Annotated in this window: 91 protein-coding genes (1 of these 91 running past the window's edge); 52 read left to right on the top strand and 39 right to left on the bottom strand. The window is 62.6% G+C overall.

The features are described from left to right. Positions 1-287 (top strand): ISAs1 family transposase (locus tag CSZ94_RS02610; RefSeq protein ID WP_146009719.1); only part of this gene is annotated, 287 nt, incomplete at its 5' end. A 73-nt stretch (positions 288-360) separates the two neighbouring features. Further along, positions 361-711: a hypothetical protein gene (locus tag CSZ94_RS02605; protein ID WP_102120079.1), complete on the top strand. Its 351-nt coding sequence runs from the start codon at positions 361-363 to the stop codon at positions 709-711. 66 nt (positions 712-777) lie between these two features. Here CSZ94_RS02605 and CSZ94_RS02600 read toward each other — a convergent pair whose 3' ends face one another. From CSZ94_RS02600 to imuA, 4 genes are all read right to left on the bottom strand, one after another. Beyond that, positions 778-1,536 (bottom strand): alpha/beta hydrolase family protein, encoded by a 759-nt coding sequence (locus CSZ94_RS02600; RefSeq protein ID WP_102120073.1) that lies wholly within the window; start codon positions 1,534-1,536, stop codon positions 778-780. A 70-nt stretch (positions 1,537-1,606) separates the two neighbouring features. After that, positions 1,607-2,311, bottom strand: coding sequence for a glutathione S-transferase N-terminal domain-containing protein (locus tag CSZ94_RS02595; RefSeq protein WP_102120072.1), 705 nt, complete (start codon positions 2,309-2,311; stop codon positions 1,607-1,609). Positions 2,312-2,410: 99 nt separating this feature from the next. Beyond that, the gene (locus CSZ94_RS02590; protein ID WP_102120071.1) at positions 2,411-3,898 is read right to left on the bottom strand and encodes a Y-family DNA polymerase; all 1,488 of its coding nucleotides are present in this window, start codon (positions 3,896-3,898) and stop codon (positions 2,411-2,413) included. Further along, complete coding sequence (gene imuA, locus CSZ94_RS02585) at positions 3,828-4,538, bottom strand: translesion DNA synthesis-associated protein ImuA (protein ID WP_102120070.1); 711 nt, start codon at positions 4,536-4,538, stop codon at positions 3,828-3,830. Before imuA ends, CSZ94_RS02590 begins: the two co-directional genes overlap by 71 nt. A 212-nt stretch (positions 4,539-4,750) precedes the next feature. Here imuA and CSZ94_RS02580 point away from each other — a divergent pair, with 212 nt between their 5' ends. Next, positions 4,751-6,016: a putative Na+/H+ antiporter gene (locus CSZ94_RS02580; RefSeq protein WP_102120069.1), complete on the top strand. Its 1,266-nt coding sequence runs from the start codon at positions 4,751-4,753 to the stop codon at positions 6,014-6,016. A 62-nt stretch (positions 6,017-6,078) separates the two neighbouring features. Here the strand turns inward: CSZ94_RS02580 and CSZ94_RS02575 are convergent, their stop codons facing one another. The 3 genes from CSZ94_RS02575 to CSZ94_RS02565 all read right to left on the bottom strand — a co-directional run bounded on the left by CSZ94_RS02575 (position 6,079) and on the right by CSZ94_RS02565 (position 10,952). Continuing rightward, positions 6,079-8,124, bottom strand: coding sequence for a GNAT family N-acetyltransferase (locus CSZ94_RS02575; protein WP_102120068.1), 2,046 nt, complete (start codon positions 8,122-8,124; stop codon positions 6,079-6,081). 83 nt (positions 8,125-8,207) lie between these two features. Continuing rightward, on the bottom strand, positions 8,208-9,422 hold the full coding sequence (locus CSZ94_RS02570) for an MFS transporter (protein WP_102120067.1): 1,215 nt from the start codon (positions 9,420-9,422) through the stop codon (positions 8,208-8,210). A 318-nt stretch (positions 9,423-9,740) separates the two neighbouring features. Beyond that, complete coding sequence (locus CSZ94_RS02565) at positions 9,741-10,952, bottom strand: extracellular catalytic domain type 1 short-chain-length polyhydroxyalkanoate depolymerase (protein WP_102120066.1); 1,212 nt, start codon at positions 10,950-10,952, stop codon at positions 9,741-9,743. A 237-nt stretch (positions 10,953-11,189) separates the two neighbouring features. Here CSZ94_RS02565 and CSZ94_RS02560 point away from each other — a divergent pair, with 237 nt between their 5' ends. After that, entirely contained in the window at positions 11,190-11,756 is a 567-nt protein-coding gene (locus tag CSZ94_RS02560) for a PRC-barrel domain-containing protein (RefSeq protein WP_102120065.1), read from the top strand. A 50-nt stretch (positions 11,757-11,806) separates the two neighbouring features. On the opposite strand, the gene hrpA is transcribed toward CSZ94_RS02560, so the two are convergent. Then, a complete protein-coding gene (hrpA, locus tag CSZ94_RS02555; RefSeq protein ID WP_258000737.1) occupies positions 11,807-16,006 on the bottom strand; it encodes an ATP-dependent RNA helicase HrpA in 4,200 nt (1,399 codons plus the stop codon). Positions 16,007-16,062: 56 nt separating this feature from the next. On the opposite strand from hrpA, the gene argA reads away from it, so the two are divergent. Then, positions 16,063-17,373 carry an amino-acid N-acetyltransferase gene (gene argA / locus CSZ94_RS02550; protein WP_102120063.1) on the top strand — a complete coding sequence of 437 codons (1,311 nt, stop codon included), beginning with the start codon at positions 16,063-16,065 and terminating at the stop codon, positions 17,371-17,373. Positions 17,374-17,419: 46 nt separating this feature from the next. Here argA and kdsA read toward each other — a convergent pair whose 3' ends face one another. Continuing rightward, a complete protein-coding gene (gene kdsA, locus CSZ94_RS02545; RefSeq protein WP_102120062.1) occupies positions 17,420-18,265 on the bottom strand; it encodes a 3-deoxy-8-phosphooctulonate synthase in 846 nt (281 codons plus the stop codon). A 219-nt stretch (positions 18,266-18,484) separates the two neighbouring features. Between kdsA and CSZ94_RS02540 the strand changes: the two genes are divergently transcribed. Both CSZ94_RS02540 and CSZ94_RS02535 read left to right on the top strand, forming a co-directional pair. After that, entirely contained in the window at positions 18,485-18,757 is a 273-nt protein-coding gene (locus CSZ94_RS02540) for an oxidative damage protection protein (protein ID WP_102120061.1), read from the top strand. Further along, positions 18,676-19,455, top strand: coding sequence for a DUF6622 family protein (locus tag CSZ94_RS02535; protein WP_374703556.1), 780 nt, complete (start codon positions 18,676-18,678; stop codon positions 19,453-19,455). Before CSZ94_RS02540 ends, CSZ94_RS02535 begins: the two co-directional genes overlap by 82 nt. A gap of 26 nt (positions 19,456-19,481) precedes the next feature. Here CSZ94_RS02535 and rpiA read toward each other — a convergent pair whose 3' ends face one another. Continuing rightward, positions 19,482-20,159 carry a ribose-5-phosphate isomerase RpiA gene (rpiA, locus tag CSZ94_RS02530; RefSeq protein ID WP_102120059.1) on the bottom strand — a complete coding sequence of 226 codons (678 nt, stop codon included), beginning with the start codon at positions 20,157-20,159 and terminating at the stop codon, positions 19,482-19,484. A gap of 206 nt (positions 20,160-20,365) precedes the next feature. Between rpiA and CSZ94_RS02525 the strand changes: the two genes are divergently transcribed. The 3 genes from CSZ94_RS02525 to CSZ94_RS02515 are packed head-to-tail and all read left to right on the top strand — an operon-like array spanning position 20,366 to position 22,340. After that, positions 20,366-20,734: a response regulator gene (locus CSZ94_RS02525; protein WP_102120058.1), complete on the top strand. Its 369-nt coding sequence runs from the start codon at positions 20,366-20,368 to the stop codon at positions 20,732-20,734. A 2-nt stretch (positions 20,735-20,736) separates the two neighbouring features. Then, positions 20,737-21,363: a chemotaxis protein CheC gene (locus tag CSZ94_RS02520; RefSeq protein ID WP_102120057.1), complete on the top strand. Its 627-nt coding sequence runs from the start codon at positions 20,737-20,739 to the stop codon at positions 21,361-21,363. A gap of 5 nt (positions 21,364-21,368) precedes the next feature. After that, positions 21,369-22,340: a diguanylate cyclase domain-containing protein gene (locus tag CSZ94_RS02515; protein ID WP_180977332.1), complete on the top strand. Its 972-nt coding sequence runs from the start codon at positions 21,369-21,371 to the stop codon at positions 22,338-22,340. A gap of 110 nt (positions 22,341-22,450) precedes the next feature. On the opposite strand, the gene CSZ94_RS02510 is transcribed toward CSZ94_RS02515, so the two are convergent. From CSZ94_RS02510 to edd, 3 genes are all read right to left on the bottom strand, one after another. Further along, positions 22,451-22,972, bottom strand: coding sequence for a type IV secretion protein Rhs (locus tag CSZ94_RS02510; protein WP_102120055.1), 522 nt, complete (start codon positions 22,970-22,972; stop codon positions 22,451-22,453). 193 nt (positions 22,973-23,165) lie between these two features. Beyond that, complete coding sequence (gene eda / locus CSZ94_RS02505) at positions 23,166-23,795, bottom strand: bifunctional 4-hydroxy-2-oxoglutarate aldolase/2-dehydro-3-deoxy-phosphogluconate aldolase (RefSeq protein ID WP_102120054.1); 630 nt, start codon at positions 23,793-23,795, stop codon at positions 23,166-23,168. A 3-nt stretch (positions 23,796-23,798) separates the two neighbouring features. Then, positions 23,799-25,712 (bottom strand): phosphogluconate dehydratase, encoded by a 1,914-nt coding sequence (edd, locus tag CSZ94_RS02500; RefSeq protein ID WP_102120053.1) that lies wholly within the window; start codon positions 25,710-25,712, stop codon positions 23,799-23,801. Between edd and CSZ94_RS02495 the strand changes: the two genes are divergently transcribed. The 3 genes from CSZ94_RS02495 to CSZ94_RS02485 all read left to right on the top strand — a co-directional run bounded on the left by CSZ94_RS02495 (position 25,713) and on the right by CSZ94_RS02485 (position 28,618). Then, positions 25,713-25,934, top strand: a complete 222-nt coding sequence (locus tag CSZ94_RS02495) for a hypothetical protein (RefSeq protein ID WP_102120052.1) — start codon at positions 25,713-25,715, stop codon at positions 25,932-25,934. It abuts the gene before it with no gap. A gap of 112 nt (positions 25,935-26,046) precedes the next feature. Next, a complete protein-coding gene (pgi, locus tag CSZ94_RS02490; protein WP_102120051.1) occupies positions 26,047-27,711 on the top strand; it encodes a glucose-6-phosphate isomerase in 1,665 nt (554 codons plus the stop codon). Between the two features lie 10 nt (positions 27,712-27,721). Next, on the top strand, positions 27,722-28,618 hold the full coding sequence (locus CSZ94_RS02485; RefSeq protein WP_102120050.1) for an SMP-30/gluconolactonase/LRE family protein: 897 nt from the start codon (positions 27,722-27,724) through the stop codon (positions 28,616-28,618). 71 nt (positions 28,619-28,689) lie between these two features. On the opposite strand, the gene CSZ94_RS02480 is transcribed toward CSZ94_RS02485, so the two are convergent. Continuing rightward, positions 28,690-29,643, bottom strand: a complete 954-nt coding sequence (locus tag CSZ94_RS02480) for a chemotaxis protein (RefSeq protein ID WP_102120049.1) — start codon at positions 29,641-29,643, stop codon at positions 28,690-28,692. Positions 29,644-30,207: 564 nt separating this feature from the next. Here CSZ94_RS02480 and zwf point away from each other — a divergent pair. The 3 genes from zwf to tal all read left to right on the top strand — a co-directional run bounded on the left by zwf (position 30,208) and on the right by tal (position 33,633). Continuing rightward, positions 30,208-31,680: a glucose-6-phosphate dehydrogenase gene (zwf, locus tag CSZ94_RS02475; RefSeq protein ID WP_102120048.1), complete on the top strand. Its 1,473-nt coding sequence runs from the start codon at positions 30,208-30,210 to the stop codon at positions 31,678-31,680. Between the two features lie 84 nt (positions 31,681-31,764). Then, entirely contained in the window at positions 31,765-32,619 is an 855-nt protein-coding gene (locus CSZ94_RS02470; protein ID WP_034750862.1) for an SIS domain-containing protein, read from the top strand. Between the two features lie 78 nt (positions 32,620-32,697). After that, positions 32,698-33,633 carry a transaldolase gene (gene tal / locus CSZ94_RS02465; RefSeq protein WP_102120047.1) on the top strand — a complete coding sequence of 312 codons (936 nt, stop codon included), beginning with the start codon at positions 32,698-32,700 and terminating at the stop codon, positions 33,631-33,633. Between the two features lie 66 nt (positions 33,634-33,699). Here the strand turns inward: tal and CSZ94_RS02460 are convergent, their stop codons facing one another. Beyond that, a complete protein-coding gene (locus tag CSZ94_RS02460; RefSeq protein WP_180977331.1) occupies positions 33,700-34,560 on the bottom strand; it encodes a hypothetical protein in 861 nt (286 codons plus the stop codon). A 260-nt stretch (positions 34,561-34,820) separates the two neighbouring features. Next, positions 34,821-35,042 carry a hypothetical protein gene (locus tag CSZ94_RS27870; protein WP_180977330.1) on the bottom strand — a complete coding sequence of 74 codons (222 nt, stop codon included), beginning with the start codon at positions 35,040-35,042 and terminating at the stop codon, positions 34,821-34,823. A 144-nt stretch (positions 35,043-35,186) separates the two neighbouring features. Here CSZ94_RS27870 and CSZ94_RS02445 point away from each other — a divergent pair, with 144 nt between their 5' ends. Both CSZ94_RS02445 and CSZ94_RS02440 read left to right on the top strand, forming a co-directional pair. Beyond that, the gene (locus tag CSZ94_RS02445) at positions 35,187-36,905 is read left to right on the top strand and encodes a methyl-accepting chemotaxis protein (protein ID WP_102120045.1); all 1,719 of its coding nucleotides are present in this window, start codon (positions 35,187-35,189) and stop codon (positions 36,903-36,905) included. A 129-nt stretch (positions 36,906-37,034) separates the two neighbouring features. Then, positions 37,035-38,219: a tetratricopeptide repeat protein gene (locus CSZ94_RS02440; protein WP_102120044.1), complete on the top strand. Its 1,185-nt coding sequence runs from the start codon at positions 37,035-37,037 to the stop codon at positions 38,217-38,219. Positions 38,220-38,225: 6 nt separating this feature from the next. Here the strand turns inward: CSZ94_RS02440 and hemW are convergent, their stop codons facing one another. The 3 genes from hemW to rph form a co-directional block, all read right to left on the bottom strand. Next, a complete protein-coding gene (gene hemW / locus CSZ94_RS02435; RefSeq protein WP_102120043.1) occupies positions 38,226-39,500 on the bottom strand; it encodes a radical SAM family heme chaperone HemW in 1,275 nt (424 codons plus the stop codon). Continuing rightward, the gene (gene rdgB, locus CSZ94_RS02430; protein WP_102120042.1) at positions 39,497-40,090 is read right to left on the bottom strand and encodes an RdgB/HAM1 family non-canonical purine NTP pyrophosphatase; all 594 of its coding nucleotides are present in this window, start codon (positions 40,088-40,090) and stop codon (positions 39,497-39,499) included. The genes hemW and rdgB overlap by 4 nt, the downstream gene beginning before the upstream one ends. Positions 40,091-40,228: 138 nt before the next feature. Continuing rightward, a complete protein-coding gene (gene rph, locus CSZ94_RS02425) occupies positions 40,229-40,957 on the bottom strand; it encodes a ribonuclease PH (protein ID WP_102120041.1) in 729 nt (242 codons plus the stop codon). Positions 40,958-41,235: 278 nt separating this feature from the next. On the opposite strand from rph, the gene CSZ94_RS02420 reads away from it, so the two are divergent. From CSZ94_RS02420 to CSZ94_RS02400, 5 genes are all read left to right on the top strand, one after another. Further along, entirely contained in the window at positions 41,236-42,126 is an 891-nt protein-coding gene (locus CSZ94_RS02420; protein ID WP_102120040.1) for a YicC/YloC family endoribonuclease, read from the top strand. A gap of 3 nt (positions 42,127-42,129) precedes the next feature. Next, a complete protein-coding gene (locus tag CSZ94_RS02415; protein ID WP_102120039.1) occupies positions 42,130-42,456 on the top strand; it encodes a hypothetical protein in 327 nt (108 codons plus the stop codon). A 136-nt stretch (positions 42,457-42,592) separates the two neighbouring features. Then, complete coding sequence (gene gmk, locus CSZ94_RS02410) at positions 42,593-43,231, top strand: guanylate kinase (RefSeq protein WP_077407781.1); 639 nt, start codon at positions 42,593-42,595, stop codon at positions 43,229-43,231. A gap of 53 nt (positions 43,232-43,284) precedes the next feature. Next, on the top strand, positions 43,285-43,488 hold the full coding sequence (gene rpoZ, locus CSZ94_RS02405) for a DNA-directed RNA polymerase subunit omega (protein ID WP_010400723.1): 204 nt from the start codon (positions 43,285-43,287) through the stop codon (positions 43,486-43,488). Positions 43,489-43,569: 81 nt separating this feature from the next. Then, entirely contained in the window at positions 43,570-45,843 is a 2,274-nt protein-coding gene (locus CSZ94_RS02400; RefSeq protein WP_102120038.1) for a RelA/SpoT family protein, read from the top strand. A 52-nt stretch (positions 45,844-45,895) separates the two neighbouring features. On the opposite strand, the gene greB is transcribed toward CSZ94_RS02400, so the two are convergent. Beyond that, positions 45,896-46,468 (bottom strand): transcription elongation factor GreB, encoded by a 573-nt coding sequence (greB, locus tag CSZ94_RS02395; RefSeq protein WP_102120037.1) that lies wholly within the window; start codon positions 46,466-46,468, stop codon positions 45,896-45,898. Positions 46,469-46,583: 115 nt separating this feature from the next. Between greB and CSZ94_RS02390 the strand changes: the two genes are divergently transcribed. The 12 genes from CSZ94_RS02390 to CSZ94_RS02335 all read left to right on the top strand — a co-directional run bounded on the left by CSZ94_RS02390 (position 46,584) and on the right by CSZ94_RS02335 (position 59,418). Continuing rightward, positions 46,584-47,171: a hypothetical protein gene (locus CSZ94_RS02390; protein ID WP_102120036.1), complete on the top strand. Its 588-nt coding sequence runs from the start codon at positions 46,584-46,586 to the stop codon at positions 47,169-47,171. 17 nt (positions 47,172-47,188) lie between these two features. Then, positions 47,189-48,691, top strand: coding sequence for a sensor histidine kinase (locus CSZ94_RS29150; protein WP_308410531.1), 1,503 nt, complete (start codon positions 47,189-47,191; stop codon positions 48,689-48,691). 30 nt (positions 48,692-48,721) lie between these two features. Then, positions 48,722-49,369, top strand: a complete 648-nt coding sequence (locus CSZ94_RS02380; protein WP_102120035.1) for a response regulator — start codon at positions 48,722-48,724, stop codon at positions 49,367-49,369. Between the two features lie 129 nt (positions 49,370-49,498). Beyond that, a complete protein-coding gene (locus CSZ94_RS02375; RefSeq protein WP_374703555.1) occupies positions 49,499-51,142 on the top strand; it encodes a GGDEF domain-containing protein in 1,644 nt (547 codons plus the stop codon). 340 nt (positions 51,143-51,482) lie between these two features. Continuing rightward, positions 51,483-52,946, top strand: a complete 1,464-nt coding sequence (locus CSZ94_RS02370) for a flagellin N-terminal helical domain-containing protein (protein ID WP_102120033.1) — start codon at positions 51,483-51,485, stop codon at positions 52,944-52,946. 84 nt (positions 52,947-53,030) lie between these two features. Then, entirely contained in the window at positions 53,031-53,402 is a 372-nt protein-coding gene (locus CSZ94_RS02365) for a flagellar protein FlaG (protein ID WP_102120032.1), read from the top strand. A gap of 231 nt (positions 53,403-53,633) precedes the next feature. Beyond that, complete coding sequence (gene fliD, locus CSZ94_RS02360) at positions 53,634-56,315, top strand: flagellar filament capping protein FliD (protein ID WP_258000736.1); 2,682 nt, start codon at positions 53,634-53,636, stop codon at positions 56,313-56,315. A 21-nt stretch (positions 56,316-56,336) separates the two neighbouring features. Then, entirely contained in the window at positions 56,337-56,783 is a 447-nt protein-coding gene (fliS, locus tag CSZ94_RS02355) for a flagellar export chaperone FliS (RefSeq protein WP_102120031.1), read from the top strand. Between the two features lie 3 nt (positions 56,784-56,786). Next, positions 56,787-57,113 carry a flagellar protein FliT gene (locus CSZ94_RS02350; protein WP_102120030.1) on the top strand — a complete coding sequence of 109 codons (327 nt, stop codon included), beginning with the start codon at positions 56,787-56,789 and terminating at the stop codon, positions 57,111-57,113. Positions 57,114-57,139: 26 nt separating this feature from the next. Then, a complete protein-coding gene (gene fliK / locus CSZ94_RS02345; RefSeq protein WP_102120029.1) occupies positions 57,140-58,327 on the top strand; it encodes a flagellar hook-length control protein FliK in 1,188 nt (395 codons plus the stop codon). After that, positions 58,320-58,646 (top strand): EscU/YscU/HrcU family type III secretion system export apparatus switch protein, encoded by a 327-nt coding sequence (locus CSZ94_RS02340; protein WP_102120028.1) that lies wholly within the window; start codon positions 58,320-58,322, stop codon positions 58,644-58,646. Before fliK ends, CSZ94_RS02340 begins: the two co-directional genes overlap by 8 nt. 25 nt (positions 58,647-58,671) lie before the next feature. Then, a complete protein-coding gene (locus CSZ94_RS02335; protein ID WP_102120027.1) occupies positions 58,672-59,418 on the top strand; it encodes a flagellar brake protein in 747 nt (248 codons plus the stop codon). A 31-nt stretch (positions 59,419-59,449) separates the two neighbouring features. Here CSZ94_RS02335 and fliE read toward each other — a convergent pair whose 3' ends face one another. After that, positions 59,450-59,752 carry a flagellar hook-basal body complex protein FliE gene (fliE, locus tag CSZ94_RS02330; RefSeq protein WP_258000740.1) on the bottom strand — a complete coding sequence of 101 codons (303 nt, stop codon included), beginning with the start codon at positions 59,750-59,752 and terminating at the stop codon, positions 59,450-59,452. Here fliE and CSZ94_RS28435 point away from each other — a divergent pair. The 14 genes from CSZ94_RS28435 to fliR all read left to right on the top strand — a co-directional run bounded on the left by CSZ94_RS28435 (position 59,649) and on the right by fliR (position 71,418). Continuing rightward, entirely contained in the window at positions 59,649-60,005 is a 357-nt protein-coding gene (locus tag CSZ94_RS28435) for a hypothetical protein (protein ID WP_258000742.1), read from the top strand. The genes fliE and CSZ94_RS28435 overlap by 104 nt on opposite strands. A gap of 86 nt (positions 60,006-60,091) precedes the next feature. Then, on the top strand, positions 60,092-61,807 hold the full coding sequence (gene fliF, locus CSZ94_RS02325; protein WP_102120025.1) for a flagellar basal-body MS-ring/collar protein FliF: 1,716 nt from the start codon (positions 60,092-60,094) through the stop codon (positions 61,805-61,807). Then, positions 61,800-62,798: a flagellar motor switch protein FliG gene (gene fliG, locus CSZ94_RS02320; protein WP_034754023.1), complete on the top strand. Its 999-nt coding sequence runs from the start codon at positions 61,800-61,802 to the stop codon at positions 62,796-62,798. The genes fliF and fliG overlap by 8 nt, the downstream gene beginning before the upstream one ends. A gap of 43 nt (positions 62,799-62,841) precedes the next feature. Further along, positions 62,842-63,555: a flagellar assembly protein FliH gene (locus tag CSZ94_RS02315; RefSeq protein WP_102120024.1), complete on the top strand. Its 714-nt coding sequence runs from the start codon at positions 62,842-62,844 to the stop codon at positions 63,553-63,555. Between the two features lie 89 nt (positions 63,556-63,644). Beyond that, a complete protein-coding gene (gene fliI, locus CSZ94_RS02310) occupies positions 63,645-64,961 on the top strand; it encodes a flagellar protein export ATPase FliI (protein WP_258000739.1) in 1,317 nt (438 codons plus the stop codon). A 32-nt stretch (positions 64,962-64,993) separates the two neighbouring features. Beyond that, positions 64,994-65,434 carry a flagellar export protein FliJ gene (gene fliJ, locus CSZ94_RS02305; RefSeq protein WP_102120022.1) on the top strand — a complete coding sequence of 147 codons (441 nt, stop codon included), beginning with the start codon at positions 64,994-64,996 and terminating at the stop codon, positions 65,432-65,434. Between the two features lie 19 nt (positions 65,435-65,453). Continuing rightward, the gene (locus CSZ94_RS02300) at positions 65,454-66,746 is read left to right on the top strand and encodes a flagellar hook-length control protein FliK (RefSeq protein ID WP_102120021.1); all 1,293 of its coding nucleotides are present in this window, start codon (positions 65,454-65,456) and stop codon (positions 66,744-66,746) included. Positions 66,747-66,932: 186 nt separating this feature from the next. Next, positions 66,933-67,445: a flagellar basal body-associated protein FliL gene (fliL, locus tag CSZ94_RS02295; protein WP_102120020.1), complete on the top strand. Its 513-nt coding sequence runs from the start codon at positions 66,933-66,935 to the stop codon at positions 67,443-67,445. Between the two features lie 6 nt (positions 67,446-67,451). Further along, positions 67,452-68,438 carry a flagellar motor switch protein FliM gene (gene fliM / locus CSZ94_RS02290; protein WP_034754035.1) on the top strand — a complete coding sequence of 329 codons (987 nt, stop codon included), beginning with the start codon at positions 67,452-67,454 and terminating at the stop codon, positions 68,436-68,438. Positions 68,439-68,491: 53 nt separating this feature from the next. Then, entirely contained in the window at positions 68,492-68,926 is a 435-nt protein-coding gene (gene fliN / locus CSZ94_RS02285) for a flagellar motor switch protein FliN (RefSeq protein ID WP_102120019.1), read from the top strand. Continuing rightward, positions 68,923-69,501, top strand: coding sequence for a flagellar biosynthetic protein FliO (gene fliO, locus CSZ94_RS02280; RefSeq protein WP_102120018.1), 579 nt, complete (start codon positions 68,923-68,925; stop codon positions 69,499-69,501). The genes fliN and fliO overlap by 4 nt, the downstream gene beginning before the upstream one ends. 7 nt (positions 69,502-69,508) lie before the next feature. After that, positions 69,509-70,267, top strand: coding sequence for a flagellar type III secretion system pore protein FliP (fliP, locus tag CSZ94_RS02275; RefSeq protein WP_096238644.1), 759 nt, complete (start codon positions 69,509-69,511; stop codon positions 70,265-70,267). A 10-nt stretch (positions 70,268-70,277) separates the two neighbouring features. Next, positions 70,278-70,547, top strand: a complete 270-nt coding sequence (fliQ, locus tag CSZ94_RS02270; RefSeq protein ID WP_099762562.1) for a flagellar biosynthesis protein FliQ — start codon at positions 70,278-70,280, stop codon at positions 70,545-70,547. A gap of 16 nt (positions 70,548-70,563) precedes the next feature. Then, the gene (fliR, locus tag CSZ94_RS02265; protein ID WP_102120017.1) at positions 70,564-71,418 is read left to right on the top strand and encodes a flagellar biosynthetic protein FliR; all 855 of its coding nucleotides are present in this window, start codon (positions 70,564-70,566) and stop codon (positions 71,416-71,418) included. Positions 71,419-71,420: 2 nt separating this feature from the next. Here the strand turns inward: fliR and CSZ94_RS02260 are convergent, their stop codons facing one another. The 13 genes from CSZ94_RS02260 to flgB form a co-directional block, all read right to left on the bottom strand. Beyond that, the gene (locus tag CSZ94_RS02260) at positions 71,421-72,683 is read right to left on the bottom strand and encodes an MFS transporter (RefSeq protein WP_102120016.1); all 1,263 of its coding nucleotides are present in this window, start codon (positions 72,681-72,683) and stop codon (positions 71,421-71,423) included. 48 nt (positions 72,684-72,731) lie between these two features. Further along, positions 72,732-73,175, bottom strand: coding sequence for a MarR family winged helix-turn-helix transcriptional regulator (locus tag CSZ94_RS02255; RefSeq protein WP_102120015.1), 444 nt, complete (start codon positions 73,173-73,175; stop codon positions 72,732-72,734). A 159-nt stretch (positions 73,176-73,334) separates the two neighbouring features. Then, positions 73,335-74,576, bottom strand: coding sequence for a flagellar hook-associated protein FlgL (gene flgL / locus CSZ94_RS02250; RefSeq protein ID WP_180977329.1), 1,242 nt, complete (start codon positions 74,574-74,576; stop codon positions 73,335-73,337). Between the two features lie 51 nt (positions 74,577-74,627). Then, complete coding sequence (flgK, locus tag CSZ94_RS02245) at positions 74,628-76,595, bottom strand: flagellar hook-associated protein FlgK (RefSeq protein WP_102120013.1); 1,968 nt, start codon at positions 76,593-76,595, stop codon at positions 74,628-74,630. Between the two features lie 88 nt (positions 76,596-76,683). Continuing rightward, complete coding sequence (flgJ, locus tag CSZ94_RS02240; RefSeq protein ID WP_102120012.1) at positions 76,684-77,610, bottom strand: flagellar assembly peptidoglycan hydrolase FlgJ; 927 nt, start codon at positions 77,608-77,610, stop codon at positions 76,684-76,686. Positions 77,611-77,620: 10 nt separating this feature from the next. Next, the gene (locus tag CSZ94_RS02235; RefSeq protein ID WP_102120011.1) at positions 77,621-78,736 is read right to left on the bottom strand and encodes a flagellar basal body P-ring protein FlgI; all 1,116 of its coding nucleotides are present in this window, start codon (positions 78,734-78,736) and stop codon (positions 77,621-77,623) included. A 2-nt stretch (positions 78,737-78,738) separates the two neighbouring features. After that, positions 78,739-79,389: a flagellar basal body L-ring protein FlgH gene (locus CSZ94_RS02230; protein ID WP_102120010.1), complete on the bottom strand. Its 651-nt coding sequence runs from the start codon at positions 79,387-79,389 to the stop codon at positions 78,739-78,741. 50 nt (positions 79,390-79,439) lie between these two features. After that, positions 79,440-80,222, bottom strand: a complete 783-nt coding sequence (gene flgG, locus CSZ94_RS02225) for a flagellar basal-body rod protein FlgG (protein ID WP_102120009.1) — start codon at positions 80,220-80,222, stop codon at positions 79,440-79,442. Between the two features lie 72 nt (positions 80,223-80,294). Further along, a complete protein-coding gene (locus tag CSZ94_RS02220) occupies positions 80,295-81,038 on the bottom strand; it encodes a flagellar basal body rod protein FlgF (protein WP_102120008.1) in 744 nt (247 codons plus the stop codon). A gap of 57 nt (positions 81,039-81,095) precedes the next feature. After that, complete coding sequence (locus CSZ94_RS02215) at positions 81,096-82,643, bottom strand: flagellar hook protein FlgE (protein ID WP_102120007.1); 1,548 nt, start codon at positions 82,641-82,643, stop codon at positions 81,096-81,098. 54 nt (positions 82,644-82,697) lie between these two features. Next, positions 82,698-83,396 carry a flagellar hook assembly protein FlgD gene (locus CSZ94_RS02210; RefSeq protein ID WP_102120006.1) on the bottom strand — a complete coding sequence of 233 codons (699 nt, stop codon included), beginning with the start codon at positions 83,394-83,396 and terminating at the stop codon, positions 82,698-82,700. 15 nt (positions 83,397-83,411) lie between these two features. Beyond that, positions 83,412-83,813, bottom strand: coding sequence for a flagellar basal body rod protein FlgC (flgC, locus tag CSZ94_RS02205; protein WP_102120005.1), 402 nt, complete (start codon positions 83,811-83,813; stop codon positions 83,412-83,414). A 2-nt stretch (positions 83,814-83,815) separates the two neighbouring features. After that, a complete protein-coding gene (flgB, locus tag CSZ94_RS02200; RefSeq protein ID WP_102120004.1) occupies positions 83,816-84,265 on the bottom strand; it encodes a flagellar basal body rod protein FlgB in 450 nt (149 codons plus the stop codon). Positions 84,266-84,456: 191 nt separating this feature from the next. Between flgB and flgA the strand changes: the two genes are divergently transcribed. The 3 genes from flgA to CSZ94_RS02185 all read left to right on the top strand — a co-directional run bounded on the left by flgA (position 84,457) and on the right by CSZ94_RS02185 (position 86,048). Further along, on the top strand, positions 84,457-85,152 hold the full coding sequence (gene flgA, locus CSZ94_RS02195) for a flagellar basal body P-ring formation chaperone FlgA (protein ID WP_102120003.1): 696 nt from the start codon (positions 84,457-84,459) through the stop codon (positions 85,150-85,152). 111 nt (positions 85,153-85,263) lie between these two features. Next, complete coding sequence (flgM, locus tag CSZ94_RS02190; RefSeq protein WP_034787161.1) at positions 85,264-85,572, top strand: flagellar biosynthesis anti-sigma factor FlgM; 309 nt, start codon at positions 85,264-85,266, stop codon at positions 85,570-85,572. A gap of 8 nt (positions 85,573-85,580) precedes the next feature. Then, complete coding sequence (locus CSZ94_RS02185; RefSeq protein ID WP_102120002.1) at positions 85,581-86,048, top strand: flagella synthesis protein FlgN; 468 nt, start codon at positions 85,581-85,583, stop codon at positions 86,046-86,048. 17 nt (positions 86,049-86,065) lie between these two features. Here the strand turns inward: CSZ94_RS02185 and CSZ94_RS02180 are convergent, their stop codons facing one another. The 5 genes from CSZ94_RS02180 to CSZ94_RS02160 form a co-directional block, all read right to left on the bottom strand. Next, positions 86,066-86,644 carry a CPBP family glutamic-type intramembrane protease gene (locus CSZ94_RS02180; protein ID WP_146009717.1) on the bottom strand — a complete coding sequence of 193 codons (579 nt, stop codon included), beginning with the start codon at positions 86,642-86,644 and terminating at the stop codon, positions 86,066-86,068. Positions 86,645-86,741: 97 nt separating this feature from the next. Beyond that, on the bottom strand, positions 86,742-87,602 hold the full coding sequence (locus tag CSZ94_RS02175; RefSeq protein ID WP_102120000.1) for a hypothetical protein: 861 nt from the start codon (positions 87,600-87,602) through the stop codon (positions 86,742-86,744). Positions 87,603-87,675: 73 nt separating this feature from the next. Next, positions 87,676-88,038, bottom strand: a complete 363-nt coding sequence (locus CSZ94_RS02170) for a translation initiation factor Sui1 (RefSeq protein WP_102119999.1) — start codon at positions 88,036-88,038, stop codon at positions 87,676-87,678. Between the two features lie 61 nt (positions 88,039-88,099). After that, the gene (motD, locus tag CSZ94_RS02165) at positions 88,100-88,879 is read right to left on the bottom strand and encodes a flagellar motor protein MotD (RefSeq protein ID WP_102120076.1); all 780 of its coding nucleotides are present in this window, start codon (positions 88,877-88,879) and stop codon (positions 88,100-88,102) included. A gap of 5 nt (positions 88,880-88,884) precedes the next feature. Beyond that, positions 88,885-89,515, bottom strand: partial view of a flagellar motor protein gene (locus CSZ94_RS02160; RefSeq protein WP_102119998.1) — the 3' portion only. Its footprint extends 116 nt past the window's final position; the window shows 631 of its 747 coding nt (coding positions 117-747); its start codon lies off the right edge, out of view; its stop codon occupies positions 88,885-88,887.

Genomic DNA, 89,515 nt, shown 5'->3' with positions numbered 1-89,515 from the left:
GGTTTTACATCAGCAGTCTGCCAGCGAAGGCGGCCAAGCTGGCGCACGTTGTACGTGCCCACTGGGGTATCGAAAACAGCATGCACTGGGTGCTCGATGTTGCATTCCGCGAAGACGATTGCCGTATTCGGGTCGGCGAAGGGGCACAAAACTTCGCCATCTTGCGTCGAATAGCACTCAATTTACTGAAAAACGAAAAGACAACCAAGGCCGGCATCGCTACCAAACGCTTAAAAGCTGGCTGGAATGCCGACTATCTCGCCAAGGTCTTGGGCTTGCCGACCTGATGCTTCATGCAATCGCCCTGGGGCTTGCATGGCGTCGTCTATGCGGGGCCGGCTTTTGGTGTATGCTGGCGGCATGAACAATGACACCGACATCCAGCTCAGCGGCCCCTTCAAGGCCACCGACGGCTCCGGCCGTGCCCACGACATCAAGGCCATCCGCATCTTCGACGAAGGCTACGGCATCATCGACGTCTACATCGATTTCGCCGCCCCGCTCGAAGCGGGCGCCTACAAGGACAAGACCCTGGTCGGCCACATCCTGGCCCGCTTGCGCAGCCTCGGCTATGTAGGCCCCGACTTCGGCCATGGCGACCTGGGCTTGCAAGACAAGAAACTGATCGTCCTGGAAGCGCCCGAGGAATTTTCCGCCTTTGCCGTGCGCAAGGGCTGGAAGGATCTTTCGGCAGAGTTTCACGAGGACTGATCCGTTTTCTGCCCATCTGCGCCGTACCCGCATCTTGCCGGTACGGCGTTTTTCATGGGCAACGATTTAGGCCAGATAGCGCGCGCTCCAGGCGGCGATGACGTTGGCGACATAAGCCGCATCATTGCGCCCCGTCAATAAGTGGTCGGCGTCGTCGAGCGAAACAAAACTTTTCGAGTGCTTGGCCGCCGTAAAGATATCCATCGCGTTCGACAGGCTCACCGTCGTGTCGTTTGGCGCGTGCATCACCAGCAGGGCGCGGCGCAGGCCGGCGATGTGCTCCTTCAGGTTGTGGTTGCCTGCGTCGTCGACGAATTGCTGGCGGATGCGAAATGGCCGTCCCTCCAGCTGCACCAGCGCCTCGCCTTCGGCGGCGATCTGCTCCAGGTGCTCGCTGAACATGCGCGTCACATACGCGGGTGTGCTGGGGGCGGCCAAGGTTACCACGGCCGTTGCTTCCGGCACTTGCGCGGCAGCGGCCAGCACGGCGGCGCCGCCCAGGCTGTGGCCGATCAACAATTGCGGCGCAGCGTGTCCGGCCCGCAGGAAATCGGCGGCGGCAAGCAAATCGTCGACATTCGACGAGAAATTGGTGGCGGAAAACTCGCCCTCGCTGGCACCCAGTCCCGTAAAGTCGAAACGCAGCACGGCGATGCCATGCTGCGTCAAGCCTTGCGCGATGCGCCGCGCGGCCAGCACGTCCTTGCCGCAGGTAAAACAGTGGGCGAACAGCGCGTAGGCACGGATGGCGCCGTCGGGCGCATCGAGGCGCGCCGCCAGCACATGGCCGTGCGCGCCGGGAAAATCTTGCCGTGTCGATTTCATTGTTTCAGATCAAAGCTGCCGCGCAGCGCGGCCGATGACGCATTGTAGCGCCGCCCGGCCGTCAGCTGTTTTAAGCACGCTTCGGTATGTCGATGCCTTTCATGACGGCAGGGCGGGCCAGAAACGCGTCCAGCGCGCGCTGCACATTCGGGAAATGGTCGAAGCCGACCAGCTCGCCAGCGCCATAAAACCCCACCAGGCAGCGCACCCACGGGAAGATGGCGATGTCGGCAATCGTGTAATGCCCGCCCATGATCCAGTCGCGGCCCTGCAGGCGCTGCTCCAGCACGCCCAGCAAGCGCTTGGCTTCGCCGAGATAGCGTTCCAGCGGACGCTTGTCTTCGTAGTCCTTGCCGGCGAATTTATGAAAGAAGCCCACCTGGCCAAACATGGGGCCGATACCGCCCATCTGTAACATCAGCCACTGTATCGTTTCATAGCGCAGGCCCGCGTCCTGCGGCAGGAACTTGCCCGTTTTCTCGGCCAGGTACAGCAGGATGGCGCCCGACTCGAACAGGGCCAGCGGCTTGCCGTCGGGACCGTTCGGGTCGAGGATGGCGGGAATCTTGTTGTTGGGATTGAGCGACAGGAAAGCGGGCGACAGCTGGTCGTTCTGCTCGAAGCTGACCAGGTGCGGCTCGTACGCCAGGCCCAGCTCTTCCAGCAGAATGGAAACCTTGATGCCGTTCGGCGTGGGCAGCGAGTACAGCTGCAGGCGTTTAGGATGACGGGCAGGCCATTTGCGGGTGATGGGGAAGTCGGAGAGTTGGGACATGGGAATCCTTATTGAAGTGTAGGACGCGGTGCAAGAAAGCAAGTATAGCCAAGCATGGCGATGTGCGTTGCGCGCCGCTTAAAACGCTCTGGTCGCCACTCAGCCAAACAAACCATGCAGGAACCAGCGCGGCGCGGCATCCTCTCCGCTGCCGGCGATGCGTTCGCGGTAGACCCAGTAATGGGCGTGGTCGCGTCCTTCCGCAATAAAATAATCGCGCGCCTGCGACTGGCCCCACCAGCCCGCCTCGATGCGCTCGGCGACAGACACCATCTTCAGGGGCGAGCCATAGAAGGGCCGATGCTCGCGCATCAGCAGGGCGATGGGCTGCGCCAGCAGCCAGCCAGGGCGGGGCATGCCGTGCAAACCGGGCGGCAAGTCGGGTGGCGCGCTTCTTGACATGGGCTTGGCCGGCAGCGGCAGCCACTGGTTGGCCGCTTCGGGGCGGTAATCGGCGCACGGCACGGCCTGCAAGACATTTTCGGCGCCCAGGCGCGCCACCAGCAATTCCATCAGGCGCTGGCGCTCCTGCGGCGTGCCGCCCGGTTCGGGAAACAGGCTCTCGCTCGGCGGCGCCATGGCTTGCACCTGCAGCGCTTCCAGGGTCAGGCCGATCACCGGTGCGTCCAGCGCCAGCTGCGCCAGGCGCTCCTTGAGCAAACGCAATAAATGCTCGTCGCGCCAGACAGCCTCGCCCAACGCCAGGTCGATGACGGTGGGCGGGCGCGCCACCCTGCCCCGCTCGTGCGCCAGCAGCAGTTGTATGCGCTCGACGGCAAATTGCCGCGCGCACAGCCAGCCCGTCATTTGCTGCAGCAAGCGGCGCGCGCCGAACAGCAAGGCGTCCGCGTGCTCCACGCGGTCGAACAATTCCAGGCTGGCGCGGAACGTGGGCGGCGCTTCGAGCCACAGGTACAGTTCCGTGCTGTGGCCATGCGCCGCGTCTAACATGTCCAGCAAGGCCCCGCCGCAACGGCGCTGCAGGCCGGGCCGCGGCAACTGGCGCAGCTGCCCCAGGGTGCGGCAACCGATGCCCTCGAACCAGTCCAAGTAGGCGCGCGCGGGCGGCAGCAAGGCGCACGGCAGGCGGTCGAGGCGGCGCACGAGACTGGCCATGCCCAGCACGCGGCCCCGGCGCGTGCCGGCGCGCGCCAGCAACCAGGCGCCGCGCGCAGTGGGCGCGCACGACAGCTGGGCCGTGTAGCCTAGCGCGCGCAAACTGGCCGCGATCTGCCGGCACAGGGCGCGCACGCCGCCGAACAGGCGCAGGCTGGCGCCCGCGTCGACCAGCAGGGTCGCTTCCTCGCCCTGCGCCACCAGCGGCGAGTATTGCAGCAGCGCCAGCGCCACCGCTTGCAGGGCTTGCGCTTCCAGTGCCAAAGAGCGTTCATGCAGGCGCGCCTGCGGCGCCAGCATCAGCGCGCCCGCGCGACGCATGCCCGGCTTGATGCCGGCCGCCCGCGCCAGCGGCGACAGGGCCATCACTTGCTCCTGCTCCAGCACCACGCCCAGGTGGTCAGCCGACCAGCGCGGGCAAAACACTTCGAGCGGGAGCCGGGGCAGGCACAGGCCGATCCAGAGTCGCATGGCGTAGCAGTAAAGAAGGAGGTTGCAGGGGCAGGAACAGGGGCGCGTCGCGCTGCGGTCCCCGGCGCTTGATAAAGCTGATCTCGATGCCGCCGGCGGCCGGACGTATGGACAGGCGCAGCGGCGCCGGCGACGCATCCTGCGCGCCGTGCAGCGGGCGCAGCATGCAGAACAGGGTATTGCCGCTTTGCGCGGCCAGGTGCAAGCGGCGCAGGCTGTCGCCGCGCACGTGCGACTGCCAGAACAGCAAGGCGCCGCAACTGCCGCTGCGCAAGATGTTTTCCGCCGCCCACAAGGCATCCTTGCTGCCGGCGCTTTTAAGCCACAGCAGTTGCGACGGCGCCAGACCCTGCGCCGCCAGGGCCAGCGCCTGGGGCGGATGGGGCGGCTGCAGCAGCACGATGGGCAAGCCCGGCAGCTGCGCCAGCGCGGGCGCCAGCAAACGCAATTCGCCGCTGCCCGGCTGCTGCACCAGCAGATCGATGAGGCTGCCGCTGGGCCAGCCGCCGCCGGGCAGTTGCGCGGACAGGGCGGCAAAGCCCGTGTCCAGGCAGCGTGCGGCGCCCTCGCCCAGCTGCGATGCGCGCCATAAAGACGGGTGCAAGGCTTCCGGCGCGGCCATCAATTGAGAATGTTGCATAAATGAATATGAAGATGAAGATGAATACTGTATGCAGATACAGTACTATCCAGCCTCCCTTTTGGCAAGGCTTATCTGCGCAGCGCCGCTGCCCGGGCCGCGCGGCTACGTCCGAAAAACCCCGTTTCTGGCATCGATTGCTGTACCATAAGCACTCTCCTTACCGCCTGGCAAAGTACCAGTCGGCTCCCTCCGTCCATAAGGAAACGCATTTGACCACCATCCAAATCATCAGCGCTATCGTCTTCGGCCTTGCGCTCATCCACACCTTCGCCGCCAAGTCATTTGAAACCCTGGCGCAGCGCCATCCCCGCCATGGGGGCCTGCTGCACCTGCTGGGCGAAGTGGAAGTCGTGTTCGGCTTCTGGGCCTTCATTTTGATCATCATCATGGCCTTTGTGTCGGGCGGCGAGGCGGCCATCGAGTACGCCGAGTCGCGCCAGTACACGGAACCGCTGTTCGTCTTTGTCGTCATGGTGGTGGCCGCTTCGCGCCCCGTGCTCGACGCCGTGCAGCGCCTGCTCAAGGGCGTGGCGCGCGTGATGCCGCTGCGCACGGAACTGGCCCTCGTCTGGCTGGGTCTGGCGCTCGTGCCCTTGACGGGCTCGATGATCACGGAACCGGCCGCCATGACCCTGGCCGCGCTGATGCTGGCACCGCAAATCTTTCGCCCGGGCATCCCCGAATGGCTGAAATATGGCGCGCTGGGCGTGCTTTTCGTCAACGTCTCCATCGGCGGCACCCTGACCTCGTACGCGGCGCCGCCCGTGCTGATGGTGGCCACCACGTGGAACTGGGACAGCGCCTTCATGGCCAGCCATTTCGGCTGGAAAGCGACCATCGCCGTGCTGGTCAACGCCACGGGTGTGAGCATATTGCTGCGCAAATATCTGCACAGCAACACGTCCGATATCAAGCCGAAAGCCGGTGATGTGGAAGCGCCGAAAGTGCCGCTGGCCATCAGCCTGGTGCACCTGGCCGTGCTGGCCGGCGTGGTGGCCCTGGCGCACCATCCCGTGCTGTTCTTCGGCCTGTTCCTGTTCTTCCTCGGCTTCGTGCAGGCGTATGAGCGCTATCAAAGCCCGCTGATCCTGAAAGAAGGCTTGCTGGTCGGCTTCTTCCTCGGCGGCCTGGTGGTGCTGGGCGGCATGCAACAATGGTGGTTGCAGCCCATCGTTTCCAGCCTGGAACCCCTGGCCCTGTTCTTCGGCGCCCTGGGCTTGACGGCAATCACCGACAATGCGGCACTGACCTACCTCGGCTCGCTGATCGTCGGCATGACGGAAGAAGCGAAATACATGCTGGTGGCCGGCGCCGTGGCCGGTGGCGGCCTGACCGTCATCGCCAACGCGCCGAATCCGGCCGGCGTATCCCTGCTGCGCCGTGGCTTCAAGGATGAATCGATCGGCGCCGTCGGCCTGCTGGTAGGTGCCCTGCTGCCGACGGCCGTGGCGGCCCTGGCCTTCCTGGCCCTGTAAGCATTAACGGGGGCGGCTGCCGGCAGCCCCTGCTCCCCCCAGTTCCCCCTTTCAATTCCCCCTCAGTTACCTTCCTCAGTTAGCTCATACACGAGGAAGTGCAGGCGGTCATAGAACAGGCTGTAGGCATAGTCAAACGTGCCCACGCTGCGAAAACCCTTGTGCAGATACACTTGCAGCGCTTCGCTCTTTTCCCACACCGTCAGGGTGATGCGCGCACAGCCCTTGCGGCTGGCCAGGTCGCAGATTTCATGGAACATCTGCCGGAACCGGCCCTGCCCACGGTATTTCTCGTCGATGGCCAGACTGCTGACGAAACAGTCGTCGGCGCGCGCATGCGCGAGCACGAAGGCGTCATACGCATCGTCGAGCGCCTTCATGTCATCGCGGTAATACGAGACGGCGCCGCAGGCCTGGAACTCGGCCATCGTCGCGGCCGTGAAGAAGCCGATGAAACGCCCGTCCTCGTCATGCAAGCCGTGGATGTGCGCCAGGTAAGGGTCGATATTCTGCCGCCGTTGCAATGCGACGAACTGCACATTCAACTTGTTACCGAATGAACAGTATTCCAGGTAACTGGTGGCAAACAGCAGCTTCGCCATGCGGTTCTTCGTCTCGTCGCCCAGCAGTTCGCCCGCCACCAGCTTGAGCGGCGCATGCGACAGCAAGCCCGCCTGCACCTCGTCGCCGGACGGGGCGGCCTCGCCGACGGCCGGCATGCGGCTGCCATGGCGACCCACGGTGGGACGCCAGAAATTGCCGGCCGCAATATGCTGCGAGCGATGGGCCAGCAGGTAGCGGCAAAAGACGGCATTCACGCGGTCCAGCTGCGGGTCATCCGATAGCACCGAGTAATAGTGAAAATGATCGATTTCCGCGCGCAACTGGGCCGCATACGCCATGCGCGGCACTTCCTCGATATCGAACACATCGACGATATTGACCAGGCGCAAAGGATCGTCGAGTTGCCAGTCGATCTCGGCTAGCCGCGCGACGCAGCACGCATACGCGCGCCGCTCTTCGTCGCTCAAGGGGATGTGCATGTCGGTCATGATATCGTCCAGCAGCCGCATGCCTCGGATGCCGCCCGCCACCGCTTCGCGCGCACCGTCATACAGCACGCAATAGCGCTGGTAAAACTCGGCATGGCTGAGCAGGCTCACGCCCAGGTTTTTCTTCCATTCGGCATAGAACTGGCCAAACAGCTGCGCCTCGAATTGCGGGCAGGAACGGGGAATTTCCCTCTCGATGCCTGCATAGGCGAGGTTCACATTGCGCTGGATCACACGCAGCGCGGCATCGTTCTTCTTGGCGATCAGCATGCCCGTTTCATCGAGAAACAGATTCATCCAGCTGACATGCCGGCGCTCTTCGCCGTCACCATCGCTGCGCTGGAAATAGTCGGGCACTTCCGGCTTCATCAGGAAAATCGTCGCCGGATTATGCGGGATCGTATCGACATCCATATACATGCCGCCATATTCGCACATGATGAGGATGCGGAAATAATCGGACAAGGTGGCGAAATAGCGCTGCGTATGCAGGGTATCGAGCAGGTCGAAGCGGGCCGGCGCAAAGTCCAGCGCCAGCGCGCGCAGCGAATTGATATGCAGGGTCGTGCCGCCGATGGCATAGCGGCCTATCGTATAGCGCCCGGCGCCGCCCGTGGGGCTGAAACGCGCGTCATTGCGCAATTGCTCCGCATCCCAGGCCCACAGGATGGCGACATACGGCGCGCCGCCGTTGCGCCGCACCTCTTCCAGCGCCGCGCCCCACTGCTGGATCGCTTCAACAGCGATGGCCGGCAACGGTCCGCCCATCCAGATGCGGTGCAGGTAGCGCTCGTCATCGCCCAGCGCCCGCGTGGGGATGCAGCTCAGCGAGGAACAGCTTGCGGCATTGAAATGCGTAAAATTGGCGGCGACGAAGCTGCGCAGGGCGGCGATGCCCGCCTGGTGCTGCCCGGCCAGTTTTTCCAGGTCGCTGCCGGCCGGCCCGATATCGGCCAGGGTGATGTAATCGAGTTTCAGCCGGTGGATGCGAAACTCGTACTCCAGGTTGAAAATCTTTGCTTGATCGTGTTTCGAGGCCAGGTCATCTATTTTCATGGGCGCACCATTTTCCGCAGAAGAGTGTCAATCAACGTCACAGGAGGTAAAACGAGGTCGGGAACATGCGCAGCGCTGCGCCATCAGTGCCGGGCCAGCCGCACCTGGCTTTTCCGGCGCCCCGCCATGCCCAGCGTCAACAGCAGCAAACAGGCGGCGATGACCACGATGACGGGGATATTGAGCAGCGCATACGTCTCCAGCGCATAGCCGAAGCGCTGGCACAGCACGTTGTACAGCTGCAGCCAGGCGGATAAATAAATGCAGTACAGCAAGCTCATGGCAGCCGTCGTCAGTGTCATCGATTCCTTGCTGGCCGTAATCGCGCTACGGATCAGGGCGCCGTTGAACAGGCCGAAGCCGATGGAATAGACAAACATGCACGCCGCAAACACATCGACGTGATGCCGGCCCGCGCCGGCGCCCAGCATGCCGGCGACCGCGATCAGCCCGCCCAGGCGCAGCAGATGCACGAGCGGGAAATCCTGCCGCAGGCGCTGAATGGCGATGCTGCTGAACACAAAACCGGACAAAATCACGCATTGCAGCGCGATATAGGTGGCATAGGAGGCGCCCATCTCCTGCAGCACGAAGATGGGCGAAAAGCCGATCCAGGCCGTCAGAGGCACGGTGGCAAGCCCTGCCGTGAACATGCCGAACATGAAGCGTCCGTTGCTGAAAATGGCGATATAGCTGCGCACGATGGCGTGGCCATCCAGGCGCGGCTGTATCGGCGCCGCGCGCGGCATGGTCTTGAACAGGCCCAGCAAGGACAGCAGCGCCAGCAAGCCGGAAAGGAAAAAGACGTAGCGCCAGTCCAGCCGGCTGATGATGGCGCTGCCGAGGATGGGACCGGCCAGTGGTGCGAGGATGGTGGTGCTCGACAGAATACTGCTGAGCTTGACGGCCGCCATGTCGTCGAACAGTTCATGGATCATGGCATAGCCGACGAAGATGAAGCAGCAACCCATGCCCTGGATGAAGCGCAGGGCGAGAAATTGCTCGATCGAGGCGGCAAACGGCACCGCCAGCGTGGCCAGCAGGAACAAGGTATTGCCAGTCAGCACGAGCTTGCGCTTGCCGATACAGTCGGCCAACGGGCCCAGGAAAATCTGCAGCGAGCTGCCGCCCAGCAGATACAGGCTCAGGGACAGCGGGACAAACTTTTTCTCCGCCTGGAACTCGTCGACGATGCCCAGCATCGCCGGCATGATCATGTCGTTCGACAGATAGATATTCAGTTCAAAGACGAGGAAAAATGCAAAAAACCACAACAACTGCCTGGACTTGATGGACATGGCGCGTTCCGTAACGTGGGTGGCTGCCGTCAGTGCATATCGGCCGTCAGGGCATGGGACGGCCGACACGTCTTGATACTGAAAACGTGTACCAATTGTATACCAGTTAGTATTTTTAGCGCCTGTTTTTGTGATTTTTAAATACCGCAACAATACCAATTTAGCAAATTGAGGGCGTGACGGCATGCGCTGCCGGGACTGAGAAAGTCACGTCAGGCGCGCCGGCGCAGCCGTGCGGCGGCACGGCCGGCGATGCGGAGAAGGAAGAACGATGCGTACCAGTGCCTGCAGCGCCGTTGCGGCGCGCGGCGCGGCAGCCTAGCGGCGGCGGTGGCTGGCGAAGAAATCGAGCAGCATCTTGCTGGCGTCGGGTTTGGCCTTGTCATTGAACGGCAGGCTGGCGTCGCCACCGCTCCAGGCATGCTCGAGGTGATCGACCTGCGCCACGCGCAGCAGCACCTCCTGGCCCACCTGATAATCGTGCAAGGCATACGCATGGGCCGGATTGCGCCCGCCCGCCGCACCGCCCGGCAGACGCTGCGCCGTCACCAGCGTATCGGCGGGCAGGCGGTTGACGCGCACGCTCTGGCGTACCAGCTGCGTCTGGTTGATGGGCCGCACCACTTTGTCCGCCTGCCCTTGCAACAGGATGGTGGGCAGGCGGGGAAACGCGGGCTGGCGCGCCAGCACTTCGTCGATGGCCGCGTCGGCACGGGCGGCAGCGCCATGTTGCATCACCTGCAGCGCGCCGATCAGATTATGGCCGGCGCCAAACACGGGCCCCGAATGCAGGCCCAGCGCGGCAAACAGATGGGGATGATTCAGGGCCACGATATGCGCCATGCCTGCGCCGGCGGAAATGCCGCAGATATAAATGCGCGCGCGGTCGATCGCATAGCGGGCCGCCACCTGCTCGATGGCGCCGACGATCAGGCGCACGTCGCCACCGCCCTCCTGCGTCAGCTTGTCGTACCACTTCCAGCAACGGCGCGCATGCGAACGCAACGATTGCTGCGGATACAGCACCGCATAGCCCTTGCGTTCAGCCAGCCGGTTCATGCGCGTGCCTTCGGCAAACTGCGTGGCGCTCTGCTCGCAGCCGTGCAGCATCACCAGCAGCGGCCGGCCCCGGCTGCGCATGGCGGCGCTCGGCGCCTTCTCGGGCAGGTACAGGAAATACGGCAGGCGCCGGCCCGGCAACTGCCCCAGTTCCGGCAACGGCGCATAGTGGGCCGCCAGCCACTTGCCCGGCGGGGGCGCCGTTCGCTTGCGCACGCACGGGGGAGACAAGGGCGTGGCAAAGGGCGCCAGCGAGGGCACGGCGTCGCTGGCGGGACTGGCGCGCGGCTTGGGACTCGCCTTCGTGGTCTTGACCACGGTCTTGACCCCGGTCTTGACTACCGCCTTGCGGACCCTGGGCTTGGCTGGCACGGGCCCGAACAGCACCTTGGCCAGTTTGGTCGCCGTGCGCTGCTGCGCCTTTCCCGCACGCAATAGGCCGCGCAGCCATTTTGTGGCGGGCTTCACCATGGCAAGCGGCGCGCGTGTCGTTGTGGAGCGTACCGCCAGTTCATCCCACTGCATCGTTGCATCGTCAGCATGTGCGGCCTCCTCCGTAGAACGCATAGAGTACCGCAATTGGCTGACAACACCGTACGTTTGCACACGGATAACAGTTCCGCAGACACCATTGAGGCAGATCAAACGCGACCTTGTGCGCATGCGTAATCTGGGACTTCGATCAGCACCTCACGAGGAGAGAACACCATGAGCTATCTGGACCGCGACATCCTGGGCATGTACCGCAACCACGACGGCCCGGGGCCGGCCCTGATGGGGGCCGACACCCTGCTCGGCGACGATGTCTACAATCACAGCGACGAGGAACTGGGCGACATCAAGGAAATCATGCTCGACATGCGCACCGGCCAGATCGCCTATGCCGTGCTGTCTTTCGGAGGCATCCTCGGCATGGGCGACAAGCTGTTTGCCGTGCCCTGGGAACGTCTGACCCTGGACCCCGTCAAAAAGCGCTTCCTGCTCAACGTGGAAAAATACCAGCTGAAAGACGCGCCCGGCTTCGACAAGAACAACTGGCCCGACATGGGCAGCGATGCCTGGAGCCAGAAAATGGAAGCGTTCTATGGCAGCGGCGTCATGGCAGCGGGCCGCATGCCATCCGGCAGCGACCTGCGCGGTGGCGCCAGCCTGCAATCGGACAGCGAAGGCAGCATGTCGGGCACCTCCATGAGCGGCAGCCGCGCCGGCACGGGCAGCAGCCAGGGCGGCTCGCGCTCATCGCTCAGCGATGATGGGCGCGACGAGCATAATTGAGGGACCAGCCAGGCAAACCCGACAGACAAATACTGGGGGGGGGTAGAAACCTAGCGCTGCATCGACTCCCATACTTTCTGTAACCTTTTGGCAGAAACAGGCATAGGCGTGCGCAATTCCTGCGCAAACAGGGACACGCGCAACTCTTCCAGCATCCAGCGAAAATCGACCAGTTTCGGGTCCGTGTTCTTGCCCGCCTGGCGGTCCTTGGCCTGACGCAAGTACGGCGCGGCCGCCGATTGCCATTCGGCCATCAACTTGGTGTCGCGCGCGGGGTCGGCGCGCAGCTTTTCCAGGCGCACATTGATCGCCTTCAAATAGCGGGGGAAGTGCGCCAGTTGCGTGTACTCGTTTTCCGTCAGGAAGCGTTTATGCACGAGTCCCTGCAGCTGCGACTGGATGTCGGATGCCGCCGCTGCGGGAATATTCTGCAGGCGCTTGGGCAAGCCGTGGAATTCCGTCAGCACTTGCGACAGCAGGCGTGCGATTTCATTCACCAGCAACACAAGGCGCGACTTGCCCTCCGCCTGGCGCTTGGCAAACGAGGCGGCGTCCAGCGGCAGCGGCTCTTGCAGGCAGGCGATGTCGAGCGCCTTGTTGATGATTTGCTCACGCAGTTCTTCCTGCGATCCCAGGGCCATGAATTGCATGCCCATCTGCTGTAAGCCAGGGATGCTTTTCTCGACGTACTTGATCTGTTCCTTCATTTGCAGCGCGAACAATCGGCGCAAACCCACCTTGTGCGTGCGCGCGGCTACCGTCGGGTCGTCAAACACTTCCAGGTCGCAATGCGTGCCCTTGTCAACCAGGGCTGGGAAACCAATCAGTGTCAGCTTGCCCTGCACGATTTCCAGCAATTCCGGCAATTCGCCGAAGGTCCAGCCCGTCAAGCCCATGTGCTGCGAGACGCTGGCATTCGCCGCTGCCGGTGCGGCAGGGGCGGACGCGCCCTTGCCTGCTGCGACGGTGGCGCTCTGCGCCTGCAGCCGCGACGCCACTTGCGCGCCCGCCACCTTGGCACCGGGCGTACCCGTGCCGGAGACGCCCGACACTTCGGCCAGCTTCTGGAAACTCTGGCGCGCCTGGCCGCCGAATTCCGCCTGCAGGGTGGCCAGGTTGCGGCCCATGTCCAGTTGGCGGCCATGCTCGTCGATGACCTTGAAATTCATGAAGTGATGGGCAGGCAGGGTTTCCGGCTTGAAGTCCATCGTCAGCACATTGATCGTGATCTGCGTGCGGATGTCGAGGATGATGGCGTCTACAAGATCGCCGCGGCCAAACACGCCCGCTTCATGCACGCGTTCGCAGAACTTCGCCGCATAATCGGGCAGCGGCACGCAGTGGCGGCGCAGCTTTTGCGGCAAGGATTTTAATAGCAGATGCACTTTTTCTTTCAGCATGCCAGGCACCAGCCATTCGCAGCGCTCGCGCGGCAACTGATTCAGCGCATACAGCGGCACGCTCAACGTCACGCCATCGCGCACGCTGCCCGGTTCGAAGTGGTAGGTGAGGCCTATTTCCAGGGCCGTCACGGACATGTTTTTCGGGAACAAGTCGGTGGTCACGCCGGCCGCCTCGTGGCGCATCAGTTCTTCGCGGTTCAGATACAGCAGCTTGGGGTGCTCGCGCGTGGCTTCCTTGTGCCATTTTTCAAAGCCGGCGCCATTGCACACGTCCGCCGGCAGCAGCTTGTTGTAGAAGGCGGCGATCAATTCATCGTCGACCAGCACGTCCAGGCGGCGCGATTTGTGCTCGAGGTTTTCGATATCCTTGATCAGTTTATGGTTGTGCGCAAAGAATGGCGCGCGCGTGTCGAAGTCGCCGCCGACCAGGGCGTCGCGGATGAAGATTTCGCGCGCTTCCGGCAAGTTGAAATTGCCGTAATTGATGCGGCGCTGGCTGTACACCACCAGGCCATATAAAGTCGCCCGTTCCGATGCCGTCACTTGCGCCGAGCGTTTTTCCCAGCGCGGCTCGCCCCACGATTTCTTCAGCAGGTGCTCGCCCACTTTTTCCAGCCACTCGGGCTGGATCTGCGCCACGCAGCGCGCGTACAATCGCGTGGTGTCGACCAGTTCGGCCGCCATGATCCATTTGCCCGGCTTTTTCAGCAGCGAGGAACCGGGCCAGATATGGAACTTGATGCCGCGCGCGCCCAGATACCCGGCACCCGGCTCGTCTTCGCCCTTGAAACCGATATTGCCCAGCAAGCCAGTCAGCAAGGCCATGTGCAGATTATCATAGGTAGCGGGCGCCTCATTCAATCGCCAGCCCTGTTCCTTGACGATGGTCAACAACTGCGAATGCACGTCGCGCCATTCGCGCAAGCGCATCTGCGACAGGAAATTCGTGCGGCAATTGTCCTGCAACTGGCGGTTGGTTTTCTTGTGCTCGATGGCGGATTCGAACCAGCGCCAGATTTTCAGGTAGCTCAAGAATTCCGACTTTTCATCGGCAAATTTCTTGTGCGCCTCGTCGGCCGCCTGCTGGTGCTCCATCGGGCGGTCGCGCGGATCTTGCACGGACAGGGCCGAGGCGACGATCAGCACTTCCGCCAGGCAGGCGTTCTCGAGCGCAGCCAGGATCATGCGGCCCACGCGCGGATCGAGCGGCAGCTTGGCCAGCTTGTTGCCCAGCGGCGTGAGCTGATTGACCTCGTCGACGGCGCCCAGTTCCTGCAGCAGCTGGTAACCATCGGCCACCGCGCGCGCCAGCGGCGGCTCGATGAAGGGGAAGGTTTCCACATCCGCCAGGTGCAAGGATTTCATGCGCAGGATGACGGCGGCCAGCGAAGAGCGCAGGATTTCCGGCTCGGTAAACTTCGGCCGCAGCAAATAATCCTGCTCTTCATACAAACGGATGCAGACGCCATCGGCCACGCGGCCGCAGCGGCCGGCGCGCTGGTTGGCGGCCGACTGGGCGATCGGCTCGACCTGCAGCTGCTCGACTTTATTGCGGTAGCTGTAACGCTTGACCCGCGCCAGGCCCGCGTCGACCACGTAGCGGATGCCGGGCACGGTCAGCGAGGTTTCCGCCACGTTGGTGGCCAGCACGATGCGGCGCGCATTGCTGGTCTTGAAGACGCGTTCCTGCTCTTCGGCCGACAGGCGCGCGAACAGGGGCAAGATTTCCACGTGCGGCGGATGGTGCTTGCGCAGCGCTTCGGCGCAGTCGCGGATTTCGCGCTCGCCCGGCAGGAACACCAGCACATCGCCCGAGCCGATGCGACACAGCTCTTCCACGCCATCGACGACGGCATCCATCAGGTCGCGCTTTTCACGCGCAGCGGCCGTGCGCTGGCCCGGCTTGTCGGCATTGCTGCCTGCGCCCGGCATGGTTACCTGCTCGCGCTCCACGGGACGATAGCGCACTTCCACCTGGTACAGACGGCCCGACACTTCGATCACGGGCGCGGGTTTTTCCGGCGTGCCGAAATGGCGCGAAAAGCGTTCCGCATCGATGGTGGCCGAGGTGATGATAATTTTTAAATCGGGCCGGCGCGGCAGCAGCTGTTTCAGATAACCGAGCAGGAAATCGATGTTCAGGCTGCGTTCATGCGCTTCATCGATGATGATGGTGTCGTAATTTTTCAACAACGGGTCGGTCTGCGTCTCGGCCAGCAAGATACCGTCCGTCATCAGCTTGACGGAGGCGCCACGGCTCAGGGTATCGGTAAAGCGCACCTTGAAGCCCACCGTTTCGCCCAGCGGCGTACCGAGTTCCTGCGCGATGCGCTTGGCCGTCGACGAGGCGGCGATGCGGCGCGGCTGCGTGTGGCCGATCATGCCCTTCTGGCCACGTCCCAGTTCCAGGCAAATCTTCGGCAACTGCGTCGTCTTGCCGGACCCCGTCTCGCCCGAGACGATGATGACCTGGTTTTCCATCAGGGCCTTGGCGATTTCGGCGCGCCGGCCCGAGACGGGCAAGTCTTCCGGATAGGTAATCGGTGGCAGCGGATTGCGGAAGGCCTTTTCCGCCTCGCGCGCCGCGCGGGCTGCGTCACGGCGCTCGCGCTCTTCGCGGCCAGCCTGCTCATTGCGCGGCGCCTGCCCCTCGCGCGGCGGGCGCGGCGCGCGCTGCTGCTGTTGCTGTTTCTGCTGTTCCGTGCGTGGCTGCTGCGCCCTTTGCTGGCTCACGGGCGGGCGCTGGCGGCCCTGCGCAGGCGTGGCGGCAGGCGTGGAAACATCCCCGCTGGCGGGCACATTTGCAACGATGGAAGGAGGGGAAGACTTATTGCTGGCTGAAGACATTGTTTTTTACAGGTATTTTAAGCGCGCACATCGCGCAGCGAATTATAATGCGCTTAATGGAAAACCCTACCCAATTCGTCCAATGGCTGCGCTCCGTCGCGCCCTACATCCACGCCTTTCGCGGCAAGACCTTCGTGGTCGCCTTCCCCGGTGAACTCGTCAGCGCCGGGGCGCTGCAGGTGCTGGCCCATGATTTGTCCCTGCTGCATGCGCTGGACATCAATGTCACCGTCGTCTACGGCTCGCGGCCGCAAGTGGCGGAACAACTGGCCTTGCGCAATGTCGAAGGCCGCTTTCACAACGGCGTGCGCATCACGGACATCGCCGCGCTGGAATGCGCGAAGGAAGCGGCCGGCGAGCTGCGCCTCGATATCGAGGCCGCGTTCAGCCAGGGCTTGCCGAACACGCCCATGTCGCATGCGGCCATCCGTATCATTTCCGGCAACTTCATCACGGCGCGCCCGCTGGGCGTGATCGATGGCGTGGACCTGGAACTGACGGGCATCACGCGCAAGGTCGACGCCGAAACCATCCATTCCATCCTCGGTTCGGACGGCCTCGTGCTGCTGTCGCCGCTGGGTTTCTCACCGACCGGCGAAGCGTTCAACCTGACCATGGAAGACGTGGCTTGCAGCGCCGCCATCGCCCTGCATGCGGACAAGCTGATTTTCATCACGGAAACACCGATGATGGAAGACGCCACGGGCGTGAAAATCCGCGAACTGTCGTCGCACCAGGCCGAAGCCGTGCTGATGGCCGGCTTCTTGCCGGACGCCACGGCGTTTTACCTGAAACATTGCGTCAAGGCATGCCACAACGGCGTCGAGCGCTCGCACATCGTGCCCTTCTCGATGGACGGTTCGGCCCTGCTGGAATTATTTACCCATGATGGCGTGGGCACCATGATCAGCCATGAAAACCTGGAAAGCCTGCGCCAGGCGACCATCGAAGATGTGGGCGGGATTATTAAACTGATCGAGCCGCTGGAAGCGGACGGCACTTTGGTGAAGCGGGGCCGCGAGCTGATCGAGCGCGAAATCGATTATTTCTCCGTCATCGAGCATGATGGCGTGATCTTCGGCTGCGCCGCCCTGTACCCCTTCCCCGCGCAAAAGATGGCGGAAATGGCATGTTTGACCGTCAACCCCGAAGTGCAAGCCCAGGGCGACGGCGAGCGCATCCTGAAACACATGGAAAACCGCGCCCGCGCCGCCGGCCTGAACAAACTGTTCGTGCTGACCACGCGCACCTCGCACTGGTTCAAGAAGCGGGGCTTCGTGCCGGCCACCGTCGACGATTTGCCGAAGGACCGCCAGCATATGTATAACTGGCAGCGCAAGTCGCAGGTGTTAATTAAAACCCTGTAAAACTGAAAAAGCCCGGCATCCGGGCTTTTCCTTTACCTCGATATCATTACTGGATATTCAGTGGCGCAAACGACTTGACCAGGTCATCGAGCGCCTTCAATTGCGCCAGGAATGGTTCCAGCTGGTCCAGTGGCAGGGCGCTGGGGCCGTCGCAGCGGGCGTTGTCCGGGTCCGGATGGGCTTCCAGGAACAGACCGGCGATGCCGACGGCCAGGCCGGCACGGGCCAGATCCGCTACTTGCTGGCGGCGCCCGCCCGAGGCGGCGCCGCCGGGGTCGCGCTGCTGCAGCGCGTGCGTGACGTCGAAGATGATAGGCAAGTCGTCGCACGTCTTCTTCATCACGCCAAAGCCCAGCATGTCGACCACCAGGTTGTCGTAGCCCAGGCAGGTGCCACGGTCGCACAGGATCAATTGCTCGTTGCCCGCTTCCTTGAATTTCTCGACGATATTGGCCATCTGGCCAGGGCTCAGAAATTGCGGCTTCTTGATGTTGATGACTTTACCCGTTTTCGCCAGGGCCACGACCAGGTCCGTCTGGCGCGCCAGAAAGGCGGGCAGTTGCAGCACGTCGACCACTTCGGCCACCTGCTGCGCCTGCCATGGCTCATGCACGTCGGTAATTACGGGCACGCCGAACGCCGCCTTCACGTCCTGGAAGATGCGCATACCTTCTTCCAGGCCAGGGCCGCGGTAGGAATGGATCGAAGAACGGTTGGCCTTGTCGAAACTGGCCTTGAACACATAGGGAATGCCCAGTTTTTGCGTCACGCGCACATATTCTTCGCAGGCGCGCATGGCGAGATCGCGCGATTCGAGCACGTTGATGCCACCAAACAACACGAAGCTACCTTCATTGCTGACGTCGATGCCATGGACTTTCACTGAGGTCATAGGGATTCCATATTAGTTAATTGCTATTACTTACTTGGACGAGGCGCAGCCAGCGGCTGGCGCGATAAGGCATCTTACTAGCTAGGGCGGCACAGATCAAATTTGATCCAGCGCAAGGGCTCGATAAACGCCATGCAAGCTGGCCGTGACGGCCCCGCGAGGGCAGGCGCAAAGTGCCTTATAATCACGCTTTATCTCTACACTGATTCAGGAGCACAGATGGCCCGCACGATCCACTGCATCAAACTCAACAAGGAAGCCGAAGGACTGGATTTCCCACCGTACCCGGGCGAACTGGGCAAGAAGATTTACGCATCGGTGTCGAAAGAAGCGTGGGCCGCCTGGCTCAAGCACCAGACCATGCTGGTCAATGAAAACCGTTTGAACCTGGCCGATGCGCGCGCCCGCAAATACCTGGCCACGCAGATGGAAAAACATTTCTTCGGCGATGGCGCCGATGCGGCCATGGGTTACGTGCCCCCTACCGAGTAAGTTTCAAGCATTCCCGCCCGTGGCCGCCGCGTCACGGGCAGTTTCACCTGCGTTTCACGCCCTCCCCCGCCGTTTCACGGCACCGCCTCCCCGTTTCGTCGCAAGCACCTCGCCGCCCACGCCGCCCGCTGGCACAGTACGTCCATCGACAACCTCACACCAAGGCGGACCCCATGTTGCAGCACATCTTCAGCCACACTCCCCTCTACGTCTGGGCCATCCTGGGCTTTCTCGTGTACCGCGGCGTGCTGGCCAGCCGCGCACGCGAAGTGACCTTGCGCAAGCTGTGCATCATTCCCCTGGTCATGCTGGCCCTGTCCCTGAGCGGCGTGTACGGCAGCTTCGGCTTGGCCGGCATCGCGCCATTCGCCTGGACCGCCGGCGCCCTGGCCGGTGTGGCGCTGGCCTGGACGCTGAGCGATCCGCGCAAAATAGTCGCCATTCCCCAGCGGGGCAGCGTGCAACGCCCTGGCAGCTGGGTGCCATTGATCTTGATGATGAGCATCTTCTGCATGAAATATGCGGTCGCCGTGACCCTGGCCATCGCGCCCGCTTATGCCCATGCGACCGGCTTCATCGTGCCCGTCTGCCTCGCCTACGGTGGCTTCAGCGGCATCTTTCTCGGGGGCTTGCTGCGCACCGTGGCAGTGTATCGCCAGGCGTATATGACAAGCGGCCCGCAAGGGGCCGCCGTGTAAGACAGGTGCACACGCCGGCTATCGACTTAGTAGGCCAGCGTCCGCACGCCTTCCGGCATGCCCAGCAGACAAACATTGGCGCCGCGCACGGCGAACAAGCCGACGGCGATGACGCCGACGATCTGGTTGATCTGCTGTTCCAGCGCCACCGGATCGGCGATCTGCAAGCCCAGCACGTCGATGATTTCGCCGCCGTTGTCGGTAATGAAGGCTTGCGTGCTGCCAGCCTTCAGGCGCAAGCGGGGCGTACCGCCCAGCGCGGCCAACTGGCGCGATACGGCGGCGCGCGCCATCGGCACCACTTCCACCGGCAGCGGGAAGGCGCCCAAAGTGCCCACCAGCTTGGAGCCGTCGGCGATGCAAACGAACTGTTTCGCTACGGAGGCCACAATCTTTTCACGCGTCAATGCCGCGCCGCCGCCCTTGATCATGGCGCCGCTGGCCGTGATTTCATCGGCGCCGTCGATGTAGACGGCGATCGACTCGACGTCATTCAAGTCGAAGACGGTAATGCCATGGCCTGCCAGGCGCGCGGCCGTCGCTTCGGACGATGCGACCGTGCCTTTGATGCGGTCCTTGATCTTGGCCAGTTCATCGATGAAAAAATTGGCGGTGGAACCGGTGCCGACACCGATGATTTCACCATCGACTACGTAATCAATGGCGGCACGGGCTACGGCTTGCTTCAATTCGTCTTGGGTCATGACATTCAGGCTAAAGTGGGGAATGGCGCTATTTTAACGGATTGCCAGCCCGGCCAGCCGGCCATGATGACCGCCCATGCCATTCGATACAACAGACAAGTGGGAAAACTTTGCCCTAGGGCAATTCCCCATTCAATTACTCTCTATGCCCTTTAAAATATGCGAAAATGGAACGATAGCCCGATATGACGTTTCAGGAATAGCAAATGAATCACAGTAAACAGGTACTTGTTGTCGATGACAGCCGGGTTTCACGTTTGATGTCGCATCAGTTCATCCTCAGCAAACATGCCGATTGGCAAGTGATTGAGGCGGCGACAGGTGAAGAAGCCCTGGAAAAAGTCAAGACACTCAGCCCTATCCTGATCTTACTGGATGTCAATATGCCCGGCATGGGCGGCGTGGCGGCAGCGGAACAATTGCGCGTGCTGTGTCCGCAAACACACATCATTCTCGTCACGGCGAATGTGCAAAACGCCATCCGCAACCGCGCCAGCGAACTAGGCGTGGGCTTCATGGAAAAACCCATCACGGAAACCCGCATCCACCAACTGATCGAATCACTGGGACTGTGAACATGATCAATCTCACCGAACTCGAAAACGATGCCCTGGTAGAGATATTCAACATCGGCGTGGGCCATGCCGCCGCCGCGATGAGCGAGATCGTGAATGAAGAAGTGACCATGTCGGTGCCGTCGATCACCTTCCTGAACCGTGCCGACGCGGCCGCCCTGCTGGGCAGCAAGAAGGATGGCGAACGCATCTGCGGCGTCAGCCAGCATTACGATGGCGCCTTCGCCACCGAAGCCATCCTGATGTTCCCGGAAGACAAGAGCCTGGAAATCGTGCGCCTGATGGTGGGCGACGCCATGCCGCTGCAGGAACTGACGGAGATGGAACAGGAGGCGATGAGCGAAATCGGCAACATCATCCTCAACTCCTGCGTGGGCACGCTGGCCAACCTGTTCGACAGCGAACTGCATGGTTCGCTGCCCCTGTATCACGTGGGCACCAGCGCGGAAATCCTGTCCTCGTTCGGCGGCCACGATGACGATGCCGTCGTGCTGATGCTGCATATCGACTTCGTGCTGTCCAAGCACCAGATCCACGGCTATGTCGCCTTCGTGCTCGACCTGTCCGCCTTGCACGACCTGAAACAGCAGGTCAGCCACTATCTGGCCAAGGTCCTGGGACAGGCGTGACGATCATGCCGGAGGCATTACACCGACTCGGCCTGATGGAAAGCATACTCGGTGCCATCAACCTGGGCGCCATCGTGCTCGACGAGCAGCACCGCATCGTGCTGTGGAACCACTGGATGGCGCGCCACTCGGCGTGCCAGGCCGACGCCGTGCTGGGCCAGGACTTCTTCGCCGTTTATCCGGAACTGCAGCACAAGCGCATCGATTCGGCCATCACCCAGGCCCTGCGCGACAATTTCCAGTCGCTGCTGTCGCAAACCCTGCACAAGGCGACGTTTGCCCTGTACACGCATGGCGCGGCCGCTGGTGCGGCCGAAGGCCAGGAACGCATGCAGCAGGCTATCGCCGTCACTCCGATCAATCTACCCGGTTCGCCGCGCCATTGCCTGATCCAGATCAATGATGTCACCATCGCCGTGGGCCGCGAAAAGCTGCTACGCGAACAGACCATGGTCTTGCGCTCGCAAACCTTTTCCGACGGCTTGACGGGCATCGCCAACCGCCGCCACTTCGACGTGGCGATCGAGAAGGAAATGCGGCGCGCCATGCGCACGGGCAGCCCCCTGTCGCTGCTGATGATCGACATTGACCATTTCAAGGATTACAACGACCATTACGGCCACCAGCAGGGCGATGACTGCCTGATCCGCGTGGCAGCCGAACTGGCCGCCATGCTGCAGCGCCCCACCGACCTGCTGGCGCGCTATGGCGGCGAAGAATTTGCCGCCATCCTGCCCGACACGGACGCGGCGCAGGCGCTGCGCATGGCCGAGGCGATCCGCCAGCGGGCCGCCGCACTGCGCATTCCGCATGCCAAGACGGGCAATGACGTCAAGTACATCACGGTCAGCATCGGCATCGCCACGCAGCATCCGCAGCAGCCGCTGGCCATCTCTGCACTGATCGGCGCCGCCGACCGCGCCCTGTACCTGGCCAAGGGCGCCGGACGCAACCGTGTAATGGTGCAGCCGCTGTAAAAAAGCAATGCAGGAAAAAGGGTGCCAATAAACTGCCGGGCAGCATGGGCAGCAGCATCTACCGCCCCGGCCATGCGCCTGGCATCGAACACGACTCCGTGACGCTGGCCTCAGCGCGGCAGCAGGCGGCGCTCGGCAGGGTCGAGCAGGAAGCCTTGCAGGATGTCCTGCAGTTGCGGCAGCTTTGCCACGTAGGCGGGAATGCCCAGTTGGCGCGCGCCGAAGTAGTGGGCGATGATGTCGCCCTGCTGTTCCATGTTGAAGTCGGACAGGATGCCGCCTGCCTGCGCGTCGTAGCGGTAGGCGCGCTGCCGGATATAGCCGCCGCGCAGCGCCAGCAGCACGCCATGCAGCAGCACGCAGTAGCCAAGCTGGTACTGCCACACGTGCACCATCTCGTGGATGAAGAACAGCTTGCCGCTGTTGCCTTCGCGGGAAAAATCGTCGCGGTACTGGGCCGGCATGAAGTGCAGGCTGCCGCGCGGCGTCATCGCCGTGTTCTGGTCTTGCAAGCCAAACGGTAGAAAGGCGCCGCGCACGACGCGCACGCGCGCGTAGTCGATGGCGCCGTGAAAGACGCTGCGGGCCATGGCGGTCTCACCGATGGTCAGGGGGCGGCGCAGCACGCGCATGGCACTCCGTCAAAAGAAAGAAGCGGCAAGCATGAAAGCTTGCCGAATACTATAACTGCAGTAGCTGACAGAAGCGTAGCGAGCGGCAGCGATTTGTGGCCAGGAAGCGCAACCGTACTCTGTACGGGGGCGCCGAGCCGGTGAGCATCGCAAGCTGCAAGGCGCGACGCGCAGTAGCTTATGTCAGGTACGACTACGCCGAACGCAGGCCGCTGGCTGCTTTGGCGATTTCCGTGATGCGATCCCAGTTACCGGCCGCGATCGCGTCTTTCGGCGTCAGCCACGAACCGCCCACGCAGGCGACGTTCTTGCAGGCCAAAAATTGCGACGCCGTCTCTTGCGAGATGCCGCCCGTCGGGCAGAAGGTGATGTCCGGCAGCGGGCCGTAGAGGGCATTGAGCATGCCGATGCCGCCGGCCGGCACGGCCGGGAACAGTTTCAGCTGCTGGAAGCCGTTTTCACGCGCCGCCATCACCTCACCGGGCGTCATCACGCCCGGCAGCAGTGGCAGGCCGCTGCTTTTCGCCGCCGCCACCAGGGCCGACGTCAGGCCAGGCGAGACACCGAAGACGGCGCCCGCATCGCGCGCCTGGACGAATTCTTCAGGACGCGTGAGCGTACCGACGCCAACGATGGCGCCCGGCACGGCCGACATGGCGCGGATCGCTTCCAGGCCATGCTTGGTGCGCAGGGTCACTTCCAGCACGCGGATGCCGCCTGCCACCAGCGCGCGCGCCAGCGGTACGGCGTGTTCAGGATCGTCGATCGCAATCACGGGGATCACGCTCGAGGTGCGCATAATTTCCAGTAGTGTCATGGTCATCTCTTATTTCCTAGCCAAAAAGTCTTCATCGGAACCGGGTACAGTATCACCGACATTGTCGGCGTCGTGCAAGGCGACGGTGGTGGGAATCGGCGACGGCAGGCCGAAGGTGGTAGCACCTTCTTCCGCCGCGCTGACGGTAGAACGGAACATGGAAAACAGCTCGCGGCCCATGCCGACGTGGTTCGGCGACAGGTCCGCCGTGACCAGCGCACGCGCGTGCCAGACGTCGGCAGGCACCAGCGCCTCGAGCACGCCGGTGAAGGCGTCGAGGCGGATGATGTCGCCGTCGCGCACCAGGCCCAGCGGGCCGCCGGCGAGGATTTCAGGCGACACGTGGATGGCAGCCGGCACCTTGCCCGACGCGCCCGACATGCGGCCATCGGTAACCAGCGCCACCTGGCGCCCCGCATCCTGCAGGTTGGCCAGCGCGGGGGTCAGCGCATGCAGTTCCGGCATGCCGTTGGCGCGCGGCCCCTGGAAGCGCAGCACGGCGACAAAGTCGCGGTCCAGCGTGCCGGCCTTGTAGGCGGTCATGAACGCTTCCTGCGAATTGAACACCAATGCCGGCGCTTCCACCGTGCGGTGCTGCGGCTTGACGGCCGAAACCTTCATCACGGCGCGGCCCAGGTTGCCCGCGACGAGAACCATGCCGCCGTCCGGCGCGAACGGGTTCGAAGCGGGGCGCAGCACGTTTTCGTCGGCGCTGGCGGCCGGAGCATCCTTCCAGAAGACCTTGCCGTCTTCGCCCAGGAACGGTTCCATGCAGTGCGCGCGCAAGCCGCGGCCCAGGATGGTGTTGACGTCTTCATGCAGCAAGCCCGCGTCCAGCAGTTCGCGGATCAAATAGCCGGTGCCGCCGGCAGCGTGGAAATGGTTCACGTCGGCGTCGCCGTTCGGGTAGATGCGCGTGAGCATCGGCACGATGGCCGACAGTTCATTAAAATCGTTCCAGTCGATGACGATGCCGGCCGCCTTGGCGATCGCCACCAGGTGCAAAGTGTGGTTGGTCGAACCGCCCGTGGCCAGCAAGCCCACGACGGCGTTGACGATACATTTCTCGTCGACGATATGGCCGACTGGCAAGTAATTGGCGCTTTGCGCCGTGATGCCCGCAGCGCGCTGGGCGGCAGCTTTTGTCAGCGCATCGCGCAGCGGCGTGTTCGGCGTGATGAAGGCGGCGCCCGGCAAGTGCAAGCCCATCACTTCCATCAGCATCTGGTTGCTGTTGGCAGTACCATAAAAAGTACAGGTGCCGGCGCCGTGGTAAGCTTTCGATTCGCCTTCGAGCAAGTCTTCGCGCGTGGCCTTGCCTTGCGCATACAGTTGGCGCACCTTGGCTTTTTCCTGGTTCGACAGGCCCGACGTCATCGGACCGGCCGGCACAAAGACAGCGGGCAAATGGCCGAAGTGCAGGGCGCCAATCAGCAGGCCCGGCACGATCTTGTCGCACACGCCCAGGTACAGGGCCGCATCGAACATATTGTGCGACAGCGCCACGGCCGTCGACATGGCGATGGTGTCACGCGAAAACAGCGACAGTTCCATGCCCGGCTGGCCTTGCGTCACGCCATCGCACATGGCGGGCACGCCACCGGCGAACTGGGCCACGGCGCCCACTTCGCGCACGGCTTGCTTGATGATCTGCGGAAAGCCTTCAAACGGCTGGTGCGCCGACAGCATGTCGTTGTACGAGGAGACGATGGCCACGGACGGCTTCTTGTATTCCTTCAGCGACAGCTTGTCGTTGGCGGGAAAGGCGGCAAAGCCGTGCGCCAGGTTGGTGCACGACAGGGCGCCGCGCTGCACGCCCTGGATGCGGGCCGCATCCAGATGCGCCAGGTAGGCGCCGCGCGATGGCCGGCTGCGCGCGATGATGCGCGCTGTTACGGATTCGACTACTGGATGCAGCGCCATATGGATTTCCTTAAAAATGAGTATTTTGTGAAATTTTACTACAAAATGGTGAAGAAGAAGCACGCTTGCATGGGCCAACAACAGAAATATGCCACAGATTGCGGCCTATCAAAGCCAAGCCGAGCAATATCGCGTATCAGCACCTGCCAACATATCGCTTATATCACTGGCGCAATCGCTGAAAAAAGCACGGAAAAATCGGCTTCCCGTCGCAATCTGTAGTGAAATTACGTTTTTTTGATGTATTATTCTCACACCAACGCCGGCACACCCGTTCGCCACGATGAACGCGCCGCGCTCCTTTCAACCGAGACAAGCACCCAAGCCGACCGCCATGCGCCAGCCAGCACCTACTCCTGCCATCACCGCCACCGCCAGTTTCCAGTCCCTGCAAGCGCATAGCGCCAGCCTGCGCGAAGTGCATCTGCGCCAGCTGTTCGCCGCCGACCCCGCGCGTTTCTCGACCATGACGGTCGATGCGGCAGGACTGTTGCTCGATTACTCGAAGAACAGAGTCGACGCCAGCGCCATGGCCCTGCTGATGGACCTGGCCCGCGAGCGCGGCGTGGAAGCGCAGCGCGAAGCGATGTTTACGGGCGAGAAAATCAATCTTACCGAACATCGGGCCGTTCTGCATACTGCCTTGCGCGCGCCACGCGGCACGAAGCTGGTGGTCGATGGCCAGGATATCGATGCCGACGTGCAAGATGTGCTGCAACGCGTGAAAGCGTTTACGGACAAGGTGCGCAATGGCAACTGGCTCGGCTACACGGGCAAACCGATTTGCGACATCGTCAACATCGGCATCGGCGGTTCGGACCTGGGTCCGAAAATGGCTTGCCTGGCCCTGCGCTCCTATGCCAACCCGGGTCTGGAAATGCACTTTGTTTCCAACGTCGACGGGCACGACATGGAAGCGACCCTGTCCAAAGTCGATCCGGAAACGACCTTGTTCATCGTGGCCTCGAAAACCTTCGTCACGGCCGAAACCATGCTCAACGCCAACACGGCGCGTGCCTGGTTCCTGCTCGAAGGCGAAGAAAAGGACCTGGCCCAACATTTTGTGGCCGTTTCGACCAACACGCAAGCCATCGTCGACTTCGGCATTTCGCCGGACAATATGTTCCCGTTCTGGGACTGGGTCGGTGGCCGCTATTCCGTCTGGTCTTCGATCGGCCTGGCCGTGGCCCTGTCCGTGGGTTTTGAATACTTCAGCGATTTCCTCGCCGGCGCGCATGCGATGGACCAGCACTTCCGCCAGGCGCCGCTGGAACAGAACATGCCCGTGGTGCTGGCCATGGTGGGCTTCTGGAACCGCCAGTTCCTCGATTGCGGTTCCGTTTCCATCGCGCCGTATCACCAGGACTTGAGCCGTTTTGCCGCCTATTTGCAACAACTGGACATGGAAAGCAACGGCAAGCGCGTCACCAAGGATGGCGTGCCCGTCGACGTACCGACCGGCCCCGTCATCTGGGGCGATTGCGGCACGAATGCACAGCACGCATATTTCCAGCTGCTGCACCAGGGCACCGACATCACACCCATCGATTTCATCGCTGCCCTGCGCGCCACGCACGATTTGCCCGGCCACCACGACGCCCTGCTGGCCAACTGCTTCGCCCAGTCGGAAGCCTTCATGACGGGCAAGACGGGCGAGGAAGTTCGTCTTGATCTGCAGTCGCAAGGCTTGCCGGAAAGCGAGATCGAAGCGCTGGTGCCGCACAAGACCTTCCCCGGCAACCGCCCCAGCAACACCATCTTGATGGACCAGCTGACCCCGACCACCCTGGGCGCCCTGATCGCGCTGTACGAACACAAGACCTTCGTGCAAGGCGTCTTGTGGAACGTCAACAGTTTCGACCAGTGGGGCGTGGAACTGGGCAAGGTGCTGGCGAAGAAAATCCAGGCCGAACTGACGGGCGAAGCCCGTCCCGACCACCACGACAGCTCGACCAATGGCTTGATTGCCTTGGCGAAAGCAGCAAAAGCCGCATATTAAAAAGAGATAGATGAATATTTACGAAATCAAGGTAGTCAGCGACAAAGCCATGCAAGTGGGTGAATGCCCGCTGTGGCATGGCAAGGAAGCGGCCCTGTACTGGGTCGACATCGATGGCCGCGCCGTGCACTGCTTGCACCCGGCCAGCGGCCAGCATGACCATTGGAACATGCCGACGGAACCGTCTGCGCTGGCCATCAACGCTGGCGGCGGCCTGATCGTGGCCTTGCGCAGTGGCTTCGCCCACCTCGACACGAAGACGGGCAGCCTGGCGGAAATCGCTGCGGCGCCGTTCGACATGGCCACCACGCGCTTCAACGATGGCAAGGTCGATCCCGCCGGCCGCTTCTGGGTGGGCACCATTTTCGAGCCGCGCAGCGCCGATGCAGCGGAAATGTTCGTGCTGGAAAAGGGACAGGTGCGCAAGGTCTGGTCCGGCGGCATGACGGTGTCGAACGGCCTGGGTTTCAGCCCCGACGGGCGCACCATGTACCACGCGGATACCACCACGCACCGCATCGACCGCTTTGATTTCGACGCAGCCACGGGAGCCATTTCCGCGCCGCAACCATTCCAACGCTTTTCCACCGATAAAAAAGCGGCGGACTACGGCGGACGCCCGGACGGCGCTGCCGTCGACAGCGAAGGCAATTACTGGTCGGCCATGTTTGAAGGTGGCAAGATTTTACGCTTCGCCCCCGATGGCCGCCTGCTGGGCGAAATTACCGTGCCCGTGCGCTGCCCCACCATGCTGACGTTTGGCGGCCCCGACCTGCGCACCCTGTACATCACCAGCGCCAGCCACAAGCGATCAAACGCCGAGCTTGCCAACTACCCTTTGAGCGGCCACGTGTTGTCCGTGCGCGTGGACGTGGAAGGCCAGCCGGAACACCTGTATCAGGCATAACCATTTTCAAGCATGAAAAAAGCGCCGGACCCTTGCGGGTACCGGCGCTTTTTGATATTCCACCGCGAAGATTAGCGTGCCAATACTTTGCGGATGGTCTCGGCCAGTTCCGCCGCCACAAACTTGGCCACATAACCATCGGCGCCCACGCCCTTGACGTGGTCTTCGTTGGTCGAGCCCGTCAGTGACGAGTGGATCACCACGGGGATGTTGGAGAAGCGGCCATCGTTCTTGATGTTGCGCGTGAGGGTGAAGCCATCCATTTCCGGCATTTCCAGGTCGGTCAGCACCAGCGCGACCTTGTCTTTCGCCGTCTTGCCTTCGGTCGCCGCCTGGGCCGAGATCGCCTGCAGGCGTTCCCACGCTTCCTTGCCCGTCTTCGTCATGATGAAGGGCACGCCCATCGCTTCGAGGCCCTTCTCGATCAGCGAACGGGCCAGCGAGGAATCGTCGGCCGCGAGGATCACGGCGCCGGCAGGCAAGCGCACTTGCGGGCCGATACTGTTCTTGTCCACGTCCGGGTCGCCCGACGGCAGCACGTCGCGCAGGATTTGCTCCACATCGAGCACTTGCGCCAGGCGCGTCTTGTCCGTGTCGCCATCGAGGCGCGCGATGCTGGTGACGAGGCCGCCACCGACGCTCGATTCGGCCGACAGCACCTGATTCCATTCCAGGCGCACGATTTCATCGACCTCTTCCACGGCAAACGCCTGTGTCGAGCGGGCAAATTCGGTCACCATCAGGATCTTCAAGCCGCTGCTCTTGCAACCGACGGCCATCGGCAAGTCGATCACGGGCACGATCTGGCCACGGATATTGACCACACCCAGCATGTGCGGGTGCGACCCGGCCACCGCCGTAATGACCGGCATCTCCATGATTTCACGGACCTTGAACACATTGATGCCGAACAGTTCGCGGCTGGTCGAGTGATCGCTGGTGCCCAGCTTGAACAGGAACAGTTCGAATTTGTTATTGCCTGTCAGGCTGGTGCGTTCATCGACATCTTGCTGCATTGAATTCATTGTGTCCCCTTGAGCCGTCTTGTAAAGTTAAGTCTGCCTACCCCTGATGCTGCGGGCAGTGCGGACTGCACGTCGCATGGACGTCGGATGGCGGGTTCGGGGCATGGCCGACGCTAGCAGTGCAGTGTATATCGTACAATTTCTTACAACCAATAGTTGCTATCGATTTCAGCTTGAATTATACGGTTTTTTACTTTCTTCAAAGCTACTTTACGCTGCCAACGGCGATCCTGACAGCATTTCTTGATTTGCTTGTTGCTACAGCGCAAATGATGATGGAGAGAATCGGAAATTTCCCTGGCAACCATGGTTGCTTTGAAAAGCCCTGTGCAAAGCGTGACAGCGTGCCCGCGCCAGCGAACGGCATATAATGACCCTGCCTGCGCCGCTGGCAAGTATAGCGGGCAAAACTGCGACGCCAGGAAATGGAATGTAGTAAAATTTCTTGCAATTGCCTGTTCTACGTAGTAAATTTACACCACCGAATATAGTAGCGACAGACTGGCACTTCCGGTCGGCCTCTTCCCCGCTCCGGCCCTTTTACTTTTGCGACGACACTCACTTATGGCACTTACCGATTTTGACCTGGTCCTGTTTGGCGGCAGCGGCGATTTAGCAATGCGCAAATTGCTGCCTGCAATGTATGCGCGCGACGTCGCGAACGATTTGCCGCCGACGGCGCGCATCATCTGTGTGGGCCGCCAGGACAGCGGCCAGGATGCCTTCCTGAAGATGGTCGAGACCAACTCGCGCCCCCACATCAAGGCCAGCACCCTGAATGCCGCCACCTGGAGCAAATTCTGCGCGCGCATCGTGTATGTGTCGCTCAACGCCAGCGATGCGGCCACCTACGCGCCGCTGGTCGAAGCGCTGCGCGGCGATGCCGAGCTGACGCGCGTGTACTACCTGGCCACGCCGCCACACCTGTTCGCGCTGATCTGCGACAACCTGGAAGAAAACGGCCTGGTGACGCCGAGCTCGCGCGTGGTGCTGGAAAAACCGCTGGGCCGCGACCTGGCCAGCGCCAAGCAGATCAATGCAGAAGTGGGCAAGGTCTTCCAGGAATCGCAGATCTACCGTATCGACCATTACCTGGGCAAGGAAACCGTGCAGAACTTGCTGGCTCTGCGTTTCGGCAACATTCTGTTCGAACCGCTGTGGCGCCGCGAATGGATTTCCGACGTGCAGATCACCATCGCCGAAAAACTGGGCGTGGGCAACCGCATGGGTTACTACGACACCTCGGGCGCGCTGCGCGACATGCTGCAAAACCATTTGCTGCAACTGCTGTGCATCGTCGCCATGGAACCGCCGACCTCGATCGCGCCGGACGCCGTGCGCGATGAAAAACTGCAAGTGCTGCGCTCGCTGAAAAAATTCACGCCCACCACCCTGGCGCAAAACATCGTGCGCGGCCAATACCGCGCCGGCCACGTCGACGGCGTCACCGTGCCGAGCTACCGCGACGAGCCGGATGCGCCCGAGCATTCGCGCACCGAGACCTTCGTCGCGCTGAAGGCGGAAATCGACACCTGGCGCTGGGCCGGCGTGCCGTTCTACCTGCGCACGGGCAAACGCATGGCTGACAGCCTGGCCGAGATCGTCGTGCGCTTCAAGCAGATTCCGCACTCGATCTTCAACCAGCCCACGTCCAGCTTCCAGCCGAACTGCCTGGTGATCCGTTTGCAGCCCGACGAAGGCTTGCGCATGAATTTGATGGCAAAAACCCCGGGCGACGGCATGCGCTTGAAGCCGGCGGAACTGGAACTCGATTTCCGCGAATCGTTCAAGACGCCGCGCATGGATGCCTACGAGCGTTTGCTGCTCGACGTCCTGCGCGGCCAGCTGACCCTGTTCATGCGCGGCGACGAACTGGAAGCGGCCTGGGAATGGGTCGAACCGATACTCGACAACTGGGAACAGAACGACAGCGCGCCGATTCCCTACACGGCCGGCACCTGGGGCCCGGCAGCGGCCAGCGCCCTGATCGGCCGCGATGGCTTGCAGTGGCGTGAAGAGGCTTTACCCGAGGATTAACAGGCAAGACCGGGGCCTGCCCATGCCTGGGCAGGCCAATCATCCATTTCACACTCCTGAACACCTAGCCAAAAGACTACCCTGATGCTGCTTGACTCCATCCGCACCCAGCTCGATTCGCTCTCCAAGTCGGAGAAGAAGGTCGCGCTGGCCGTGCTTGACCAGCCGAACCAGACGGTCAGCCAGAACATCACGGCGCTGGCGAAAAGCGCGCAGGTGTCGGAACCGACCGTGGTGCGCTTTTGCCGCACCCTGGGCTACGACGGCTGGCATGAATTCAAGCTGAAACTGGCGCAGGGCCTGGCCCTGGCCATGCCGGGCGCGAACGAGCAGCCGGCGCAGGACGACCTGGCGGCCGACCTGGTGAATAAAATCTGCAGCCGCTCGATCAACACCCTGCTCGACCTGCGCAACAACCTGAACCCGGAAGCGATCCAGCGCGCGCTCGACATCCTGTCGCGCGCCAGCAAGATCGAATTCTATGGCCAGGGCACGTCAGGCATCGTGGCGGCCGACGCGCAGCACAAGTTCTTCCGTTCGGGCGTGCCGACGGTGGCCTACAGCGACCCGAACATCCACAGCATCGCCGCAGCCCTGCTGCGCGGCGGCGACTGTTTGGTGGCGATCTCGCAGCGCGGCAACAGCCCTGCCCTGGTGCGCTCCGTGAAACTGGCGCGCCGCGGCGGTGCCGACGTCGTCGTGCTGGCTCCCTCGGGCACGCCGCTGGCCGACCTGGCCACCGTGCTGATCCCGATCGACCTGGTCTTCAACACCGATCCCTACACCCCGATTTCCGCCCGCCTGGCCTACCTGGTGGTGATCGACGTGCTGGCCGTGGGCCTGGCCCTGCAGCGCGGGCCTGAATTCCGCAAGAAGATGCAGAATGCACAGAAGGCCTTGCAGGAATTCGACATGCAGTTCGACTCCTTCATAGGTTAAGGCAATAAAGAGCACGGGCGGACTGGCCGGATTATGTACAATAGGCCGGCAAGCCCTTTCACTCTTTCCCGTGCAGCCATGAACCAACTCGAACAACTGAAGCAATTTACTACCGTGGTGGCCGACACCGGCGACTTCCAATCGATCCAGGCTTACACGCCGCGCGATGCGACGACAAATCCGTCGCTGATCCTGAAGGCCGTGCAAAAGGATGAATACAAGCCGCTGCTGGAAAAGGCCGTGCGCGACCATCCGAATGCCTCCACCGCCGAGATCATCGACCGCCTCTTGATCGCGTTTGGCGTGGAAATCCTGCAAACCATCCCTGGCCGCGTCTCCACCGAAGTCGATGCGCGCCTGTCGTTCGACACGCAAGGCACGGTGGCCAAGGGCCGCGACTTGATCGCCCTGTATTCGAACGCGGGCATTGCCCGCGAGCGCGTGCTGATCAAGATCGCCTCCACCTGGGAAGGCATCCGCGCCGCCGCCATCCTGGAAAAGGAAGGCATCCGCTGCAACATGACCCTGCTGTTCTCGCTGGCGCAGGCCATCGCCTGCGCCGAAGCGGGCGCGCAGCTCATTTCGCCCTTCGTCGGCCGCATCTACGACTGGTACAAGAAATCGACGGGTATCGATTACAAGGGCGCGGAAGACCCTGGCGTGCAATCGGTACGCCGCATCTACAATTACTACCGCAAGTTCGGCTACAAGACCGAGGTGATGGGCGCGAGCTTCCGCAACACCTCGCAAATCCTCGAACTGGCCGGCTGCGACCTGCTCACCATCAGTCCCGACCTGCTGCAAAAGCTGGCCGACAGCGATACGCCGGTGGAGCGCAAGCTGAGCGCCGAAGCGGCGCCATCGACCAACATCGTGCACATGTCGCTGAACGAAGAAGCGTTCCGCTTCATGATGAATGAAGACGCGATGGCGACGGAAAAACTGGCCGAAGGCATCCGCGCCTTCTGCGTCGATTCCGGCAAGCTGAAACAGATGATCTCGGCACTGCGCTAATCACGACGGGCGAAAAAAAGCGGCGCCGTGCAGTGCACGGACGCCGCTTTTTTCATGCCTGCGCGATCAGGAGCAACGGAACGTGGCCACGCCCTGGTAATTGGCGCCATTTGCCAGTGGCGTTTTGTAGGCGGCGATCAGCAGATAGCGGCCAGCGCCGCCGTCGCCCAGCATCAGCTGCGCGCCCGTGCCATTCGACAGATAACCGCCGGTGATGCTGCTCGACGCCGCCGATGCGATGGTGGTGGAAGCCGATACTTTGCCCGTGCTGCCGCCTGCGCTGGCATCGATGGCCAGTGCCACCTTGGCGCCGGAAGCATCAAAGGACAGGCTGGCATTGCCGCTGACGGTAGCAAAGTAAGCGGTCGACGAGACGCTGCTGCCGCCCGTATAGCTTGGCGCCGTGAATGTGCCCGCATCGCAGGTGAACGTGCCGGTCGCTGGCAGTGCGGCGAGCACGTTATAGGCGATGTAATGCGCACTGGCATTGTTGCCGCTCAACGTAGTGGCGCCAGAGCTATTGCTGAATGAGCCCTTGAACCAGCGTCCCTGCGCAAAGCTGGCGTCGCCGCTGATTTCACGCGTCACGGCCGGGTTGCCCGTCAGAACGATGCTGCCGATATTGCTCAAGGCGCCGGAAGCATCCTGTACCAGCAGGCTGGCCTTGCCACTGCTCTGCAAGCCGATCGACGTAAAGATGAAGCGGCTGTTGTCGCCATTGACGAAACGGGCGCTGACGCTGCCCGTGTTTTCGCCGGCGGCCGTCGGCGTGACAGGCACCACTGGCGGGGCAACAGGTGCCACGGGCGTCACGGGTGGATTCACGGCGACTACCGGGTCAGCTGGGGAAGAAGAGCCGCCACCGCCGCCGCAGGCGACAAGAGAGCCAGCGATGAGGGTCAGAACAAAAGCGTGATTCAGTTGCATACAATTCCTATAAAAAAGCAAGACATAAGGAATCCTTGGCAGTGCCAAAAATTCAACGTCCAATATTATGCAACATTTCTCAAGAGAATGATTGCCTTAAAGTAATTTATCAATACTAACAATGTGACTATAACGGGCGCGACTGTATCCTGGCGCCGCGCTGGCGGTAAAATACCTGGCTACAGGCCGCCAGCGACTACGCATGCATTCACATATCTCCATCCGCCTGGGCCGCCGCGCCCGCGCCCGCATCGCCAACATCAGCTTGCGCGCTTGACGTCGCCATCGTCCCTGCTGCCGCAGGTAGGCAGAAAGGCTTGATCCTGCACCAGCTCGATTGCTGGCTGTTCGGCGCCCGGCGCATGGCCGCTGCCACGTTTTCCGACCCGGTGGCCGCGCAGCGGCGATAGCGCACGCAACAACAGGATCTTCGTCTCGCCCTCGCCGCCTTCGTAGTCAGCCTGCCCAATGGCCAGGATCACGCGGCACGCATGCGCGACTGGCGCATGGGCGTGGCTGCAACAGTCAGCAAAACAGGCCGTTTTTTCGCTTACCTGTTGGTCAATTATCAGTGCATACTATGTCGCACAGGCAATTTAATTCCCCTCTGCGACAGGAGTCCGACCATGTACGCTCTCTCCCACCTTCGTATCGGCACGCGCCTGGCTGCAGGCTTCGCGCTGGTGCTGCTGTTATCTGTGATCTCCACCTCGTACGCACTGTACAGTGCCCGCGTGAATGCGGAAGCGACGCGGCAAATGATGGAAAAACCGCTGGCCAAGGAGCGCCTGGTTTCGGACTGGTATGTGCTGATCTACTCGGCCATCGCGCGCACCTCGATGATCGCCAAGAGCACGGATGAGACCCTGTCGAGCGTGTTTGCCGAGACCATCGCCGACAGCACCAAGCAGGGCAGCGAACTGCTGAAGAAGATCGAAGCACTGCTCGACAACGACGAAGAAAAGGCCATCTTCAAGGCCTCCATCGCCGAACGCGTCAAATACCAGGATGCCAAGACCTTGGTGATGAATGCGCGCAAGGGCGGCAACGCGGCGCAGGCGGAAAGCACCTACCGCGACAGCTTCGCGCCGGCCGCCACCGCCTACCAGAACAACGTCAAGGCCCTGCTGTCTCAGCAGCGCAAGGCCATCGACGCCACGGCGCAAGCCATCGAAGCGGCCAATGCACGCAGCTTCACCCTGCTGCTGACCTTGTGCGCGCTGGTGGTGGCGCTGGGCAGCGTCTGCGCCTGGCTGATCACGCGCTCGATCACGCAGCCATTGAAGGCCGCAGTCAAAGTGGCCGAAACGGTGGCCGATGGCGACTTGCGCACGCATTTCGGCACGGCGGCCAGCGATGAAATCGGCGACCTGATGCGCGCGCTGCACGGCATGAACGAGGCACTGCGCAAGGTAGTGTCGGAAGTGCAAACGGGCACCAACGCCATCGCCACGGCATCGGGCGAAATCGCCGCCGGCAACCAGGATTTGTCGGCGCGCACGGAGCAGCAAGCCAGTTCGCTGGAAGAGACGGCGTCGTCGATGGAAGAATTGACCAGCACCGTGAAGCAGAATGCGGACAATGCGCGCCAGGCCAATCAGATGGCGGTGGCCGCTTCGGGTGTGGCCGAACGGGGCGGCAGCATCGTCAGCCAGGTGGTCGACACCATGGGTGCCATCGACACGGCATCGACGAAAATCGTCGACATCATCGGCGTCATCGACGGCATCGCCTTCCAGACGAATATCCTGGCCTTGAACGCGGCCGTCGAAGCGGCGCGCGCCGGCGAACAGGGGCGCGGCTTTGCCGTCGTCGCCACGGAAGTACGCAGCCTGGCGCAGCGCTCGGCTGCGGCGGCGCGCGAAATCAAGACCCTGATCGGCGACTCGGTGGAACAGGTCAATAACGGCACGCGGCTGGTGCAGCAGGCCGGCAACACCATGGGCGAAGTGGTCGACAGCGTGCGCAGAGTCACCGACATCATGGCCGAAATCACTGCCGCCAGCGCCGAGCAAAGCCTGGGCATCGATCAGGTCAACCAGGCCATCGCGCAGATGGATCAGGTGACGCAGCAAAATGCGGCCCTGGTGGAAGAAGCGGCGGCAGCGGCCGAAAGCATGCAGGACCAGGCGGCGCGCCTGGCGCAAGTGGCGGCCGGCTTCCAGCTCGAACACGTGGCCACGGCAGCGCCGGTGCGTAGCGCGCGGCCGGCTGCCACCCAACTGGTCAAGCCGACAGCCAGGAGCGCAGCGGCCAGGCAGCCAGGCACTACGGCCAGGAGCGCGATTCCTGCACGCAAGCCCCAGGCGCAGGTGGCTGGCGAGCAGGACTGGGAAGAATTTTAAGGCGGGCAACAGGGCTGCTCAGAGGGTTTGACAGCGCCCTGGCGCGGGCGGATACTTGTTTCAGGTGGCATGGCGCACCACAGGCAACAATACGTGTGGCGCTTGACATCGTTCTGCGGGAGCACGAACATGAAATGTATCAGCGACATCAGAGAACAGCTGCGCCTGAGCTTGCTGTTCGCCTTGCTGCTGTGCGCAGCCCTTGCCGGTTGCGCCACGGCGCCCGCCACCCCACCACCGCCCGACCTGTTCAACGATGCCCGCTTCGCCGCGCCCACCGTGGCGGTCGACCCGCAGCAGGCGTTTGCCATGAGCGATGCCATGCGGCACTATGTGCGTGTCGATATCGCGCGCGAGGGGCGCGGCAAGAATCCCCGCCGCGCGCTCGCCGATGCCCTGCGCAACAGGGCGGGACTGCAGCTGGAATATGATGCCGACATGACGCGCACGGCGGCACAGGCGTTCGACGCGCGCAGCGGCAATTGCCTGTCCCTGGTGCTGATGACGGCCGCACTGGCCAAGGAAATGGGAATCGATGTGCACTACCAGGTGGTCCTGGGAGAGGAAAGCTGGAGCCGCAGCGGCGGCATGTATTTCGTCGCCGGCCACGTCAATCTCGCACTGGAACGCCGCCCCCTCAGCAATGCGGTCGGCTACGACGCCGATGCCGTCCTGCTCATCGATTTCCTGCCAGGCGAGGACCTCGCAGGGCAGCGCACGCTGCAAATCGGCGAGGCGACCATCCTGGCCATGTACCTCAACAATCGCGCCGCCGAAACCATGGCCAGCGGCGAGCTCGATCAAGCCTACTGGTATGCCCGCGCCGCCATCCTGCAAGACCCCACGTTTGCGGGCGCCTTCAATACCCTGGGCATCATCCAGCTGCGCCACGGCGACATCGAGCCGGCGCGACGCACGCTCGCCTACGCACTGGAACGCTCGCCATCGAACACCGTGCTGCTGTCCAATCTGGCGCAGGCACTCGACGGCCTGGGGCGTGCGAACGAAGCACAACTGCTGCGGCGCAAATTGCTGACCCTGCAGCCAGAGCCGCCCTTCCACTTTTTCAACCTGGGCCAGCGCGCCATGGAAATCGCCGACTACCAGGAAGCGGCACGCCTGTTCAAGCGCGAGATCGCGCGCGACCCCTACTACCATGAATTCCACTTCTGGCTGGCGCAGGCCTACGCGCGCATGGGCCAGCTGGCGCAGGCCGGACGCCAGCTGGAACTGGCGATGGACAACAGCACCACGCGCAGCGAGCACGGGCTGTATGCGGCCAAGCTGCTACGGCTGCGCGCCGCCGCGCATTAAGCGGCGTCAGTCTTCCAGGAACATCTGCTGCAGATCGTTCAAAAAGCGCAATCCCAGCTCCGTCGGGCGGATGATCTGGTGGTCGCGGTACAGCAAGCCTTTTGCTTCGGCCGCATTCAGCGGCTGCTCGATGGCGTTGATGGCCAGGCCGGTGCGTTCGGCGAACAGGTTGGGCGAAAAGCCCTGCGTCAGGCGCAGGGTATTGAGCATGAATTCAAAACCCATTTCCTCGCGTGCCAGTTCGCGCTCTTCCTGCACCGGGCTACCGGCCAGTACCGCATCCATGTAGGCGCGCGGCTGCTTGTAGCGGGCCTGACGCAGCACGCGGTGCGGGAACGAGATTTTTGAATGCGCGCCCGCGCCGATGCCCAGGTAATCGCCGAATTCCCAGTAATTGCGGTTGTGCTTTGCCTGGCGGCCCGGCTGCGCGTAGGCCGACACTTCGTAGCGGCCATAACCGGCCTGCGCCGCGCGCGCGGCCACCATGTCGGCGATGTCGGCGCTTTCGTCGTCGTCCGGCAGTACCGGCGGGTACTTGGCGAACAGGGTGTTCGGTTCCAGGGTCAGGTGGTACAGCGACAGGTGCGGCGGCGCGAACGACAGCGCCGTTTCCAGGTCCTGCTGCGCCTCGGCCAGGGTTTGCGTGGGCAGCGCGTACATCAGGTCGAGATTGAAATTGTCGAAGTTGGCGTGCGCGATGTCCACCGCGCGGCGCGCTTCATGGTCGTCATGGATGCGCCCCAGCGCCTGCAGATGGCGGCCATTGAAGCTCTGGATGCCGATCGACAGGCGGTTGATGCCGCTGGCCCGGTAGGACTTGAATTTTTCTGCTTCGAAGGTGCCCGGATTGGCTTCCATGGTGATTTCGCAATCAGGCTCCAGGGGCAGCAAGGTGCGCACGTCCGACATCAGGCGGTCCAGCCCCGCTGCCGTCATCAGGCTGGGCGTGCCGCCGCCGATGAAGATGGTGTGGATTTTGCGGCCCCAGATCAGCGGCAGCGCCATTTCCAGGTCCAGCCGCAGCGCCGCCAGGTATTCCTCTTCCGGAAAGCTGCCACGCACCTCGTGCGAATTGAAATCGCAATACGGGCATTTTTTCACGCACCACGGGAAATGGATGTACAGCGATAGCGGCGGCAGCGCCGTCAGGTTCAGCGCGCCCGGCTGCAGGTACTTCAGCGCCGCTCCCGCCGCGCCGGAAATGCCTTCCTGCGGCGCGGGCGAGGCTCCTGGCTTCGCTACAGATTTGGCAACGGCGCCCACCAGTTTGATCGGGATCATCGCAGGGTCCGCAGTTTGTCGACCAGCGCGCGCAGGGCCTGGCCCCGGTGCGACAGCGCGTTCTTTTCATCGGACGTCAGTTCGGCCGCGCACTTGCCCAGCGCAGGCAGGTAGAAATGCGGATCGTAGCCAAAACCGCCCTGGCCGCGCGGCAGGGCGATCATCTCGCCATTCCAGCGGCCGTCGGCGATCACCGGCTGCGGGTCGTCCGCATGGCGCACGTACACCAGCACGCAGTAGTAATACGCGGACTTGTCGGCATGCGTTTCCAGGTCGGCGATCAGCCTGGCGCTGTTGGCGGCATCCGATTTCGGTTCGCCCGCATAACGGGCCGAATACACGCCCGGCGCACCACCGAGCGCATTCACGCACACGCCCGAATCGTCGGCCAGCGCCGGCAAGCCCGTCAGGCGCGACGCATGGCGCGCCTTTTGCAAGGCGTTTTCCACGAAGGTATGGAACGGTTCGTCGCTTTCCGGCACGGCATACTCGCCCTGGGCGTGGACGGAAAAACCGATGCTCGAGAGCAGCTCGTTGAATTCCTTGAGCTTGCCGGCGTTGTTGGAGGCGAGGATGAGGCGTTGGGTCATGTCAGTAGTCCGGTTGAAGTGCCGACATTGTAAACCCTTTGCGCTCCCCTCACCTTGGCCCACTGCCGCGCTCAACGGCGGCAAATGTGGGCTTGTTGCCCGGTGCGGCGGGCAACAGGATGTAAATCGATGTAAAGATCAGATCCCCAATGCTTGCTTCTGCAGGGCGATCAGGTCGGCGATGCCACCCTGCGCCAGGTCCAGCAAACGGTTCATGCCGGCGCGGTCAAACGCGGCGCCTTCGGCCGTGCCCTGCACTTCGATGAAGTGGCCCGCTTCCGTCATCACCACATTCATGTCCGTGTCGCAACCCGAATCTTCCACATAGTCCAGGTCCAGCACCGGCATGCCCTGGTAGACGCCCACCGAGATGGCGGCGACAAAGCTTTTTACGGGGATGGCGGCAATTGCGCCGCGCGCCTGCAGCTGGAAAAACGCGTCATACGCGGCCACCATGGCACCCGTGATCGAAGCCGTGCGCGTGCCGCCGTCGGCCTGGATCACGTCGCAATCGAGGTGCAGGGTGCGTTCGCCGAACGCTTGCAGATCAAAGGCGGCGCGCAGCGAGCGCCCGATCAGGCGCTGGATTTCCTGCGTGCGGCCGGACTGCTTGCCGCGCGCCGCTTCGCGGTCCATGCGGGTGTGCGTCGAGCGGGGCAGCATGCCGTACTCGGCCGTCAACCAGCCCTGGCCCTTGCCCTTCAGGAAACCCGGCACCTTGTCTTCGATGCTGGCGGTGCAAATGACCTTGGTGTCGCCGCATTCGATCAGCACCGAGCCCTCGGCATGCTTGGTGTACTGGCGGGTGATGCGGATGGCGCGCAGCGCGTCGACGGCGCGGCCGCTCGGGCGGGATTCAAATGTCATGGGAGTGTCCTGTGTGATTGGGGTTGCGGTCGCGATTTTACCACTGCGGCGCCATGACACGGCGCAGGGCGGCTTGCACACACGATCCCTACAATCCTGCCCCACCAAACACAATTTTCTTTACAATGCCGTAAAACGCACACTATTCAGCAATTTTCAGGCCATCGCGCTCTTCGGTCCTGTTTTGCGGCGCGGGCGGTATTGCCTGCGCTGGCTGATTAAGTGTATAAGTGACTGTATACAAGATCAAATCGGGGAATCCTTTGAGCATTTCAAGCATGACAGGCTACGCGGTTGCCACCAGCGAAGGTGCTGCAGGCACACTGACAATTGAAATCAAGAGCGTCAACTCGCGCTTTCTCGACCTGCAATTCCGCATCAACGACGATCTGCGGGCGCTGGAGCCTGACTTGCGTGCCGCCGTCATGTCCGCCATCACACGCGGCAAAGTCGAGGTACGCCTGAGCTTTGGCCGCAAGGCTGCGACGGCCGGCACGCAGGCGCTGAACCTGCCCCTGCTGGCCGAACTGGCGCGCCTGCAAAACGAAGTGGGTCAGCATTTTGTCTCCGCTCCCGTCATGACGGTGGCCGAACTGCTGCGCTGGCCTGGCGTCATCGAAGAAGCACAAGTGGGGCAAGAATCCTTGCAGGCGGACGTGGGCGCGCTGACCAAACGCACCGTGACGGCCTTCGTTGACAGCCGCAAGCGCGAAGGCGCGGCGCTCGAAACGGTGCTGGTGTCGCGCATCGAAGCGATGGAAGCCATCGTCAAGCGCATCACGCCCTTGATTCCGCAAGTGGTGGCGGCCTTCCAGCAAAAAGCCATCGAACGCATGCAAGATGCGCTGGGCCTGGCCAGCCAGGGCTCGAATTCGGCCCTGTCGCGCCAGGACGCCATGGAGCGCATCCGCCAGGAAGTCATTTTGTATGGCATCCGCATCGACGTCTCGGAAGAACTGGCGCGCCTGTCGGCCCACCTGGGCGAAACGCGCCACATCCTCGCCAAGGGCGGGCAAGTGGGCAAGCGCCTCGACTTCATGATGCAGGAACTGAATCGCGAAGCCAATACGCTGGGCGCCAAGGCGTCCGTCAAGGAACTGGCCGACGCCTCGATGGACTTGAAGCTGCTGATCGAGCAAATGCGCGAACAAGTGCAGAACCTGGAGTAAGCGATGGCCACGCCACGCACATGGATACTCGCCAGCGCCGCCCTGGCGCTGCTGGCAGCAGGCGCGCAGGCGCAAACGGCGCAGCAGCCATCGCCGTACGCTATCGAAAGCTGCGCCTCCGGCTGCTTCGTGCTCAAGGAGCGCGGCGCCGCCATCTACACGGGCGCCGATCCTGCCTCTTATCGCATCTGCTCGCGCAGCAGCCTGGGCGCGGAAGTGTCCGTCGACACCACCGTCGTGCGCCTGAGTAACCGCGACTGCACCGATGTGAATGGCCGGGCCATCATCCTGAATGCGGGTGAAATCGCCGTGGGCCGGCTGCCCCGCTGAGGCTGCTCCGGACAGTTTGTTTTTTGTCATGCCGCCAGCAGGGACTGGCTCGCTGCCTTGCCTCTTGGTAAAATACCGGATTGGGCGCCGCTTGCGCGAGCATCGGCGCCAACAACACGATTATTGAAAGATCCGCATGAGCCACCCTACCGCCTTCTCCGGCAGCCTGTTCGTGGTCGCCGCGCCATCGGGCGCCGGCAAATCGACACTGGTCAATGCATTGCTGGCGCAAGAGCCCGGCATCAAATTGTCGATCTCGACCACCACGCGCGCGCCCCGTCCGGGCGAGCAGCACGGCCGCGAGTACTATTTCACGACAGCGGAAGACTTTGTCGCGCGCGCCGACCAGGGCGAATTCCTGGAGTGGGCGGAAGTGCATGGCAATTACTATGGCACTTCGCGCATCATGGTGGAACAGCAAATGCTGGCCGGCACCGACATTCTGCTGGAAATCGACTGGCAGGGCGCGCGCCAGGTACGCAAGCAATTCCCCCGCGCCGCCGGCATTTTCATCCTGCCGCCATCGATCGATGCGCTGGAAGAGCGCCTGAACAAGCGCGGCCAGGACGAGCCGCATGTGATTACGCGCCGCCTGCTGGCGGCCGGCGGCGAAATCGCACACGCTCCCGAGTTCGAGTATGTTATTATCAATGAAGAGTTTACGGTCGCTTTGTCCGAACTGAGCGCGATCGTGAGAGCGGCCCGTTGCCGGTTTGCGCAACAAGCGGCCCGCAACGCATCGCTATTCGCCCAGCTGGGCCTGCACGCAGAATAATCGTCCCTGCACGCCAGTTCACACAGCGCCACGCACCACTATTAGGAGTTACTATGGCCCGTATCACCATCGAAGATTGCCTGAAACAGATCCCTAACCGCTTTCAGCTGACCCTGGCTGCAACCTACCGCGCACGTCAGTTGTTGCAAGGACACACCCCTAAGGTGGAAGCCAAGGACAAGCCTACCGTTGTCGCGCTGCGTGAAATCGCTGCCGGTAAAGTCGGCATCGAAATGCTGAAAAAGGTCCCGATGTAGTGGGAACCCGCGTGCCGGAACAGTGCTGACCCCTGGTTCTACCGTATCCTTTATTCACACTGTAAAGCAACGCGACGTTTTATGAGTCTGACCCCAGCCGACACGACTTCTGCAGCACTGCCGCCCCTGGCCCCGCGCCAGGCGGCAAAACCACAGGGTGCTTCCACGCCCGGTGTCGGCACGTCCGGCAGCGGCACTGTTGCAGCGCCTGCACCGGGCGTCGCCTCCGTCAGCCAGCTGGCCGACAAGCTGGCCGAATACCTGTCCCCCGCCGACCTGAAAAAAGTCAAGGAAGCCTACCGCTTCTCCGACGAAATGCACCTGGGCCAGATGCGCCGCTCGGGCGAGCCGTATATCTCGCATCCGATCGCTGTCGCCGAAATCTGCGCCGACTGGAAACTCGACGCGCAAGCCATCATGGCCGCCCTGCTGCACGACGTCATGGAAGACCAGGACGTCAAGAAGGAAGAGTTGATCGAGCGCTTCGGCGCGCCCGTGGCGCACCTGGTCGACGGCCTGTCGAAGCTGGAAAAAATCGAATTCCAGAGCCAGATCGAAGCGCAGGCGGAAAACTTCCGCAAGATGCTGCTGGCCATGGCGTCCGACGTGCGCGTGATCCTGATCAAGCTGGCCGACCGCCTGCACAATATGCGCACCTTGGACTTCATGACGGCGGCAAAAAAGCGCCGCATCGCCAGCGAGACCATGGAAGTGTACGTGCCGATCGCGCACCGCCTTGGCCTGAACAATATTTACCACGAGCTGCAGGACCTGTCGTTCTCGCACCTGTACCCGATGCGCTACCGCACCCTGGCGAAAGCCGTCAAGGCGGCGCGCGGCAACCGGCGCGAAGTGGTCAACAAGATCATGGAAGCGGTGAAAAGCACCCTGTCCATGGCCGAACTCGAGGCCGACGTCACGGGCCGCGAAAAGACCCTGTACGACATCTATAAAAAGATGCGCAACAAGCATTTGTCGTTCTCGCAAGTGCTGGACGTGTACGGCTTCCGCGTGGTGGTGGGCAGTTTTGCCGATTGTTACGTGACCCTGGGCACCCTGCACAGCCTGTACAAGCCCATGCCGGGCAAGTTCAAGGATTACATCGCGATCCGCAAGCTGAACGGCTACCAGTCGCTGCACACGACCGTCATCGGCCCCTACGGCACCCCCGTCGAATTCCAGATCCGCACCCAGGAAATGCACCGCACGGCCGAATCGGGCGTGGCGGCGCACTGGTTGTACAAGAGCGGCGAATCGAACCCGTCCGACTTGCAGCAGCGCACCCATGCGTGGCTGCAATCCTTGCTCGACATCCAGCAGCAGACGGGCGACTCGGCCGAATTCCTCGAACACGTCAAGGTCGACCTGTTCCCCGATTCCGTCTATGTGTTTACGCCGAAGTCGAAGATCATCGCCCTGCCGCGCGGCGCCACGGCCATCGACTTCGCCTATTCTATCCATACGGGCATCGGCGACCAGACCGTGGCCGTCAAGATCAACAACGAAACCTCGCCCTTGCGCACCGAGCTGCACAATGGCGACATCGTTGAAATCATCACCGATTCCTCGTCGCGCCCCAGCCCTACCTGGCTATCGTTCGTGCGCACCGGCAAGGCCCGTTCGGCCATCCGCCACCATTTGCGCACGATCAACCTGCCCGAATCGATCGCCCTGGGCCAGCAACTGCTATCGCAGGCGCTGCAGACGCTGAATATCGACGCCGACCTGCCGGCGCCGCTGGTCGAACGCCTGCTGAACGAGTCGAGCGCCAATTCCATGGACGAGCTGTATGCGGACATCGGCATCGGCAAGCGCATGGCCACCCTGGTGGCGCGCCACATCTTCGGCCTGATCGGCGGCGAAGCGGCCAGCATGCCGGTGGAACACAATAACGGCAGCGAACTCGACCCCGTTACCATTTGCGGCAGCGAAGGCGTCTCGGTGCAACTGGCGCCCTGCTGTTTGCCGATTCCCGGCGACCAGATCATCGGCCAGCTGCGCCGCGACCAGGGTTTGCTGGTGCACACGAGCGACTGCTCGCAAGCCAAGCGCCAGCGCGCCAAGGAACCGGACCGCTGGATCGCCGTGCGCTGGGGAACAGAACTGAACCGCCGCTTCGACTGCCGCATCAAGGTGCTGATCAACAGCGAACGGGGCATCCTGGCCCGCGTGGCCGCCGAAATCGGCGAGTCCGACGCCAATATCATCTATGTGGGCATGGACGAAGACAAGGACAACGTCCTCGACCAGCTGCGCTTCACCGTGCAAGTCAAGGACCGCGTCCACCTGGCCGCCCTGCTGCGCAATGTGCGCCGCGTCGCCGGGGTCAACCGGATACTCCGGGAGCGCAATTAAAAAAACGGCTGGCCAGATTTCTCTGCCCAGCCGTTTTTTCATGCGCCGAACATCAGATCAAGTCTCCCCCCGGCGCCGGATACGTCACTTCCAGCAATTCCAGTTCCTGCTCGCCCAGCGGCGTGTTGAGGGTGATGAGGTCGCCTTCGCGCGCCTTGGTGATGGTGCGGGCCATCGGCGAGACCCAGCTGATCTTGCCGTTCAGGGGGTCGAATTCATCGATGCCGACGATGGTGATGGTGTGCGTTTCGCCGTCGCTCGTGCGGTAGGTTACCGTGGCGCCGAAAAACACCTGGTCGTTGCCATGGTGTACGCTGGGGTCGACGATGGCGGCCAGGTCCATGCGCTTGGTGAGAAAGCGGATGCGGCGGTCAATTTCGCGCAGGCGCCGCTTGCCATAGATATAGTCGCCATTTTCCGAACGGTCGCCATTCGACGCCGCCCAATGCACGATACGCACCACTTCCGGACGGTCGACGTCGATCAGTTGCAGCAACTCTTCCTTGATGCGCTGGTAGCCGGCCGGCGTGATGTAGTTCTTGGCGCCGGCGGGGATGGCCAGCGCCAGCACGGCCGCTTCTTCATCGTCGTCGTTGTCGGATTCTTTTACAAAGGCTTTATTCATCTGCCTATTGTAGCCCCGCCAGCGCGCCACAGACACACCGGATGCAGGGGCAAACGGGCTTTTTTGACGTATCATCGAGGCAATCGCGGCAAACCTGCGCCGCACACGGAGACGGATGAAAAAATTCTACAGAGTCAGGCGCTGGCTGTTCGCGCCGCTGGTCTACCTGGCCGCCATCTTCCTGCTGATCGAGGAATGGCTGTGGGCGACGGGCGCGCGCATCATGCAGGTGGTGGCGCAATTTCCGCCCCTGCATGCGCTCGAAGCGTGGATCAAGCGGCTGCCGCCGTACTGGGCGCTGGCCGTCTTCGCGCTGCCGGCCGTACTGCTGTTTCCCGTCAAGCTGCTGGCCCTGTTGGCGATCGCGCGCGGCCATGCGTTTTCCGGCATCGGCGTGATCGTCATCGCCAAGCTGGGCGGCGCGGCCGCCGTGGCCCGCCTGTACAGCCTGACGCGCCCTACCCTGCTCAGTTTGCCGTGGTTTGCGCGCTGGCATGGCCTGTTCATGGAAACCAAGGACCGCTGGATCGCCCGCCTGCGCGCCACGCGTCCGTGGCGGCGCGTCAGCCGCCTGTCGGCCGCGCTGGGCCGCGCCCGCCGCGCCTGGTGGCAGCGCTTGCGCAAGAGCACGCCAGGTCGCCATCAATCCCGCCCAGCCAGGGTGCTGCGCCGCTTCGCCGCTTTCTGGCGCGCCCGCCGCTGATGAAGAAAGGCCATTCCATGCACGACACTCCCCGGCTGGCCCCCGCCATGCGCGCGGCGGCGCCGGAAATCTACCTGTACGACGCGGCCAGCTTGCAATTGCTGGACGCCAACGATGCCGCCTGCGACAACTTGCAATATGCACGCAAGCAATTGCTGACGATGACGCCCTTCACCCTGGCGCCGCAGCTCGACGCGCAGCAGCTGGCCGCCGTGCTGGCGACTTTGGACGACAGCATCGGCGCGCAAGCCCTGCTGCACGTGCAGCAGCGCCGCCGCGATGGCAGCCGGTATTCGCTCAGCCTGCACCTGTCGCGCGCCAGCCGCCAGGGGCGCGCCCTGCTCCTGGCCGAGGGCGAAGACTTGCGCACGCCGCAGGCGACGGCCGCCGCCCTGGCGCAGGTGCAGTCGCGCTTCAACGCCATCGTCTCGAATACGCCGGGCCTGGTGTACCAGTTCTGCCTGCATGCGGATGGTCGGGCATCTTTTGCCTACCTGAGCGATGGCTGCCAGGCCTTGCTGGGCTTGGAGCCGGCACAGCTGCATGCGCGCCCGGAACTGTTCTACCAGCTGATACTGGCCGACGACCGCGCCTCGTATCTCGAGTCGATGCAGGCCTCAAAGACGGCCTTGTGGAGCTGGAACTGGGAAGGCCGGATCTGGATCGATGCCTGGAAGGACGTCAAATGGATCAACCTGCGCTCCACGCCGCGCGCGCTGGCCGACGGCACGGTGCAGTGGGAAGGCATCATGACGAATATCACGGAAAGCCGGCTCGAACAGATCGAAGTGCGCCAGTCGCGCGCCCGCCTGGCCGAACTGACGGCGCATATCGACAAGGTCAAGGAACACGAACGCACGCGTCTGGCGCGCGAACTGCACGATGACCTGGGCGGCAATTTGACGGCGATCAAGATGGCGCTGGCCATGCTGGCGCGCCGCCTGCCCCCGAACGACCCGCAGTTGCAGGAAAAGGCCGACTATGTCGATGCCCTGGTCGACCGCAGCATCGACGCCGTACACCGTATTTCGCTGGACTTGCGTCCTTCCATGCTGGACCTGGGCCTGGTTGCCGCGCTGGACTGGCAGGTGAAGGAATTCGCGCGCCAGGCCGGCATCGAATGCCAGTTCATTTCGAACTGTCAGCACATCGATCTGGAGCTGGACCAGGCAACCAGCCTGTTCCGCATCGCCCAGGAAGCGCTGACGAATATCGCCAAACATGCGCAGGCGAGCAAGGTGACCGTGCGCCTGGCCCGGCAGCGCCAGCATATCAGCCTGTCGATCGCCGACAATGGCGTCGGCATGCGCCTGTCCGACCGCGCCAAGCCGCAATCGTTCGGCATCCGCGGCATGGCCGAACGCGCCAGCGCGCTGGGCGGCACCCTGAGCCTGACGGATGGACCGGACGGCGGCACCATCCTGAGCATAAAAATCCGGCTGACCACAGCGCGAGAGGCGATAATAGCGGCTGCAGCCAGTGCGCCCGCGCACAGCGGGCCGCCGTCAGACACGGCCTAGTGGGTGAATAAGATAGGAAACAACGTCGTCATGAAAGAAAAAGCCACCATCCGAGTATTCATCGCCGACGATCACGCGATCGTGCGCGAGGGCTTGAAACAAATCCTCGCCGATACGAAGGACATCATCGTTGCCGGCGAGGCTGAAAATGGCCACGACGCCATCAAACTGTTCCGCGGCTCGAAATGCCAGGTGTTGCTGCTCGACATCTCCCTGCCCGACCGCAGCGGCATCGAGGTGCTCAAGCAGATCAAGAAGGAAAAGCCGGAACTGGCCGTGCTGATGCTCTCCATGCACCGCGAAGACCAGTACGCCATCCGTTCGCTCAAGGCGGGCGCGGCCGGCTACCTGACGAAACAGAGTGCCCCGCGCGAACTGGTCACGGCCATCCGCCAGGTGGCGCAAGGCTTGAAATACATCAGCGCCTCGCTGGCGCAGGAACTGGCCAGCACGGTGGGCGAAGACCACGAAACGGCCTTGCACGACACCTTGTCGGACCGCGAATACCAGACCCTGGTCATGATCGCCTCGGGCAAGGCGGTGGGCGCCATCGCCGAAGAGCTCAAATTATCCGTGAAAACCGTCAGCGAATACCGCGCCCGCTTGCTGGTCAAGATGAAACTCAAGAACAGCGCCGAATTGACGCATTACGCCATCCGCAACCAGCTGGTGGATTGACTACAAAACGGCATGCCCGCTGGCATCGGGCGAATTGACAGGACTTCTCCTTGCTTCTCGCACAATAAGTTCTTTGCCAACTCGCCTATCATGGGGATAATGAGAAATATCTGAAAAGGCTGCGCCTACATGTCCAGTAAATTGCCAACTCCACCAGCAAGCGCGCCCGCTGGCACCACGACTACCGCCGCCGCTGCGGCGATGAATCCGGCCGATATCGCCCGCGAAGCGTTTCGACGCCTGGCCACGCGCCGCATCGCCCCCACGCCGAGCGCCTACCGCGATATCTACAATGAAATCGCCGGCATCAGCGAACCGGACGATACGCCTGCCACCCCGGCTGCCGTGCTGGCCGCCAGCGCTCCCACGGAGAGCGGCGCGGAAAACGTCCTGACGCAATTTGCCGCCAAGATGAGCGAATCGGCGGGCGAACTGGGCGACTTTGGCCGACGCTTCCAGCGCGCCCTCAAAGCGCGCGACTGGGACAGCTATGCGCGCACCTTGGCGCAACTGGCGGAAAAACAGGTCAAGAAAGGCGGCGGCATCGAATTGCCGCCCCTGCCGGACGGCGAACAGACGCGCACCCTGCGTGAATTGCTCAGCCGCACCCTGGGCTTTGCCGTCGCCACCTTGCTGACGGGCACGCCCGCGCTGGTAGAAGAAGCCGAATCCCTGGGCGCGGCCATCAAACTGGCGCACACGGAAGAGGCGCTGAACGAAGCGGCGCTGCGCCTGAAGCAGCTGTGCTACCAGATCGAACTCAAAAGCGGCGACACGGCCGAACAGCAGGAATTGCTGCTGCGCCTGTTCAAGTTGTTGCTGGACAACGTCAGCCAATTGCTCGACGACGACAGCTGGCTGCGCGGCCAGGTCGATGCCGTGCAAAACCTGATCGCCGGCCCGCTCGACCAGCGCGCGCTGGAAGACGCCACGCGCAGCCTGAAGGAAGTCATCTACAAGCAGAGCCAGCTCAAGCACAGCCTGTCCGACGTCAAGCTGACGGTGAAGAACATGATGATGACCTTCATCGACCGCCTGGGGCAAGTGGCGGCCAGCACGGGCGACTTCCATGAAAAGATCGGCGGCTATTCGGAAAAGATCAGCCAGGCGGAAAATATCAGCGAATTGAACAGCGTTCTCGACGAAGTTTTGCGCGAAACGCGCATGGTGCAGAACGAAGCCCTGCGCGCACGCGACAAAATGGTGCTGGCGCGCCAGGAAGTACAGGATGCGGAACAGCGCATCCACACCCTGGAAGCGAAGCTCCAGCATATGAGCGAACTGGTGCGGGAAGACCAGTTGACAGGCAGCCTGAACCGCCGTGGCCTGGACGATGTGTTCGAGCGCGAGACGGCCCGCTCCGACCGCCGCGGCACCCCGCTGTGCATCGCCATGCTGGACCTGGACGATTTCAAGCGCCTGAACGACACGTATGGCCACCTGGCTGGCGATGCCGCCTTGAAACACCTGGTGAAGATCGTCAAGGAAACCCTGCGCTCGATGGACGTCATCGCCCGCTTCGGCGGCGAGGAATTTCTCATCTTGCTGCCGGAAACCACGGTCGAAGCGGCCGCGTCGACCATGACGCGCTTGCAGCGCGAACTGACCCGGCATTTCTTCCTGCACGACAACGAAAAAGTGCTGATCACCTTTTCCGCCGGCGTGGCCCTGCGCCTGCCCAACGAAGACCAGGCCGAGCTGGTCAAGCGCGCCGACCGCGCCATGTACCAGGCCAAGCAGACGGGCAAGAATCGCGTGGTGGTGGCGGACTGAGCCCGGCCCGCTGCATGATATGCCGTCCCGCTGCCCAGCCGGACGGCATTTTTCATTTCAAAACAACAACAATCACTCTCCTTCCTGCACTTCGCCAGCATCCACGCGATATGAAAATAAAACTGTTTTCACCCTCAAGTTTCCCAAAATCATGCCGTTTAGCGCGCCGTCTTGCACAAACTGAAGGGCTAAAAATTAAAATTTAAAGCACTTTCCGCCATAAATTTTCCCGCAGAGCAACCGTTACCCTAAATAACAGCGGCTTGATTGTCCCGGAACAGCGGGGCAGGCCAAAGTGACTAGCACATAGCGCAATGTAGTATCTGTCTGGAGAAACATCATGGCTGCAGTAATTAATACCAACATCTCGTCCCTGAATTCGCAACGCAACCTGTCGACTTCGCAATCGTCCCTGGCCACCTCGCTGCAACGCTTGTCCTCCGGCCTGCGTATCAACAGCGCCAAGGATGATGCTGCTGGTCTGGCGATTTCCGACCGCATGACGTCGCAAATTCGCGGCATGACCCAAGCCACCCGCAATGCAAACGACGGCGTTTCGCTGGCGCAAACGGCTGAAGGCGCGTTGGCAAGCTCGGGCGACATCCTGCAACGTATCCGCGAACTGGCAGTGCAATCGTCGAACTCGACGAACTCGTCGAGCGACCGCCAGGCGCTGCAAACCGAGGTAGGCCAACTGGGTTCGGAACTGAACCGCATCGCCACCACGACCTCGTTCAACGGCCAGGCGCTGCTGGATGGCACCATGGGCACGGCCAACTTCCAAGTCGGCGCAGATGCCAATCAGCTGATTTCCGCCAGCGGCGCGAACTTCCTGACTAGCACCTACGGCAATAATCGCGTGCAAAATGATGCGACCGCCGTCCTCGCCACCTCGGCAACGGCAACGGCTGGATCGGTGATCGTCGCCGGCGCACGCGGCACCTCCACTGTCACCACCAAAGCCAACGACAGCGCGCAAACCATCGCCGCCAGCGTCAACAAGGTAAGCGCCGATACGGGCGTGACGGCAACGGCCAAGACCGCCACCAGCCTGAAACTCGGCTCCACCGAAGCCTATTCGTTCACCCTCGTGGGCGACAATACTGCCACTGGCAAAGAAGCACAGATTTCCTTTTCGGTGGGCGCCGGCCAGTCAGCTTCCGACTATGCAGCAGGCATCAATGCAATCAATGCGCAAACGTCGAAAACCGGCGTCACCGCAGAATACGATTCATCGACCAGCAGCATGAAACTGACGCATGCCGACGGCGCCGACATTGCCATCAAAAACACGGCAGCTGCTGGCAACACCGTCTTCAATATCGATTCCTACAAGGCGGACAAAACCTTGACAGGTTCCGCGTTTGACGCAAAGGCCCTTAACGCGGTCGCCGTCGCCAACGGCACCGTTACCTACGATGCGCCAGGCAGCTTTGCCATCACCGACACGTCGGGCTTGAAAGCCACGAACAAGACATCGGACTTGAAATCGGTAGCTTCACTGGACGTGACTTCGTTTGACGGCGCCCAGTTGGCACTGAAAATTGCCGATGCAGCACTGGCAACGGTGAACGGCCAACGCGCCCAGTACGGCGCCTTGCAATCGCGCTTCTCGTCGGCGATCTCCAACTTGCAATCGACGACGGAAAACCTGTCCGCATCGCGCAGCCGCATCGTCGATACGGACTTCGCCTCGGAAACGGCCAGCCTGACCCGTGGCCAGATCCTGCAACAAGCTGGTACGGCCATGCTGGCGCAAGCAAACTCGCTGCCAAACGGTGTCCTGAGCCTGCTGCGCGGCTAATCTCCGATTAGCCAGGCAACAGCGTAGGACTCTGATTCCCCTGCCGGATTTTTTTGGCAGGGGAATTTTCACTAGGAGAGCACCATGACTATCGACACGATAGCGGCCGCCTCCGCGGCCAGGATGGACAAGAGTTATGTGTCTGCGGACACGTCGGCAGCGCGCCCGGCAGCGCCACGGGCTGCCACGGAGAACAGCACGGTTGCGCCACAGCAAGCCGGCAAGGAACCCAGCCGGGAGCAGTTGAACAAGGCGGTATCGGCGCTGAACCAATCGTCGCAAATGAAGACGCAAGGCCTGGAGTTTTCCATCGATGAAGACAGTCAGCGCACGGTGGTGAAGGTCATCGACCAGGAAACAAAGGAAGTACTGCGCCAGATACCCACCAGGGAAGCCTTGGAACTGGCCAAGACCTTTGACTCCACCAAAGGCTCGCTGATCAGTCAAAGCGCATAACGATGGCGTTGCACACGGACTTGCAGCATCGTGACAGTATGCATTGGCATGACCACGGGGTACGATAGCCTGGCTATCCAGCCCCGTCTTTTTATTAAAAATTGAGCAACAGTTTCCTGTCACTCCTCCATTTTTCTGCTCCCGCTGAAAACAGCGCGGTAAATCCCCCTCTCAAGTCCTGATTGATTCTGCCGATAACAGCTTATATTAGCGTTTTCCTAGGAGCATTCCGTGGCCATTACCCCTACATTATCATCCGTTGGCATCGGCGCCGGCGCCAGCGGCCTGGACGTGGGCGCCATCATCGACAAGCTGATGACCGCGGAAGCGGCGCCGCTAGGTACTTTTGACAAGAAGACGGCCTCCTACCAGGCCAAGCTCAGCGCCCTGGGCGCTCTGAGCGGCGCCGTCAGTACTTTCCAGGGCTCATTGTCGGCGCTGACCAATTCGAGCAACTTCCGCGCCGTCAGCGCCACGCCGTCCGATCCGCTGGTGTTCTCGGCCAGTGCCGGTGCCAAGGCCGTCGCCGGCAGCTACAACATCAACGTTTCCCAGCTGGCGCAGGCGCAGACGCTGACATCGGGCGGCATGGCCAGCAAGCTGTCGACTATCGGCAGCGGCGCCAAGACCACGGTTTCCTTTCAGCTGGGCTCGCTCGCCGGCGGCACTTTTGGTGTAACGGGCACGGCACTGGGCGGCAGCACCCTGCTCACGGGCGTGAGCAACGGCTCGCTGATCATGAACGGCACGGCCATTCCGACGGATGCCAGCACCAAGAGCGCACGCGCGCTGGCGGACGCCATCAACGCCAAGAGCAGCACCACGGGCGTGACCGCCACGGCCCAGCCAACGGCCAGCAACGCCTCCATGTTCAGCGGCTTCGGCAATATCGCCACCGGTGCGGACGGTACCTATACGCTGTCGGTTGGCGGCATCGAGATCGTGACCCAGGGTAACAGCGTCGCCGCAGGCAGCGGCATCACGGCCGCCTCGCTCGACACGACACTTACCGGTCCGAATGCCGTCTCGAATGCGCTGGCGGCGGCGAATATCACCGTCACTGGCAAGGCGGCAGACGGCACCTTGCAATTTACGCGTGCCGATGGTTCCAACCTTAACATCGAAGAAGTGGTCACAGGCAGTGTCATGGGCGGCATCGGACACGCCGCCAATGCCACCAACGATGGTTCGAATGTCACGCTTGCCAGTTCGATCACCCTGGCCTCGGGCAATGCCAGCCCCATCGTCGTCGCCGGCAGCAACCCTGCAGCAGCAGGACTGACAGCAGGCACGGGCGGCAGCTACATGAACACGAACTTCACCCAGGATGGCACGCAGGCGACAGGCTCGGTGGTGATCGACGCCACCAACAACAGCTTGCAAGGCATACGCGATGCCATCAATAACGCGGGCCTGGGCGTCACCGCCAGCATCGTGTCCGACGGTAGCGACAAGCCGTATCACCTGGTGCTCAGTTCGACCAAGACGGGTGCCAATTCGGCCATGAAGATTTCGCTCAGCGGCAGCGATGGCCAGCCGGCCGACAGCGCCTTGAACGGTCTGCTGTCCTACGATGCTTCCGGCACGCAGAACCTGAAGCAGAACAGCGCGGCGCAAAACACCAACTTCAGCGTCAACGGCATTGCCATCACCAGCAGCTCGAACAACGTCGATACAGCGATCGAAGGCGTCACCTTGGGCATCACCAAGATAGGCACGTCCAGCCTGTCGGTGGCCAAGGATACCTCGACGGTGAAGACCAGCATCACCGCCTTCGTCAAAGCCTACAATGAATTGAACACCTCGATCGGCAAGATGACAGCCTTCAATCCCGACACCAAGACGGGTGGCGTATTGCTGGGCGACTCGACCGTCCAATCGATCCAGAGCCAGCTGCGCCGGCAGCTGGGCGCGCCGATTACCGGCTTGAGCAGCGGCATGAGCAATCTGAGTCAGGTGGGTATCTCCTTCCAAAAAGATGGCAGCCTGGCCCTGGATAGCAGCAAGCTTGACAAGGCGATCAGTGCAAATTTCAATGATATCGCCGGCCTGTTTTCAGCCATCGGCAAGGCCAGCGACAGCAACGTGGCCTTCACCAGTTCGACGGCCGCCACCAAGCCAGGCACCTATGACCTGACCATCACCACCATGGCTAGCCAGGGTTCGCTCACGTCCGATGGCGTGTTGGCAGCCAGCACCACGATTGCCAGCGACACCACCTGGAATGTCACCCTCAACGATACCGACCCTTCGGCGGCCAAGAATACGGCCCAGGTGACGATACCGGCGGGCACCTATACGCCGGCGCAGATGGCATCGCTGATGCAATCGTCGATCAACGGCGTGAAGGCTTTTTCAGACAATGGCTCGACGGTCTCCGCTTCGATCGACGGTACCGGCAAACTGGTCCTGGTGTCTAGCCGCTATGGTTCGGTATCGAATTTGGCCTTGAGCAACGGCACGGGGACCGGTATAGAGAGTCTGTTTGGCACAGCCAAACCCGTCAAGGGCGCCGACGTGGCTGGCACCCTGGGCGGGCAACCTGTGGTCGGCTCCGGCCAGAGCCTGACGGGTGCACCCGGTTCGCCAGCGGAAGGCTTGAAAATTGACGTGACCGGCGGCGTTGTCGGCTCGCGCGGCACGGTTAGTTTCTCGCAAGGCTATGCTTATCAGTTGAACAACCTGGCCACTTCCTTCCTGGGTACGGACGGCATGCTCACCAACAAGTCCAAAGGCATCAACGACAGCATCAAGTCGGTGGCGGCGCAGCGCGACAAGTTCAGCGAAAAACTGAACGACATCGAAGCGCGCTACCGCGCCCAGTACTCGCGCCTGGACGTATCCCTGAACAAATTACAGAGCACGCAAACCTATTTAACCCAGCAGCTGGCCGCCATCGCCGCCAACCGTTAAGCGCCATCATCAGGAGAATATATGTTTGGAACCCAACAACGCGGCGTCAATGCCTACGCCAAGGTCGGCCTGGAAACGGGCATAGGCTCGGCCTCGCCGCACAAGCTGATCGTGATGCTGTACGACGGTGCCCTGGTGGCCGTGCTCAGCGCACAAGTGCACATGAAATCGGGCAATATTCCAGAAAAAGGCAAGTCCATCTCGAAAGCCATCCAGATCATCGACAATGGCTTGCGTGCCAGCTTGGACAAGGAAGCGGGCGGCCAGATCGCCGAAGGCCTCGATGCCCTGTACGAGTACATGGGCGCGCGCCTGCTGACGGCTAACCTGAACAACGATATTACCCTGCTGGAAGAAGTGCAGCGCTTGCTGACCGACTTGCGCGAAACCTGGAACGCCATCGGTTCCACGCCCGCCGCCATTCCCGGCGCCGATTTGAAACGTAGACCCAGCCTTGCGAGCGCCTGACCCATGATGACCAACCAAGAAGTCCTGACCACCTATGAAACCATGCAGTCCCTGATGGGCTGGATGGTGACTGCCGCCAGCAACGCCGACTGGGACGCGCTCGAAGCGCTGGAGCAGCAAGTGAGCGCGCACGTGGAAGCGCTGAAGGCGAATGAAGCAAAAGTCGTGCTGGAAAGCGCCGGCCGTCAGCGCAAGGTCGCCCTGATCAAGCAGATACTGGAAGATGACCGCAAGATCCGCGACCTGACCATGCCGTGGATGGCGCAATTGTCCAAGCTGATCAACAGCACCGGCACCGAACGGCGCCTGGCCAACGCCTACGGCGTTTAAACGCACAAGGGGCAAGGCAAAATACCATGTTGCCGAAGATGGATACGATCGGCATGACGCCCTTGACCCCGGTCAAGGGCGCGCGGGCGGCCGATGCCGTCGCCGACCCGCGCCAGGCCGAGTTCCAGCGCTCGCTGCAGGGGCTGATCGGCAAATCCATGCAGGGACAGGTGCTGGCCCGCATGGGCGACGGCAGCTTCCTGGTGCGCGTGGCTGGCACGCCGGCACGCATGCAGCTGCCGGCCGGCGCGCAGTTGGGCACGGAAATCCCGCTGACCTTGATCGGCATCAACCCCCGCCCCTCTTTTCAAATCGGCACTCACCGCGACCAGCCCGCCAGCGCCCTGCTGACGTATGCCGACGCGCAGGCCGAACCCGACGCCCTTGAAGCGCGCGGTGCCCAGGCCGGTGCCGCCCAGGCGGGCACGCGCGCCAGCAGCACGGCCGCCACCCTGCTCAGCCGCGCGCCCCTGACGCCGGCCAATTTGCTGCCCGCCTTGGCAAGCGATACGCCGGCGCCGGAACTGAGCACCACCGCGCGCGCCCTCAGCACGGTGCTCAGCCAGGCGGAAAGCGTGCCCGGTGCGCCCCTGGCGCTGGTCGGCAAGACACCGCTGATGGCCGCGCCGGGAACCGATCCGGCGCAAGTGGCGCAAAAACTGCGCGACACGCTCGGCAACAGCGGCTTGTTCTATGAATCGCATGTGGCCGAATGGGCCGAAGGCAAGCGCCCGCTGGCCTCGCTGCTGCTGGAACCGCAAATGCAAAAGGCCCAGCCGGGCGAGACGCCCAGGACGGGCACCGACCTGGCCTCGGCGCAACTGATCAATTTGCAGCTGCATACGCACGAACAGGCGCGCGTGCAGTGGCAGGGCGAAGCCTGGCCCGGCCAGAAGATGCAGTGGGATATCAGCCAGGATGCGCCGGAAAGCCAGCAGCACGATGGTCGCGATGGTGACGAAGAAGCGACGGCCTGGCGCAGCAATGTGCGCTTCCAGTTTCCCCTGCTGGGCGACCTGGCTGCGCACGTGGTCTTGCAGGGCGGCCGCGTGTCCATCCAGTTGCAGGCCGGCAGCGAAGGCAGCGCCGACACCCTGCGCCAGCACGCGGCGGCGCTGGAAGCGTCGCTGGACGCCGCCGGCTGGCCATTGTCGTCATTGACGATCGCCGGCAAGCCGGAGGCGGCCGAGCCAGCGGAAGCAGATGATGCTTGACGACACCAAGCGCAAGGTGCCGCAAACGGCTGTCGCACTGGCTTACCAGAGCGGCACGCCGGCGCCCAAGGTAGTGGCCAAGGGCAGCGGCCTGATCGCGGACCAGATCATCAGCACGGCGCGCGAACACGGCGTCTTTGTGCATGAATCGAAGGAATTGGTGGCGCTGCTGATGGATGTCGACATGGACCGCCAGATTCCGCCCGGCCTGTATCGGGCGATTGCGGAACTGCTGGCCTGGTTATATCATATTGAATCTGCGAAGGGCGGACCGATCCCGCCGCCGCCCGACACCAGCGTCAACCTCACCGATACATAGACAGGCATCAATGCAAGCACATATTATGGATTCCGGTCTCGAAAACTGGCATGATTTTGAAGTGGAATCGCGGCGGGAAATCATCGCCTTGCTGCGCAGCATCAGCGAAAAGAACCAGCTGATCCGCATGCTGATCCACGGAGAATCCGATGTGTGCGTCACCTCCATCCTGGAAGTCGATGCCGAACGCAATACCGTCATCCTCGACCGTTCCGTGAACGCCGACCAGAACCGGCGCATGCTGGCCGCCACCGGCATCTCGTTTGAAACCTCGCTCGACAAGATCCGCATCCTGTTTGCCAGCGCCCTGGTGGAAGAGTGCCAGTACGGCGGCACGCCCGCCTTGAAAATTGCCATTCCGGAAACATTGATCCGCTTGCAGCGGCGCGAGTATTACCGCATGACCACGCCCGTGAGCAATCCCGTACGCGTCTCGATTCCCCTGCCGCCCTCGCTGGGCGGCGCCGAGACCCTGTTTCCGCTGGCCGACATCAGCTGCGGCGGCATTGCCATCCTGGACAATAAACTGATATTGGGCGAGACCATCGGCAGGGAGTATCCCGGCTGTCGCATCGACTTGCCCGACGTCGGCATCGTCACCGCCACCTTGCAAATTCGCAATTCGCTGGACATGACCTTGCTGAACAATAAGCTGAACCGTCGCCTGGGCTGCCAGTTCGTCGACCTGCCGCGCAGCATGCTGGCGCATGTGCAACGCTATATCACGCGCCTGGAGCGTGAGAGGAATGCGCGCATGGCTGGACTCAGCTGATAACCCAGCCGAACGCTGGGGTAAATTAGATTTAAACCTGCATATTCATGATCTCGTGATACGCCGACACTAATTTATTGCGCACCTGCACCGTCGCCTGGAATTCGATGCTGGACTTTTGCATCGACACCATCACGTCTGACAGGCTGACCTTGTCGTCGCCCATGGTGAAGCGCTTGCCCAGGTCCGAGGATGCCGTTTGCGAGCTGCTCACAGAGTCGAGCGCGCTCTTGAAAGCATCGGCAAAATTCACCTTCGCCGCCGGCATCTCGGTCTGGATCGCCGGTATTTTCGCCTCCGGCCGCGTGGCCGCCGACTTCAGTTGCGCGATCATCGCCTCGATCCTGCTGCTATCGATACCGCCTGTTTTCACTTTGCCTCCCGATTCTGGTCTGCTTCATATCTGTTCCATGCCTGTTGCTTCCGGAGAACAAAACTCCAGCCAGCAAGGCAACGACGGGTACAATAACTTCCGTCACATGTTGCCAAGGTTCCACAATACCAGTGCCAACGCCAGCCGCTCGGCCGAGCAGGCGGCAAAAGCGCCTTCTGTTTGGACGATTGAAGCGCATGACAGTGGCGGATAATTCTGCATATCGTCCCCTCCTCCGGAGGAAGCGGCCCCCACGCATCACCCAATACCCGTCAATAACACGCGCCCCGGAAGGCAATCATGGCTGTAGCCGAAGAAATCGATGTGAACCGCATACCGCCGGAACCGGCGCCTGCCCGCTCGCCCGTGGAGTCCGTGCAAGCCTTTGCCAAGACGCCGATGGGCAAGAATTTCCTGCGCGGACTGGGCGTGGCAGCACTGATTGCCATCGGCGTGGCCTTGTACATGTGGAATCAGCCCCCCGAGTACAAGGTCTTGTTTTCCAACTATACGGACCGCGACGGCGGCGCCATCACCGCGTCGCTGGACCAGTTGGGCATCAAGCACAAGTTTTCCGAAGGGGGCGGCGCCATTCTCGTGCCGTCCGAGCAAGTCCATGACGCGCGTTTGAAACTGGCAGCGCAAGGCTTGCCGAAGGGCGGCAACGTGGGCTTCGAGCTGATGGAAAACCAGAAGCTGGGCGTCTCGCAATTTCTGGAACAGGTCAATTTCCAGCGCGCGCTCGAAGGCGAACTGGCGAAATCGATCGAATCGGTGTCCGCCGTCGACACGGCGCGCGTCCACCTGGCCCTGCCAAAACCGTCCGTCTTCGTGCGCGAACAGCAAAAACCGACGGCTTCCGTGCTGCTGAACCTGCACCCGGGCCGCGGCCTCGACCAGCTACAAGTAAGCGCCATCGTGCACCTGGTGGCGTCCAGCGTGCCGGAATTGCTGCCAATCAATGTCACCGTGGTCGACCAGGCCGGCACCTTGCTGTCGAACCAGGAAAAGGACAAGGACCGCGCCAACGGCATCAAGAGCCTGGACCCGAACCAATTGAAGTACGTGCAGCAGTTGCAGCAAAGCGTGATCAAGCAAGTCGAATCGATCCTCCTGCCCATCGTCGGCGAAGGCAATGTGCGCGCCGAAGCGACGGCCGACGTGGATTTCTCGCAAAGCGAGCAGGCGGCAGAAACCTACAAACCGAACTCGCCGCCGGAAGCGTCCACCATCCGCAGCCAGCAAACGAGCGAATCGACGGGCGCCGGCAATGCCAACCCGTCCGGCGTGCCCGGCGCCCTGTCGAACCAGCCACCCGGCGTGGCGACGGCACCGTTGACGGCAGAAGCACCGGGCGCAGCGCCAGGCGCACCGACGGCGCCCACGCAAAAGGAGTCGACGACAAACTATGAAGTTGACAAGACAGTGCGCTACGAGCAGAAATCCATGGGCGGCTTGCGCCGCCTGTCGGTGGCCGTCGTCGTCAACTACCGCCGCACGATCGACAAGGATGGCAAGGTCACCGTCAAGCCGATTTCCCCTGCCGAAATGGTCCAGATCAATAATCTGGTCAAGGAAGCGATGGGCTACAACAAGGAGCGCGGCGACAGCTTCAGCGTGGCCAACTCGCCCTTCGACGGCATCGACCGCGCGCCGGAAGGCAAGCTGGAATGGTGGCGCGACCCGGCCAACTTGCCGTTGGCCAAGGAGTTGGCGAAATTTCTCATCACGGCCCTGATTTTGCTATATATCTTCATCAAGATCGTGCGCCCGATGCTGCGCCCCGTGATGCGCAAGATCGACGATTTCGGCGCCCCACCGCCCGTCATCGAGCCGGAACTGGCCAAGGATGGCGACGACAACGAAGTTCTGCTCAGCGAAGCCGAGCTGGAAGAACTGGAAGAAGATACGGCCCGCGGTTATCGCGAAAACCTGGCGATGGCCCGGAAACTGGCACAGGAAGATCCGCGCGTGGTCGCCAACGTAATCAAAGCATGGATAGGCAATAATGACTGAGACAACGGGATTGCAAAAAGCATCCATCCTGATGCTGGCACTGGGCGAGAGCGAAGCGGCGGAGGTCATGAAATTCCTCGGCCCGCGCGAAGTGCTGAAACTGGGCGCCGCCATGGCCACCATGAAGGGCATCGCGCACGAGCAAGTAGTCGAAGTGCTCGGCGACTTCCGCGCGCAGACGGAACTCAATTCCACGGTCGGCCTCGATTCGGACGAATACATCCGTCAAGTCCTCACCAAGGCGCTGGGCGACGACAAGGCGTCCGTGCTGCTGTCGCGCATCCTGGGCGGCAAGGATGCGTCCGGCATCGAATCGCTGAAGTGGATGGATTCGCAATCCGTGTCCGAGCTGATCCGCAATGAGCACCCGCAGATCATCGCCACCATCCTGGTCCATCTGGAACGCGACCAGGCTTGCGAAATCCTCGGCCATTTCACGGACCGCCTGCGCAACGACGTGGTGCTGCGCATCGCCACCCTGGACGGCGTGCAGCCGGCCGCCTTGCGCGAACTCAACGACGTGCTGACGAAACTGCTGTCCGGTAACGAAAATATCAAGAAATCGTCGCTGGGCGGCGTGCGCGCGGCGGCCGAGATTCTCAACTTCATGAGCGGCGAGCAAGAAGGCTCCGTCATGGACAATATCAAGAACTACGACAACGACATGGCGCAAAAGATCATGGACGAAATGTTCGTGTTCGACAACGTGATCGATATCGACGACCGCGGCATTCAATTGCTGCTGCGCGAAGTGCAGTCGGAAATGCTGATCATCGCCCTGAAAGGCGCCTCGCAAGAGCTGCGCGACAAGATCTTCAAGAATATGTCGCAGCGTGCGGGCGAGATGATGCGCGAAGACCTGGAGTCGAAAGGCCCCGTGCGCCTGTCGGAAGTGGAATCGCAACAGAAACAGATCCTGCAAATCGTGCGCCGCCTGGCGGACGAAGGGCAGATAGTACTGGGTGGAAAAGGCGAGGATTCGTTTGTCTAATTTAATACCCAAAGAGCAACAAACCGCTTACCAGCGCTGGGAAATGACCTCGTTTGGCGACGAGCGTCCCAGCGTGGTGGCGGCGCGCAAGCTGCTCGAACCCGATCCTGAACCCGAATTCGACCCGGAAATGGATCCATACGGCGAGCTGTCGGAAGAAGAGCTGGCGCCGCCGCTCGAGTATCCGACGCAGGAAGAACTTGACGCCATCCGCGAGGAAGCGCGCGCCACGGCCTTCGATGAGGGCCGCGCCGCCGGCTATGCGGAAGGCCACGCGGCCGGGCATGCCGATGGCCATGCGGAATCGTATGCCGAAGGCAAGGCCGCCTCCGGCGTGGAACTGGCGCATCTGCAAACCATCGCCGTCGACTTCGGCACGGCCGTGCACCAGGCCGATGAACTGATCGCCAACGAAGTCATGGAACTGGCCTTGCAACTGGCCAAGGGCATGCTGAAAGCGGCCTTGCCCGTGCGCCCAGAGCTGATGCTGCCGATGGTACGCGAAGCCATTGAATACTTGCCCGTCCTGCAACAACCAGCCTTGCTGATGCTCAATCCCGAAGATGCGCAAGTGGTACGCGACGGCATCGGCGATGAGCTCGACAAAGGTGGCTGGCGTGTCATCGAAGACCCCAGCGTGGAACGCGGCGGTTGCAAGATCGACACGGCCAGCAACCAGATCGATGCGCAAAGTTCCACCCGCTGGCAGCGCCTGACGCATGCGCTGGGCAAGGACCTGGACTGGCTGGCGCCGTGAGCGAGTCCGTCAAAGGCCCGCAAGCCCATGCGGCGCGCTGGCGCGCCTATCTGAGCGACTGTTCGGCCGTGGTCGGCTTTGTCGAACCGATGCAAATTTCGGGCCGGGTCACGCGGGTGGCCGGCCTGGTGATGGAAGCGGTGGGCCTGCGCCTGGCCGTGGGCGCCGCCTGCACCGTGCCGCTGCCGAATGGCGGGCGGGTCGAGGCGGAAGTGGTGGGCTTTGAAGGCGAGCGCCTGTTTTTGATGCCGCAAAGCGACGTCGAGGGCATCGTGCCCGGCACGCGCGTGTTTTCCGTCGAACCGGCCATTCCCCGCCCCGGCAGCGTGGCGCACCCGCGCCGCCGCCCCAGCGACCGCGCGCGCCACCTGCCCGTAGGTCCGCAACTGCTGGGCCGCGTGCTCGATGGCGCAGGACGGCCGCTCGATCAGCTGGGCCCCCTGCTCACGACCGACAGCGCCCCCATCAATGTGCGCCCTGCCAATCCGCTGGGCCGCGCCCCCATCGTGACCACGCTGGATGTGGGCGTGCGCTCGATCAATGCCATGTTGACCGTAGGCCGGGGCCAGCGCATGGGCCTGTTCGCCGGTTCCGGCGTGGGCAAGAGCGTGCTGCTGGGCATGATGGCCCGCTACACGGAGGCGGACGTGATCGTCGTCGGCCTGATCGGCGAACGGGGTCGAGAAGTGAAGGAATTCATCGAGCAAATCCTCGGCGCCGAAGGCCTGGCCCGCTCCGTCGTCGTGGCGGCGCCGGCCGACACGCCACCTCTGATGCGCCTGCAGGGCGCCGCGTATGCGACGGCCATTGCCGAGTATTTCCGCGACCAGGGGCAAAACGTGCTGTTAATCATGGATTCGCTGACCCGCTACGCCATGGCGCAGCGCGAAATTGCCCTGGCCATCGGCGAACCGCCTGCCACCAAGGGTTATCCTCCGTCCGTCTTCGCCAAGCTGCCCGTGCTGGTGGAACGGGCCGGCAATGGCGAAGAAGGCGGCGGCTCGATCACCGCCTTCTACACCGTGCTGACCGAGGGCGACGACCAGCAGGACCCGATCGCCGACTCGGCGCGCGCGATTCTCGACGGCCATATCGTGCTCAACCGCCGCCTGGCCGAGGCGGGACACTACCCTGCCATCGACATCGAGCAATCGATTTCACGCGCTGCCCACTCGATCACCACGCCGGAACACCAGCAGCAGGCGCGCAAGCTCAAGCAACTGTATTCGCGCTATGAACGCAGCCGCGACCTGATCAGCGTGGGTGCCTACAGCGCCGGCACCGACCCCGTGCTGGACCAGGCCATCGCCCTGCATGAAAAGATCGAGGCTTTTTTGCAACAGCAAATTACGGAGCGGGTCAGCATGGACGAGAGCTTGGGGCAACTTACCGCTCTATTCGACTGATGAGGGCTTGCACAGCGGGAATATAATCAACCATGGCTTCCCCTTCCCAACTTGCAACCCTGATCGACCTTGCCCAGCGCGAAACGGATGACTGCGCCAAGCGCCTGGGCGCGGCCCTGAAAGCGCTGGACGATTGCCGCCAGAAACTCGACATGCTATCGGGCTACCGCGATGACTATGCCCAGCGTTTTGAGGCGAGCATGAGCAATGGCATTACGCCCATGGCCTACCGCAACTTCCAGGCTTTCATGGTCAAGCTCGACGGCGCCATCCTGGGCCAGCAGCAAGTGGTCGAGCATGCGCAGGCACGCAGCGACAATGAAAAGATGCGCTGGCAATTGGCCGAACGCAAGCGCATGTCGTACACCACCCTGAACAACCGGGCACAGGAACAGGCGCTGAAGCTGGAAAACAAGCGCGACCAGAAAGCAATGGATGAGCACGCGGCGCGACAAGCCTATTACAAACGCTAAGCAACCCTGAGACAGCATCATGCAAACCCTGCAAAACCCGATTTCCCAGATTGTCTCGCCGAACGCCACGCCGGGCGCCGCCAACCGCAGCCAGCCGCCCAGCGGCGGCACGGCCGGCGACTTCCAGCGCACCCTGAACCGCCAGATCGAGCAACGCCAGGCCAGCCGCAATATGGCGCAAGCGCAAGTACAAGCGCCGGCGGCCCGCCCCGCCAGCCCTGCCGCCACGCAGGCACCCGCCCAGGCGCCGGCCAAGGAAACGAAGCCGGCGCAAACGAGCACCGAACAGGCCGCCAACAGCGAACAGCCATCCGCACCGGCCAGCGAGGCGGCCGCGCCCGCCACCGGCGATGGTTCCAGCACTGCGGCCGAGGCAAGCGTGCCCGCCACGCCCACCGCGACAGCACCGCCGCCAGCCGATCCGGCAGCCGAGATGCTGGCCCTGGTGGGCAGCATCCAATTAGCCATCCAGTCGCCAGCGGCAGCAGCCAAGGCCTTGCCGGAACTGCCCGCGCGCGCCAGCGTCAAGGCCGACGGCAAGAACCTGGCCACAGGGCCATTGCTGGCAGCCGGCCAGGGCAGCGGCAAGGCCGCCGCCACCGTTATCGCGCAAGCCGACAGCGGCGACTTTGCCGACAGCCTGGGCCAGGCCCAAGGCAAGACAACAGCCACGCCAGGCACCAGCGTGCCAACCGGCAAGGCCGAGCCTGGAAAGCTGGCCATCGACGCCCAGCTGGCGGCCACCGCCAGGGCTGGCAGCGCCGTGGCCGAAGCTACCATCAAGGAAGCACCAGCCGACCTGAGCCGCCTGGCGGTCCAGTTGCAGCCAGGCGCGCTGCAGCAGGCCGCCGCCGCCATGGCCGTGCCGGCAGACAAGCTGACGGGCCGGGTCGGCACGCCGGCCTGGGACCAGCAACTGGGGCAGAAAGTCGTGTGGATGGCGGCCGGTGGCGACCAGAGCGCCACCCTGACCCTGAATCCGCCCGACCTGGGCCCCGTGCAAGTGGTCCTGACGGTCACCAATGACCAGGCCGATGCTGCCTTCATGTCGGCCCAGCCCGAAGTGCGCCAGGCGCTGGAAGCGGCCATGCCGCGCCTGCGCGAGATGATGAGCGAAGCGGGCATCGCCTTTGGCAGCGCCACCGTCTCGGCTGGCACGCCGGAACAGCAAAACAATGGCGAACGGGCCGCCTCGGGCGAGCGGCGCGGCAATGGCCAGGGCGGCGGCGTATCGGGTGGCGAGATCGCCATCGCGCCTGCGGCAGGCGGACGCAGCCGGCCCAGCCTGAGTGCCGTGGATACCTTTGCCTGAGGCCGATTCGTCGTCCCCGGGCCACAGGCGCGCCCCACAGCGTAACTTTTCGTATAAAAACAGCGAGTTGAAGGCGCTTCCGCCCTCTTTTCACTGCATCCTTCTGCGCAGAATTTGCCGATAATGACATAATGGCGTCGTGATCCATTTCCATGCACTCGAGTACCATTGAAAGCAAATCCAAAAATGAAAGCAGATCCGAAAGCAGATGCAGGCCTGGCCCCCGCCGGCGCCTCGAAAAAGAAGCTTCTGATCATCGTGCTGGCCTCGGTGCTGGTGGCCGGCGGCATCGGTGGCGGTGCAGCCTGGTACTTCCTGCATGGCAAGGCCGATAAAGAAGAATCGGCGCCCAACAAGAAGAAACATGCCGCTTCCAAGGCAGGCCCGCCCGTCTTCGTGCCCATCGACTCCTTCACCGTCAACTTGCAGCCGGAAAATGGCGAGCAATACCTGCAAATCGCGTTTACCTTGCAGGCCAGCAGCCCGGAAGAAATGGACTTGATCAAGGTCAACATGCCGAAAGTGCGCAGCCGCTTGCTGCTGTTGCTGTCCGGCAAGAAGGCATCCGAACTCAATACCGTGGAAGGCAAGCAGCAACTGGCGGCCGAAATCATCAATCAGGTGAACCAGCCGTTCGAGGACAAAGGGCCGGAGCAGGACGTGACGGACGTATTATTTACCGCATTCATCATTCAATAAGCAGCCATGGCCGATAATTTCCTCTCCCAGGAAGAAGTCGATGCCCTTCTGAAGGGCGTCAACGGAGACCAGGACGACGCGCAGGCGCCGGAAGATGTCACGGGAGTTCGTACCTACAACCTGGCAACCCAGGAGCGCATCGTGCGCGGCCGGATGCCAACGTTGGAAATTATCAACGAGCGTTTCGCCCGTCTGCTGCGCGTGGGCCTGTTCAACTTCCTGCGCCGCAGCGCCGAAGTTTCGGTGGGTTCCGTGCGCGTATCGAAGTACAGCGAATTCATCCGCAACCTGGTGGTGCCGACCAATCTGAACCTGGTCCACATGAAGCCGCTTCGCGGCACGGCCCTGATGGTCTTCGATCCGGGCCTGGTGTTCCTGCTGGTCGACAACCTGTTCGGCGGCGACGGACGTTTTCATACGCGTGTCGAAGGACGCGACTTTACGCAGACGGAACAGCGCATCATTTTGCGCATCCTCGACATCGTCTTTGAAGCCTACACCAAGTCGTGGGAACCGGTCTTTCCCGTCGAATTCGAATATATCCGCTCGGAAATGAACACGCAGTTCGCCAACATCGCCACGCCGAATGAAGTGGTGGTGGCCTCCACGTTTACGGTGGAACTGGGCTCCGTTTCCGGACAAATTCACTTCTGCATGCCGTATTCGATGATCGAGCCGATCCGCGATTCGCTGACCTCCAGCCTGCAGGGCGAAGCGCTGGAAGTGGACAAGCGCTGGATCCGCCTGATGACGCAGCAGATCCAGATCGCCGAAGTCGAGCTGGTGGCCTCGCTGGGCACGGCGCGCGTCTCGTTCGACGAAATCCTGAACATGAAGGTGGGCGACATCATCCCGCTGAATATTCCCGAACTGATCGCCGCCACCGTCGACGGCGTGCCCGTGATGGATTGCACCTACGGCGTGTTGAACGGACAATATGCGCTGAAGGTCGAAAAATTGCTGGCGAATGCAGACAACATGAACAATCATTAAGTAATGCACTCGGGCCGCGCTGCGGTCCGCATCTGTACAACAGGGAGAAACACATGTCTGACAACCAAGACGACCAAAGCGCGGAAGACGATTGGGGCGCGGCTATTGCCGAGCAGGCCAAGGCGGAAGCCGACGCGCTGCAAAACCAGGCCGCCAATACGGCCAGCGCGGCCAGCGCCGCCGTGTTCAAGGACTTTTCCAAGCAGGCATCGAAGTCGGAAACGCACAACGATATCGATTTCATCCTCGATATTCCGGTGCAGCTGACGGTCGAACTGGGCCGCACGAAAATTGCCATCAAGAACCTGCTGCAACTGGCACAAGGTTCCGTGGTCGAGCTCGACGGTCTGGCGGGCGAACCGATGGACGTGCTGGTGAACGGCTGCCTGATTGCCCAGGGCGAAGTGGTGGTGGTGAATGACAAGTTTGGTATCCGCCTGACCGACATCATCACGCCTTCCGAACGCATCCGAAAATTGAATAAATGAAGCCTGGTCTGTTGATTTCCACCCTGCTGCCGCTCATGGCGGCATGCGGCATTGCGCTGGCGGCGCCCGCTTCGGCGCCCGTACCACCTTCGGTCCCGGCCGAAACGGCGGCGCCCAGCGCAGCTGCCGAAGTTGCAACTGAAAAACCCGCTGCAGCGGCGCCCGCGCCAGCTGCCGCCCTGCCCGCCATGCCGGCCGGCGCCCCCATGACGATGGCGCCGACAAGCTCGGCCGGCAGCTTGCTGCAAACCATCCTGGCGCTGGTGTTCGTGCTGGCCCTGCTGATCGGCCTGGCCTGGTGCATGAAGCGCTATGGCCCCAAAGTCATGGGCGGTAACAACAAGATGCGCGTCGTCAGCTCGCTCAACCTGGGCGGACGCGAACGCATCGTCCTCGTCGAAGTGGCCGACCAGTGGATCGTCGTCGGCGCCTCGCCCGGCCGCATCAATGCGCTGGCCACCATGCCGCGCCAGGAAGGCGAGTTGCCACAACTGGTCACGGCGCAAAACGGCCCTGCGGCCGCCAATTTTTCCGAGTGGCTGAAACAGACCATCGAAAAACGCAATGGGAAATAAGCAGCAGATGGCGTGGTCCAACGTAAAGACTCCCCTGACCTGGCTGCTGGCAGCGGCCGCCCTGGCCTTGCCGCTGTGGGCCATGGCCCAGCCGGGCATCCCGGCCTTCAACAGCACGCCGGCACCGGGCGGGGGACAGAATTATTCGCTGCCGGTGCAGACGCTCATCCTGATGACGTCGCTCACCTTCCTGCCGGCGGCCCTCTTGATGATGACCTGCTTTACGCGCATCATCATCGTGCTATCGCTGCTGCGCCAGGCCATCGGCACGCAATCGGCGCCGCCCAACCAGGTGCTGGTGGGACTGGCCTTGTTCCTGACCCTGTTCGTCATGGGCCCCGTGTTCGACAAGATCTACACGGATGCCTATCTTCCTTACCAAGAAAACAAGATCAGCATGCAGCAGGCGATGGACAAGGGCGTCGATCCCCTGAAAACCTTCATGCTCAAGCAGACGCGCCAGGCCGACCTGGCCCTGTTTGCCAAGATGTCGCGCTCGCCGGCCCTGCAAGGCCCGGAAGACGTGCCGCTGCGCATCCTCGTGCCCGCCTTCGTCACCAGTGAACTGAAAACGGCGTTCCAGATCGGCTTTGCCATCTTCATCCCGTTTTTGATCATCGACATGGTGGTCGCCAGCGTGCTGATGTCGATGGGCATGATGATGATGTCGCCGGCCACGATCTCGCTGCCGTTCAAGCTGATGCTGTTCGTGCTGGTCGATGGCTGGCAATTGCTGCTGGGCTCCTTGTCTCAGAGTTTTTACTAGGGGAAGTACGATGACACCCGAAAGCGTCATGACCCTGGGCCGCCATGCCATGGAAATCACCCTGATGGTGGCCGCGCCCATGCTGCTCGTCGCCCTCATCATCGGCTTGATCGTGAGTATCTTCCAGGCGGCCACGCAGATCAACGAATCGACCCTGTCTTTCATCCCCAAGCTGGTCGGCATCTTTGTCGCCCTCGTCGTGGCCGGTCCGTGGATGCTGTCCGTCATGCTCGACTACATGCGCCAGGTATTTACCGGCATTCCGAACCTGGTGGGTTAGTGCAGCCACCATTGCCATGCTGACCCTGTCGAGCATCGAACTGAATACGTGGATCGCAGCACTGCTGTGGCCGCTTAGCCGCATCCTCGGCCTGATCGCGGCCGCGCCCCTGTTCGGCAACGCGGCCGTGCCAGCCACCGTGAAGGTGACGCTGGGCGCGCTGCTGGCCATGATCATCGCCCCCACCGTACCGGCCCTGCCTGCCGTCAACCCGATGTCCTTGCCCGGTTTGCTGATCCTGACGCAAGAGATGCTGGTGGGCCTGGCCATGGGTTTTTCCATCCGCATCGTGTTTTCCGCCGTCGAAATGGCTGGCGAGCTCAGCAGTCTCACCATGGGCCTGGGCTTCGCCTCGTTCTTCGACCCGCAAACCAAGGGCAGGTCTTCCGCCATCAGCCAGTTCCTCGTCATGCTGGCCACCTTGATGTTTCTGACAGTCAACGGCCACCTGGTCTTGCTGGCGGCGCTGGCGGAAAGTTTCGTCAGCCTGCCCATTTCATCGAGTCCCATCAGCAGCGGCGGTTTCCAGCAATTGGCGGCCTGGGGCGGGGAAATCTTCCGTTCCGGCCTGCAGATTTCGCTGCCCGTCATCGCCGCCTTGCTGTTGACCAACGTGGCGCTGGGCATTTTGACGCGCGCCGCGCCGCAGCTGAACATTTTTGGTATCGGCTTCCCCGTCACCCTGGGCGTGGGCTTGCTGGTGATCGGCATGGTCCTGCCCTACCTGGCTACGCCCTTCCAGAACATGTTCCTGCGCGGCATAGAAACGGCGCGCTTGCTGCCGCGTGGCTTTGCCACGCGCGAGCGCCCGCCGCCGCCGCCGCCGGCCAATCCCCTGCGCCCCGCACCGCCTGCCACGCCAGCGCCGTAAGATCAGCGCTGCGGGTCGCTGCCGAGTGCCATGCGCCAGCGCCGCATGTCGAGATTCAGGCGCAACTGCTGATATTTGACCAGGTAGCGCACGCCGACCAGCGCGGCCGCCAGACCCGACAGGGCGGCTATGCCCAGCGCCCAGCGCGGGCCAAAGGTATCGGCCACCCAGCCCACGACTGGCGCGCCCAGCGGCGTGCCGCCCGCCGAGATGGCCAGCACGATGGCCACCACGCGGCCCCGCATGGCGGGTGCCGTCGACAGTTGCACACTGCTGTTGACACTGGTGGTAAACGTTTGCGCGGCGATGCCGATGAGCACCAGCATCATGCCGAACAGCCAGTAATTGGGCATCACGGCGGCCAGCGCGCAGGCCAGGCCGAACAGCGCCGCCGCCCCCATCAGCAAGGCCAGCGTGGGCTGGCCCCGCCCCGCCGCCAGCAGGGCGCCGGCCACGGAGCCACACGCCATCACGGAACTGAGCACGCCATACTGGCCGGCGCCCGCATGGAAGGCCGTGAGCGACATGGTCGACAGGAAAATCGGGAAATTCAAGCCAAAGGTACCGATCAGTAACAGCATCAGCAGGATGGCCATCAGGTCGGGCCGCTGGCGCACGTAGCGGAAACCCTCGCCCAGGCTGGCGCGCGTGGCCTTCAGGCGCGGCGCGCGGCGCAGCAATGCCACGCGTAGCAGCAACAGCGAACCGATCACGGCGGCAAACGAGACGGCGTTGATGATGAAGACCCAGCCGCTGCCGACGCTGCTGATGAGCAAACCCGCCACTGCCGGGCCCAGCAAGCGCGCCGCATTGAACGAGGTGGAATTGAGCGCTACGGCATTCGTCAAGTCTTCCTCGCCGACAATTTCAGCAACAAACGTCTGGCGCACGGGCGAATCGAAGGCCGTCACGCAGCCCAGCAGGAAAGCAAACACATACACATGCCACAGTTGTACCAGGCCGCTGATGCACAAGATCCCGAGTCCCAGCGCCAGCAAGCCCATGGCCGCCTGCGTACACAGCAGCAGCTTGCGCCGGTCGAGCAGGTCGGCCGCCATGCCCGTCAGGGGCAGCAACAGCAGTTGCGGGCCGAATTGCAAGGCCATGACGATGCCAACGGCGCTGGCATTGTGCTGTGTCAATTCGCTCAGCACCAGCCAATCCTGCGCCGTGCGCTGCATCCAGGTGCCGATATTCGACACCAGGGCACCACCGGCCCAGATACGGTAATTGGGTATGCGTAGCGAACGGAATGTGTTGTTCATCTGGGCGTGCGGGCTCCTTGCCGGCGTCGTGGTGGATGGTTCAGCGGATCACTGCGCCAAGCGTTTGAGTAATGCCACCGCATGGTTCAGTTCGCTGACTTCGTCCGGCGTGAGCCGGGTTTCAATGGTGCGCGCCAGCCAGTCCTCGCGCGCGGCGCGGCTGGCCGCGATCCAGGCGCGGCAGTTGTCCGTCAGGGTCAATAGCGTCTGCCGGCCATCCGCCGGGTCGGGCGAGCCCGTCACCAGCTGCGCCTCGGTCAGCGCCAGCACCGTGGCGGCCATCGACTGGGGCCGCATGCCTTCGGCGCGCGCCAGACTGCTGGCGGTGGCCGGGCCGTCGCGCTCGAGACGGCTGAGCACGGACGCCTGCGACATGCTGACATCCCCAAGATGCGCTTCCTCGCGCAGACGGCGGCGCAATTTGCCGATGAGAATGCGCAAGTCGCCGGCCAGTTGCAATGCGCGTTCGTGCTCTTCTTGTGGGGTATGCATGGGAGGCAGATTGTGGATCAACGAGCACCATCATAACAGATGCACAGGTAGACTGCACAGTTTTCCTGTATATATTATCAAGGCGAACATCTTGCGAACGCAAAAAAACCGGGGCGGGAGATGCACTCCCTGCCCCGGCTTGCTATCACGACGGATCGCTTAGCTGATGTAATTGAACAGCGACAGGCCCGAGATCGAGGTGAACGTTTTCTGCGCCGCCTGCAGAGTGACTTGCTGCTGGCTGAAGTTGGAAATGGCTTTCACCATGTCCAGGTCCTGCAGGTCAGACAGGGTGGTGGCGTACTGGATGTCGAGGTCGTCGCCGGCGCTGTCGAGGTAATCGAGTTCCTTCATGCGCGAACCGACTTCCGCGCGCACGGACAGCACATTGTCGTAGGCCGTGTCGAGAATATCATGCGCGGCGTTCAAGCCGTTCGTCAGGCGTGCCTGGCCCGCATCGCCGCTGCCCGCCTGGCGCAGCACGCCGATCAGGTTTTTCACGGTGGTAAACAGCGATTCCTTGGCGCTCGGCTCCAGCGTAAAGCTGTCCAGATCGGCCGGCTTGCCCGTGATATTCACTTGCTGGCCATCGAAGGTGATGGCGTCGCCCGCCTTGTAGGCGATGGGAACGGCGGGATTCGGCACCGTCTGTCCCAAGGTGGCGTCCGTGACGGTGTAGGTGGTGACGGCGTCGGTGCCCGTGCCCGTGACCTTGAAATCGATCGAATACTTGTGCCCCGTCAAGAGCGACGGGTCCGTCACCGTGCCGCCCGAGACGATGCCCGAGCCGCCGCGCGTAAAGTTGGCGGTGGCCGCCGCCGTGGTGAACTTGCCGTTGCCGGTCAGGTTATTCTCGAACACCGTGGCGCCGGAATCGCTGGTGGCCAGATAGCGCGCCGAGCCCACCTGCAACTCGCGCTGGCCCTGGTCGCCCACATAGGTGGCGCCCGTCGGCGTCTGGCTGAATGGCTGGGTGGTGGATTTATAGCCGGAAAACAGGTAGCCGCCGGCGCCGTCGGCCGTGTTGGCGATGCCCATCAAGTCGGTCAGCCGGCCTTCCAGTTCCTTGGCCAGGGTATCGCGGTCGACATCCTGAAGGGCAGGATTGCCGGCCTTCAGGACCAGGTCTTTCACGTCGGCGATCAGCGAAGTGGTGCTGGCCAGTGCCAGCTCTTCCTGCGACAGGAAATTCTTGGCGTTCGAGCGGTTCGTCACGAACTGGGTATTGATCGATTGCGACTGCGTCACTTCCAGCGCGCGCGCCGAGGCGATCGGGTCGTCGGCCGGCGTCAGGTTGCGACGGTTCGACGACAGTTGCATCTGCGTACGGTTCAAGGCGCCCTGCAGATTGTTCAGCTGCGAGCTGCCCTGGTCATAAATCATTCGTGTGCTGATGCGCATGATGCTGCCCTTCCAGAAAGCTGCCGCGCACTACGTCGCGGCAAAAATTGATTAACGACCCAGGCCGATCACCACATCGAACAGGGTGCTGGCGATCTGCATGACCTTGCCGCACGCCTGGTAGGACTGCTGGTAACGCAGCAGGTTGGCCGCCTCTTCATCGAGGTTGACGCCGGAGACGGCCTGCTGCTGGGTGCTGGTCTGCTGCAGCAAGGCCAGGCTGGCCAGGCCGCTAACCTGTACTTCGCGTGTCTTGTTGCCCACGAAACTGACGGTTTGCGCATACGAACCCTGGAACGTGGCATTGCCGCCATCGAGGATGTTCTTCGTCTGCAAGCCCGCCAGCAGCGCGGCGTTGCGGTTGTCGCCCACGCCACCCGAGTTCGGCGCAATGCTAAATTTATCGCCCTGCGCCGGCGTGCCCGTCATGCTGACGTTGATGCCGCCAAAGCTGAAGTTGTCGCCTTCCGCATACGGGATGCTCGCCGTGCCGGCCGGATAGGTCGTGGTGGCGCCATTCAAGCCCTTGACCGTCACCGCCTGGCCGGCCGGGAAACCCGTCAGCGAGGTGGTCGCCTTGTCGTAGGTCAAGGTCAGGGGACCCGTCAGGGCATTGCCCGGGGTCAGGTAGGCCTTGTCGACGGAGCCTGCACTGAGCTTGCCTGTGCCCGTATTGGCCACCGGCGCCGAGGTGGAGATGGGGGCGGCGGCGGCGATCTTGTTGCGGTCGGTGATCAGCACGGCAAGACCGGCCGCGCCATTCGCCGTCGGCTTGATGACGTAGTTGTCGCCTTGGGCGGCCGTGCCCGAGATCGAGAAATCGACGCCGTCGATGGTTTGCGGCGCCGTTTGCGGATATGGATTGATGATGGTGTGCGCACCGTCGGATTCGCGCGTCACCACATAGTTGCTGCCGTCGTATTTCAGGCTGTAATCGCTGGCCGTCAGCTTGGTGGGGTCGCTGACCTTGGCCGACAGCACGGTGGTGCTGCTGGCGTTGTTGCCGCGGTCCGCGCCGATCACGGGGTCGGGTATCTTGAAGAAGTCGCCGCCCATGGCGCCATTCAAGTCCTGCCCCAGCTTGTGCTGGTCGTTGAAGGTGCTGGCCAGCGCGATGGCCACCTTGCCCAGGGAGTTCTGGACATTGTCCAAGGTGCCGCTGCGGAAATCCAGCAAGCCACCCAGCGAGCCGCCGGTCAGGGAACTGTCCGGCAGCACGCTGACGGTACTGCCCATGACATAGCCGACCTCGATGCGGTTCGGATCCGTCCGCGAAGGCGTGGCCGCCAGCTCGAAGCTGCGGTCCGCCACCACCAGCGGCTGGCCCGCGCCGATGGAAATGGTGACGGTATTGTTGGCAGCGGGTTGCACCGTCGCCTTGACATATTTGTTCAATTCCGTAATCAGCTGGTCGCGCTGGTCCAGCAGATCGTTGGGCTGGTTGCTGGCATCGACCGACAACTGGGAAATCGACTTGTTCAACTCGGCGAGCTGCTTGGCATAGGTATTAATCACCGCCACATTCGACGTGATCTGCGAATTGACGCCGTCGCCAATCTCCGTCAGGCGCGCGCTCAAGCCCTGGAAACGGGAAGTGAGCGAGCCGGCGCTCGACAGCAACGCCTGGCGCGAGGCGACCGAAGACGGATTGGCGCTGAAGTCCTGCACGCCCTTGAAGAAGTCTTGCAGGGCCGGCGACAGGCCCGCCGTGGGGTCGGCCAGCAAGTTGTCGATCTGGCTGATCTGCGTGTAATAGCTATCGAGCGCGCTGGTGGCACTTTGCGCGGCATTGACCTGGGTGGCCATGAAGCTGTCGTACTGGCGCTTGATCTGCGACACTTCCGTGCCCGTGCCGACGAAGCCATAGCCGGCATAGTTCGACTGCGAAGTCTGCTGCAGCACCGTCTGGCGATTGTACCCGGGTACATTCGCATTGGTGATGTTATGCCCGGTCGTCGACAGGCCCACCTGCGCTGCAAGCAAACCGCTTTTACCGATGCTGAGTAGATTCGAAGTCATGGTGTCTTATTGGTTACCGTCAAATGTATTTACGGCAGCCGCGGCGAAAACTTGAAGCGCGCGGCTTGCACATGGGTACCGCAGGGTGTCAGCCGACCAGCGAATGCTTGATGATTTTTGTCAATTTGGCAGCGTAATTCGGGTCCGTCGCGTAGCCGGCCTTTTGCAAGCCCTGGGCGAACGTGCTGGCGTCGCCAGCGCTGGCCAGCACTTTCTCATAGCGTTTGTTGTTGGTAATCAACTGCGCATAATCCTTGAAGCTGTCCGCATAGCTGTCATAGGCGCGGAATTTTTCCACCTTGCGCTGCGCCTTGCCATTCACATATTCCGTGGTGACGGCTTCGGTGACCTTGCCCTTCCAGTCGCTGGACGCCTTGATGCCGAACAGATTGTGACTGCTGCTGCCGTCGCGGTTGATGATTTCGCGCTTGCCCCAGCCCGTCTCCAACGCCGCCTGGCCCAGCATGAACTTGGCCGGGATGCCGGTGGCGCGGCTGGCTTCTTCCGCATGCACGCCCAGCTTTTCCTGGAAGGCGCGCACATGCGGCGCCTGCGTGGCGTTGGCCTTGTCGCTCAGGGTCTTGCCGGCGCCGGTGGCGCTGCTCGGCCCCTCGGTGAGGGCGCCCTGCTGCTGGCGGAAGGCGGCCAGCGCCTGCGTCATGCTCGACGAGCGGGGCGACGGCGCCTCGGCGCCATCGGCAGCCAGCGCCTGGTTCGAGGACGACAGCTGGCGTATCAGCACGTCCGCCAGGCCCGTGCCCCGCTTGGCCAGGTTCTGGCTCGTCTGCTGGTCCAGCATCGAGGTGTACATCTTGCTTTGCTGGCTATCCATGATGCCGTCCTGCGGCGTGGCGTCGCGCATGCTTTTCATCATCATGTTGATGAACATGGCTTCGAATTGCGTGGCGGCCTCTTTCAGGGCGGCAGGGTCCTTCGCCTTGGCGGACTGGCGCAAGCCATCCATGCCCTTGACGTCATAGGCGGCGGTGTTGCTGAGGTCGGTTTGGCTGATCATGGCGTGCCCATCAAATGATTTCAAGTTCAGCGCGCAGCGAACCGGCTGCCTTCATCGCCTGCAAAATGGCCAGCAAGTCTTGCGGCGAGGCGCCGATGGCATTCAAGGCTTTCACCACGTCGGACAGCGAAGCGCCACCCTTGACCAGCATGACCTTGCCCGGTTCCTTTTTGATATCGATCTGTGCCGTCTGCGTGACCACCGTGCGTCCGCCCGACAAGGGTGCCGGCTGGCTCACTTGCGGCTCGACATTGATGGTGACGGACAGGTTGCCGTGCGAAATGGCGCACGTTTCCAGGGTCACGGACTGGTTCATCACCACCGAGCCGGTACGCGCATTCATGATGACCTTGGCCGCCAGGCGGGCCGGATTGACTTCGATGCTTTCCAGTTGGCCCAGGAAGGTCACGCGCTGGTCGCTGCCGCCCGGCGACTGTACCTGGATCACGCGCCCGTCCAGCGCGGCGGCCGTGCCGGCGCCGTAGCGGCTGTTGATGGCGTCGACCACCCGGCTGGCGGTGGCGAAATCGGTGGCATTCAATTCCAGGCGTATCGTGTTGTTGGCGCCCAGTACCGAAGGCACGCTGCGCTCGACGGTGGCGCCACCCGAGATGCGTCCCACGCTCAGGTGATTGATGACGACGGAACTGCCGGCCGCCTGCGCGCCCACGCCGCCCACCAGCACGTTGCCCTGCGCCATGCCATACACCTGGCCATCGGCGCCCTTCAATGGCGTCATCAATAACGTGCCGCCGCGCAAGCTTTTCGCATTGCCCATCGACGACACCGTCACGTCGAGCATTTGGCCCGGCTGGGCAAATGCGGGCAAGGACGTCGTCACCATCACGGCGGCCACGTTCTTCAATTGCAAGCTGGTGCCTTGCGGCAAGTTAATACCTTGCTGCTGCAGCATCGCCGCCACGCTCTGGATGGTAAATGGCGTTTGCGTGGTCTGGTCGCCGCTGCCGTCGAGGCCGACGACGAGACCATAGCCCATCAGCTGATTCTGGCGCACGCCGGCGATGCTGGCCAGGTCTTTCAGGCGTTCGGCCTGGGCCACGGGCGCCAGCAGGGCGGCTGCCAGGCCGCAGGCGAGCAAAAGGCGGGGGAAAGTAACAGTTGCCATGATCAGAACGGCAGCAGGCTGAGGAAGAAGCGCGACGCCATCGACGCCATTTCGGCGCGGTCGATCTGGCTGTTGGTGCGGTATTCGACGCGCGCATCGGCCACCTGGGTCGAGGCCACGACGTTGCCCGTGCCGATGGTATCCGGATTGACCATGCCCGAGAAACGGATGAATTCCGTGCCCTTGTTCATGGCGATCTGTTTTTCGCCGGCGACGATAAGATTTCCGTTTGGCAATACCTCAATCACCGTCACGCCGATCGTACCGTTAAAGGTGTTGCTGGCGGACTGGTTGTCGCCATCGGCAAACTTCGTTGCGCCGGTCGCCGCGACGCTGCCGCCCAGGCGACCCTGCGCGAAGCCGGGCGTGCTGAAGCCCACGCTGCCGGACTTGTTGCCGGAACTGGCGCCCGCCTTGACGGCATTCGTGCGCTCGGTGATGGCGATGATCATGGTGTCGCCCACGTGGCGTGCGCGACGGTCTTCGAAGGCGGGACGGTAGGTCGACGGCTGGTAGATGGAACCATTGCTGACGACCACCGGTTCCGGCATCGGCGCGCGCGTGGTGGTCGGGTATTGCACGATCGAGGTGGGCGTGATGGCGCAACCGGACAGCAGGACTGCGGACAACAGGACGGTGATGGGGTATTGCATGACAAACCTCCGCTGCCATCCGGCGGCGGATGGCATGACGACTATGAAAATTAAAGTTGCGACAATTTCTGCAGCATCTGGTCGGATGTGGTGATGGCCTTGCTGTTGATCTCGTAGGCGCGCTGCGTCTGGATCATGTTGACCATTTCCTCGGCCACGTTGACGTTCGAGGATTCGATATAGCCCTGCATCAACACGCCGGCGCCATTCGTGCCCGGGGTATTCGTCTGCGCCACGCCTGAGGCGCCCGTTTCCATGTACAGGTTTTCGCCCTTCGATTCCAGGCCGGCCGGATTGACGAAGGTGGTCAGCTGCAGGGAACCGATCTGCGATGGCGCAACGGTGTCGGGCAAGGTAACGGAAACGGTGCCGTCGCGCGCCACAGTCAGGCTCAGCGCATTCGTCGGCACGGTGATGGCAGGCTGGATGACGAAGCCTTCGGACGTGACGAGCTGGCCGTTGGCGTCTGTCTGGAAAGAGCCGTCGCGCGTGTAGGCGGTGGCACCGTCCGGCAGCAGCACCTGAAAGAAACCGGTGCCGTTGACCATCACGTCGCGCGAATTGCCCGACGCCTGGGGATTGCCCTGAGTATGGATGCGTTCGGTAGCCACGGTGCGTACGCCCGTACCGATCTGCAAGCCCGACGGCAGCTGGGTTTGCTGCGACGATTGCGCACCCGGCTGGCGCACATTTTGATACAGCAAGTCTTCAAACACGGCGCGCGACTTCTTGAAGCCGGTGGTGCTGACGTTGGCCAGGTTATTGGCGATCACGTCCATCTGCGTCTGCTGCGCTTCCAGGCCGGTCTTGGCTATCCAAAGGGAACGAATCATGTTTTTTCTCCAATAACAGCGCTAGTCAGCCCTGTAGACTATTTCTATGTGACCATTATGCGACCGGCTCTATCAATTCAAAGCGAGGATCTGGGTGGCTTTCGCCGCGTTATTCTCGGCATTCTTCAACAAGCTCATTTGTGTTTCGAACTGGCGCGCCAGGGCGATCATGCTGACCATGGAGTCGACGGGGCTGACATTGCTGCCTTCCAGCGCGCCCGTGGTCAGCTTGACGGCCTGGTCGGCTTGCGCCACCGTGCCATCCTTCAGGCGGAACAGGCCGTCGTCGCCGCGCACCAGTTGCTGCTCGGGCGGGTTGACCAGCTTGATGCGTCCCAGCACCGTCGATGGCCCCGGCGGCACATCGGTGGAAATCGTGCCCACCGTGCCATCGCTGGCGATCGCCACCGTCACGCCCGGCGGAATGGCCAGCGGGCCCGTGTCGCCCTGCACCATCAGACCCGATTGCGTCTGCAACATGCCGTTTTCATTCAGCTTGAAGGCGCCGTTGCGCGTATAGGCTTCGGAACCGTCGGCCGACTGCACCGCGATCCAGCCCCCGTTTTCCACGGCCACGTCGAGCGCGCGGCCCGTGTGCTGCATGGGACCTTGCGCAAAATCGGAACCGACCGTTGAATCGACGACGAAGGCGCGCGTCGGCATCATGCCATCGGCCACCACGGGCACGGCGCGAAACGAGTCGAGTTGGGCACGGAAACCCGTGCTGGTGGCGTTCGCCAGGTTATTCGCCGTGGTCGCCTGCCTGTCCAGGATGTGCTTGGCGCCCGAGCCGGCGGTGTAGATGAGACGGTCCATTTTTTCTTTCTCCCAAACCAACAATAAAATCGGGGGCATGCGCCCCCGGTCAACTTATTAGCGGAGGTTGACGAGTGTTTGCAGCACAGAATCCTGCGTCTTGATGGTCTGCGCATTCGCCTGGTAGGCGCGCTGGGCGGTGATCATGTTGACCAGTTCGGCCGTCAGGTCGACGTTCGACACTTCCACGGCCGAGGCGCGCAAGTCGCCCAGGCCGCCCGAGCTCGGCACTCCCGTCATGGGGCTGCCCGAGACCGAACTTTCCGCCCAGGCATTGTTGCCCAGCGGCTCGAGGCCATTCGGATTGGAAAACTTGGTCAATACCACCTGGCCCAGGTCGCGCGTCTTGCCATTGTTGTACTGGCCCTGGATCACGCCATCGGCCCCCACCACGAAACGGCTCAGCTGGCCGGCCGCATAACCATCGGCCACGGTGCGTTTTTCGCTGGTGGATGAGCTGAGCTGGGTGGAGTTGGTGAAGTCGACCTTGATCGCCAGGTTCGCGTTCGCGCCCGTGGCGGGGAAGACGGGCAGGTTGACCGTCACCGGCAAGGTTTGCGGCGGCGTCAGGGCCAGCATGGCGGCCTTGTCCAGGCTGCCGACGCTGTTGAACACCAGCGAAGCCGACTTCACGGCGGGCACCTCCGTCACCGAGGCGATATTGGCGTCGATCTGGTCTGGCGTCAGGCTGGAATTGACGCCATTGGGCACGGCGCTGCCATAGGTGGCGCTGATGGCGGCCAGCTGGGCGGGGCTGGCGCCGGCTGCCGCGGCGGCGGCGCTCACGGCGGCGCCGGCCACATTGCCGTAGGCAACGGCGGCAGCCGTGATATTCGCTGGTACCAGCGGCACGGCCGTGACGGCGGACTGGTAGGCGGCGCGCGCGGCCAGCGAGGCGGCATCGGTCTGCGCCGCCGCTGCTACTTTCGCGCTGGTAATTTCCTTGCCATCAGTGGCCGAATAGACATCCCAGGAATTGGTGCCCGTCTTGACATAGAAATTGGACATGGTGTGCGCATTGCCCAGCGAATCGAAGACCGGCACGGGGAATTGCTTGGTCCACGACTTTTGCTCGCCCACGGAGAACGGCACCACGGTCGGCATGGCCGAGTTGGAATCGAGGTTGACCTGGGTATCGACCTTGGTCGTCGCCTTCGGCGCCATGTCGGACGGGTCGATCTGCAGCGGCACGGTGGCGCCGGCCAGGATCTTGCCGTTCGCATCGGCCGGATAGCCCGTCAGCTGGGCTTTCTGGGCATTGATGATGAAGCCGCTCTTGTCGACCTGGAACTGGCCATTGCGCGAATACTGGATGGCGCCGTTCACGCTGGTGCGGAAGAAACCGCCGCCATTGATGGCGATGTCGAGCGGATTCGAGGAACTCTCCAGGTTACCCTGGTTGAACAGCTGCGCGACTTGCGACACGGCCACGCCGATGCCGGGCTGGTTGCCGCCCACGCCATACAGCGAGTTGGCATAGATGTCGGCGAACTGCGCCTGCGACTGCTTGAAACCCACGGTGGCCGAGTTGGCGATATTGTTGCCGATGACGTCCAGCGATTTGGCGGCGCCATTCAAGCCGCTCAGGCCTTGTTGGAAAGACATTGTGTTCTCCTGGTAGAAATTAGGGGTAGAGGGTCTACGCTACAAATGAGCGGCTTACAAAATCTGTTTCACATCGGCCATGGTGATGCTGCCCACGCCAGGCACATTCAATTTCACGCCACCCGCCCCCGTCGACACGCTGGCGACCGAACCGAACATCAGCGCCGCCGCATCCGTGAGCTTGGCGCCGCCGCGCGTCGCTTCCACCGAGAAGGTATAGGCGCCGTCGGCCAGCACGATCGGCTTGCCATCCTTGTCGAGGTCGGCGGTGGAGCCGTTCCAGCCCAGCGGCAAGGTACCCGCATCCTGCGGGCCCAGGTCGATGGAATGGACTTGCTGGCCCGTGTTGTTGTAAATGATGACCTTGACGCTGTCAGCCGGCGTCGCCAGGTCCACGCCCAGCAGGGCCGCGCTCTTGCTCAGCGTAATGTTCTTGCCAGTCGTCAACACGCCGTGGCCGATGATATTGGCCGCTTGCATGGATTCGGCCTGCTGATAGCTGGTCTTCAGCGTTTCCAGCGTGGTATTGAGCTTGTTGACGCCCGTCACCGTGGACAGCTGGGCCAGCTGGCTCGTCAGCTGCGCATTGTCCAGCGGGTTCATCGGATCCTGGTTTTGCAGCTGGGTCACCAGCAGGGTCAGGAATTTATTCGTTTCCTCCTCGACACTGCCTGCGGCGGCAGTCGTCTTCTTCGGATTCATCGTCGCCATCAGGTCGGTGACGGTGGCGGTGCTGGTATCGATGGTTGCCATAATAGTCAGTCAGCCTTATTGGCCGAGCGTAAGGGTTTTCAGGAGCAGCGCCTTGGCCGCGTTCATGGTTTCCACGTTGGTCTGGTAAGAGCGCGAAGCCGACAGCATGTTGACCATCTCATCGACCGTATTCACGTTGGGCATGGTGACGTAGCCCTTTTCGTCGGCCAGCGGGTTCTTCGGGTCGTACACCAGCTTCATCGGCGATGGGTCTTCGATCACCTTCTGCACCTTGACAGCCGTGGCGCCGTTGGCCATGGGGACGGCCTCGAACACCACCTGCTTGGCGCGGTAGGCTTCGCCCGTGGCGCTGGTGGCGCTGTCGGCATTGGCCAGGTTGCTGGCCACCGTGTTCAAACGCTGCGCCTGGGCGCTCATGGCCGAACCGGAGACATTGAAGATATTAAATAGCGACATGATTATTGTCCTCCCTGGATGGCCGTCAACATGCCCTTGATCTGCGAGTTGAGGAAGGTCACGGCCGCCTCGTAGCGGATGGCGTTGTCGGCAAAGGCGTTGCGTTCGAGATCCATATCCACCGTATTGCCGTCGACGGCGCCCTGGGCCGGCGCGCGGTACAGCAGCGGCGTGCCGTCGGCCAGGGTCTCGACCTTGCCGCCCGTGCTGCCACCGGTGGCGGCCACGCCCTTGCCGGGAAGATGCTGCGGCGCCGTGCCCTTCAGGGCCGGCTGCACGCCATCCTTGCGCGCCATCGCACCCTTCAGCGCGCTGGCGAAATCGACATCGCGCGCCTTGTAGTTGGGCGTATCGGCATTGGCGATATTCGAGGCGAGCAATTCCTGGCGCGTCGAGCGCAGGCTCAGCGCCGTCTCGTTGAAGCGCATGTAATCGTCGAGTTTCCCTATCATGTCAGGCTCCGGAAAGATCTGCCACTGGCGCCTGAGATGGCGGAAGGATGGCGGTATAGTGATGACAGGAAACATAGTACGGCGCCCGACGGCAAGGCCATCGCCGGATCAGACCGTACTTTTACCCCTTAATCGGCGCTTCGATCAGGGCGGCGCGCACTATCATGGCAGTATTCCAGAGGCCTATCACCATGAAAACACCGCTCGCACTCCTTCTCGCTCTTGCCGCCCTGCCACTGCTGGCACAGGCGCAAAATGCCGGCCGGCAGACGCCGGAAGCGCTGCGCAACAACGTGGAACAATTCCTGCAGGTGCAAAGCAAGGGCTTGCCGGGCAAGGTGACGATCAGCGTCGGCGCCGTCGATCCGCGCCTGAACCTGGCCGCTTGCCCCGCGCCGCAAGCATTCATGGCGCCGGGCGCCCGCGCCTGGGGCAAGACCACCGTGGGCGTGCGCTGCACGGCGCCCAGCAACTGGACCATCTATTTGCAGGCCAACGTGGCCGTCGTGGGCGACTACGTGGCCAGCGCCGTGCCGCTGGCGCAAGGGCAAGCCATCGACGCCAGCCAGCTGGTGACGATGCAGGGCGACCTGGCCGCATTGCCGGCAGGCATCGCCACCGACATGGCCCAGGTGGTGGGCGCCAGCACGAATATTTCCTTGCCACCAGGCACGCCGATGCGCCTCGACACCCTGCGCCGCAAGCCGGTAGTGATGCAGGGCCAGCTCGTGCGGGTCGTTTCCAGTGGCAACGGTTTCCAGGTGGCATCGGAAGGACGCGCCATCGGCAGCGCCGGCGATGGCCAGACGGTGCAGGTACGCACGCAGAGCGGCCAGCAGATCAGCGGCGTGGCGCGCGCAGGCGGCATGGTGGAGGTCGCCTTTTAAACACGGATGGACAGCGATATTGTGGTCTGGCGCACTAAAGTTTCGGCAAAAGGTGCCGATAATGACACATATCCCGGAGTTTTTTGACTTCGACCAGACGAGGATCACGCTGTGAAAATTACCGACAACACCATTAAAAGCAACCCCGGCCTGCCGGTGGCGCCCGCGAGCACCTCCGGCGCCCGGAATGCCGAGAAAGCCCAGGCAACACCGACGACGTCGGACAATGTACGCCTGTCGCCGCAAGGACAGGCATTAGCGGCCAGTGCAACTGCCGGCAGCGGCGCCGTGTTCGACACGAAAAAAGTCGAACGCATCAAGTTGGCGATCGCCGACGGCCAGTTCCAGGTCAACTCTGAAAAAGTAGCGGACGGTCTCCTCGACACAGTCAAGGACTTGCTGCACTCACGAAATAGATAGGTTCCCTCATGCAATCAGTGACTCCTTTTTCCAGCCTGCGCGACGAGCAACAGCTCATGACCACATTGCTGGCATTGATGAAAGAAGAACAACGTCATCTGGTTGCCGCTGACATCGATGCAATCACGGAGCTCACGGCGCGCAAGACGGCACTCGTCGGACAATTGAGCCAGCTGGCGGCGCAACGCCACCAGGCGCTGGCGGCAGCCGGTTTTACGGCCGCCGAGGCGGGCATGGAAGACTGGCTGGTCGGCGCCACCGAGGCCGAAGCGGCATCCCTGTGGAAAGCCCTGCTCGAAACCACGCGCGAAGCCAAGGAACAAAACCGGCTGAACAGCCTGCTGATCAACAAGCACATGCTGCACACGCAAGGCGCCCTGAACGCCATGCGCCCCACGGCCCAGAGCGGCAATTTCTACGGCCCCAGCGGCCAACCGACGACGAACACGACCAGCCGGCGCGTCGTCATCGGCTAACAGCCTTGATTCGACGCTTATCCCAACAAATCGGGAAATACGAGCGACCCGCACAGTATTAATCCATTGCTGCACGCATGCGCCGTGGCCGCCGCCACATAAGCGGGCGCCAGGCCCAGGCTGCGCGCCGCCAGGTAGCTGGCTGCGAAGATACCTCCGGCAATCAAAGTCATGCTGGCATGCAAAATGCCGGAGCCGCCCATGACATGCAAGAGGGAAAACAGTATCGCGCTGGCCAGCAGGCTATAGCTGGCACGCACCTTGTAGCGGAGCAACACTTCAAGCGGCAGCCACTGCCCGATGACCGTTTCAAACAACGGCGCCCAGACGACGACTGTCCAGAATATCCGAGCCGTGCCGGCGCCTTCCAGCGATGATGACGCGGAGCCGCCCAGTTGCTGCGGCGAGAACAAGGCCAGGGCTGCTAACAGCAGCAGCATGGCAATGAGAGAATTGATGGCGCCCGCGCACAAGCCCAGGCGCATGGCGCCCCGCATGGGGCGCTTGGCCATGCTCGCCCGCAGCGCAGCCAGGTTGACAGCCAGTCGTGGCACCGGCAAGTTGGTCGCTTTCAACATCCGTATATTGCTCCTCATGGCGCATCCTGCCCACACGGGCAAGTCTACGGCCATCATAGCCCGGCACAGCCATGTGAAACTACGTCAATTGTTGCAGCATACAGCTCAGCGCACTTCAGCCATGCGCGGGTCGCCCCGTGTGCTGGCGATACTTCGCCGCGATGGCTTGCGCCTTGGCGCGGGCGGTGGCCTGCTGCTCCGGCGTCAGCTCGTTTTGCAGCCAGTGCCAGTATTCATCCTGATAGGGATTGGTGACGCCGGGCGCCAGGATATCGTCGTAGACGAGACGCAGGGCCAGCAGGTAGCCATACGCTTGCGGCGCATCCTTCTGCACCACCTCGCCATCGCGCAGATACGCCATCATCAGGGTAGCCACGCTGGTGAGTTCCGCCTCGTCCGCCTGCACCGTCAGTTGGGCGATGGCTTGCCGCTTCCAGGCCTGCACCAGGGGATCGTCGGGACGGTTGCGCAGCGCGCTGCGGTCGCCGAACGGTCCTTCCGACAGGAACAGGGTGGCGGCGCCCGGCACGCCCGCCTTCGCGGCAGTGGCCAGATAGCCCAGGCGGTCGTCGCGCTGGCGCTGCGTCAGGTCCGCGCACAGCTGCTGCTGGGCGGCTTTTTCTTGCACCGTCATCTCGCGTCCCAGCTCGAATTCCATCCCTGGCATGCGGCTTTCGCGTTGGAAAACGATGCAGTCGTCGATCAGGTTGAAGGCCGCATACGCATCTTCCGCCCTGCCGCTGGCGCCCAGGCGTTCGAGCCGCTGCGCCAGGGACACGACAACGGGCGCCTGGGCACCAGGTCCGAAGGCGTCGACAGAAAAATACGCTTCCAGGCTGCGTCCCGGTGGGGCGCTGGCGGCAGCGATAGCCACAGCATCCCGCGCGCCGCCGTCGGAAGCGGGCCAGTACGCCAGTACCAGCGCAGCCGCGATGGCAGCGGCGATGGCGATGCCGGTAAGTTTGATATTCATCATGAAGTGGCGCGCCTGGACTGGAATCGCACGTTACCACAGGCACGCGGCACAGTCCCGCACGCACGCGAGCCGACTAGCCGCCGGCCTTTTTCGCCTGATGGCCCAGCTTGGCCAGCGCGGCCAGGATGGTATCCACGTGGTCGCCCTGCACTTCGATCACGCCATCCTTGACCGTGCCGCCCGAGCCGCACTGCGTGCGCAGCTGCTTGCCCAGCAAGGCCAGCGCGATGGCGTCCAGCGCCAGACCTTTCACCACGGTGACGCTCTTGCCGCCACGCCCCTTGGTCTGGCGCGACACGCGCACCACGCCGTCGCCTGCAGGCGCCGCCTTGGCTTGCGCCTTGCACGCGCATTGCGCCAGCGGCTGGCGGCAGGCGGGGCACATGCGGCCCGTTTCGGTGGAATACACAAGAGCGCCCAGGGAACTGCTTTTCATGATCGAGAGATAAAAAGGGAGAAGGCGCGATTGTAGCAAGCAATGCTGGGGTCTGAGCCCGCTAGTCAGGTGCCGGTGCGACGGGGGCCATCGGCACTTCCGTCACCGTTTCCGGGATGCCCGACAAAATCGTCACCGCGACCCTGCGATTGCGCGCGCGCCCTTCCGGCGTGGCGTTCGGTGCCACGGGGATGTTGTCGGCATGGCCCACGGCCGTCAGGCGCGAGGCTTGCACGCCGCTGGCGATGAACAGGCGCACCACGGCGCTGGCGCGCGCGGCCGACAATTCCCAGTTCGAGGCAAAGGTCGAATTGCTGATCGGCTGCACATCCGTATGCCCTTCCACCTGCACGTCGTGCGTATCATCCTTGAGCAGCACGGCCACGGCTCGCAAGGCCTGGTCCGACTCCATCGTCAAGCCTGCGGCGCCCGGGTCGAACAGCACGCTGGCATTGATTTCCACGCTCACGCCGCGGCTCGTCTGCGTGACCCGCACCTTGCCTTCCTTGACCAGCGGCGCCAGGGTGGACGTGAGGTCCTGCGCCAGGCGCGTCATGTGTTCGCGCTCGCGGCGGATGGCTTCCGTGCGGCGTTTCAGGGCGGGGTTCGGCAGCGGGATCGCCTGCGGCGCTTCCATGATGATGGGTGGCGCGCCCTTTTCCAGGCTGAAGGCCTGGCCGATGGCGCTCTGGAAGACGCGGTACTTGCCCTCGTTGACTTGCGAAATCGCATACATGACGACGAAAAAGGCGAACAGCAAGGTGATGAAGTCGGCGTACGAGATCAGCCAGCGGTCCTGGTTGTCCGGTTCCTCGTCACACTTCCTGCGCGCGCGCCGCATCATGGTCAGTGCTCGTTCAGCAGGCTGGCCACGCGCTCTTCGATGATGCGCGTGTGATCGCCCGTGGCGATGTCGTACAGCACGGCGGCCGTGATTTCATACTGCAGCACGCGGCGCGAGACGATGGCCTTGAGCTTATTCGCCACCGGCAGGAACAGCAGATTGGCCAGCCCCACGCCATAAATCGTCGAGACAAAGGCGACGGCGATGCCGCTACCCAATTTACTCGGATCGGTGAGGTTTTCCATCACATGTATCAGGCCCAGCACGGCGCCCAAAATACCGATGGTGGGCGAATAGCCAGCCGCCGATTCCCACACCTTGACGGCCTGGCGCTCGGCCATTTCGTAGGCGGAGATTTCCACGTCGAGCAGCTGGCGCAGCTTGTCGGGGGCGATGCCGTCGACGATCATGCGCAAGCCCTTGGCATTGAAGCGGTCGGCCGTGTTTTCCATCAGGCGCTCGAGCGCCAGCGGGCCGTCACGGCGCGCCGTCAAGCTCCATTGCCCGATGTCGCGCGCCAGCGCGGCGCGCGTGTCGGCCGGCGGCAGGAAAACCCAGCGCAGCATTTCCAGGCCGCGCACGAAGGTGCGCAGCCGCGTTTGCAGCAGCACGGCGCCGAAGGTGCCAATGACC

It is taken from the genome of Janthinobacterium sp. ROICE36 (genome assembly GCF_002869965.1).
Lineage (GTDB): Bacteria > Pseudomonadota > Gammaproteobacteria > Burkholderiales > Burkholderiaceae_D > Janthinobacterium.
Note: the sequence above shows the minus strand (reverse complement) of the source record. Positions and strands in the feature narration are given on the sequence as shown.

Coding starts and splice junctions, on each gene's coding strand:
- CSZ94_RS02605 (WP_102120079.1), top strand. CDS start 361: ATGAACAATGACACCGACATCCAGCTCAGCGGCCCCTTCAAGGCCACC.
- CSZ94_RS02600 (WP_102120073.1), bottom strand. CDS start 1,536: ATGAAATCGACACGGCAAGATTTTCCCGGCGCGCACGGCCATGTGCTG.
- CSZ94_RS02595 (WP_102120072.1), bottom strand. CDS start 2,311: ATGTCCCAACTCTCCGACTTCCCCATCACCCGCAAATGGCCTGCCCGT.
- CSZ94_RS02590 (WP_102120071.1), bottom strand. CDS start 3,898: ATGCGACTCTGGATCGGCCTGTGCCTGCCCCGGCTCCCGCTCGAAGTG.
- imuA (WP_102120070.1), bottom strand. CDS start 4,538: ATGCAACATTCTCAATTGATGGCCGCGCCGGAAGCCTTGCACCCGTCT.
- CSZ94_RS02575 (WP_102120068.1), bottom strand. CDS start 8,124: ATGAAAATAGATGACCTGGCCTCGAAACACGATCAAGCAAAGATTTTC.
- CSZ94_RS02570 (WP_102120067.1), bottom strand. CDS start 9,422: ATGTCCATCAAGTCCAGGCAGTTGTTGTGGTTTTTTGCATTTTTCCTC.
- CSZ94_RS02565 (WP_102120066.1), bottom strand. CDS start 10,952: ATGGTGAAGCCCGCCACAAAATGGCTGCGCGGCCTATTGCGTGCGGGA.
- CSZ94_RS02560 (WP_102120065.1), top strand. CDS start 11,190: ATGAGCTATCTGGACCGCGACATCCTGGGCATGTACCGCAACCACGAC.
- hrpA (WP_258000737.1), bottom strand. CDS start 16,006: ATGTCTTCAGCCAGCAATAAGTCTTCCCCTCCTTCCATCGTTGCAAAT.
- argA (WP_102120063.1), top strand. CDS start 16,063: ATGGAAAACCCTACCCAATTCGTCCAATGGCTGCGCTCCGTCGCGCCC.
- kdsA (WP_102120062.1), bottom strand. CDS start 18,265: ATGACCTCAGTGAAAGTCCATGGCATCGACGTCAGCAATGAAGGTAGC.
- CSZ94_RS02540 (WP_102120061.1), top strand. CDS start 18,485: ATGGCCCGCACGATCCACTGCATCAAACTCAACAAGGAAGCCGAAGGA.
- rpiA (WP_102120059.1), bottom strand. CDS start 20,159: ATGACCCAAGACGAATTGAAGCAAGCCGTAGCCCGTGCCGCCATTGAT.
- CSZ94_RS02525 (WP_102120058.1), top strand. CDS start 20,366: ATGAATCACAGTAAACAGGTACTTGTTGTCGATGACAGCCGGGTTTCA.
- CSZ94_RS02520 (WP_102120057.1), top strand. CDS start 20,737: ATGATCAATCTCACCGAACTCGAAAACGATGCCCTGGTAGAGATATTC.
- CSZ94_RS02515 (WP_180977332.1), top strand. CDS start 21,369: ATGCCGGAGGCATTACACCGACTCGGCCTGATGGAAAGCATACTCGGT.
- CSZ94_RS02510 (WP_102120055.1), bottom strand. CDS start 22,972: ATGCGCGTGCTGCGCCGCCCCCTGACCATCGGTGAGACCGCCATGGCC.
- eda (WP_102120054.1), bottom strand. CDS start 23,795: ATGACCATGACACTACTGGAAATTATGCGCACCTCGAGCGTGATCCCC.
- edd (WP_102120053.1), bottom strand. CDS start 25,712: ATGGCGCTGCATCCAGTAGTCGAATCCGTAACAGCGCGCATCATCGCG.
- CSZ94_RS02495 (WP_102120052.1), top strand. CDS start 25,713: ATGGATTTCCTTAAAAATGAGTATTTTGTGAAATTTTACTACAAAATG.
- pgi (WP_102120051.1), top strand. CDS start 26,047: ATGCGCCAGCCAGCACCTACTCCTGCCATCACCGCCACCGCCAGTTTC.
- CSZ94_RS02485 (WP_102120050.1), top strand. CDS start 27,722: ATGAATATTTACGAAATCAAGGTAGTCAGCGACAAAGCCATGCAAGTG.
- CSZ94_RS02480 (WP_102120049.1), bottom strand. CDS start 29,643: ATGAATTCAATGCAGCAAGATGTCGATGAACGCACCAGCCTGACAGGC.
- zwf (WP_102120048.1), top strand. CDS start 30,208: ATGGCACTTACCGATTTTGACCTGGTCCTGTTTGGCGGCAGCGGCGAT.
- CSZ94_RS02470 (WP_034750862.1), top strand. CDS start 31,765: ATGCTGCTTGACTCCATCCGCACCCAGCTCGATTCGCTCTCCAAGTCG.
- tal (WP_102120047.1), top strand. CDS start 32,698: ATGAACCAACTCGAACAACTGAAGCAATTTACTACCGTGGTGGCCGAC.
- CSZ94_RS02460 (WP_180977331.1), bottom strand. CDS start 34,560: ATGCAACTGAATCACGCTTTTGTTCTGACCCTCATCGCTGGCTCTCTT.
- CSZ94_RS02445 (WP_102120045.1), top strand. CDS start 35,187: ATGTACGCTCTCTCCCACCTTCGTATCGGCACGCGCCTGGCTGCAGGC.
- CSZ94_RS02440 (WP_102120044.1), top strand. CDS start 37,035: ATGAAATGTATCAGCGACATCAGAGAACAGCTGCGCCTGAGCTTGCTG.
- hemW (WP_102120043.1), bottom strand. CDS start 39,500: ATGATCCCGATCAAACTGGTGGGCGCCGTTGCCAAATCTGTAGCGAAG.
- rdgB (WP_102120042.1), bottom strand. CDS start 40,090: ATGACCCAACGCCTCATCCTCGCCTCCAACAACGCCGGCAAGCTCAAG.
- rph (WP_102120041.1), bottom strand. CDS start 40,957: ATGACATTTGAATCCCGCCCGAGCGGCCGCGCCGTCGACGCGCTGCGC.
- CSZ94_RS02420 (WP_102120040.1), top strand. CDS start 41,236: ATGACAGGCTACGCGGTTGCCACCAGCGAAGGTGCTGCAGGCACACTG.
- CSZ94_RS02415 (WP_102120039.1), top strand. CDS start 42,130: ATGGCCACGCCACGCACATGGATACTCGCCAGCGCCGCCCTGGCGCTG.
- gmk (WP_077407781.1), top strand. CDS start 42,593: ATGAGCCACCCTACCGCCTTCTCCGGCAGCCTGTTCGTGGTCGCCGCG.
- rpoZ (WP_010400723.1), top strand. CDS start 43,285: ATGGCCCGTATCACCATCGAAGATTGCCTGAAACAGATCCCTAACCGC.
- CSZ94_RS02400 (WP_102120038.1), top strand. CDS start 43,570: ATGAGTCTGACCCCAGCCGACACGACTTCTGCAGCACTGCCGCCCCTG.
- greB (WP_102120037.1), bottom strand. CDS start 46,468: ATGAATAAAGCCTTTGTAAAAGAATCCGACAACGACGACGATGAAGAA.
- CSZ94_RS02390 (WP_102120036.1), top strand. CDS start 46,584: ATGAAAAAATTCTACAGAGTCAGGCGCTGGCTGTTCGCGCCGCTGGTC.
- CSZ94_RS29150 (WP_308410531.1), top strand. CDS start 47,189: ATGCACGACACTCCCCGGCTGGCCCCCGCCATGCGCGCGGCGGCGCCG.
- CSZ94_RS02380 (WP_102120035.1), top strand. CDS start 48,722: ATGAAAGAAAAAGCCACCATCCGAGTATTCATCGCCGACGATCACGCG.
- CSZ94_RS02375 (WP_374703555.1), top strand. CDS start 49,499: ATGTCCAGTAAATTGCCAACTCCACCAGCAAGCGCGCCCGCTGGCACC.
- CSZ94_RS02370 (WP_102120033.1), top strand. CDS start 51,483: ATGGCTGCAGTAATTAATACCAACATCTCGTCCCTGAATTCGCAACGC.
- CSZ94_RS02365 (WP_102120032.1), top strand. CDS start 53,031: ATGACTATCGACACGATAGCGGCCGCCTCCGCGGCCAGGATGGACAAG.
- fliS (WP_102120031.1), top strand. CDS start 56,337: ATGTTTGGAACCCAACAACGCGGCGTCAATGCCTACGCCAAGGTCGGC.
- CSZ94_RS02350 (WP_102120030.1), top strand. CDS start 56,787: ATGATGACCAACCAAGAAGTCCTGACCACCTATGAAACCATGCAGTCC.
- fliK (WP_102120029.1), top strand. CDS start 57,140: ATGTTGCCGAAGATGGATACGATCGGCATGACGCCCTTGACCCCGGTC.
- CSZ94_RS02340 (WP_102120028.1), top strand. CDS start 58,320: ATGCTTGACGACACCAAGCGCAAGGTGCCGCAAACGGCTGTCGCACTG.
- CSZ94_RS02335 (WP_102120027.1), top strand. CDS start 58,672: ATGGATTCCGGTCTCGAAAACTGGCATGATTTTGAAGTGGAATCGCGG.
- fliE (WP_258000740.1), bottom strand. CDS start 59,752: ATGATCGCGCAACTGAAGTCGGCGGCCACGCGGCCGGAGGCGAAAATA.
- fliF (WP_102120025.1), top strand. CDS start 60,092: ATGGCTGTAGCCGAAGAAATCGATGTGAACCGCATACCGCCGGAACCG.
- fliG (WP_034754023.1), top strand. CDS start 61,800: ATGACTGAGACAACGGGATTGCAAAAAGCATCCATCCTGATGCTGGCA.
- CSZ94_RS02315 (WP_102120024.1), top strand. CDS start 62,842: ATGACCTCGTTTGGCGACGAGCGTCCCAGCGTGGTGGCGGCGCGCAAG.
- fliI (WP_258000739.1), top strand. CDS start 63,645: ATGCAAATTTCGGGCCGGGTCACGCGGGTGGCCGGCCTGGTGATGGAA.
- fliJ (WP_102120022.1), top strand. CDS start 64,994: ATGGCTTCCCCTTCCCAACTTGCAACCCTGATCGACCTTGCCCAGCGC.
- CSZ94_RS02300 (WP_102120021.1), top strand. CDS start 65,454: ATGCAAACCCTGCAAAACCCGATTTCCCAGATTGTCTCGCCGAACGCC.
- fliL (WP_102120020.1), top strand. CDS start 66,933: ATGAAAGCAGATCCGAAAGCAGATGCAGGCCTGGCCCCCGCCGGCGCC.
- fliM (WP_034754035.1), top strand. CDS start 67,452: ATGGCCGATAATTTCCTCTCCCAGGAAGAAGTCGATGCCCTTCTGAAG.
- fliN (WP_102120019.1), top strand. CDS start 68,492: ATGTCTGACAACCAAGACGACCAAAGCGCGGAAGACGATTGGGGCGCG.
- fliO (WP_102120018.1), top strand. CDS start 68,923: ATGAAGCCTGGTCTGTTGATTTCCACCCTGCTGCCGCTCATGGCGGCA.
- fliP (WP_096238644.1), top strand. CDS start 69,509: ATGGCGTGGTCCAACGTAAAGACTCCCCTGACCTGGCTGCTGGCAGCG.
- fliQ (WP_099762562.1), top strand. CDS start 70,278: ATGACACCCGAAAGCGTCATGACCCTGGGCCGCCATGCCATGGAAATC.
- fliR (WP_102120017.1), top strand. CDS start 70,564: ATGCTGACCCTGTCGAGCATCGAACTGAATACGTGGATCGCAGCACTG.
- CSZ94_RS02260 (WP_102120016.1), bottom strand. CDS start 72,683: ATGAACAACACATTCCGTTCGCTACGCATACCCAATTACCGTATCTGG.
- CSZ94_RS02255 (WP_102120015.1), bottom strand. CDS start 73,175: ATGCATACCCCACAAGAAGAGCACGAACGCGCATTGCAACTGGCCGGC.
- flgL (WP_180977329.1), bottom strand. CDS start 74,576: ATGCGCATCAGCACACGAATGATTTATGACCAGGGCAGCTCGCAGCTG.
- flgK (WP_102120013.1), bottom strand. CDS start 76,595: ATGACTTCGAATCTACTCAGCATCGGTAAAAGCGGTTTGCTTGCAGCG.
- flgJ (WP_102120012.1), bottom strand. CDS start 77,610: ATGATCAGCCAAACCGACCTCAGCAACACCGCCGCCTATGACGTCAAG.
- CSZ94_RS02235 (WP_102120011.1), bottom strand. CDS start 78,736: ATGGCAACTGTTACTTTCCCCCGCCTTTTGCTCGCCTGCGGCCTGGCA.
- CSZ94_RS02230 (WP_102120010.1), bottom strand. CDS start 79,389: ATGCAATACCCCATCACCGTCCTGTTGTCCGCAGTCCTGCTGTCCGGT.
- flgG (WP_102120009.1), bottom strand. CDS start 80,222: ATGATTCGTTCCCTTTGGATAGCCAAGACCGGCCTGGAAGCGCAGCAG.
- CSZ94_RS02220 (WP_102120008.1), bottom strand. CDS start 81,038: ATGGACCGTCTCATCTACACCGCCGGCTCGGGCGCCAAGCACATCCTG.
- CSZ94_RS02215 (WP_102120007.1), bottom strand. CDS start 82,643: ATGTCTTTCCAACAAGGCCTGAGCGGCTTGAATGGCGCCGCCAAATCG.
- CSZ94_RS02210 (WP_102120006.1), bottom strand. CDS start 83,396: ATGGCAACCATCGATACCAGCACCGCCACCGTCACCGACCTGATGGCG.
- flgC (WP_102120005.1), bottom strand. CDS start 83,813: ATGTCGCTATTTAATATCTTCAATGTCTCCGGTTCGGCCATGAGCGCC.
- flgB (WP_102120004.1), bottom strand. CDS start 84,265: ATGATAGGGAAACTCGACGATTACATGCGCTTCAACGAGACGGCGCTG.
- flgA (WP_102120003.1), top strand. CDS start 84,457: ATGAAAACACCGCTCGCACTCCTTCTCGCTCTTGCCGCCCTGCCACTG.
- CSZ94_RS02185 (WP_102120002.1), top strand. CDS start 85,581: ATGCAATCAGTGACTCCTTTTTCCAGCCTGCGCGACGAGCAACAGCTC.
- CSZ94_RS02180 (WP_146009717.1), bottom strand. CDS start 86,644: ATGAGGAGCAATATACGGATGTTGAAAGCGACCAACTTGCCGGTGCCA.
- CSZ94_RS02175 (WP_102120000.1), bottom strand. CDS start 87,602: ATGATGAATATCAAACTTACCGGCATCGCCATCGCCGCTGCCATCGCG.
- CSZ94_RS02170 (WP_102119999.1), bottom strand. CDS start 88,038: ATGAAAAGCAGTTCCCTGGGCGCTCTTGTGTATTCCACCGAAACGGGC.
- motD (WP_102120076.1), bottom strand. CDS start 88,879: ATGCGGCGCGCGCGCAGGAAGTGTGACGAGGAACCGGACAACCAGGAC.